At 69.3% G+C, this 99,514-nt stretch carries 97 protein-coding genes, 1 tRNA gene, 8 pseudogenes and 1 riboswitch (1 of these 107 running past the window's edge); of the genes and pseudogenes, 71 read left to right on the top strand and 35 right to left on the bottom strand.

Translation table 11 applies throughout. From position 1 onward, the window contains the following. The 3 genes from AB0D57_RS02100 to AB0D57_RS02110 form a co-directional block, all read left to right on the top strand. Window positions 1-334, top strand: the final stretch of a protein-coding gene (locus AB0D57_RS02100; protein WP_362065979.1) for an aspartate aminotransferase family protein. It extends 1,067 nt beyond the left edge of the window; 334 of the gene's 1,401 nt are visible here — the last part of the coding sequence; its start codon lies beyond the left edge, outside the window; its stop codon occupies window positions 332-334. A 145-nt stretch (window positions 335-479) separates the two neighbouring features. Then, a complete protein-coding gene (locus AB0D57_RS02105; RefSeq protein ID WP_362065981.1) occupies window positions 480-1,136 on the top strand; it encodes an XRE family transcriptional regulator in 657 nt (218 codons plus the stop codon). Between the two features lie 56 nt (window positions 1,137-1,192). Next, on the top strand, window positions 1,193-1,309 hold the full coding sequence (locus AB0D57_RS02110; RefSeq protein WP_362066177.1) for a DUF6126 family protein: 117 nt from the start codon (window positions 1,193-1,195) through the stop codon (window positions 1,307-1,309). A gap of 54 nt (window positions 1,310-1,363) precedes the next feature. Here AB0D57_RS02110 and AB0D57_RS02115 read toward each other — a convergent pair whose 3' ends face one another. After that, window positions 1,364-2,161: a tyrosine-protein phosphatase gene (locus AB0D57_RS02115; RefSeq protein WP_362065983.1), complete on the bottom strand. Its 798-nt coding sequence runs from the start codon at window positions 2,159-2,161 to the stop codon at window positions 1,364-1,366. Between the two features lie 533 nt (window positions 2,162-2,694). Continuing rightward, a riboswitch (cyclic di-AMP (ydaO/yuaA leader) is annotated at window positions 2,695-2,851 on the top strand. A gap of 4 nt (window positions 2,852-2,855) precedes the next feature. On the opposite strand from AB0D57_RS02115, the gene AB0D57_RS02120 reads away from it, so the two are divergent. The 5 genes from AB0D57_RS02120 to AB0D57_RS02140 all read left to right on the top strand — a co-directional run bounded on the left by AB0D57_RS02120 (window position 2,856) and on the right by AB0D57_RS02140 (window position 8,707). Beyond that, window positions 2,856-3,848 (top strand): LysM peptidoglycan-binding domain-containing M23 family metallopeptidase, encoded by a 993-nt coding sequence (locus tag AB0D57_RS02120; RefSeq protein WP_362065985.1) that lies wholly within the window; start codon window positions 2,856-2,858, stop codon window positions 3,846-3,848. A 252-nt stretch (window positions 3,849-4,100) separates the two neighbouring features. Next, the gene (locus tag AB0D57_RS02125) at window positions 4,101-5,177 is read left to right on the top strand and encodes an SGNH/GDSL hydrolase family protein (protein WP_362065987.1); all 1,077 of its coding nucleotides are present in this window, start codon (window positions 4,101-4,103) and stop codon (window positions 5,175-5,177) included. 3 nt (window positions 5,178-5,180) lie between these two features. After that, a complete protein-coding gene (locus AB0D57_RS02130) occupies window positions 5,181-7,064 on the top strand; it encodes a hypothetical protein (protein WP_362065989.1) in 1,884 nt (627 codons plus the stop codon). Next, on the top strand, window positions 7,061-7,777 hold the full coding sequence (locus AB0D57_RS02135) for a DUF6250 domain-containing protein (protein WP_362065992.1): 717 nt from the start codon (window positions 7,061-7,063) through the stop codon (window positions 7,775-7,777). The genes AB0D57_RS02130 and AB0D57_RS02135 overlap by 4 nt, the downstream gene beginning before the upstream one ends. A gap of 144 nt (window positions 7,778-7,921) precedes the next feature. Further along, entirely contained in the window at window positions 7,922-8,707 is a 786-nt protein-coding gene (locus tag AB0D57_RS02140; RefSeq protein WP_362066180.1) for an SGNH/GDSL hydrolase family protein, read from the top strand. A gap of 105 nt (window positions 8,708-8,812) precedes the next feature. Here AB0D57_RS02140 and AB0D57_RS02145 read toward each other — a convergent pair whose 3' ends face one another. The 3 genes from AB0D57_RS02145 to AB0D57_RS02155 form a co-directional block, all read right to left on the bottom strand. Beyond that, window positions 8,813-9,433: a TetR/AcrR family transcriptional regulator gene (locus tag AB0D57_RS02145; protein ID WP_362065994.1), complete on the bottom strand. Its 621-nt coding sequence runs from the start codon at window positions 9,431-9,433 to the stop codon at window positions 8,813-8,815. A gap of 93 nt (window positions 9,434-9,526) precedes the next feature. After that, entirely contained in the window at window positions 9,527-10,714 is a 1,188-nt protein-coding gene (locus tag AB0D57_RS02150; RefSeq protein WP_362065996.1) for a Glu/Leu/Phe/Val dehydrogenase dimerization domain-containing protein, read from the bottom strand. Beyond that, window positions 10,711-10,836: a hypothetical protein gene (locus tag AB0D57_RS02155; RefSeq protein WP_362065998.1), complete on the bottom strand. Its 126-nt coding sequence runs from the start codon at window positions 10,834-10,836 to the stop codon at window positions 10,711-10,713. Before AB0D57_RS02155 ends, AB0D57_RS02150 begins: the two co-directional genes overlap by 4 nt. Window positions 10,837-11,316: 480 nt before the next feature. On the opposite strand from AB0D57_RS02155, the gene AB0D57_RS02160 reads away from it, so the two are divergent. Next, entirely contained in the window at window positions 11,317-12,540 is a 1,224-nt protein-coding gene (locus tag AB0D57_RS02160; protein WP_362066000.1) for an MBL fold metallo-hydrolase, read from the top strand. Between the two features lie 155 nt (window positions 12,541-12,695). Here the strand turns inward: AB0D57_RS02160 and AB0D57_RS02165 are convergent. Continuing rightward, window positions 12,696-12,902 (bottom strand): annotated as a pseudogene (locus AB0D57_RS02165) (IS6 family transposase); the annotation flags it as partial. A 10-nt stretch (window positions 12,903-12,912) separates the two neighbouring features. Here AB0D57_RS02165 and AB0D57_RS02170 point away from each other — a divergent pair. After that, window positions 12,913-13,263, top strand: a pseudogene (locus tag AB0D57_RS02170) (transposase); the annotation flags it as partial. Window positions 13,264-13,325: 62 nt separating this feature from the next. Here the strand turns inward: AB0D57_RS02170 and AB0D57_RS02175 are convergent. Together AB0D57_RS02175 and AB0D57_RS02180 are read right to left on the bottom strand one after the other, a co-directional pair. Beyond that, the gene (locus AB0D57_RS02175; protein WP_362066002.1) at window positions 13,326-13,928 is read right to left on the bottom strand and encodes a DUF6000 family protein; all 603 of its coding nucleotides are present in this window, start codon (window positions 13,926-13,928) and stop codon (window positions 13,326-13,328) included. 159 nt (window positions 13,929-14,087) lie between these two features. Beyond that, a pseudogene (locus tag AB0D57_RS02180) lies at window positions 14,088-14,343 on the bottom strand (IS6 family transposase); the annotation flags it as partial. A 283-nt stretch (window positions 14,344-14,626) separates the two neighbouring features. Between AB0D57_RS02180 and AB0D57_RS02185 the strand changes: the two are divergent. From AB0D57_RS02185 to AB0D57_RS02200, 4 genes are all read left to right on the top strand, one after another. After that, the gene (locus AB0D57_RS02185) at window positions 14,627-15,565 is read left to right on the top strand and encodes a 2-hydroxyacid dehydrogenase (protein ID WP_362066004.1); all 939 of its coding nucleotides are present in this window, start codon (window positions 14,627-14,629) and stop codon (window positions 15,563-15,565) included. 136 nt (window positions 15,566-15,701) lie between these two features. Then, entirely contained in the window at window positions 15,702-16,847 is a 1,146-nt protein-coding gene (locus AB0D57_RS02190) for an acyl-CoA dehydrogenase family protein (RefSeq protein WP_362066006.1), read from the top strand. 21 nt (window positions 16,848-16,868) lie between these two features. Further along, window positions 16,869-17,654 carry an SDR family NAD(P)-dependent oxidoreductase gene (locus AB0D57_RS02195; protein WP_362066008.1) on the top strand — a complete coding sequence of 262 codons (786 nt, stop codon included), beginning with the start codon at window positions 16,869-16,871 and terminating at the stop codon, window positions 17,652-17,654. Window positions 17,655-17,747: 93 nt separating this feature from the next. Beyond that, on the top strand, window positions 17,748-18,554 hold the full coding sequence (locus tag AB0D57_RS02200; protein WP_362066010.1) for a bifunctional 5,10-methylenetetrahydrofolate dehydrogenase/5,10-methenyltetrahydrofolate cyclohydrolase: 807 nt from the start codon (window positions 17,748-17,750) through the stop codon (window positions 18,552-18,554). A gap of 112 nt (window positions 18,555-18,666) precedes the next feature. Here the strand turns inward: AB0D57_RS02200 and AB0D57_RS02205 are convergent, their stop codons facing one another. The 5 genes from AB0D57_RS02205 to AB0D57_RS02225 form a co-directional block, all read right to left on the bottom strand. Next, window positions 18,667-19,482, bottom strand: a complete 816-nt coding sequence (locus tag AB0D57_RS02205; protein ID WP_362066012.1) for an SDR family NAD(P)-dependent oxidoreductase — start codon at window positions 19,480-19,482, stop codon at window positions 18,667-18,669. A gap of 66 nt (window positions 19,483-19,548) precedes the next feature. Next, window positions 19,549-20,205: an NAD(P)-binding domain-containing protein gene (locus AB0D57_RS02210; protein ID WP_362066014.1), complete on the bottom strand. Its 657-nt coding sequence runs from the start codon at window positions 20,203-20,205 to the stop codon at window positions 19,549-19,551. Then, window positions 20,196-20,393, bottom strand: a complete 198-nt coding sequence (locus tag AB0D57_RS02215; RefSeq protein ID WP_362066016.1) for an NAD(P)-binding domain-containing protein — start codon at window positions 20,391-20,393, stop codon at window positions 20,196-20,198. The genes AB0D57_RS02210 and AB0D57_RS02215 overlap by 10 nt, the downstream gene beginning before the upstream one ends. Next, entirely contained in the window at window positions 20,390-20,917 is a 528-nt protein-coding gene (locus tag AB0D57_RS02220) for a nuclear transport factor 2 family protein (protein WP_362066018.1), read from the bottom strand. The genes AB0D57_RS02215 and AB0D57_RS02220 overlap by 4 nt, the downstream gene beginning before the upstream one ends. After that, a complete protein-coding gene (locus tag AB0D57_RS02225; RefSeq protein WP_362066020.1) occupies window positions 20,914-21,990 on the bottom strand; it encodes a zinc-binding dehydrogenase in 1,077 nt (358 codons plus the stop codon). The genes AB0D57_RS02220 and AB0D57_RS02225 overlap by 4 nt, the downstream gene beginning before the upstream one ends. Before the next feature lie 135 nt (window positions 21,991-22,125). On the opposite strand from AB0D57_RS02225, the gene AB0D57_RS02230 reads away from it, so the two are divergent. Together AB0D57_RS02230 and AB0D57_RS02235 are read left to right on the top strand one after the other, a co-directional pair. After that, window positions 22,126-22,719: a TetR/AcrR family transcriptional regulator gene (locus AB0D57_RS02230; RefSeq protein WP_362066022.1), complete on the top strand. Its 594-nt coding sequence runs from the start codon at window positions 22,126-22,128 to the stop codon at window positions 22,717-22,719. Between the two features lie 885 nt (window positions 22,720-23,604). Continuing rightward, window positions 23,605-24,144 carry a GNAT family N-acetyltransferase gene (locus tag AB0D57_RS02235; protein ID WP_362066024.1) on the top strand — a complete coding sequence of 180 codons (540 nt, stop codon included), beginning with the start codon at window positions 23,605-23,607 and terminating at the stop codon, window positions 24,142-24,144. Window positions 24,145-24,435: 291 nt separating this feature from the next. On the opposite strand, the gene AB0D57_RS02240 is transcribed toward AB0D57_RS02235, so the two are convergent. Continuing rightward, entirely contained in the window at window positions 24,436-24,987 is a 552-nt protein-coding gene (locus AB0D57_RS02240; protein WP_362066026.1) for a hypothetical protein, read from the bottom strand. A 633-nt stretch (window positions 24,988-25,620) separates the two neighbouring features. On the opposite strand from AB0D57_RS02240, the gene AB0D57_RS02245 reads away from it, so the two are divergent. From AB0D57_RS02245 to AB0D57_RS02255, 3 genes and pseudogenes are all read left to right on the top strand, one after another. Continuing rightward, window positions 25,621-27,531 (top strand): N-acetylmuramoyl-L-alanine amidase, encoded by a 1,911-nt coding sequence (locus AB0D57_RS02245; RefSeq protein ID WP_362066029.1) that lies wholly within the window; start codon window positions 25,621-25,623, stop codon window positions 27,529-27,531. Between the two features lie 103 nt (window positions 27,532-27,634). Next, a pseudogene (locus tag AB0D57_RS02250) lies at window positions 27,635-27,865 on the top strand (leucine zipper domain-containing protein); the annotation flags it as partial. A 251-nt stretch (window positions 27,866-28,116) separates the two neighbouring features. After that, window positions 28,117-28,695 (top strand): dienelactone hydrolase family protein, encoded by a 579-nt coding sequence (locus AB0D57_RS02255; protein WP_362066031.1) that lies wholly within the window; start codon window positions 28,117-28,119, stop codon window positions 28,693-28,695. Window positions 28,696-28,700: 5 nt separating this feature from the next. Here AB0D57_RS02255 and AB0D57_RS02260 read toward each other — a convergent pair whose 3' ends face one another. The 3 genes from AB0D57_RS02260 to AB0D57_RS02270 all read right to left on the bottom strand — a co-directional run bounded on the left by AB0D57_RS02260 (window position 28,701) and on the right by AB0D57_RS02270 (window position 35,288). Then, the gene (locus tag AB0D57_RS02260) at window positions 28,701-29,639 is read right to left on the bottom strand and encodes an alpha/beta hydrolase (protein ID WP_362066033.1); all 939 of its coding nucleotides are present in this window, start codon (window positions 29,637-29,639) and stop codon (window positions 28,701-28,703) included. Window positions 29,640-29,714: 75 nt separating this feature from the next. After that, a complete protein-coding gene (locus AB0D57_RS02265) occupies window positions 29,715-29,999 on the bottom strand; it encodes a hypothetical protein (protein WP_362066035.1) in 285 nt (94 codons plus the stop codon). A gap of 75 nt (window positions 30,000-30,074) precedes the next feature. Then, window positions 30,075-35,288: a family 43 glycosylhydrolase gene (locus AB0D57_RS02270; protein ID WP_362066037.1), complete on the bottom strand. Its 5,214-nt coding sequence runs from the start codon at window positions 35,286-35,288 to the stop codon at window positions 30,075-30,077. 472 nt (window positions 35,289-35,760) lie between these two features. On the opposite strand from AB0D57_RS02270, the gene AB0D57_RS02275 reads away from it, so the two are divergent. From AB0D57_RS02275 to AB0D57_RS02305, 7 genes are all read left to right on the top strand, one after another. Next, window positions 35,761-38,382, top strand: a complete 2,622-nt coding sequence (locus AB0D57_RS02275) for a LuxR C-terminal-related transcriptional regulator (RefSeq protein ID WP_362066182.1) — start codon at window positions 35,761-35,763, stop codon at window positions 38,380-38,382. Between the two features lie 170 nt (window positions 38,383-38,552). After that, entirely contained in the window at window positions 38,553-40,181 is a 1,629-nt protein-coding gene (locus AB0D57_RS02280; RefSeq protein ID WP_362066039.1) for an MFS transporter, read from the top strand. An 18-nt stretch (window positions 40,182-40,199) separates the two neighbouring features. Beyond that, window positions 40,200-40,718: a hypothetical protein gene (locus tag AB0D57_RS02285; RefSeq protein WP_362066041.1), complete on the top strand. Its 519-nt coding sequence runs from the start codon at window positions 40,200-40,202 to the stop codon at window positions 40,716-40,718. 127 nt (window positions 40,719-40,845) lie between these two features. Continuing rightward, the gene (locus tag AB0D57_RS02290; protein ID WP_362066043.1) at window positions 40,846-41,043 is read left to right on the top strand and encodes a hypothetical protein; all 198 of its coding nucleotides are present in this window, start codon (window positions 40,846-40,848) and stop codon (window positions 41,041-41,043) included. 502 nt (window positions 41,044-41,545) lie between these two features. Then, window positions 41,546-42,208 (top strand): DUF308 domain-containing protein, encoded by a 663-nt coding sequence (locus tag AB0D57_RS02295; RefSeq protein WP_362066045.1) that lies wholly within the window; start codon window positions 41,546-41,548, stop codon window positions 42,206-42,208. Window positions 42,209-42,385: 177 nt separating this feature from the next. After that, complete coding sequence (locus AB0D57_RS02300) at window positions 42,386-42,856, top strand: SHOCT domain-containing protein (protein WP_362066047.1); 471 nt, start codon at window positions 42,386-42,388, stop codon at window positions 42,854-42,856. Between the two features lie 32 nt (window positions 42,857-42,888). After that, on the top strand, window positions 42,889-43,335 hold the full coding sequence (locus AB0D57_RS02305; RefSeq protein ID WP_362066049.1) for a hypothetical protein: 447 nt from the start codon (window positions 42,889-42,891) through the stop codon (window positions 43,333-43,335). Window positions 43,336-43,716: 381 nt separating this feature from the next. Here AB0D57_RS02305 and ligA read toward each other — a convergent pair whose 3' ends face one another. Next, on the bottom strand, window positions 43,717-45,825 hold the full coding sequence (ligA, locus tag AB0D57_RS02310; RefSeq protein ID WP_362066051.1) for an NAD-dependent DNA ligase LigA: 2,109 nt from the start codon (window positions 45,823-45,825) through the stop codon (window positions 43,717-43,719). 511 nt (window positions 45,826-46,336) lie between these two features. Between ligA and AB0D57_RS02315 the strand changes: the two genes are divergently transcribed. The 8 genes from AB0D57_RS02315 to AB0D57_RS02350 all read left to right on the top strand — a co-directional run bounded on the left by AB0D57_RS02315 (window position 46,337) and on the right by AB0D57_RS02350 (window position 53,990). Next, window positions 46,337-48,358, top strand: a complete 2,022-nt coding sequence (locus tag AB0D57_RS02315) for an ATP-binding protein (RefSeq protein WP_362066053.1) — start codon at window positions 46,337-46,339, stop codon at window positions 48,356-48,358. Between the two features lie 74 nt (window positions 48,359-48,432). Next, the gene (locus tag AB0D57_RS02320) at window positions 48,433-48,867 is read left to right on the top strand and encodes a roadblock/LC7 domain-containing protein (RefSeq protein ID WP_362066055.1); all 435 of its coding nucleotides are present in this window, start codon (window positions 48,433-48,435) and stop codon (window positions 48,865-48,867) included. A gap of 2 nt (window positions 48,868-48,869) precedes the next feature. Further along, complete coding sequence (locus AB0D57_RS02325) at window positions 48,870-49,241, top strand: DUF742 domain-containing protein (protein ID WP_362066057.1); 372 nt, start codon at window positions 48,870-48,872, stop codon at window positions 49,239-49,241. Further along, entirely contained in the window at window positions 49,219-49,818 is a 600-nt protein-coding gene (locus AB0D57_RS02330; protein WP_362066059.1) for an ATP/GTP-binding protein, read from the top strand. Before AB0D57_RS02325 ends, AB0D57_RS02330 begins: the two co-directional genes overlap by 23 nt. A gap of 28 nt (window positions 49,819-49,846) precedes the next feature. Further along, window positions 49,847-50,449 carry a GAF domain-containing protein gene (locus AB0D57_RS02335; RefSeq protein WP_362066061.1) on the top strand — a complete coding sequence of 201 codons (603 nt, stop codon included), beginning with the start codon at window positions 49,847-49,849 and terminating at the stop codon, window positions 50,447-50,449. Between the two features lie 186 nt (window positions 50,450-50,635). Beyond that, complete coding sequence (gene tdh, locus AB0D57_RS02340; RefSeq protein WP_362066063.1) at window positions 50,636-51,664, top strand: L-threonine 3-dehydrogenase; 1,029 nt, start codon at window positions 50,636-50,638, stop codon at window positions 51,662-51,664. A 189-nt stretch (window positions 51,665-51,853) separates the two neighbouring features. Then, window positions 51,854-53,047, top strand: coding sequence for a glycine C-acetyltransferase (locus AB0D57_RS02345; RefSeq protein ID WP_362066065.1), 1,194 nt, complete (start codon window positions 51,854-51,856; stop codon window positions 53,045-53,047). A gap of 37 nt (window positions 53,048-53,084) precedes the next feature. Then, entirely contained in the window at window positions 53,085-53,990 is a 906-nt protein-coding gene (locus AB0D57_RS02350) for a LysR family transcriptional regulator (RefSeq protein ID WP_362066067.1), read from the top strand. Between the two features lie 15 nt (window positions 53,991-54,005). Here AB0D57_RS02350 and AB0D57_RS02355 read toward each other — a convergent pair whose 3' ends face one another. From AB0D57_RS02355 to AB0D57_RS02365, 3 genes are read right to left on the bottom strand one after another with little or no spacing between them, the layout of a single operon-like run. Next, window positions 54,006-54,677 (bottom strand): hypothetical protein, encoded by a 672-nt coding sequence (locus tag AB0D57_RS02355; RefSeq protein WP_362066069.1) that lies wholly within the window; start codon window positions 54,675-54,677, stop codon window positions 54,006-54,008. Then, complete coding sequence (locus tag AB0D57_RS02360; RefSeq protein WP_362066071.1) at window positions 54,677-55,282, bottom strand: sigma-70 family RNA polymerase sigma factor; 606 nt, start codon at window positions 55,280-55,282, stop codon at window positions 54,677-54,679. The genes AB0D57_RS02355 and AB0D57_RS02360 overlap by 1 nt, the downstream gene beginning before the upstream one ends. After that, window positions 55,279-55,458: a hypothetical protein gene (locus tag AB0D57_RS02365; RefSeq protein WP_362066073.1), complete on the bottom strand. Its 180-nt coding sequence runs from the start codon at window positions 55,456-55,458 to the stop codon at window positions 55,279-55,281. Before AB0D57_RS02365 ends, AB0D57_RS02360 begins: the two co-directional genes overlap by 4 nt. Before the next feature lie 227 nt (window positions 55,459-55,685). Between AB0D57_RS02365 and AB0D57_RS02370 the strand changes: the two genes are divergently transcribed. After that, entirely contained in the window at window positions 55,686-56,045 is a 360-nt protein-coding gene (locus AB0D57_RS02370; RefSeq protein WP_362066075.1) for an MmcQ/YjbR family DNA-binding protein, read from the top strand. Window positions 56,046-56,363: 318 nt separating this feature from the next. After that, entirely contained in the window at window positions 56,364-57,674 is a 1,311-nt protein-coding gene (locus tag AB0D57_RS02375; protein ID WP_362066184.1) for an MFS transporter, read from the top strand. 56 nt (window positions 57,675-57,730) lie between these two features. Here the strand turns inward: AB0D57_RS02375 and AB0D57_RS02380 are convergent, their stop codons facing one another. Then, window positions 57,731-58,642 carry a transketolase C-terminal domain-containing protein gene (locus AB0D57_RS02380; protein WP_362066077.1) on the bottom strand — a complete coding sequence of 304 codons (912 nt, stop codon included), beginning with the start codon at window positions 58,640-58,642 and terminating at the stop codon, window positions 57,731-57,733. A 74-nt stretch (window positions 58,643-58,716) separates the two neighbouring features. Further along, entirely contained in the window at window positions 58,717-59,418 is a 702-nt protein-coding gene (locus AB0D57_RS02385; protein WP_362066079.1) for a transketolase, read from the bottom strand. A 153-nt stretch (window positions 59,419-59,571) separates the two neighbouring features. Here AB0D57_RS02385 and AB0D57_RS02390 point away from each other — a divergent pair. Further along, a tRNA-Pro gene (locus AB0D57_RS02390) sits at window positions 59,572-59,645 on the top strand. A gap of 686 nt (window positions 59,646-60,331) precedes the next feature. Further along, window positions 60,332-60,511, top strand: a complete 180-nt coding sequence (locus AB0D57_RS02395; protein WP_362066186.1) for a DUF397 domain-containing protein — start codon at window positions 60,332-60,334, stop codon at window positions 60,509-60,511. Here AB0D57_RS02395 and AB0D57_RS02400 read toward each other — a convergent pair. Genes AB0D57_RS02400 through AB0D57_RS02410 form a run of 3 tightly spaced genes read right to left on the bottom strand, consistent with a single transcriptional unit; the run spans window position 60,471 to window position 62,106 of the window. Beyond that, window positions 60,471-60,848, bottom strand: coding sequence for a hypothetical protein (locus tag AB0D57_RS02400; RefSeq protein WP_362066081.1), 378 nt, complete (start codon window positions 60,846-60,848; stop codon window positions 60,471-60,473). The genes AB0D57_RS02395 and AB0D57_RS02400 overlap by 41 nt on opposite strands. Beyond that, a complete protein-coding gene (locus tag AB0D57_RS02405) occupies window positions 60,848-61,537 on the bottom strand; it encodes a hypothetical protein (protein WP_362066083.1) in 690 nt (229 codons plus the stop codon). The genes AB0D57_RS02400 and AB0D57_RS02405 overlap by 1 nt, the downstream gene beginning before the upstream one ends. Then, a complete protein-coding gene (locus AB0D57_RS02410) occupies window positions 61,528-62,106 on the bottom strand; it encodes a sigma-70 family RNA polymerase sigma factor (RefSeq protein WP_362066085.1) in 579 nt (192 codons plus the stop codon). Before AB0D57_RS02410 ends, AB0D57_RS02405 begins: the two co-directional genes overlap by 10 nt. A 157-nt stretch (window positions 62,107-62,263) precedes the next feature. On the opposite strand from AB0D57_RS02410, the gene AB0D57_RS02415 reads away from it, so the two are divergent. The 6 genes from AB0D57_RS02415 (at window position 62,264) to AB0D57_RS02440 (ending at window position 65,132) form a co-directional block, all read left to right on the top strand. After that, a complete protein-coding gene (locus AB0D57_RS02415; RefSeq protein ID WP_362066087.1) occupies window positions 62,264-62,746 on the top strand; it encodes an Asp23/Gls24 family envelope stress response protein in 483 nt (160 codons plus the stop codon). Window positions 62,747-62,827: 81 nt separating this feature from the next. Beyond that, complete coding sequence (locus AB0D57_RS02420; protein ID WP_362066194.1) at window positions 62,828-62,998, top strand: hypothetical protein; 171 nt, start codon at window positions 62,828-62,830, stop codon at window positions 62,996-62,998. Beyond that, window positions 62,995-63,375: an Asp23/Gls24 family envelope stress response protein gene (locus tag AB0D57_RS02425; RefSeq protein WP_362066089.1), complete on the top strand. Its 381-nt coding sequence runs from the start codon at window positions 62,995-62,997 to the stop codon at window positions 63,373-63,375. The genes AB0D57_RS02420 and AB0D57_RS02425 overlap by 4 nt, the downstream gene beginning before the upstream one ends. A gap of 52 nt (window positions 63,376-63,427) precedes the next feature. Continuing rightward, window positions 63,428-64,147 (top strand): DUF6286 domain-containing protein, encoded by a 720-nt coding sequence (locus AB0D57_RS02430; RefSeq protein WP_362066091.1) that lies wholly within the window; start codon window positions 63,428-63,430, stop codon window positions 64,145-64,147. Window positions 64,148-64,175: 28 nt separating this feature from the next. Continuing rightward, window positions 64,176-64,793, top strand: a complete 618-nt coding sequence (locus AB0D57_RS02435) for an alkaline shock response membrane anchor protein AmaP (protein ID WP_362066093.1) — start codon at window positions 64,176-64,178, stop codon at window positions 64,791-64,793. A 156-nt stretch (window positions 64,794-64,949) separates the two neighbouring features. After that, window positions 64,950-65,132: a CsbD family protein gene (locus tag AB0D57_RS02440; RefSeq protein ID WP_362066095.1), complete on the top strand. Its 183-nt coding sequence runs from the start codon at window positions 64,950-64,952 to the stop codon at window positions 65,130-65,132. 192 nt (window positions 65,133-65,324) lie between these two features. Here AB0D57_RS02440 and AB0D57_RS02445 read toward each other — a convergent pair whose 3' ends face one another. Both AB0D57_RS02445 and AB0D57_RS02450 read right to left on the bottom strand, forming a co-directional pair. Next, complete coding sequence (locus AB0D57_RS02445) at window positions 65,325-66,287, bottom strand: SRPBCC family protein (protein WP_362066097.1); 963 nt, start codon at window positions 66,285-66,287, stop codon at window positions 65,325-65,327. 3 nt (window positions 66,288-66,290) lie between these two features. After that, window positions 66,291-67,196 carry a histone protein gene (locus tag AB0D57_RS02450; RefSeq protein ID WP_362066099.1) on the bottom strand — a complete coding sequence of 302 codons (906 nt, stop codon included), beginning with the start codon at window positions 67,194-67,196 and terminating at the stop codon, window positions 66,291-66,293. 282 nt (window positions 67,197-67,478) lie between these two features. Here AB0D57_RS02450 and AB0D57_RS02455 point away from each other — a divergent pair, with 282 nt between their 5' ends. The 25 genes and pseudogenes from AB0D57_RS02455 to AB0D57_RS02575 all read left to right on the top strand — a co-directional run bounded on the left by AB0D57_RS02455 (window position 67,479) and on the right by AB0D57_RS02575 (window position 89,454). Next, complete coding sequence (locus tag AB0D57_RS02455) at window positions 67,479-67,829, top strand: gas vesicle protein (RefSeq protein ID WP_362066101.1); 351 nt, start codon at window positions 67,479-67,481, stop codon at window positions 67,827-67,829. Between the two features lie 28 nt (window positions 67,830-67,857). Beyond that, on the top strand, window positions 67,858-68,334 hold the full coding sequence (gvpJ, locus tag AB0D57_RS02460; RefSeq protein WP_362066103.1) for a gas vesicle protein GvpJ: 477 nt from the start codon (window positions 67,858-67,860) through the stop codon (window positions 68,332-68,334). Window positions 68,335-68,361: 27 nt separating this feature from the next. Then, window positions 68,362-69,075 carry a GvpL/GvpF family gas vesicle protein gene (locus AB0D57_RS02465; RefSeq protein ID WP_362066105.1) on the top strand — a complete coding sequence of 238 codons (714 nt, stop codon included), beginning with the start codon at window positions 68,362-68,364 and terminating at the stop codon, window positions 69,073-69,075. Between the two features lie 10 nt (window positions 69,076-69,085). Beyond that, on the top strand, window positions 69,086-69,328 hold the full coding sequence (locus AB0D57_RS02470) for a gas vesicle protein GvpG (RefSeq protein WP_168498659.1): 243 nt from the start codon (window positions 69,086-69,088) through the stop codon (window positions 69,326-69,328). A 39-nt stretch (window positions 69,329-69,367) separates the two neighbouring features. Next, window positions 69,368-69,775, top strand: coding sequence for a gas vesicle protein (locus AB0D57_RS02475; RefSeq protein WP_362066107.1), 408 nt, complete (start codon window positions 69,368-69,370; stop codon window positions 69,773-69,775). Further along, window positions 69,768-70,595, top strand: a complete 828-nt coding sequence (locus AB0D57_RS02480; protein ID WP_362066109.1) for a GvpL/GvpF family gas vesicle protein — start codon at window positions 69,768-69,770, stop codon at window positions 70,593-70,595. Before AB0D57_RS02475 ends, AB0D57_RS02480 begins: the two co-directional genes overlap by 8 nt. Further along, a complete protein-coding gene (locus AB0D57_RS02485; RefSeq protein ID WP_362066188.1) occupies window positions 70,595-70,834 on the top strand; it encodes a gas vesicle protein in 240 nt (79 codons plus the stop codon). The genes AB0D57_RS02480 and AB0D57_RS02485 overlap by 1 nt, the downstream gene beginning before the upstream one ends. Beyond that, window positions 70,824-71,234 (top strand): gas vesicle protein K, encoded by a 411-nt coding sequence (locus AB0D57_RS02490; protein WP_362066111.1) that lies wholly within the window; start codon window positions 70,824-70,826, stop codon window positions 71,232-71,234. Before AB0D57_RS02485 ends, AB0D57_RS02490 begins: the two co-directional genes overlap by 11 nt. A 102-nt stretch (window positions 71,235-71,336) precedes the next feature. Next, complete coding sequence (locus AB0D57_RS02495) at window positions 71,337-72,326, top strand: iron-containing redox enzyme family protein (protein ID WP_362066113.1); 990 nt, start codon at window positions 71,337-71,339, stop codon at window positions 72,324-72,326. 61 nt (window positions 72,327-72,387) lie between these two features. Then, entirely contained in the window at window positions 72,388-73,041 is a 654-nt protein-coding gene (locus AB0D57_RS02500) for a HemK2/MTQ2 family protein methyltransferase (RefSeq protein WP_362066115.1), read from the top strand. Beyond that, complete coding sequence (locus tag AB0D57_RS02505) at window positions 73,022-73,276, top strand: CDGSH iron-sulfur domain-containing protein (protein ID WP_362066117.1); 255 nt, start codon at window positions 73,022-73,024, stop codon at window positions 73,274-73,276. The genes AB0D57_RS02500 and AB0D57_RS02505 overlap by 20 nt, the downstream gene beginning before the upstream one ends. A gap of 246 nt (window positions 73,277-73,522) precedes the next feature. Next, the gene (locus tag AB0D57_RS02510; RefSeq protein ID WP_362066119.1) at window positions 73,523-73,678 is read left to right on the top strand and encodes a DUF6131 family protein; all 156 of its coding nucleotides are present in this window, start codon (window positions 73,523-73,525) and stop codon (window positions 73,676-73,678) included. An 84-nt stretch (window positions 73,679-73,762) separates the two neighbouring features. Further along, window positions 73,763-74,155 carry a hypothetical protein gene (locus tag AB0D57_RS02515; RefSeq protein ID WP_362066121.1) on the top strand — a complete coding sequence of 131 codons (393 nt, stop codon included), beginning with the start codon at window positions 73,763-73,765 and terminating at the stop codon, window positions 74,153-74,155. Window positions 74,156-74,194: 39 nt separating this feature from the next. After that, window positions 74,195-74,394: pseudogene (locus AB0D57_RS02520) on the top strand (ATP-binding protein); the annotation flags it as partial. A gap of 489 nt (window positions 74,395-74,883) precedes the next feature. Next, complete coding sequence (locus tag AB0D57_RS02525; protein ID WP_362066123.1) at window positions 74,884-75,057, top strand: hypothetical protein; 174 nt, start codon at window positions 74,884-74,886, stop codon at window positions 75,055-75,057. Between the two features lie 1,307 nt (window positions 75,058-76,364). Further along, the gene (locus AB0D57_RS02530; protein ID WP_362066190.1) at window positions 76,365-77,549 is read left to right on the top strand and encodes an MFS transporter; all 1,185 of its coding nucleotides are present in this window, start codon (window positions 76,365-76,367) and stop codon (window positions 77,547-77,549) included. Beyond that, the gene (locus tag AB0D57_RS02535; RefSeq protein ID WP_362066125.1) at window positions 77,512-79,113 is read left to right on the top strand and encodes a TIGR02677 family protein; all 1,602 of its coding nucleotides are present in this window, start codon (window positions 77,512-77,514) and stop codon (window positions 79,111-79,113) included. The genes AB0D57_RS02530 and AB0D57_RS02535 overlap by 38 nt, the downstream gene beginning before the upstream one ends. Beyond that, on the top strand, window positions 79,113-80,501 hold the full coding sequence (locus AB0D57_RS02540; RefSeq protein WP_362066127.1) for a TIGR02678 family protein: 1,389 nt from the start codon (window positions 79,113-79,115) through the stop codon (window positions 80,499-80,501). The genes AB0D57_RS02535 and AB0D57_RS02540 overlap by 1 nt, the downstream gene beginning before the upstream one ends. After that, complete coding sequence (locus AB0D57_RS02545; RefSeq protein WP_362066129.1) at window positions 80,498-84,715, top strand: TIGR02680 family protein; 4,218 nt, start codon at window positions 80,498-80,500, stop codon at window positions 84,713-84,715. The genes AB0D57_RS02540 and AB0D57_RS02545 overlap by 4 nt, the downstream gene beginning before the upstream one ends. 41 nt (window positions 84,716-84,756) lie before the next feature. Next, window positions 84,757-86,037: a TIGR02679 family protein gene (locus tag AB0D57_RS02550; protein WP_362066131.1), complete on the top strand. Its 1,281-nt coding sequence runs from the start codon at window positions 84,757-84,759 to the stop codon at window positions 86,035-86,037. Window positions 86,038-86,063: 26 nt separating this feature from the next. After that, window positions 86,064-86,206, top strand: a pseudogene (locus AB0D57_RS02555) (site-specific integrase); the annotation flags it as partial. A gap of 36 nt (window positions 86,207-86,242) precedes the next feature. Then, window positions 86,243-86,935, top strand: a complete 693-nt coding sequence (locus tag AB0D57_RS02560; RefSeq protein ID WP_362066133.1) for an ABC transporter ATP-binding protein — start codon at window positions 86,243-86,245, stop codon at window positions 86,933-86,935. A gap of 29 nt (window positions 86,936-86,964) precedes the next feature. Then, window positions 86,965-87,774 carry an ABC transporter permease gene (locus tag AB0D57_RS02565; protein WP_362066135.1) on the top strand — a complete coding sequence of 270 codons (810 nt, stop codon included), beginning with the start codon at window positions 86,965-86,967 and terminating at the stop codon, window positions 87,772-87,774. Window positions 87,775-87,949: 175 nt separating this feature from the next. Then, a complete protein-coding gene (locus AB0D57_RS02570; RefSeq protein ID WP_362066137.1) occupies window positions 87,950-88,213 on the top strand; it encodes an acyl carrier protein in 264 nt (87 codons plus the stop codon). Next, a complete protein-coding gene (locus tag AB0D57_RS02575; protein ID WP_362066139.1) occupies window positions 88,213-89,454 on the top strand; it encodes a beta-ketoacyl-[acyl-carrier-protein] synthase family protein in 1,242 nt (413 codons plus the stop codon). Before AB0D57_RS02570 ends, AB0D57_RS02575 begins: the two co-directional genes overlap by 1 nt. Window positions 89,455-89,528: 74 nt before the next feature. Here the strand turns inward: AB0D57_RS02575 and AB0D57_RS02580 are convergent, their stop codons facing one another. From AB0D57_RS02580 to AB0D57_RS02600, 5 genes are read right to left on the bottom strand one after another with little or no spacing between them, the layout of a single operon-like run. After that, entirely contained in the window at window positions 89,529-90,494 is a 966-nt protein-coding gene (locus AB0D57_RS02580; RefSeq protein WP_362066141.1) for an NAD-dependent epimerase/dehydratase family protein, read from the bottom strand. Window positions 90,495-90,502: 8 nt separating this feature from the next. Further along, window positions 90,503-91,630, bottom strand: coding sequence for a hypothetical protein (locus tag AB0D57_RS02585; RefSeq protein WP_362066143.1), 1,128 nt, complete (start codon window positions 91,628-91,630; stop codon window positions 90,503-90,505). A 47-nt stretch (window positions 91,631-91,677) separates the two neighbouring features. Then, window positions 91,678-92,976, bottom strand: coding sequence for a pyridoxal phosphate-dependent aminotransferase family protein (locus tag AB0D57_RS02590; RefSeq protein WP_362066145.1), 1,299 nt, complete (start codon window positions 92,974-92,976; stop codon window positions 91,678-91,680). Next, window positions 92,951-93,853: a phosphatase PAP2 family protein gene (locus tag AB0D57_RS02595; protein ID WP_362066147.1), complete on the bottom strand. Its 903-nt coding sequence runs from the start codon at window positions 93,851-93,853 to the stop codon at window positions 92,951-92,953. The genes AB0D57_RS02590 and AB0D57_RS02595 overlap by 26 nt, the downstream gene beginning before the upstream one ends. Beyond that, a complete protein-coding gene (locus AB0D57_RS02600) occupies window positions 93,832-94,614 on the bottom strand; it encodes a PEMT/PEM2 methyltransferase family protein (protein WP_362066149.1) in 783 nt (260 codons plus the stop codon). The genes AB0D57_RS02595 and AB0D57_RS02600 overlap by 22 nt, the downstream gene beginning before the upstream one ends. Between AB0D57_RS02600 and AB0D57_RS02605 the strand changes: the two genes are divergently transcribed. Beyond that, window positions 94,613-95,965 carry a wax ester/triacylglycerol synthase domain-containing protein gene (locus AB0D57_RS02605; RefSeq protein WP_362066151.1) on the top strand — a complete coding sequence of 451 codons (1,353 nt, stop codon included), beginning with the start codon at window positions 94,613-94,615 and terminating at the stop codon, window positions 95,963-95,965. The two genes, AB0D57_RS02600 and AB0D57_RS02605, sit on opposite strands and share 2 nt — an antisense overlap. An 877-nt stretch (window positions 95,966-96,842) precedes the next feature. Here AB0D57_RS02605 and AB0D57_RS02610 read toward each other — a convergent pair. Next, window positions 96,843-97,046, bottom strand: coding sequence for a hypothetical protein (locus AB0D57_RS02610; protein WP_362066153.1), 204 nt, complete (start codon window positions 97,044-97,046; stop codon window positions 96,843-96,845). 579 nt (window positions 97,047-97,625) lie between these two features. On the opposite strand from AB0D57_RS02610, the pseudogene AB0D57_RS02615 reads away from it, so the two are divergent. Further along, window positions 97,626-97,769, top strand: a pseudogene (locus tag AB0D57_RS02615) (DUF6480 family protein); the annotation flags it as partial. Between the two features lie 183 nt (window positions 97,770-97,952). On the opposite strand, the gene AB0D57_RS02620 reads toward AB0D57_RS02615, so the two are convergent. Both AB0D57_RS02620 and AB0D57_RS02625 read right to left on the bottom strand, forming a co-directional pair. Next, window positions 97,953-98,687 (bottom strand): VOC family protein, encoded by a 735-nt coding sequence (locus tag AB0D57_RS02620; protein ID WP_362066155.1) that lies wholly within the window; start codon window positions 98,685-98,687, stop codon window positions 97,953-97,955. A 660-nt stretch (window positions 98,688-99,347) separates the two neighbouring features. Further along, window positions 99,348-99,413, bottom strand: a pseudogene (locus tag AB0D57_RS02625) (DUF3140 domain-containing protein); the annotation flags it as partial. Window positions 99,414-99,514 lie beyond the last annotated feature (101 nt).

Raw genomic sequence — 99,514 nt, forward strand, 5'->3', positions numbered from 1 at the left:
CGTACGCGGCCGGGGTCTGATGATCGGCATCGAGTTCGGGCGGCCCAAGTCGCTGAAACTGCGGAGCCGTTGGACCATGCTGCAGGCCGCGCGCAAGGGGCTGTTCGCGCAGATGGTCGTCGTCCCGCTGCTCCAGCGGCACCACATCCTCACCCAGGTCTCCGGCGATCACCTGGAGGTGATCAAGTTGATCCCGCCGCTGATCATCGACGAGCGGGACGTGGATCGGTTCGTGGCGGCTTTCACCGCCGTGATGGACGACGCGCACAGCGGCGGCGGGCTGATGTGGGACTTCGGGAAGACGCTGGTGAAGCAGGCGGTGGCCATCCGGTAAGGGGGTGCGCCTGGGGCGGGCCCTTGGCCAGGGCCCGCCTCTGTAGCGTCAGAGGGCCTCTACGTCAGAGGGCCACTGCCTCGGAGTCCCTTGCCTCAGAGGCAAGAAATTTGCCCACTAGGCAAAGCTGCGGCTCAATGGACACATGAGCCCTGCAGAGCCGGGGGCGGCCGGAACACCGCCCGAGTCCGGGACAGCCGAGGTGCTGCCCGCCGTCGCACCGCAGCTGCGTGAGCTGCGCCGCCGCGCCTCGCTGACCCTGGAGGCCGCGGCCCGTGCCGCCGGGCTCTCAGCCGCCCACCTCTCCCGGTTGGAGACGGGGCAGCGCCAGCCGTCGCTGCCGATGCTGCTCGCACTCGCTCGCATCTACGGTACGACGGTCTCGGAGCTGCTCGGTGAGACGGTCGTCGAGCGGGACGCGATCGTGCGGGCCCCCGACATGGAGCCGACCAAGGCGGGCGGCTGGACGTACTGGCAGGCCGGCGCCCCGGGACGCGGGATGCAGGCCCTGCGGGTGCACGTGCCGTACGGCTCGCAGGGCGACATCGTGCGCGTCCACCCCGGCGAGGAGTGGCTCTACGTCCTCCAGGGGGGGCTACGGCTGCGCCTCGGGGACACCGCGCAGGTGCTCGCGCCCGGAGACAGCGCGCACTTCGACTCGCTGACCCCGCACCGCATCGCGGCCGCCGATCACTCGGGGGCCGAGCTCCTCTTCGTACACACCTTGCTGCAGAGCCCTACCGCCACGCTGTGCCTCGGCCCGGCGGCAGGGCACCCGACGACCATGGGAGAGATGTCATGACGGAACCCCAGGCGCAACCCCAGGCCGAGCCCCAGGAGCCCGGCAGGCGGCGATCCATGGATGACAAGTTCCCCCGCGCGCTGTGGGTGCGGCTGATCATCTATGTTGCCGTCGGCCACCTCTTCGCGGCCTTCATCTACCTGCTGTTCACGCTGGGTGCGCAGAACCAGTAGATCTTCCTCGTCCCCGGGGGGATCGGTCCGGGCCTTCGGGGCTGTCTGCGGGGCTCAGTCCAGCAGGCGCTCGCGCAGACGCTCCCGCAGCTCCGGAGTGATGCGCAGCGCTTGCTCCAGGTAGGTGTCCACGCCGCCCCAGGTCTCCTCGATGGTGTCGAAGGCCGCCGTCAGATATTCGGCGCGTGCGTCGAACAGCGGGCTGAGCAGCTCCATGACCTCGGGGGAGCGGGCCGACTCCGAGGTGCCGCTGCGGCGGACCTTGTAGCGACGGTGCGTCGCGTTCGACTCCAGGTAGTCGGTCACGATGGCGTCGCGCTCGACGTCCAGGGCGAGGAGTGTCACCGCTATGGACAGGCCCGCGCGGTCCTTGCCCGCCGCGCAGTGCATCAGCGCGGGCACGCTGTCCTCGGCCAGGGAGTGCAGCACCTGGGAGTGCTCGGGTGTGCGCTCCTTGATGATCGTGCGGTAGGAAGCGATCATCCGGTTGGCCGCCTTGCCGTCGCCGAGGTGTGCGCGCAACTGGGCGATGTCGCCGTCACGGACCATTTGCCAGAACTCGCTGCCGTCGGCCGGGTCGGTCAGCGGAAGGTTCACGTTCCGTACACCCGCCAGCTCGACGTCCGGTCCCTCCAGCTTCTGGTCCGCGGCATTGCGGAAGTCGAAGATCGTGTGCAGCCCGAGCGAGGAGAGGAACGCGGCGTCCTCCTCCGTCGCGTGCGCGAGATGGCCGCTGCGGAACAGCCGGCCGTACCGCACCCGCCGGCCGTCCTTGGTGGGCAGGCCGCCCACGTCCCGGAAGTTGCGCACTCCGGCCAGCTCGGGCTCGGTCGACGGGACCTGCTGCGTCACGGGGGCTCCTCCCATTGGGCCGTCGGCGCTGCTCGTCGACGGGGGCGCGCTCTCCGACGATACGACATGGGTTCCTCGGGCAATGAAGTTGTCCACAGGCGTCGCCTCGGGTGTGAGACGCCCTTGGCGATGGTGGTGCTGGAGCCACTCACGAACGTCAACTACCGCTTTGCGGACGCCGGTTGAATCAGCGAGATCAAGTTGTGGCCATCTGTCCGACTGTGTCGCATGTGACTGTTCTGGACGAATTGCCGCCTTAGTTCAAACTGGGCCTGGAATAAAGCATCGTGGTTCGACCTGCGTGAGCAGCGTCATATTCGTGACGATGCGTTGTGTCCCCTTTTTCTCAACCTGCTCGAATTCTCGGGTTATTGAGGGGTCGGAATGGTCGCCTATTCACGGAGGGTGACGGGAATTCCGGCATGGATCAAGAAAGGTATGTACACAGCAGATCCACACAGTTGTCGACGCGCTCTCATCTCGCTTACGTTCGCCCTCAATCCGGACGGACGCCCAATCCTGCCGCCGCCCGGAATCCGCACTCACCCGAACTCGGCAGGAGCGGGGGACCCGCAGGTACCACGCCTGTTCCGGTCTCCGGAACGGCTAGGGGTTCAGTCGCGCATTCGCGCGGCCGGGCATCTCCAGCCCGCACCCGACAGCTCACCTCGCAGGCGCCGGAGAGGAATTCGTCATGCCCGCGAAGGGTAAGCACCGCCGTCCGAAAGCCCAGCGTTTCACCCGCTCGATCGCCGTGGCCGGAACGGGTGGCGCCGCGCTCGCGCTGCCGCTGATGGGGGCGGCCGGCGCCCACGCCGCGACCCCGACGACCGGCGTTTCGTCGGCCCCGGAGAAGAGTGCGGCGGCTTTGGGGAAGGCTGCGGCGGTTTCCGGCAAGTCCGCGGCCGACTCGTCGAAGACCGCGACCGCCGCGACGAAGACCTATGCGGTGAAGGCCGGCGACTATCTCCTGAAGATCGCCGACGAGCAGGACGTCAACGGTGGCTGGAGGCAGCTCTACTCCGACAACCGCACGGCCATCGGCAGCGACCCGTCGCTGATCCACCCGGGCCTGAAGCTGACGATCGGCGAGAAGGCCGCGTCGGCCGGTGCCGCGAAGTCCCCCTCGAAGGCGTCCACGAAGTCCACGCCGTCGTCCAGCAAGGCGAACGCGCCCAAGATACAGACCACGGACACCACGGGCCCCGTGGATTCCACGGATTCCACGAGCACCGCGGCCTCCACGGACATCCAGTCCACGGACACCGCGAGCGCCTCCGGCTACACCGTGCCCGTCGAGGGCGCCATCGTCGGCACCAACTACAAGGTGGCCGGCAGCATGTGGTCCAGCGGCTACCACACCGGTGTGGACTTCGTCGTCCCGACCGGCACCACCATCAAGTCCATCGCCGCGGGCACCGTCGTCTCCGCCGGCTGGGGTGGCGCGTACGGCAACCAGGTCGTCATCCAGCACGCCGACGGCCAGTACTCGCAGTACGCCCACCTGTCCTCGCTCTCCGTCTCGGCGGGCCAGACCGTGACCGAGGGCCAGCAGATCGGCCTCTCCGGCGCGACCGGCAACGTCACCGGTCCGCACCTGCACTTCGAGATCCGCACCACGCCGGACTACGGCTCGGACGTGGACCCGGTCGCGTACCTGCGCTCGCACGGTGTCGCCGTCGGCTGACGCCCTTGCTCGCCTCTGAAGGCCGGACCCCATGATCCCTGGGGTCCGGCCTTCGGCGTTTCAGAGACAGGGATCCATGGGCGACCCATGAGCGATCCACGAAGGAGCTATGACCGGAAGATTGCGCCCCCTGCTGGTTCATGATCCGCGCATTGCGGTCTTGTGGCGGCGGTGTACGAGGTATCGACAGGCGCGCCACGGCGACACCATAGTGATCTCCCGCAAGCGCTTTCTATGTCTTCGGAGGTTCCCGTGCCCGGCGTCGACCGACGCACCGCCGTCAAGGGCGCCGCGGCCGCAGCCGCGTCCGTCGCTCTGCTGTTCGTGGGCGCGCCTGCTGTTGTCGCGTCCGGGGACTCGAATGTCGTACGGCCCGATGACAGGCGTCTCGCGTACGAGGGCCACTGGGGACGTACCGCCGAGGCCGCCGCCACCGTCAACTCCGGGTCCCGGCTGCGGTTCCGCTTCACCGGCGGCACGCTGCACGCCCTCTTCGACGTATCGTCGATCACCGTGCCCGCGCAGATTTATGTGTCGGTGGACGGTGGGCCGAAGCGGTTGTACGACGTCGACCGGCCCGACATCGACATCGCTCTGTCGGGCCGGGGGACGCACACCGCCGAGATCTCCGTGAAGGACGTCTTCTCGCGAGCCAACCGCTGGACTCCGCCGCTGGAGACGGGGGTCGTCCTCACGGGTCTGCGGCTGGACGAGGGGGCGCGACCGCTTCCCGAACGACCTTTACGGGAGATGCAGTTGGCCTTTTACGGAGATTCCATCACCCAAGGCGTCATGGCGCTGTGCGAGGTGAACACCTCCGACTGCGCCGACGGCACGGTCGCGTATCCGACCCTGGTCGCCGACAAGCTGCACGCCTCCCTCACGCAGGTCGGCTTCGGCAGACAGGGCGTCATCCAGGCCGGCAACGGGGGAGTCCCGGCCGCCGGAGCCGCGTACGACTGGAACTACGCGGATTCCAGGGCGGATTCGGACCGCCGTGCCGATGTGATCGTTGTGAACCAGGGGACGAACGACGCGGCGTTCGGCCGCGAGGAGTTCCGGGCCGCGTACCGCGCCTACCTGGACCAGCTGCGGTCCGCGGCCCCGCGCGCCCGCATTCTCGCGCTGCGGCCCTTCAACGGTACGCATGGCGATGACATCGCCGCCGTCGTCGGTGAACTCGCCGACCGGCGGGTCGAGTTCGTCGACACCACAGGCTGGGTCACCCCGGAGAGCGGGGACTTCAACGGGACTGTCCACCCGAACGCCCAAGGGCATCGCAAGGTGGCCGACCGGCTCATTGCTCTCATCCACCACAAGGAGCACTGAAGCATGCAACCTCGAAGACTCGGCGCGATGACCGCCGCCGTGCTGCTGGTCGGCCTCGTCGCCACCCCGTCGCAAGGTGCACAGGCGCCCACACGTCGGGTCGTGGAGAACCTGGACCGCGGCCTGGTCGCCGTCCCCTCCGGCAAGGGCACCTTCCTCAGCTGGCGGCTGCTCGGCACGGAGTACGCACGGTACGGGAACGCCATCGCCTTCCATGTGTACAAGGGCGGACGTCGGCTCAACCGGGAGCCGATCACCAAGTCCACCACCTACCAGGACAACAGCCGCGGCACGGGAACGTACACCGTTCGCGCCGTCGTGAACGGCCATGAGAAGAAGCCGAGTCCGGCGGCGCTCGACTTCGCCGAAGGCTACGCGGAGATCCCGCTCGCCACCGCCGACGAGTACACCGTGCAGCACGCCTGGCCCGGCGACCTCGACGGTGACGGTCGCTATGAACTCGTCGTCAGCCGGCTCGCCACCGACCGCACCAAGCCCGATCTGCTGGAGGCCTACACGCTGACCGGCGAGCGGTTGTGGCGCGTCGACCTCGGCCCCGGCTCGTACACCCAGGTCGGCGGGAACGGTGCCAACGACCCCGCGCCCGCCGCCATCAGCGGATCGACGGCGATCGGCGGATACCGCAACGACGACAACGTCACGGTGTACGACCTCGACGGCGACGGCAAGGCCGAGGTGCTGGTGCACACGGCCGAGGGGACGACGTTCGCGGACGGCGCGAAGGTAGCCGCCGACTCGCCCGCGAACCAGTTCATTTCGGTGATCGACGGTGCGACGGGCAGCGAACGCGTCCGGCAGCCCGTCCCCGACGACTTCGTGGCCGACGGCCCCTCCGGAGGCCACTTCGGCATCGCCTACCTGGACGGCGAACACCCCAGCCTCGTCACGAAGTTGGTCACGCGGGTCGGCGCCAGACGCGGAACCTTCCGGACTCTCCTGCAGACCTGGGACTTCAACGGGACCGATCTCACCCGGCGTTGGAAGTACGTCGTCCCGTCGGACAGCGGTGCCACCAGCTTCCACCAGATCCGTACCGTCGACGTCGACCAGGACGGCAAGGACGAGATCGCCGACGGCAACTACGTCGTCAACAGCGACGGCACCCTGCGCTATGTCGTCGACGGCGCCGGGCACGGAGACCGCTTCGCCATCGCCGACCTCGACCCCGACCGGCCCGGCCTGGAGGGCTTCGCGATCCAGCAGTCCGAACTGGGCGTCGTATCGAAGTTCCCCTGGTACTACTACGACGCCGACACCGGTGAGCGTCTGGTGACCGGGGAGCACCCGGCGAACCCGACGAGCGAGGCCGACCTCGACGTCGGCCGGGGCAGCGCCGCCGACATCGACCCGGACCACCCCGGCTACGAGTACTGGACCTCCACCGCCGACGTCACCCGGCCCGGCGCGGGCGTCTTCAACGTCCAGGACGGCAAGGTCTCCGCCACCACCCCCAGCGTCAACTTCCGCATCTGGTGGGACGGCGACAAGGCCTCCGAGCTCCTCGACCACACGTACGTCGAGAAGTGGGACCCGGCGACCGAGACCAGCACCCGGATCTTCGACCCGTCCGGTGTCGTCTCCGGCGCCCGCAACGCGACCCCCTTCTACGGCGACCTCCTCGGCGACTGGCGCGAGGAGATCCTCGCCGAGACGAGCGACCACACCGCGCTGCGCCTCTACACCACCACCGAGCCGACCGACACACGCATCTACACACTCGCCCAGAACCCCGAATACCGCCTCGGCTGGACCGTGCGCGGCTATCTCCAGTCGACGTACACCGACTACTACCTGGGCACCGAGACCCGGCGGGCGCCGAAGCCCGCCCTCACCACCACCCCTCGTCCGGAAGGCAGGACCTCATGACAACCCGCAGAGCCTTCGGAGCCCTGGCCGCCGGTACCGCACTCGCGGTGCTCGCCCCGGCCACCACCGCGAGCGCCACGCCGCGCCACCGCCGGGGACGGCTCATCGCCCACGACGGCTTCCGGCACGGCCTGGGCCAGTGGGCGACCGAACTGCAGGACGGCGGCACCGTCACCGCCTCGCGCGGCGTCCTCGAGATCGACGTACCCAGCGGGGCGACGGTCTGGTTCAAGAAGAAGCTCGAAGGCCCGTACGTCATCGAGTACACCGCCACACCCGTGTCCGCGGGCGGCGTCAACGACCGGGTCTCCGACCTCAACAACTTCTGGAACGCCGTGGACGTCCGCTCCCCGGACGACGTCTTCGCCACGCCGCGCGGCGGCGCCCTCGCGGAGTACGACTACCTCAAGACGTACTACGCCGGATACGGCGCCAACACCAACACGACGACACGGCTGCGCCGATACGTCGGCGAGGCGGGCGTCCGCCCGCTGATCTACGACTACGCGGAGCCGCTGCTCACGGCCAACGAGCCACACCGCGTCCGGATCGTCTCGGACGGTTCCACGGTCCAGTGGTGGAACAACGGGGGGCTGGTCTTCGACTACCGCGACCCGGCGCCGTACACCAGTGGCCACTTCGCGTTCCGGACCGTGTGGAGTCACTTCCGGATCACGGACTTCCAGGTGTGGCGGCTGTTCAACCACTCCTGAGAAGGCCTTATTCCGGGCTAGACCTAGACTTTACGAGTGGCTTATCTCACCACCCGTCAACCCTTTCCTACGGTCGCGTAGCTCACATCGGAAGGTGAATCATGGGCCGATGTGGCAGACGATTCGAAGAGTGACAACAGATCGGTGATCGGGTCGTACGTGGCGGTGGGGGACAGCTTCACCGAAGGCGTGGGCGACCCCGGCCCCGACGGGGCCTTTGTCGGATGGGCCGACCGGTTCGCGGTGCTTCTCGCGGACCGGCGGCCCGAGGGCGACTTCACCTACACGAACCTCGCCGTGCGTGGCAAACTGCTCGACCAGGTCGTCGAGGACCAGATCCGACGAGCCAAGGAACTCGCCCCGGACCTGGTCTCCTTCTGCGCGGGCGGCAATGACATCCTCCGTCCCGGCACCGACCCCGACGAGGTCGCGGAGCGCTTCGAGCGCTCGGTCGCCGACCTCACCTCCGCCGTCGGCACCGTCATGGTGACCACCGGCTTCGACACCCGTGGCATCCCCGTGCTGAAGCATCTGCGCGGCAAGATCGCCACGTACAACGGACATGTCCGGGCCATCGCGGACCGGCATGGCTGTCCGGTCCTGGACCTGTGGTCCCTGAAGACGATTCAGGACCGCCGCGCCTGGGACGGCGACCGCCTGCACCTGTCGCCCGAGGGCCATACCCGGGTCGCCCTGCGCGCCGGCCAGGTCCTCGGCCTCGAAGTGCCCGCGGACCCGGACCAGCCCTGGCCTCCGCTGCCGCCCCGCGGCACGCTCGAAGTACGGCGCGACAACATCCACTGGGCACGCGAGTACCTCGTCCCGTGGATCGGACGGCGACTGCGCGGAGAGTCCTCCGGGGACCATGTGGCGGCCAAGGGCAGCCTGTCGCCCGACGACATCAAGATGCGGATCGATTCGGTGGCCTGAGTCGGGAGCGTACGGTCCGTCGCAGTCGCAGTCGCAGTCGCAGTCGCAGTCGCAGTCGCAGTCGCAGTCGCCGAGCCGACCCGGCGGTGCGCCGAGGCATGGGCCTCAGCGCACCGCCGCCGCCAACGCCTCCCGCTCGAGCCCCAGTTCGCGCGCGAGCGCCTCGTCCACCCACTCGTGGGCCTGCGCCCGCGACACCGCACCCGTATAGGCGGTCATCTGTACGGCCAGCCCGTCGAGCAGCGCCGTCAGCCGCAGGGCCGTCCCGGTGGGGTCCGGGCAGTGGAACTCGCCGGCGGCCACTCCCTCCGCGATCACCTCGATGATCGCGGCCTTCCACTGCCTGTCGAGATCAAGCGTGACCTCCCGCAGCGCGGGCTCGCGCAGGGCCACCGCCCAGCCCTCGATCCACAGCCGCCATCCCTTGGCCTGGCCCGTCGGCGCGTACCAGCGCACGGCGGCGCGCAGCCGTCGCAACGCGGACGTACGGCGGCCGAGCAGCTTTCGCAGATGGGCGAGGTCGTCCTGGGCCGCGTAGGTGAAGGCGGCGGCGACCAGCTTCTCCTTGGTCGAGAAGTGATACAGCACCAACGCGTTGCTCACTCCGAGCGCCGAGGCCACGTCGGCGATCCGCACCGCCGCCACGCCCCGCGCCTCGATCTGCTCAATGGCGGCCCGCAGCAACTCTTCCTGCCGCTCCGCCACACTCAACCGCACTCTTGCCACGCGATAACCCTAGTCCCTTGCCAGGGCCGGTCGGACGAACCGGTAGTCGAACCGGACGCGGCCGTCAGCCCCGAGAACCAGGAAGGTGGCGCCTCACCCGTACCACCCGAACCGCTCCGCGATCACCGGCAGTCGGTCGGCGACGATGGCGTGCGCGGCGGCCCGCGGCGTCGTCCCGTCGGCCTCCGCGCGGGCCAGCATCTGGTCGATCAGGGCCCGCATGGAGCGCCGCGTGTAGGCGAACGCCTCGTTCGCGTCGGGGCCGATGTCTCCGAAGAGCGTCCACCACCACCAGGCGTTCGTCCCGGAGTTGACCACGACGTCCGGCAGCACGAGGACCCCGCGCGCGGCCAGGGACTCCTCGGCCTGCGGCAGTACGGGCATGTTGGCCGCCTCGACGATCCAACGGGCGGTGATCCGGTGTTCGTTCGTGGTGTCGATCGCGTACGAGACCGCCGCGGGCACCAGCACCTCCGCGTCGGTGGACAGCCAGGCGTCACCGGGAAGTTCCTGGTCGGCCGGGCGCAGCGCCGAGCGGTCGACCGTCCCGTAGGTGTCCCGTGCCGTGAGCAGTGTGTCGATGTCGAGCCCGTCCGGGTTCGCGATCGTGCCCTTGATGTCGGCGACCGCGACGACCGTGAGCCCCGCGCGCGTGAGGAAACGGGCGGTGGCGCCGCCCATGGTGCCCAGGCCCTGCACGGCGACGCGAGTCCCCGCGTACGCCACCCCGGCGCGGTCCAGGGCCGCGAGTACCGACTCGGCGACTCCGCAGCCGCCGACCAGCTCGTCGAGGCCGATCCCGTCCACCTCGACCCTGAACGCGTCCGTGAGCCGCTGTCGCGCCGTCGCCTCGTCGTCCAGCAGCGGATACACGGCCTGGATGGACGAGACGAGCCCCGCCTCCGCCGCGGCCCGGTCGACCAGATCCTGAGTGAGTCCCAGGTCCTCGCCGGTGGTCCAGAATCTCTCGATGTACGGGCGCATGGCACGCAGATAGCGCACCAGCAGCCCGTACGCGGCCGGGTCCTGGGGATCGCAGTCGATGCCGCCCTTGGCGCCGCCCAGCGGGATGTAGCGGCCTTGGGGGTTTTCGGGGTTGTAGTGCAGGGCCTCTTTCATGGTCATGCCGCGGGCCAGCCCCGCGACCTCGTCCAGCGTGCAGCCGTTGCGCATCCGCAGCCCGCCGCTGGAGACGCCCCGGACGAGCCGGTCGACCACGAGGAAGCCCTGCTGGCCCGTGACGTGGTCGGTCCAGGTGAGCGTGATCAGGGGGGCGGTCATCGGGTCTCCTCGGGGACGACGGTCAGGGTGGGTCCGGGTGCGCGCGGCGCCTTGGTGAGGGCGCCGTCGTCACGGCACTCGGGAGTGATCCCCTCGCCGCCGGTGAGTACTCCGGCCTCCATGGTGCCTCCCTGGGCGCAGGGGGCGGCGAGGCCGCGGACCCACCGGAACCATTACTGAATGGTTAGTCAGTATCGGAAGCGGTTCCGGGCTCTGTCAATTTACGGAACCGATCATCGGTGGCGCCTCTGCCGCCCGGCCACCGACACGCTCACCGGGCGACACGAAGGACAGCGGATCGCCCCCTACTTCGTAGAGGGCACTTGGGCGGGCGGGGCGGTCGTCCTCGCCTCCGCCTGCTCCATGAACGGGCCGTAGGGCCACCTCCGATGGATGTCGAGCGCGGCGCTCGATGCGTCGGGCTCGGGCGCCCCGATGCGGACGTCCGCACCGATACGACGGACCGGGACCCCGCGGTGGTGACACCGGGGCCCCGGCATCGCGGTCTGTGCCGGGGACATCGCGCTGTGACACCCTCGACCCGGCGCTGTCAGAGGGGCCGACCATAATGGAAAGCCTGACCGACTCCACTTGGAGGTGCCGTGACCGGTTTCCGTACGTTGAGCTCCGGGCTCCGCGCGTTGCAGCCCGCCGCCTTCGGCGCGGACCCCGGCGGTGAGCGCATGGAGCGCATCCGTAGATCGCCGCATTTCGCGGACGGTGTCTTTCAGAACCCGGTGAGTGCCCGGACCCGCCTCGACGGCTCCATGCTCGACTTCGCGAAGGTGTACTTCCGCAAGGAGGAGCGCGCGCGCCGCGCCCCCACGGGCACGGTGCCGGTGCATGCCACCACGCTCGCCGACCTGTCCAAGCCCGCGGCGAGCGGGCTGCGGCTGACCTGGATGGGGCACTCCAGCGTGCTCGCCGAGATCGACGGGCACCGCGTGCTCTTCGACCCGGTCTGGGGCGAGCGCTGCTCGCCGTTCGACTTCGTCGGTCCCAAGCGGCTGCACCCGGTGCCCCTGCCGCTGGCCGCGCTCGGCCCGGTCGATGTCGTCGTCATCTCGCACGACCACTACGACCATCTCGACCTGCCCACCATCAAGGCCCTGGCCGACACGGACACCGTCTTCGCGGTGCCGCTCGGCGTCGGTGCCCACCTGGAGCACTGGGGCGTCTCGGCGGACCGGCTGCGCGAGCTGGACTGGCACGAGACGACGAAGATCGGCGGCATCTCCCTGACCGCCACACCGGCCCGGCACTTCTGCGGCCGCGGCATGCGCAACACCCAGCACACCCTCTGGGCCTCCTGGGTGGTCGCGGGCGACGAGCACCGGATCTACCACAGTGGTGACACCGGCTATTTCGACGGCTTCAAGGACATCGGCGCCGAGCACGGCCCGTTCGACGCCACGATGATCCAGATCGGCGCGTACAGCGAGTTCTGGCCCAAGAATCACACGGACTCTATGCCGTTGCCTGGCGGCTGGCCGGACATTCACATGAACCCGGCTCAGGGGGTCCAAACACACCTTGACCTGCAGAGAGGCGAGGTGAGCGGGGTCATGCTCCCGATCCACTGGGGTACGTTCAACCTCTCGCTGCACCCCTGGGCGGAGCCCGGGGAGTGGACAGTGGCCGCCGCCAAGGCAGTCGGGCAGGCAGTCGCTCTGCCTGTCCCGGGCCAGCCATTCGAGCCCGCTGGCGACCTCCCCGCGCATCCCTGGTGGCGCGATGTGTCACTGCCCCTCAAGCGCCAGTGGCCCGTCCCGGTGATGGCTCCGAAGGCGATTCGTGAAGACCTCGACCTCGTCGGCGAGAGCTGACCGTGGACGAGCCGAAGCGCGTGACGGACGTCCTTGCAGGCATGTCCGAGGTCGAGCGAAAGCAGGCCCTCCGAGGGCGTTGTCACACCATTGTTGAGTATGTGGGTGTCTGACGGTGCGTCGGGGCATGGCGGGCCCTGAGTTCGGGCGTGTGTTCAGGCCGTGGTGGGTCGATCGGCGGCGCCGGTGATCTGGTCCCAGATGGCGAAGCGGATGGTCATCTCGGCTCGGTGGTCGGCGGCGGTCATCAGGTGTCGGTGGGGGCGGAAGTGGGGTGAGATGCCGCTGAACGCGGACAGGAAGCGTTGTGCTGCGCCGACACTGCGGAAGCCTTTCATAGCTCGTTCGCGCTGGCGGGTGGGATGGTGGGGCCCGGAAACCCTCACCGAGCCCGAACAGCTCCAGCTCATGACCGTCCGCAACCAGTGCCCCGGGCTCGACGCCCTTACCCGTCACGTCCGGTCCTTTGCGACCATGCTCACTGACCGCCAGGGCGAGCGTCTCCCGGAGTGGCTCGACGCCGTTCGACAGGACGACCTGCCGACCCTCCACACCCTCGCCGCCGGCATCGACCGCGACCTCGACGCCGTCATCGCCGGATTGAGCCTGCCCTGGAGCTCGGGCGCGGTCGAAGGGCATGTCAACCGGATCAAGATGCTCAAGCGCCAGATGTTCGGGCGGGCAGGCTTCCGACTTCTCCGCAAGCGGGTCCTACTGGCGTGACGGAGAGCGGCCGCGTCACAGACGTTGAGCCAGAGCCTTTGAAGTGAACAAAGCCAATGGGGTCAGGTGTCGGCGCATTCGTCGATGACGGCACAGGCGAGGCGGATGCCGCCCAGGTAGGTGGAGATGCCGTCATCGCCGTGCATGTGGGGCGCGTCCTGGAACCACTGCCGCCACAGGCCGCCCTCCTGGAGGAGGCGGCTGGCCCGGTCGCCGTGCAGGACGGAGTCGGTGTACGCCAGGGCGCCCATGGCCGTCGGCTGGTCGTAGGCGAGGTCGGGCCGACGCAGGTAGCGATCCAGGTAAGCGGCGAGCAGGTCGGCGTCCCGTGCGGTGCCGAAACTCGCCAGCGCCACGCAGTAGGCCCCACCCGCGCAGCAGACCTCGCTCTCCAGCAGCAGCGCTCCCAGACGCTCGCGGAAATGGTCACGGCGCGAGACGGCGGCGAGCCATGCCGCGGTGCGCCGCTCTCGCCAGCTGCCTTCGAAGAGGGTGGTGAGCTCGGCGTCGGAAACAGCCTTCGCATCAGCGGCCAGGGCATGAACGAACGGCTCGTACTTCTCGCGCGGCATATGAAGTACCGCTCCGCCGAGCTTCAGATAGCGCCGCGCGGGGGCGCAATAGCGGCGGAACAGATCCTGTATCTCAGGGTCGTGGCGGATCACCACCCCATCCTCTCGCAACAAGCACGCAGCTGAGGGCGTTTGACGGAATACGCCTGTGGTGATCCCGGGATGGGAGGGACGTCACCTGGGACCCGGGTCGGGTGAGCGGGGTGTCGGCAGCACGCAGCGTTACTGCTCCACAAAAGTTGAGCCAGAGCCGATTTTGATGAACACCTCGTCCAGGTGCCATTTGTCGCCGGGGCGGGGCCGGCGGCGGCGCAGTGCGTTCGCGCAGGCTTGGCCGAACTTGGCGCACCAGCGGGGACCGTCTCGTAGGAGACGATCACACCGCGCTCGAGCATCAGCTCCCCGATCCCGCGGAAGCCGAGCGGGAACGGAAGTACAGCCACACGCAGTGGGAGATCACCTCGACCGGGTACCGATGCCCCTTGTACAACGGCGACGCACTCCCCACGGACAACCCCCTCCCAGCCTGATCAACCCGAAGATCATCCCACCGGTCAGCCCAACGTGACAGTGCCTCGGTGAGTTCTGCCGCCCTTACATCGGCACGCTGGCAGACGGCCGGTACTACGTCGCCAAATGGTAACGAACACAACAGTCGCAAACGTAACGGCATTGATATGCTCTGACGAACGCTCTGACGCTTCAGTCATCTGTAGAGCAGCACCCCGCACGTGCAGGCACACCATGAGAACTGAGTCCCAACCGCTGGACCGGAGGCGGAGTACACCGACGTGACATCAACCTCCCGGCAGGTATGGTTACCTGCCCAATTCACCAGTTACGCCGGCCTGCCCGAAGGACTGCGATACGCCCGCTGGGACGGTGGTTCGGTCTTTCCGTCAGATCCGGCGGAAGTGGAGTTCTACGTACCCCCGCTGGTTCAGGACCTCGACACCATCAGCAGACCGCTCGACCGGATGACCAGCCTCACAGTCGTCCAAGCCCTCAGCTCCGGGGTCGACGGGTTGTGTGCGGAACTTCGACGTCTACCAGGCAACGTGACACTGTGCAACGCCAAAGGGGTGCACGCCCGGAGCACGGCGGAGCTTGCCCTGGCGCTGATACTTGCCTCGCTTCGAGGGATACCGGAGTTCACCCATGCTCAAGACCTCGGGCTGTGGAAGCCCGAGGTGTTCCCATCTCTGTACGGGCGTTCGGTGCTCATTGTGGGTTATGGCGCCCTTGGATCCGCCCTGGAAGATCTCCTCGTGCCGTTCGGGTGTGCGGTGACGCGCGTCGCGCGCACTGACCGGCTGTCTCCCCGGGGGCCCGTGCACGCCATGTCCCACCTTCGTGGGCTCATCACGGGCGCCGACGTGGTCGTACTGGCAACCGAACTGACCCCCGCAACCCACCATTTGATCAATGCGGATCTCCTGGCGCGATTGCAGGATGGAGCGCTGCTCGTGAACATGGCCAGAGGGGCGGTCGTCGATACCGCCGCCTTGTTGGAGGAGGTACGCGGTGGCCGGATCCGCGCAGCGCTGGACGTGACGGATCCGGAACCGCTGCCGGCGGGACATCCACTCTGGGAGACACCCGGTGTCCTGATCACCCCGCACGTCGGCGCGTTCACCCCGGCCATGTGGCCCCGCCTCGAACAACTGATCCGCCGGCAACTTGAGCGGTTCGCCAGAGACGAGGAACTGGACAACGTGGTGGCCTGCTGACGCTGAGAAACACTCCGTTGTACCCCCCCTTCACGCCGCCACCGGGGCGGCAGTCACTGAAAGAACAGGAACCAGCGTGGGCACCGTAACCTCCGATCCTGGGCGTCGAACCGGCACGCCCGGCGACCTTGTACCTGTGGAAGCGGCACGGTCACTGATCCCCCTCCTCGCCGACGAAGCCCCCCGCACGGAGAACGCCCGCAGGCTTACGGACGCGAGCGTGACCGCTCTGCGGCAGTCCGGCCTCTTCCGGCTGGGCACACCCGCGGCACATGGCGGCCTCGGCGCGGGCGTCCGTACCGCGGTGGACGTGTGCGAGGAACTGGCACACGGATGCGCGGCCAGTTCCTGGATCGTGGGAATCGCCTACGGCGGCAACCTCTTCGCCTCCCAGCTTGCGGAGGCTGAGCGCGCCACAGTCTGGAAGCACGACGCGGACGCCGTCGTCTGCGGCACGGCCAACCCGTCCGGAACAGCGCAGCGGGCGGACAACGGTTGGCTACTGAGCGGCAGTTGGCCCTGGATATCCGGCATCCACCACGCGCAGTGGACCCTGCTCGGCTTTGCCTGGACGAACAACGAGGGCGAAACGGAGCGGGGTATGGCGCTGGTCCCCACATCCGCCCTGACCGTCGCTGACGTATGGCACGTGGCGGGAATGCGGGGAACCGGAAGCAACACCGCCGTGGCGGACGACGTGTACGTGCCGGACTCCCGGATCATCTCCCTCACCGACATGGCGAACGGCACCTACCAGCGACGCCATCCCGACGAGCCGCGGATCACCTTCCACCTTTCCATCAACCTTCCTCTCGTGGCGACCGCGGTGGGGATCGCCGCGGAGGCGCTGCAGCAGGTCGTCATGGCCGCGGCCCGGGGGAAGCGGGCGGTCTCACCACTGCACCACCTGGTCGCCGAAGCGCCTTCCCATCAGTTGAACGTGGCGGACGCCGCGACGCTGATCGACACCGCACGCCTCCACCTCCGCCGCGCTGCCGACGAGGTGGACACGCAGGCCCGCGCCGGCCGCCGGCCCGAGCTCCCCGACCGGGCCCGCCTGCGCATGGACGCCGCCCACGCCATGCGGTGTGCTCGCGAGGCCGTGAGTCTGCTGCTCGACACCGCCGGTGCCGGCAGCTTCGCGGACGGCTCGGTACTGCAGAGGGCGTGGCGCGACATCGAGACGGCCTCGCGTCACGCAGCCTTCAGCATTCAGACGAGCAAGGAGATCTACGGTCGCGCTCTCCTGGGTGCCTCGCTACCGACGAGTCCGGTCATCTGAGAAGAGTCGACAATGCACGATATGGCAGCCAATGGCGCGAGCGCGGCCACCGCCGCGCACGGGTCCGGATCCCCGCGGGTGGCACTGGTCACCGGCGCAGGGCGCGGCCTGGGGGAGGCGATCGCCACGCGACTGCATCAGCTGGGACTGCGGGTGGCCCTGCTCGACCGAGACGGTGACGCCGCAGCCGAGGTGGCCCGAAGGCTCGATCCCGACATGGGTACCACGCTGGCACTTCCGGTCGATGTGGACGATGCCGCCGCGGTGGAAGCCGCAGTGGGGAAGGTCACCGGTGCGTGGCACGCACCTGACGTACTGGTCAACAACGCGGCCCGCACCGTGCCGGCATCGGTATGGGACATCGGGCTGGACGAGTGGGATGCCGTGATGGCGACCAATCTGCGCAGTGTCCTCGTAATGACTCGCCTGTGCGCGTCGCCGATGCGGGAACGCGGGTGGGGGCGCGTGATCAACCTTGCCTCACTGGCGGGCCAGCAGGGCGGTACGCTCGCAGGCGCCCACTACTCCGCCGCCAAGGCCGGCGTACTGGTGCTCACCAAGGTGTTCGCTCGGGAGTTGGCACCGTACGGAGTGACCGTCAACGCGGTCGCGCCGGCATCCGTCCAGACCCCCGCGGTGGAGGAACTCGGTGCCACGACGGTATCCGAGGCGGCAAAGAGCATCCCCGTCGGACGCCTGGGCCGGCCGACGGAAGTGGCCGCCCTCGTGGCCTACCTGGCAAGCGAGGACGCCGGATACGTTACCGGCGCCACCTTCGACATCAACGGCGGGACGCACATGCGCTGACCCGCCCCCCTTGGGACGGGCCACCACACGCAACATGGACCGCATCACCGATTTTGCGATCCCGCAGGTCAAACGCCCTGATGAGGGTGCGAGGTGCGGCTCGTCAGACGACCGTGCCTCGCCTCCTGGTGTTCCTTTACTCGCCGTCAGGGAACAAACCTGCTTCTCGCACACCTACGACCTGTTCGTGGCCCTCACCTACGACTCGCTCAGGCGGCGGCCTGTCCGCCCTGTGCCCGAACAGCCAGTGTCGCCGCCTGCATCGACGAACTGGCGGCCCACCCGGAGGTCTCCGGCATCCTCCTGCAACTCCCGCTGCCCGGCGAGCTGGACTCCGCCGCGCTGATCGACCGCATCCCGGTGGGCAAGGACGTCGACGGCCTGACCACCGCGAGCGCCGGTCTGCTCGCGCGCGGCGAGTACGGCCTGTGGCTCTGCACCCTCAGCGGCGTGATCGAACTCCTCGACGCGGAAGGGGTTTCCATGAAGGGGGCCCACGCTGTCGTAGTCGGACGGTCCGAACTCGTCGGCCGCCCCATGGCCCAGCTGCTCCTGCAGCGCGACGCCACGGTCACCATCGCCCACCGGTACACGTCCGACCTCGCAGCCGTGACTCGGCCTGCCGACATCCTCGTGGTCGCCATCGGTGTACCCGGGCTCATCGGCCCCGAACACGTCAAGCCCGGGGCCACAGTCATCGACGTCGGCATTCACCGGACACCGACCGGCCTCACCGGTGACGTTCGCACAAGCGAGGTGGACGGCATCGCCGGACGCATCACCCCGGTACCGGGCGGCGTCGGCCCCATGGCCATCGCCATGCTCATGGTCAACACCCTCCGGGCGGCCCAGTGGGCACACCACACAGCCTCCCCAACGCCGCACCCACCGCCCAACTGAAAGGTTGCCTCGCAAAGTGTGATCGGGCCCGTGGCTGAAGGGATTCGCCAACGACCCCGAGATCGCCGGAACACTCGCCACGGACTCAGCAGATCATTCTGAAACGAGATCTTCAGTGCTGTTCCTCTCCCTTGCCGCGCGCGGACGCGCCCCGGCTCATCGCGAGTACCGCGTCGCGGCGGTTGAGTCCTCCGAACGGTGAGCCGCCGGTCGGCGTGTCGCTGCCACAGATCCAGGTGGGACCGTCGGCCAGGTGGTCCAGCGCCTCTTCAGCGACGTCTTCGGGATCGGCCGCCGCGCCGGCGAACGCGTGGCCTTGGGCCTCTTCCGCACGGCGCAGCGATGGAGTGTCGGTTCTGCCGAGGACGAGCCCCAGGACGTCCACTCCGCTGTCGCGCCACTCCGCCCACAGGCTTTCCGCCAGGATGAGATCGAACGCCTTCGTCGCCCCGTAGGCGGCGAGCGTGGCCCCGCCGGCCCAGGCCGCGCCGGACGTCACCAGCACCATGGCCCCCCGCTTCCGCTCCACCATCGGGGCGCCGAAGCGGTAGGCCGCTTCCAGTACGGCGGCGCAGTTGCGGTGGACCAGCTCCAGGTGGGTGTCGAGGTCCTTGTCGAGGAACGCGACGCTTCGGTCGTCGCCACCGGCGTTGTAGACGAAGAGCCCCACCTCCAGGTCGGAGGTCGCGCGTGCGAGTGCCGCCAGGGCGCCCGTGGAGCTGAGGTCGAGCGTGACCGTGCGGGCCTCGACGCCGTGCCGCGCCCGGATGTCGTCGGCGCATGCCTCCAGTACGGGTGAGCGCCGTGCCACCAGCACGACGTTCATGCCACGGGAGGCCATCCCGTGGGCGAACGCGGCACCGACTCCGTCGGATCCGCCGGCGACGATGCCCCACGGCCCGTACGTGCTCGTGAGAATCTCAGCCATTCCGTACTCCTCATCTGGGTCGACCCGTCAACTGGAATGAACAGAAGGGCGGTTCACGTGAACGCATCACGGTGGCGGATGGAGTACTTTCTTCTCGACCGCGTCCGAAGACAGGACCGTCCCGATGATTCCGAGGTCCACTCCCGCGTTCGCCGCGACCTCGCGCACCACGGTGACGTCCTTGCTCATCAGGTCGGCGAGACGCGCCGCGACCACGTCGACCGATCCGCCGCCGGCGACGACGCCGAGCGCTCGGCTGGCGCCGCTGCCGTGCTGCACGGCGGCCAGGATCGCCTTCTCCTCGATCCCCAGCGAGCCCGCGATGCGTACCGCGTCGATCACGAGGCCGACCTGCGCCACGAACAGCGCGTTGTTGACGAGCTTGACCCGCTGACCGTTGCCGACCGGTCCCACGAACATGACCGGCGAGGCGTACGTCTCCAGCAGCGGACGCATTTCGTCCAGTACGGCCTCGTCCCCGCCCACCCACAGCGTGAGCCGACCCGCGGCGACGTCGTGCGGGCCGCCGGAGAGCGCGGCGTCGAGCACCCTGATCCGGCGGTTCGCGCCCGCCTCGGCGAGGAGTTGTGCGGTCGCGGGGTCGGAGGTGGTGTGCTGGACGAGCGTCGCGCCCGGCTTCATGACCGCGACAGCACCGTCCGAGCCTCCCGCACCGTCCGAACCAAGGCAGACCGATCGCACCTGCTCGTCCTTCAGCACCACGACGAATACCGCGGCGACGTCGTGCGGGCCGCCGCCGCGACCGTGTCGGCACAGGTCAGCCCGTCGGCCTTGGCGGCCGCACGGGCCTTTGGACGGCGTACGAGGACGGTGACGTCGTGATCCGCGGCCACCAGGCGGTTGAGGATTGGCCGACCCATACGACCCGGGCCGATGAATCCGATCTTCACTCGTCCTCCAGGTGGCTGCGGGCTGCGGGCGGCGCGAGCATCTCGCGGTGTTCGACGCTGCCGTCGAGGCTGGCGTTGATGCGCTCGGTGATGCGCCAGCCCTGCGGGGTGCGCGCCCAGCGCCAGGTGTTCGCGGACACCTGGAACACCCAGAAGCGGCCGGCCTCGGCGTCCCAGCGCAGGTGCAGCGCGTGGCTGCGGCCGGTGGCGCGGTCGCCGTCGACGACGATGTGCGGCGCGGTCAGGACGTGACCGCAGCCCTTGTGGATCAGGCTCTGGTGGCCGGCGCCGTGCACCATGCCGACGATGTCGTCCCGGCCTTGCATCCGCAGATGGGGGATGGCGTCGAAGATGCCGTCGTCGGTCCACAGTCCTGCCGCGGCCTCACCCGAACCGCTGTCGACCGCGGGCCCGTACTGGGCGACGAGTTGCATGATCTCGACCTTGTCCTCCAGAGCGCGCACCTTCGCCGCCAGCGTCTCCACCGTGGCGCGCAGCTGGGCAAGTTCGTCGGTCTCGCTCATCCGTCACAGCTCCCGGGTACGACGACGATGCGGGCCGGTCCGTTCGCGTCGCGGGCCGCTTCCAGCGCGGCGGGCACCTCGTCGAGCCCGACAGTCCCGGCGCCGCCCAGCATCGGCGTGACATCCAGGCCGCCCGAGCAGACCGCTTCGAACGCCTCGTCCCAGTGGGCCATCGACGGGCCACCGCCGAACTGGATGTTCAGGCCCTTCCGCTTCGCGGTCAGGGTGTGCAGGTGGTCGCCCTCGGGCGGGCCGCCGACGGAGAAGATCCGGGTGCCGCGCTCGCATCCCTTGATGATCGAGTCGAGGACGCCAGGGACACCGACACACTCGAACACGACACAGCCCGGCTGACCGGGCGGCGCCATCATGTCCTTCATCGACCCGACCGGCCCGTGGGCCACGTCGTGCCACGCCCGGTACGGCGAGACCTCGGCCGGATCGACGACCACATCGGCCCCCATGGCCAGTGCGGTGGCGCGCGGCGACGCCACGAAGTCCACCGCCACGATCGGGCCCACGCCAAGGCTTCTGAGCCGCGCGATCGCCGACAGTGCGATGGCGCCACAGCCGATGACGAGCGGCACCTCCTTCGGCGTCACCCGGGCCCGCGAGGCGGTCGACCAGCCGACCGAGATCGCGTCGGCGACACACACGATCTCGCTCGGAAGGTCCGAGTCCACGACCCGGGTGATGGCCTCGGTCAGCAGGAAGTACTCGCCGAACGCACCGGGCGCCTCGGGGTTCTGCCCGATGATCCTGCGGCCGGCGGCGGTGGTCAGCACCGGCAGAGAGCTGACGCGCGTACCGACGGGGATCCGGCGCTCGGTGTCCGGGCCGTAGTCCACGACTTGGGCGCAGTACTCGTGGCCCATGACGATGTCGACGTCCTGGTCGTACGTCGACATCCCGCTGTCGTCGCCGGCGCCCGCCTCCGGATGGTCCATGAAGTGAAGGTCCGACGCGCAGACCCCGCACGCGAGCGAGCGGACGAGCAGTTGGCCCGGTCCGGGAACCGGATCCTCGATGCTTCGCGCCTCGACCGTTCCGCCCCGCAGCACAGCAGCACGCATCAGCGTCTCCTCTGCAGTCCGTCCTCCGGGACTGTAGCGTCACTGCGGGAGTTACAGAAGACTCTCTCCTATAAATAGGGGGCCGGGTCGCCAGCCTCGATCGTTGGTCAGTACCTGGTCATTACAATCGCCGGCATGGAAGAGCCTCGCCGTCGCCCGGGCCGTCCACGTGACACGAGCATCAACGAACGGGCCCTCACGGCAACGCGCGAACTGCTCGTCCAGCGCGGCTTCGACGCGACGACGATCCAGGCCGTCGCGGAGCACTCCGGTGTGCACGCCTCCGCCATCTACCGGCGCTGGCCGTCACGGATCGAGCTGATCGAGGAGGCCACGTTCCCCGGGCTCAGCCCGCTGAGCGTGCAGCCGACGGGGGACCTCCGGCGCGATCTGCGCCGCTTCATCCGCGCCTACCTGGCGGCCTTCAGCGCTCCCGCCGCACGTGCGGCCGCAGCCGGACTCCTCGCGCACCACCAGACTTCGGACCGCACCCGTCCACCGGAGCTGTATCTGCGCGTGTCGGCGCGGCCCCAGTTCCAGGACATCCTGCGCGCCGCACCGCCCGGCAGCGTCGACCCGGCCGTGGACCCGGACGACGTCTTCGACATGCTCCTTGGCGCCGTCCTGACCCGCACGCTCCTTTCGACCGTCACCGTGCGAACCCGCCCCGTCGAGCGCACCGTCGAGATGATCCTCCGGCTGCTGCGGCCCCTCGACTGGCCGACGTAACCAGAATGGGGCCGTTGTCCTCCCCGGTGACGGCGCTCCTGCTGGCGTGGGGGCGCCCGGTGCGCGACGCGGCGCGAGAACCCCCGCGGTGCGCTTGGACCGGCGCCTGTCGGAGTCCGGCTTCCGATCGGTGCCGGGCTCGGGGCGTCCGCGCGGGAAGCGGCCGTCGGCAGCCTCCGGGGCGCTGCCCGGTGGACAGGGCCTCGATGGCGTTTTCGAGGCCCGAAGTTCTCCAACCCGGGCGCGGGGTGTCCACATTGCGTGCAACAGAGGCTTGACCAGAGTCGTTCGCAGGCGATCCGACTCTTCTCCCGGCAACCTGCCAGCGCGGGAGCGGTCGCCCGGACAGGTCCTAGACTAGGCCGATTCGTTTGGATCACTCCCCCTGGCCGAGGTTGTCGTTGATGATGTCCGTGTGACTAACCGCATCAGCGCTCCAATCTCGGCCTTCGGCGTTCTTGCCAGCACGATGTTGTTCGTCGGTGCCGTTCGCGAGTACCGCTCCGGGGCATCGGCTCTCTGGATCGCCGCTGGAGCTGTGATCTTCCTCAGCGCCTTGTACGCGCTTGTACGGGATGTGCGGCGGCTCCGCACAGGGCAGACGACCTGACGGGCGACTCCGGTCCCAACCGTGCCGTCCGTTCGTTTGTCCGGGTGTGCCGTTGACCGACGCGCAGGTTCTATTCGCGCATCCCGACAGCAGATGCACGGCACTTCGGGAGACGGCCCGCCGCTGTCGAAGTCGATGTTCACGAGAATGGGAGGCAGCCCGTTCCGGCAGGCAAGGCTTGTAGGGCCCGGCCCCGTTGGTGAGGGTGGGGCGCGGGCCGGTGGGTTGACAGGTCCTCGAGTCTTGATCGCTGCCGAGCCAGCTGATTGGCCGGCATGACTGATCTTGGACCCGTCGCCTGGCCACCTGCCCCGATCAGGACCGAGAGGCTGGTGCTCCGTGAGGCCGAGGCCCGGGACCGTGCGGCGTTCATCGAGCTGCTGGCGTCGCCAGAGGTGCACACCTATCTCGGCGGCCCCCGGCCGCGTGACGAGCTTGACCACGAGATGCCCGGGGCACCCGAGCGGTGGCCCGGGAGTTTCGTCGTTGATCTCGACGGGGCGATGATCGGCCAGATCCTGCTCAGGAGAGCAACAGAGCACCGTCGCCCGGCTGCCGCGGGGAAGGCCGATCTCGGCTACCTGTTCCTGCCGCGAGCATGGGGATTCGGGTACGCCGCAGAGGCGTGCGCGGCGGCACTCGACTGGTTCGACTGCGTCCTTCCCGGCGAGCCGGTGGTGCTCACCACCCAGACCGCCAACGTCGGCTCGATGCGCCTCGCGGCAAAGCTGGGGTTCACCGAGGTAGAGCGGTTCCAGGCCTGGGACGCCGAGCAGTGGCTCGGCCTGCGGTCCCCGGTAACGCCGTCCGATTGAGCTCGTTCTCGACAGCGCGGATCCGCAACTCGACAGCACTGCTAGGACGGGGCCCAGCGCTGCCGAACCTCGTCAACATCTCACCAGGCGGAGACGGCCGAACGCCTCCCCAACGCTGTCGAAGCGCTGTCCGTTCTCGGGCTCTGGCTCAACTTCCGTGCAGGATACGGCCGGAGTGTCCGTGCACACGGGAGTGCCCGAGGCTTCCGAGTCGACAGCCGAAGCAGGCCGACCCTCGGGGATCGGAGTCTGGCAGCAGTGGCAGTCAGCCCGCCCGGGGTGCTTTGCGCGTTACAGTCCGGCCGCCTGGACCAGGGACGCCCGCTCGCCCTCGTCCAGATGAAGGCCGGCCAGCAGTTCGTCGTCGGCCACCAGACGTCGCACCCATGCCGCGTCGGCAACGAATGCCGCTCGGCACAGGGCGCGTTCAGGGTGGTCTTCCTCAGGGCCGCTGACCGCCAGGTCCCACGCGTTGTCGGGGTCTGTCGGTGCGGACAGGGCGGCGGCTACGAGCACGAGCCCGAACAACTCGTTCCGGCGTGGGATCGATGGATCGGCAGTCAGTCGCAGCAGGTACGGGACGACCGCCGGCATTGTGGCACTAATGGCCATTGGTCCTGACATCACAAGCCAGTCCAGTGCTCGTTCGGCCATCTCAGCCGCGTCGGGATCGAGCAGCCCGCGTAGGACGACCGAGACATCAACCGGGCAGCCAGGAATGGACAACCACTCCACGTCCTCGCACCCTTCCAGTGCCGGATGCGGAGAAGCCTCATGCCTCAGGTGCGGGTAGGCCGCCGTCAGAGCTGCTGTCGCGGTCACTGCTGCGGCCTCGTGATCCACCTTGCACACCAGCGTGCCCCCCCATCCGCCCGCTGGCACCGTACCACCCTCGACCACGACTACCCGCTGGTGGTCCGCGGCGAGCCCGGACAGTGACGCCGTCCGCAGGCGCTGCTGGTAGTTGACCAGGATCCGGGCTGTCCGCGGACGAGGTTCAGGTCTGGGCGGCGGGGAGCGGTCGGACGGAGTCCTGCACCGTCGACGCGGACGGCGACCGCGACAAGGCCGGAGACGTGGTCTGCCCGTTCATGCGGTCGGTGTCCGTGCACCGTCGTCTGCACCGAAGCCCTCGAACATAACAGTGTCAAACATTGACATGGAGATTAAGTGTGGACGGCGCATTCCCCCGGCGCCGAAACGGCGATACCGGGCGGCAAAAGGTGAAATGCGGGGCGTAGCGGTCCACTGGTCCGGCTTGGGTAAACGGCACATCGTCAGTGGTGGTTAAAACCGTCTGATACTTTCGTTGTGAATCGACTCCAAGGCCTGCGTAGACGGGCGTTGACGGTGGTTCAGGACAGGCCGACGGTAAGCCTGTCGACTGAACGTGTGTTCCGCCGGACGACCCGTTTCGTGTTGTTTCACATTGTTGGCGGGTGACGTGATCCCCGTCATCTCAGAATCGGGACCTTAATGACAAAAGACACAGCTACGCGCCGGAAGCACGCCTCTCGGCGACGGCCGATCGTGCTGGGGGCGGCCGCCATAGCGGTCGCGGGAGCCATCGCCATTCCGGTGGTGGCGCAGGCGACACAGGAGACGTCCCCGGCCGACGCCGCACTGCAGCGGGACTTCGCGGCCGCAGCCTCGGAGTACAAGGTGCCGGAGCAGGTGCTGCTGGCCCTGGCGTACCAGGAATCCTCGTGGGAGTCCCACAAGGGGCAGCACAGCGTCAACGGTGGTTTCGGTCCGATGCACCTGACCGATGTCACCCCCGAGATGGTGGCCGACGGTGCCGCGGGCGCGGCAGGCCGGGCGGACATCAAGAAGCTCACCGAGGGTGCGGCGCAGCACACGCTGCAGACCGCGGCGAAGCTGACGGGCCTGTCGGCCGAGAAGCTGCGGAACGACCCCGCAGCGAACATCCGCGGTGGTGCGGCGCTGCTGGCGTCGTATCAGAAGCAACTGGACGGCAAGACGTCCGACAATCCGAATGACTGGTACGGGGCGGTGGCCCGCTACAGCCAGGCCACCAAGCGCCAGGGCGCGACCGCGTTCGCCGACCGCGTCTTCGCCACCATGAAGAAGGGCGTCGACCGCAAGACCGCTGACGGCCAGCGGGTCAAACTCCAGTCCGACTCCGAGGTCACGCCCGACACCGGTCAGCTGGACAAGCTGAAGTTGGACCCCTCGGTGGCCGACACCGAGTGCCCGACGACCGTGGCCTGCAACTTCATCCCGGCCGCACCGTCGAACGGACAGGTCTCCGACCGCCCGGCGAACGGCATCCGGATCGACCAGATCGTCATCCATGACATCGAGGGGTCCTACGAGGACGGCATCAGCATATTCCAGAGGCCGGGTGGTGGCTCCGCGCACTACGTGATGCGGTCGTCGGACGGTGCGGTGACCCAGATGGTGTACACCAAGGACCTGGGCTTCCACGCGGGCAACTACTCCACCAACATGCACTCGATCGGCATCGAGCACGAGGGCTACGCCGCGCACGGTGCCACCTGGTACACCGAGGCGCAGTACGAGGCGGCCGCCGATCTGGTGAAGTACCTGGCCAAACGGTTCGACATCCCGCTCGACCGGCAGCACATCATCGGCCATGACAACGTTCCCGCTCCGAGCGACAGGTCCGCCTCGGGCATGCACTGGGATCCGGGCCCGTCCTGGAACTGGACGCACTTCATGGACCTGCTCGACGCGCGGATCGCCGGCCGGCACGGCGTCGGCAGCGTGGGCTCCGCGGTGACCATCGCCCCGGGCTTCTCCCGCAACCAGCAGACGATGCAGGTCTGCCCGTCGGACGACCCGACGGGTGCCACCACGGCCTGCACCGACGTGCGCAAGGCGGCGAACTTCGTCTACCTGCGCACCGAGCCGCGTGCGGACGCGCCGCTCTTCGGTGACCAGGCGATCCACCCCGCCGGCGCCGCCGGCACCAACCGGATCAACGACTGGGGCAGCACCGCCCAGGCCGGACAGCAGTTCGTCGTCGCCGACAAGCAGGGCCCCTGGACCGCGATCTGGTTCAGCGGCAGCAAGGCGTGGTTCTACAACCCCAAGGGCTCCAACACGATCCCCGCGCGCGGCGTGACGATCGTCAAGCCCGCCGGCACCGATGCGGTGAAGGTCTACGGCACCACCTACCCGGACGCGGCGGAGTACCCCGCGGGTCTGTCGCCGTCCACCCAGGCCCCGCTGAGCATGTACACCATCCCCGCCGGCCAGGCCTACGTCTCCACGGCCGAGCCGGCCCTGACCGACGACTTCTTCCCGTCGAGCGGCAAGGTCGTCTTCGGTGCCAAGAAGATGTACACCATCCAGTACGGCCACCGCACCTCCCTGGTCTACGCCGGTGACGTGACTGCCTAGGTGTATTGATCACGAGCGTTGTTGACATTGGTCGGGTCTTGAACGTGGCGAAGACCTCCGGTGTGGTGGGAGCTGTCTAGGAACTCACCGCACGGAGGTCTTCGTGTCTCACCGTATCGCCCGGTTGACCTTCTTCGGGAGGCTTCTGCTGGTCGAACGTGTCGTATCCGGCCGGCCGGTGGCTCACGTCGCCGCCGACATGGGCATCTCCCGGGCCACCGCCCACAAGTGGATGCGACGGTGGCGAACCGAGGGCCAGGCCGGCCTGCACGACCGCTCCAGCCGCCCCCGCACGACGCCACATCGGACCCCGGCCGCGACCGAGGAGGCCATTCACCGGATCACCGCCGAGAACACCACACTCAAGCAACGCGTCCGGCAACTCACCACCGACAACCGCAACTTCGACGAGCGGCTGAAGGCCGCCCGCTCGAGTCTGCGCTTCCAAGACCGGCGAGTCGCCGACCTCGAGGTCCGCCTCACCGAACCGGGACCACCTGTCCGGCCGAGGTCCGCGGATGTCAGTGCTGCGGGCCATACTCGTGCCGCGGCGCCGCCCGGGCGCCGCAGCACGAGGGGAGCGACATGGCTGAGGTGCTGGTCTTCCACCATGGACACGGACTGACCGCCGGTGTTCGCGAGTTCGCCGAGCAGCTGCGACGGGCCGGACACACCGTTCACGCCCCAGACCTGTACGAGGGGCAGGTATTCGACACCCTCGAGGAGGGCGTCGGCTACGCCGAGAACGCCGGGTTCGACACGATCACCGCGCGCGGAACCGCCGCCGCCGAGGGGCTGCCTGCGGAGCTCGTCTACGTTGGCTTCTCGCTCGGCGTCCTGCCGGCACAGAAGCTGGCCCAGACCCGCCCCGGCGCAAAGGGCGCACTGCTGCTCGAGGCATGCGTCCCGATCTCGGAGTTCGGCGGAGCCTGGCCCCAGGACGTCCCGGTCCAGATCCACGGCATGGACACAGATCCCTTCTTCGCGGGGGAGGGCGATGTGGACGCCGCCCGCGCGCTCGTCGAGACGGCGACGGATGCCGAGCTGTTCCTCTACTCGGGCGACAGGCACCTGTTCACCGACAGCAGCCTGCCGTCCTACGACGAACAGGCCGCAAAGCAGGTCAACCATCGGGTGCTCGGCTTCCTCGACCGCATGAAGTAGGGGCATCAACAACCTGCTCCTGTCCGGCTGACGACCTCGCGGCCCGTCCACCGTCCCGGTGGACGGGCCGTCCCACGAGACCACCCGGACGAGCTACAGCACCGACCCCAACTCGCCGTCACGGACATGTAGTCCATGAATCGTCGCAGTTCAGAGCCGGTATCCGAGCTCCTGCGGTCGGTGATGTCGAGTACAAGCGGTTCGTCGATGCCGGCGTCTTCTCTGAACTGGCGGCGTTCAGTTAGCTCAACGAGCCGAGTACGGGGACGCCGGTCTGCCATATCCCTGGCATGTTGCGCGCTGAGAACATCACTTCGCGTGCCGTGGATCAGGAGTGCGGGGCAGTCGCTGGACAGCCAGTCGTCCCAGTAATCCCCGTTGAGTTGTTGCTGCGAGGCGACCATGTCCTTCGGCTTGAAGGCGAGGCCCCAGCCGTCGGGGTGCTCACGGAAGGCGTCTGCAAGGTAGCGGGCTGATCCCGCCAATTCTTCGATCAGTGCTGCTCTGCTGGAGGCTCGTTCCGGCCAAGACAGGCAGAGGGACAGGTCGTCGTCGACCTCGGCGCCGATGTCCTCAATGACGAGAGCTCTCACGAGGCTCGGATGCCGCGCCGCGAGTTGGTAGGCGTTGACGCCTCCGAGCGAATGTCCCAGCACCACGGCGTCCGTGATGCCGAGGTGATCGAGGAAGGCCGCAGCGTCCCCGAGATAGCCGTCGCGAGAGAAGTCTGCTGGTCGCTCCGAGTGGCCGTGGCCCCGCTGATCGAGAGCGATCACCCGCCAGTCCGGGGAGAGTCCGCGCGCCAAGCCGGTGAAGGTCCGGGCCTCTCCGAAGTGGCCGTGCAAGGCGAGTAGCGGCTGACCATGACCGCCGTAGTCGAGGTAGGACAAACGACGACCGCCGACGCTCACGATGTGCCGGGTTGGTTCCTCCGTGTCGATCACTCTGACAGGTGGTGCTGACATCCAGGGAATCGGACGATCGCCTGCTTGGTCGGCGAGGGATGCGCGCCTCGTGCGTCACGGCACAACTGGTGGAATCTGAGCTGAGGCTCGTCGGCTCGATCGAGACGGCGCACGCCGCATTCTCAGCGTCGACGAGACTTTCAGCGTCAGATCGGGTGGGAGATCATCCGGGCCGTCCAGGTCGATGCGGCGTGCGGTCTCGACGCGGAAGTGCTCGTTGTCGCGCCAGTGTGGTGAGATGAGTATCGGAGTGAGGGTCATCGTTTCGGGGTAGGTGATCAGCTCGATCCGTGCCTCGGAGGGACGGTAGGGGTCACCGAACGGATCCTCGCCCAGCACGTCGATCCGGCGGTTCCACCGCTGCCGAAGCGACGGTCGGCTGGAGTCCGCGGTGAACCACTTGAGCAGGCGGTCCTACTTCCGGTGGTCGCCGACGTGGATGGCGCCGTTCGTCCTGGCCCCGGTGACGTTGTCGTAGACGATGTCGCCGGTGGATTTCTTCCACACCTCGATGTGGAAGGTGTCCGGGCCGTCGGTGGCGGTGATGCGGAAGCCATAGCCGCCGCTGCCGTTGACCGTGCCGGAGCCCTGGATGACGGCCCTGGAGTCGGTGACCACGAGCCAGTCGGTGCCGGTGGACCGGAAGGCCAGCCGTGCGGGACCGAAGTCGAAGGCGGCCCGTCCGGCGGGGGCGGTGGCTTTCTTGGCGTACCGGGCGGTGAAGGAGAAGGCGGCCTTGCCGGTCAGGGCCGGCTTGGCCGGGTAGGCCCCGGCGGGCGAGGTGAGCGTGCCCGTGCCGTCGGCGGCGCCGGCGGCACGGTCGTAGACGATGAGCTCGGGCAGTGTCGAGCTGTCGTCGGCACCGTCGTCGTCGGTGACGGTGATCACCGGGCGGTGGATTCCCGCCGTGGCGAACACGTGCTCGGCGCGGCAGCCGGACGCGGTGAGGGCGCCGGTCGTGGGGCTGGTTCCGTCCTGCCAGTCGACCGCGCAGGTGTGGCTGTCACCGGTGCCCGGGTCGTCGAACACGGCCGTGACGGACACGCGCCTGCCCACCGGGACGGGGGAGCGGGGGCCGGTCGTGGAGGTGATCGCCGGGGCGGCGTTGGAGACCTTGACGCTTGAGGTGTCGCTGCCGCGGCCGCCGGTCAGAGTGACCTCGAAGGTGCCGTCGTCGGTGCAGGTGAGGGTGGTTCGGGCGGCCCCTGGATCCGCGACGGTGCAGGGCGCTGCGTCCTGAACGGTCCACTTCGGGGCGCCTGCCCCCGAGACGCTGCCGGCGAGCGGGATCTCCTCGCCTTCGGCGCCGCCGACGTCCGGGCCCGCGTGGACGACGGTGACGGGGTCGATGCCGGTGAGGGTCGGGACCACCTTCTCGATCAGGCCGTCGGCGCCGAACTCCAGCTTGTCGACGGTGGTTTCGCGGTGTGTGCCGTCACCCGACGGAATGGCGAAACGGTGGTAGGCGATGTACCAGTCGTCGGTGTTCGGGACCTGGACGACGGAGTGGTGGCCGGTGCCCTTGATGCCCTGGGAGAGGTCCTTCTCCAGGATCACGCCCCGCTTGGTCCAGGGGCCGGTGGGTGAGGAGCCGGTGGCGTAGGCGACGCGGTAGTTCTCGTCCCGCGTGTCGTTCTCGGACCACATGAAGTAGTAGGTGCCCTCGCGCTTGATGACGAAGGCCCCCTCGTTGTAGCCGCTCGGGGTGATGTCCTTGACCTTCGAGGCGTCGATGGAGGTCATGTCGTCGCCCAGCGGGACCACGTACGCGTGGCCGTTGCCGAAGTACAGATACGACCGGCCGTCGTCGTCCGTGAACACCGCCGGGTCGATCATCTGGCCGCTGAAGTCGCCCGCTTTGAGCAGCGGTTGGCCCAGGACGTCCTTGAAGGGGCCGGTGGGCGAGTCGGAGACGGCGACACCGATGTTCGCGTCGGCGCAGAAGTAGAAGTAGTACTTCCCGTCCTTCTCGGCGATGGTCGGCGCCCATGCCCGGCTGTCGGCCCAGCTGACGTCCGGACCGAGGTCGAGGATGACACCGTGATCCGTCCAGTGGACCAGGTCGGTGGAGGAGTACGCCTTGAACTGCGTGCCGCTCCACCCTTCGAAACCGTCGGTGGTCGGGTACATGTAGAACGTATCGCCGAAGCGCACGATGTTCGGGTCGGCGTTCAGCCCCGGCAGGACCGGACTCTTCATGATCAGAGCCGAGACGGTCCAGGAGCGCTTCGTACCGTCGGAGCCCGTCACCTCGTACGTCACCGGCTTGGTGAAGTCGTGGACGCTGCCCGAGGCGGGGCTGATTGCCGCACCCTGGGCGAGAGTGAACTCCGGTGCCAGGGCGGTGAGATCAGTACCCTCGGTCAGGGGCAGGGTGATGCTGCTGTCGGTGTCGTCGACGAGGGCGTCGACCTTCAATGCCGGGTGTGTCGCCCTGGCGATGCCCGTGGTGTTGCCGCTGAGCTCCAGGACCTCCGCGGCCGACAGGGCGCGGCCGTAGACGCGGAAGTCGTCGACCTCACCGGCGAAGTACGGGTCGGCGGAGTACAGGGACTGGCCGATGTAGCCGCTGTAGTCCTTGCTCGCGTCGTACAGGTCGGACGGCTCGATGGGGACACCGGTCGCACGGGCCGCCTCGACGCCGTTCACGTAGAGGACCATCGTGTCGATCGCGCCGTCGAGTGTCACCGTGACGTGCCGCCACTCGCCCGCGGTGAGCTGGGAGCCCGCCGTCAGTTTCGACTCCGCGGACCAACTGGCCTTCGTGATGGCCGAGTACAGCTTCGAGCTGCCGTTGGAGGGGCTGGCGAAGAGGTACTTGTCGCTGTCGGGCCCGAGGCCGAACAGCCACTGCCAGTTGTCGCCGCCCTGCCACTTGGCGTACGTGGAGACGGTGACGCTGTCGGCGCCGTCGAGAACGCCGTTCGGGATCTTGACGTACGGGGAGGTGGCGGAGTCGCCCGACATCTTGAACGAGCCGTCGCTCACCCCGTTGCCGAAAGCGGGCGTACGGACATACGTCCCGTGGTAGCCGTGACCGCTGGAGTCACGGACGGTGGCTGTACCGGTCTCGTCGAAGCCGTAGTGCACGAGCAGGTCGGCCGGAACATCGGGCCCCTCCTCGGAGACCGTGACCTCGGCGCGCACCGGGATCGTGATGCCGTCCGGCAGTGTGCCCGTCACCGTGAAGGTCCCGGCCTGCGCGTACGCCGATTCCGGGACGTCCTCCCAGGTGACGGAGACGGGCCGCTCGACGCCGTCCGCGTACTCGGCGAGGACGGTGGCCGGCAGCACCGGGGCGTCACCGACCCGGGTCGTGACCGACACGTCCTCGACGCTCCGCACGAGCTGGTCGGGCTGGTAGGAGCGCAGCAGACGGTCGTACTCGGCCTGGGTGACCGGGAGTACGGTGCCGTGGCGGGGCTTGGCCGGCAGGTCGTAGCCGGTGGACGGGGTCCAGGCTCCGGAGCCGAGGTCGGTGGTCTCGAACGGTATGTAGCCGCGGCCGCCGAACTCGTCGAGGAACGCGTACCACTTGTCCTCGGTGTTCGACTTGAACACCAGCGGGCCCTCCGCGGCGCTCATCGCGCCCTTGCCGATGCCCTCGGCGACGGCGTCCCAGGACGCGTCGAGGACCGAGTCGCTCTTCTCCTCGAAGATGAACTTGCTGTTGGGCGTGGAGGAGGTGTTGTCGCGCTCGTCCTTGGACAGCCGGTAGTAGGTGCCGTCGTGCTGGATCATCGTGGAGTCGATGACCGAATAGCCGCGGTCGATCCAGACCTTGGGCTCGCTGAAGGTGTAGAAGTCGCGGGTCGTGGCGTACATCATCCGGTTGTACGTGTCGCCGGAGTGCGCCTCGTTGTCGTACAGCTTCGAGGCCCAGAACACCACGTACTCGCCGAGCTTCGCGTCGTAGAACGCCTCCGGAGCCCAGGTGTTGCCCGCACTGTCGGGTGAGACCTTCACGAGGCGCTGGTTCGTCCAGTGGACCAGGTCGGTGGACTCCCAGACCATGATGGACTTGCTGCCGGTGCGCTGAGAGGCGTCCCAGTCGCCGTTGCCGTAGATCCTCAGATCGGTGGCGATCTGGTAGAACTTGTCGCCCTCCGGGGAGCGGATGATGAACGGGTCGCGCAGTCCTTTCTCGCCGAGCGTGGAGGTGAAGACCGGCTTGCCGTCGTTCAACTCCCGCCAGTGCAACGGGTCGTTGCCCTTGCTGAGGGCGGCGTACAGCTGTTCGCCGTCCGCGGTGCCCTCGCCGGTGAAGTAGCTGAACATGTAGCCCTTGAGGGCTTGCTTCTCGGGGAGTTCGGGCACCTGGGCGGTCAGGGTGCGGGTCGCCGTGGCGTCGCCCTTGGCGACGGTGGCGGTGAGGCCGACGGCGGTGGACCCGTCGCCGTGCGCGGGGCGGCTGACCACGCCGTCTGCGGAGACGACCTCGGGCTTTGCGGAGGACCAGGCGACGGTGGTGCCGTAGGCGCCGTCCGTGGGGAGGGTCAGGTTGCCGCGTACGTCGTCGAGGTTGTGGACGGTCAGTGCCTCGGCGGCCTGCCGGGTGGCGGTGGTGTCGTCGAACGCGGCAAGGACCGTGACGTCGAAGGACCTGGTCTCGGTGACCGTGCCCTTCTTGAGGGTCGCCGTGAGCGTGGCGTGACCGTCCGGTTCGCCGGCGGCGGGTCGGGTGACCTTGCCGGTGTCCGACACCACGGAAGGACGGTCGCTGGCCCAGCCGATCGCGGAGCCGCCGGCCGTGCCGGTCTTCGGCAGGTCCAGGTCGGAGGTGACGGCGCTGGTGTCACCGAGGCTCAGGGCGGCCAGGTCGTCGGCGACGCCCTGCGTGGCGACGGGGAGGGAGAGCTGCTCGACCTCCGCGTCGGCCAGTGCCCGGTCGTAGACCCGGAAGTCGCGGATCCGGCCCTTGAAGAGCTTGTCGCCGGAGTAGACGGACTTGCCGATGTAGTTGGCGGTGGTGGTGCCGGAGCCGATGTCGCCGGGGGTGCTGGTGACCGACGTGTTGCGGCCGACCTCCACCCCGTCCTCGTAGAGCACGCCCGTGGTGCCGGTCTGGGTGTAGGCGAGGTGCTTCCACACCGAGCGGGTGAGGTTGCGGGAGTCGGACGGCTTGGTGGTCTGCTCGGTCGACCAGTTGCCGGTGGCGAGGGAGGTGCGGAGGGAATTTCCGGTGGTGAACAGATAGCCGTTGCCGTTGCTTCCGCTGGAGTTGCCGAAGCCGTAGATGAAGTACGGCGTGGTCTGGGCGGAGTCGATCAGCACGTCCATCGACACGGTGATCGAGGCCATGCCCTTCATGACGTTGTCCGGCACCTTGATGAAGGTGTCGGAACCGTTGAAGGCGAGCCCCTGACCGGACGCCGACCAGTCGGCGGTGCCGTTGACCGTGCCGTCGCGGCCGTTTCCGGAGGCGTCGCTGACGGTGCTGCCGGAGCCGGCGTCGAGTGCATACCACAGGGCAAGGCCGTCGGTGATGTCCGCGGCTTCGGCCGTCTCCGCCGCGCGGGCGGGAACGGCGGGCCCGGCGAGGCCCAGGAGCAGCGAAGCGGCGGTCAGCCCGGCGAGATGCCCCGCCAGGCGTCTTGCACGGCTGCGAAAGCGTGCGAGGTGCGTCATGTGGAGGTTCCCTGCTGAGGCGTGGCTGACGGCGTAGGGGGGAGGCGGACGCGGACGGCGGATGTGCTGATCCGACGGCGGGAACCGTGGCCGAGGACTGCCCGCCGTAACGCTTGTGTGACGTCGTGTTGCGAGAGTGTCAATCGGTGCCTGGTGCACCGTCAAGAGTTTTCGAACAATGTCCGACGGGCCGAACGCTCTGCGGCGGCTGGGTTGTCTGCGGGCTCGCGCGCGGGTCGGTCGGCCCGGCGAGCGAGCGGTGACGCCGGGAAGCGGCCAGAGGGAACCCGAGGACAGGGCAACGTGGCCCGACGGACGGAACACTCGGCTGTTCCCGATCCGCGTGCGCGCAGGAAAGCTGGGATGCTGAGGGGGGAGTGCCCTGACCGTGACCTGACGGACAGTGGTGGTGAACGCCGTGGCTGCGATCGACGAGAACGGCCCGGGACCGACGATTCCGTACGTCGATCCCATGGGAGACCCGTTTTTGCGCACACGGTTCGCCCTGCCGACGAGCCCCGCCACGTTCCTGCGACGGGAGCGGCTGGCCCAGCACCTCGACCAGGCTCTGCTGACTCCGCTGACGATGGTCAACGGAGCGGCCGGCGCGGGCAAGACCCTGCTGGTCGCCGACTGGGCCGCGGGCCTGGGACAGCCGGTCGCCTGGCTCACCACCGACGCGGCGGACCAGGGTGCCGGGATGTTCTGGGCCTATGTGCTCCAGGCCCTGCGCACGTCCGGTGTGCCGGTGCCCGGCGAGATCGGCTGCCCAGGGGACGCGAGCCGGGTGGACCTCAAGCTGCTGGCACGGCTCGCCGCCCATCTGAGCGGTGCCGACCGGCCTGTGATCGTCGTGCTCGACGAGTTCGACCGTGTGACCGCTCCCGAGATCGCGGACCAGCTGGAATTCGTCCTGCACCACTCCGGACGGGGGATGCGCCTGATCCTCGTCACGCGCACCGAACCGCTGTTGCCGCTCCACCGTTACCGGGCGGTCGGTGACATGACCGAGATCCGGGACGCGGAGCTGGCCTTCACCCCCGAGGAGGCTGCCGTGTTGCTGGAGCGTCACGGTCTGAGCCTTCCCGTGCAGGCCGTTCGCGCACTGGTGGAGCGGACTCAGGGCTGGGCCGCCGGTCTGCGCCTGTGTGCCCTGGCCGCGCAGCAGAGCCCCGATCCGGAGACCTATCTGAAGGAGTTCGAGGCCGGGCGGAGCACGGTCGCCGACTTCCTGCTGGCCGAGGTGCTCAAGCGGCAGACGGCCGAGACACAGGACCTTCTGCTGCGCGTCAGCGTCCTGGACCGCTTCTGTCCCGAGCTGGCGAACGCACTCACGGAGCGGACCGATGCCGAGCCCATTCTGGCCGAACTGCACAGCGAGAACGCGTTCGTCGAGGACCTCGGGCACCTCTGGTACCGCCTTCACCCGCTGTTCGGGGAGATCCTCCGGGCCCATCTCAGGGTGCGCTGTCCCGGACTGGAGCCCGAACTCCACCGGCGGGCGGCGCGGTGGCTTCGACGTTCCGGATCGCTCCCAGAAACGCTCGCCCATGGTGCCGCCGCGGGTGACTGGGAGTTCACCGCCGGTGTCTTCGTCGACGACCTGGCGATCGGGCAGCTCTTCACCGGCCTGCGTTCCGACGACCTGGCCGAGCTGTTCTCACGGATGGGGCCCGAGGTCTCCAGCCCCGCGACGGACCTCGTACGCGCGGCCCATGACCTGTTCCGGTGCGACCTCGACCGTGGGCTGGCCCATCTGCACCGCGCCGAGGAGAGCCTGGCCGTGGACGTGCCCGACTCGGCGGCAGCCCAGCTGAGCTGTGCTCTGCTGGAAGCGCTGGTGGCCCGGCTGACCGGTTCTCCCGCAAGGGCGGAAACGGCCGCGGAGGCGGCAGAAGAGCTACGGCAGGAGGTCCCCGCCCACCTCCTGGACAAGCATCCCGAACTCACCGCTCTCCTGCTGACCCATCTGGGCTCGACGCGCCTGTGGACCGGGCGTTTCGAGGATGCGCGAGCCGTCCTGTCGCTGGTGGTCGGACGTTCCGACGGAGCCTCGACGGCGCTCCCCCGACAGGAGTCGTTGGGCCTCCTGGCGCTGATCGACTACCTGGACGGCTGGCACGGCAGGGCCGAGCGGAAGGCATGGACGGCGATGGCCGAGAGGGAGCGGTTCGGCCTGTCCCGGCCGTCCGGCCTCGACTCCGGCCTCTGGCGGCTGGTCCTGGCCGCCGTGGCCGTCGACCGCAATGAACTGGGACAGGCCCAAACCCTTCTCGACGAGGAGGCCGACTCCTGTGCCGCGATTCAGGACCCGGTGACGGCGGCGGGCCGGGCCATCGCGACGGCGCGTCTGCTGCTGGCCAGAGGCAACGCACGGGCCGCCCTGGCGGCCGCGGACCCGGCCGTTCCCGCCGAAGTGGTCTCCCCCTGGGCGGAGGGCCAGGCGGCCCTGGTGGCCTCCGCCGCGCACCTCGCCGAAGGCCACCCGGAAAGCGCCGCCAGGGTGCTGCGAGAGGTGCCCGACGACCAGCCGGCGTATGCGGTGGAGGCCGCCCGGGCCCAGCTCGCCGCGGGGAATCCCCTCGCGGCGATCGACACACTCGACCGTCTCCGCACCGAGGGCCGCACCGGTCCGGCGGTGACCGTCCGGGCCATGCTGGTGCGGGCGCAGGCCGCAGACGGGGTGGGCGACTGTGCCACCGCCCACAGGCTCGTCGCCCAGGCGCTCCTCGAGGCCCGGCGTGAGCGCCTGCGGCGTCCTTTCCTCGAAGCCGGACCGTGGATCCGCCCCCTCCTGGGCACGGCGCCGCTTCAGGGGCTGGCCGAGGACTGGCTGAAGTCCGGTCCGCAGAGACGCGGCCGACCGCCTCCGGCCGAGGCTCAGCCCTCGTCGCTCGTCGTGGAGGAGCTGAGCGGCCGCGAGCGCGATGTGCTCCAGCGGCTGGCCCAGATGATGTCGACGGAGGAGATCGCCGCCGACCTCTATGTGTCGGTGAACACGGTGAAGACCCACCTCAAGAGCGTCTACCGAAAGCTGGCGGTGAACCGCCGCAACGACGCGGTGCGCCGTGCGCGCGAGCTGCGTCTGCTGTGAGCACGCGCAGGTGAGTGCCCCAGGAGCCAGTGCCCGGAGGGCTTTCGCCCGTGGCGGGTGAGGCACCGTCTGACGTCCTCGGATGTGATGGGCGGTGGCGGTCGGGTGCCGGACGACCGCCGCCCGACCGCCTCCGCCGGCGTCCCGGGCCGACTCATGAGGTGGACACCGTGAAGCATTGGCGGGCTCTGATCGTCCTTGGCACGGCCCAGTTCCTGATGGTCCTGGACACCTCCGTCATGAACGTGTCCATCAGCCAGCTGGTCGAGGACTTCGACACCGAGGTCACCGCCATCCAGGCCGTCATCACGCTCTACGCGCTGGTCATGGCGGCTTTCATGATCATCGGTGGCAGGTTCGGAGACATCCTGGGACGCCGTCGGCTGTTCGTCATCGGCATGGTCGTCTACGGCACGGGGTCGGCCCTGACGGCCGTGGCTCCCACCCTGTGGGTCCTGGTGCTGGGCTGGTCGGTCATCGAAGGACTCGGCGCCGCCATGGTGCTGCCGGCCATGGCGGCCCTCGTCGCGGAGTCCTACCGCGGGCGGGACCGGGTGGTCGCCTACGGCGTCATCGGCGGGCTCGCGGGTGCGGGGATCGCGGTCGGCCCGCTGTTGGGCGGCTGGGTGACGACGTACCTGACCTGGCGTCTGGTCTTCGCCGGTGAGGTCGTGGTCGTCGTGGCCGTCCTGTGCTTCCACCGGGTGATCGCGGAGTCCGCCCGGACCGGACCCCGCCCCCGCCTGGACGGCGTCGGCGCCGTCCTCTCGGCGACCGGACTGGCGCTGGGCGTGCTCGGTGTGCTGCAGAGCAGCTCCTGGGGGTGGGTGCAGCCCCGCAACCCTCCCTTCACCGTCCTGGGCTTCGCGCCGACACTGTTCGTCGTTGGCGCCGGGGTACTCGTCCTGGCCGGGTTCGTCCGCTGGGAGCGGCGGCGGGACGCCCACGGTGCCGACCCGCTGGTGCATCTGTCCCTGCTGCGCAGACCCGTGCTGCGATCCGGTCTGATGACCTTGCTGAGCCAGAACCTCATCCTGCTGGGCCTGTTCTTCACCATCCCGCTGTACCTGCAGGTGGTGCAGGGCTTCAACGCGTTCGAGACGGGGCTGCGACTGCTCCCGGTGTCCATCACCATGCTCGTCGCCTCCGCGAGCGCCTCACGGCTGGCGCGGGTGGCGGGACCGCGCACGGTGGTCCGGCTGGCTCTGGCGACCCTGACGGCAGCCATCGTGTGGCTGCTGGCCACCATCGACCCGGTCATCGACGACGCGCAGTTCGCGGGAGCCATGGCACTGCTGGGCGTGGGCATGGGCCTGCTCGCCTCCCAACTGGGCAACGTCGTCCAGTCCAGTGCCGCCGAGGAGGAGCGGAGCGAGGTCGGAGGGCTACAGTTCACGGCCCAGAATCTGGGCTCGGCGTTGGGTACCGCGCTCATCGGGTCGCTGCTCATCGGTGCTCTGGCCCAGGCCTTCACCACCCAGGTGGAGGAAAATCCCCGCCTGTCGGAGGAGGCCCGTACGAAGACCGGTGTCGCTCTCGAAGCGGGGATCAGCTTCGTCACCACCGAGCAGGTGCGCTCGGCGGCGGAGCAGGCCGGGCTGCCGCCGGCCGAGGTCGACGCCGTCACGGACTCGTACGCGTCGGCGCAGCTCGGCGGCCTGAAAGCGGCGATCCTCGCCACCGGGGGAATCACTCTCGCCAGTTTCCTGGTCACCTCGCACCTGCCGACCGGCCGGGCGAGCCGTCCCGGGCAACCGGGCACCGATGCTCCGGCCGACGTCCTCGGCCCGACGCACTGAGCGCGAGGTGAGGCCGTGATGTCCGAGACCGACCACACGACGGCCGAGGCGCGCCGGGCCGAGCGCCGGGCCAACACCGACTACAGCGGCGGTGTCTACGGCTCCATGCTCGCCGCCTCCGTGGTGGTCGGCGCCGGCACGCTGGGCTCGTTCCCCCTCATTCATCTGGTGCTGCTGCTGTTGCTCACCGGCCTGGTGTTCTGGGCCGCGCATGTGCACGCCCAGTTGTTCGGAGCGCGCCTGGTGCAGCCCAGCATGGACCGCCGGATGGTGCTGGACGTGTGCCGAGAGGAGTGGCCGATCGTCAAGGCCGCCGTCCCGCCGGCCGTGGCCGTGGCCGTCAGCCCGCTGCTCGGACTGGATGTGCAGGGCGCCGTCTGGCTGGCGCTCTCCGTCGCCGTGGCCGGGCAGGTGGGCTGGTCGGCGGCCGCGGCACGTCGTGCCGGTGCCTCCTGGCGCATGGTCGCCATCAGCGCTTCGGTCAACCTGGTGATCGGCCTGCTGATCATCCTGTTCAAGATCGTTCTGACGCACTGACACAGGTGGTCCGGGTGTCGACCGACGGATCACCTCCTCAGGGTGAGGCCGGGCGACGCGCCGAGGCCGACGATCGCAGGGAAGGGCCTAGTCCGCCTGCCCCCAGACCGCCCGCGGGAGGCAGCTCATGCGCTACGAGATCCGCGTCAACGGACTTATGTCGGAGACGCTGGCCAAAGCCTTCCCGGAGCTTGATCACGTGAGGATGTCCGGTCAGACCGTCCTGTTCGGTCCGGTCGTCGACGAGGCACACCTGTACGGGCTGCTGGCCCGCTGCCGTTCGCTGGGACTGCGCGTCGTGGAGATGCGCCAACTGCCGGAGTGACCGGCCGCTACGACGACCCGCGGGCGCCGAGCGGGCGCCGCGATGACACGGGGACGGACCGGGCGGGACGACCTCGAAGGAGTTCTGCCTCAACGGCGCTCTGCGGCTGTCGCGTCAAAGGCGCGCCCGCTGTCGCGAAGCCGGTCGCCGACCGTCCCCGTTTGCACCGGCCGTGGCACGAAAGCCCTGCGCGCGCGTACGTGCGGTCCTGCCGTACGCCGCTTTCTCGGCCGGTGACAAGGAGGCGGCGAACGGTGAGGGCGGCTCGGGCAACGACCACGACCGTCGCCACCGGCCGGGACGGAGCTGCCGACATGCCGGTACCAGCCCTGCCCGGACCGGGCGTGCTCCGTCCGGGCAGCCTCTGGGCCCTTCAGGGGCGGATCACCCGCTGGGGGTGATCCGGCCGCCGTCGGTGCGCGGGACGGTGGCCGAGCGGCCCCGTCCACCGTCCTGCCCGGTGGTCCGGGCGGCGGCCCGCTCGATCGCGCGAGGAGGAGCCATGACCGTACCGCTTGGTTCGGTACCGCAATCCGGACCGGAGCACATTCCCGACGAGGCGGCCGCGACTTCGGCTGTCGACCCCGCGGACGTGCTGGCGGGGCTGGGCAGCTCATGGACCTGGATCCTGGGTTCGGCGGTCACGACGCTGGTGCCGGGCATCCTGATACTGGTCTGGCCCGACGAGACCCTGCACGTCCTGGCCGTGCTCATCGGGCTGTACCTGCTCGTGACCGGGGGGTTCCGCTTCGTGGCGGCCTTCGCCCGGCAGGAGCACGGCGAACGGCTTGCCGGGCTGCTCCTCTCGGTGCTGTTCGTCCTGGCCGGGGTGCTCTGTCTGCGCAACCCGATGCAGACCATCGCCGCGCTCTCGCTGATCGTCGGAGTCGTCTGGCTCGTGTCCGGCATGCTGACCGCCTACACGGCCCTAGCCGCCAAGGACCTGCCGCACCGCGGCTTCGTCTTCGGGGCCGCGGCGCTCGGCATCGTCGCGGGGATCGTGGTGCTGGCCCTGCCGGCGGAGTCGGCCCTCGCGCTGACCCGGCTGCTCGGCGTGTGGCTCGTGCTGCTCGGTGTGGCCGAGCTCGTCCTCGCCTTCGCCTGGCGGGCCGCCCTCCACAGGTCGCGCACCGCAGACCGGCGCGGCACCACCGCGACGGTCTGAGACCCCGCCTGGAGCACTGGTCGGCTGTTCGCGGTCCGGTGTCGGCTGCTCCGGCTCGGCGTCTGCCACCACGCTCACGATCACCCGTCTCGGGTGAGGTCGCCCGCGCGTTGCCGTGTGCACGCTGAGGACGGCACAGAACGGTTGCCGAGCGAAGGCTCGGAACGGAGGAGAGACATGAGCGCGCAGATGTACCTCGCGTACGACTATCCGCTGCTGAGCGCCTTCTGGACCATGCTGTGGTTCTTCCTGTGGATCATGTGGTTCATCCTGCTCTTCCGGATCATCGTCGACATTTTCCGCGACGAGGACATGGGCGGTTGGGCCAAGGCCGGCTGGCTGGCGCTCGTCATCCTCCTGCCGTTCCTGGGCGTCTTCGTCTACGTGATCGCCCGTGGCAAGGACATGGGTCGCCGCGAGGTGGCGCAGGCACGCGAGCAGCAGATGGCATTCGACTCCTACATCCGGGAGACCGCGGGCGGCAAGGGCGCACCCAGCAGCGTCGACGAACTCGCCAAGCTGTCCGAGATCCGCGCCCGCGGTGACATCACGGACGACGAGTTCCGCAGGGCGAAGGAACTGGTTCTGAGCGACTTCGGCCCGCCGTCGGCCGACAAGGGCTCCGTCACCTCCACCTCCGGTCGCTGAGCACACCGGACGACACGAAACGAGGCGTCACGATGACCACGACACACACCACGCACGCGCAGCCGACGAAACAACACTGGGCGAGCGGCCTGATGGCCTTCGGGGCCGTCATGCTCATGATCGCCGGAGTGCTCGACATCTTCCGGGGCATCATGGCGATCGCCGAGGACGACGTCTTCGTCGCGACCCAGAACTACGTCTTCCAGTTCGACCTCACCGGGTGGGGCTGGATCCACCTCATCCTGGGCGCGGTCGCCGTGATCGTCAGCCTCGGACTGTTCCAGTCGGCGATGTGGGCGCGTGTCCTCGGCGTGGCCATCGCCGGACTCATCATCATCGCCAACTTCCTCTCCCTGCCGTACAACCCGATCTGGTCGGTCGTGATGATCGCCTTCTCGGCGTTCGTCATCTGGGCTCTGTGCGTGGCACGGCCCGAGGAGTCCTCCGACGCGTACGCGCGTGCGCCGCGCAACGGATGAGGGAGTACCGGCGCAGGTGGCGGTACGGCGCCGGTGAGGATCGGTGCCGTACCGGGACCGCGGTGGGCGACTTTGCCGCCGCCGGAACGCGGATTCAGGCGCCGCCTCGGCCGAGGCGGTGGGGGAATAGGGAGAAGGCCCCGGCTGGACGGGGGAGACCAGCCGGGGCCGTACAAGGTGACTGGCGGAGGGCGGTCGCCTCTCGGCGGAAGGCTCCATGGGGCTTCAGCCGGACGATCGTCCCCATGGGCTATAGGTGAGGCCCGGGGACACTGTCCCCTCCGCAGCCACATGGTGAAGAACGGCCGACTGCCCGGGGTTGTTCCCAGCCCCGCCCGGCAGCGGCTGTGAGGTGGCACACCCATCGACCCAGGGGGAGGGTCAGCCGAGGAAGTCGGCGACGAGCGCGGCGAACTCGTCGGGGGCGGCCAGCCGGATGCCGAGGGCTTCGGCCTTGGCACGCTTGGATCCGGCGCCTTCCCCGGCGACGACCAGGGTGGTCTTCTTGGAGACGCTGGAGGAGGCCCGGCCGCCGGCGCGCTCGATCAGTTCGTTCATCTGGTTGCGGCTGAGCTTCTCCAGTACGCCGGTCATCGCGCCGGTGACGACGACCGCCATCCCGGCCAGCGGCCCGCCCGCCGCCTCCCCCTTCTCTTTCTCCTCCTCCCCGCGCTGCGCGCTGCCCTCGGCGTCGCCGGCCGCTGTGTCGGGCGGGGTGGCGCCGGGCTCGGTCATGTTGACCCCGGCCGCGGCGAGTTTGTCGATGAGCGGGGCGAGTTCGGCGAGTTCGGCGACGATGGACGGGGCCTTCTCGGTGCCGATGCCCTCGACCTGCTGCATCGTTTCGGCATCCGCGGCGCGGAGGTGGTCCATGGTGGCGAAGTACCGGGCGATGCGGCGGGACATGGAGCGGCCGGTGCCGCGCACGCCGAGCGCACACAGCACCCGGGACAGCGGCTGCGCCTTGGCCGTGCTGATCGCGGCGAGGAGATTGTCGGTGCTGGTCTCGCCCATCCGGTCCAGGCCCAGCAACTGGTCGCGGGTCAGGGCGAACAGATCGGCGAGATCGGCGACCATACCGGCCTCGACGAGCTGGACGACGCGGGTGTGGCCGAGGCCTTCTATGTCGAGCTGGTCGCGGCCGGCGGCGTAGGAAAGGGCGGCGACCAGGTGGCAGTTGCGGCCGTTCTCACAGCGCCAGCGCTGCTCGCTGGTGTCGATGCCGGAGCCGCACCGAGGGCACACCTCCGGGAAGACGATGGGCTGTTCGTCGCCGGTGCGCAGCTGAACGACCGGGGCTTCGACGCGGGGGATGACATCGCCGGCGCGGTGGACCATGACGTGGTCCCCCAGACGCAGGTCGCGCCGGGTGATGTCGCCCGGGTTGTGGAGGGTGGCGTAGGTGATGGTGGAGCCGTCGATCTCGACCGGCTCGAGCACGGCGCGCGGGGCGATGATGCCGGTGCGGCCCACGTTCCACTCCACCTCCAGCAGTCGGGTGGTCTTCTCCACGGCCGGGAGTTTGTAGGCGATCGCCCAGCGCGGGGCACGCGAACCGGATCCGGCGGCCTGCTGGTCGGCGGCCAGGTCGGCCTTGATGACGATCCCGTCGATTCCGAACGGCAACTGAGGCCGCAGCGCGGCGATCTCCTTCACCCGGACCAGCACCTGCTCGGCGGTTTCGGCGGTGGTGCCGGGGACGGCGGTGGTGGCGGTGGTGTTCACCCCGTACGCGCCGGCCTGGGTCATGAGGTCGCTGTGCGCGAGTTCGCCCAGTCGCGCGGCGAGCGTCGACTCGGTGCCGGGCAGCGGGAGCAGGCCGTAGCCGAAGAAGGTCATCGGCACGGTGTAGGCGCGGTCCTTTGCGCGCAGGGTGCCCGCGGCGGCGTTGCGCGGGTTCGCGAACGGCTGCCCGCCGTGCAGGGCGCGCACCTCGTTGGCGTGCTCGAACTGGGCCGTGGTCATCAGGATTTCGCCGCGCGCCTCCACCGTGACCGGCTCGGCCAGCTCCTGCGGGAGTCCTTCGATGGTGCCGATCGCGTGCGAGACGTCCTCCCCGGCCGTCCCGTCGCCGCGGGTGATCAGCCTGGTGAGGCGGCCGCGGGTGTAGCGGGCGGCGATCGCGAGGCCGTCGAGCTTCGGCTCGACACTGAAACGCTCCACGTCGTGGCCGATCCGCCGGGCCAGTGAAGTGGTCCAGGCGGTGAATTCCTCGGACGAGAACACGTTGTCCAGGCTCAGCATCGCCACGGTGTGCGGGACGTCCCCCTCCACTGCGCCACCGGCGACCTTCCCGATCGGTGAGTCGGGCAGCACCTCGTCGGGATGGTCGGCCTCCCACGTCGCGATGGAGCGCACCAACCGGTCGTAGGCGTCGTCGTCCAGCACCGAGGTGCCGCCCGTGTAGTAGGCGGCCGAGGCCTTCACCGCGTCCTTGACCGCCTGCGCGTAGGCGGCGGCATTCACGATCACTGCAGCTGCTGTTGTCATGCCGGTCATCCTGCACGCCACCACTGACAACGTCGTGCCGGTCGCCCTGGAGCCTGACCGACCGCAGACACCGCCGTCCGCCGATACGCCGGGTGACGTCGGCGTCGAGACCATGGCGGACACCGGAGAGCCGGGGAGACGGCACCGGCGGGCCGAATTTCCCGAATGTCCGATTGGCGGAGGAGGTCGGGGAGCGAACCGCTCCTTCGCCCCTGCCGTACGACCCCGACCGCTTCTGACCAGCTCTGATCGAATCCACGCCCCAGGGGAACGCGTGCCCGAGTGCGTTATCGGTCTGTAGTGCGACGCCTCATACCAGAGCGGGACGCTGTCCGTGGGAGTTTGTCAACTGCCCACCGCACATGATGCGTTGCCGACTACTGTCAGTTGCCGTCGGGCGACGCAGGGCCGAATTTTTCGGCTCTGGCGACCGGCACCGCGATGGCGCACGCCCGAGTCGCGCAGACCCGCGGGAGCCCCGTGCCCCCGACGCACCAGTACGAGGACGCAGATGTCTCACCTTCGCGCACCGGCCGCACGCGCAGACCGCCGTGAGGGCGGGCGGCACGGGCGACCGGTCGCCCGCACCGGCCCCCCGCTGCCCGAGAGCCACCTACGGCCCCAACTGCTGCGCCTGGCGGTCCTGCCGCCGATCGCGGTGGCCCTCAGCGCGTGCGCGGCCGTGCTGTTCACCGTCCGCTCCACCGGCGCACGCCCCGGCCTCACACTGTGGGCGGTACTCGCCGGCGCCACGGGCGTGGCCCTGGCGGGCATCCTGATCGCCGCCGTGGCCGCCGACCGCGCCGCTGCGTCCGTACGGGAACGCCTCGGAGCTCTGCGTCGCGCCAGCGCGCGCACGGAGGCCGACCTGCGCACCGTCGTCGAGGGACTGCGTCGCGGTGAGAGCCCGCCCGCGCCCAAGGCGCGTCGCCAACCCCTCCAGGACGCCGACGACTTCGAACTGCTGGCCGCCGATCTCTCCCGTGCGCACGACGGCGCCGTCACCGCCGTCGTGCAGGCGGCCCAGCTCTCCAGCCAGGCCGGCAGTGAGCAGAAGGTCGAGGTCTTCGTCAATCTCGCACGGCGGCTTCAGTCCCTCGTGCACCGCGAGATCTCGATCCTCGATGAGCTGGAGAACGAGATCGAGGATCCGGACCTGCTCAAGGGCCTCTTCCACGTCGACCACCTCGCCACCCGCATCAGACGGCACGCCGAGAACCTCGCCGTCCTCGGCGGCGCCGTCTCGCGCCGCCAGTGGAGCAACCCCGTCTCCATGACCGAGGTCCTGCGGTCCGCGATCGCCGAGGTGGAGCAGTACTCGCGGGTCAAGCTGGTACCGCCGATCGACGGCGCCCTGCGCGGGCACGCCGTCGCCGACGTCATCCATCTGCTGGCCGAACTCGTCGAGAACGCCACGGTGTTCTCGGCCCCGCACACCCAAGTGCTGTTGCGCGCCAACCTCGTCACCTCCGGGCTCGCCGTCGAGGTCGAGGACCGGGGCCTGGGCATGCCCCTGGGAGAGCAGAACAAGATGAACGCGCTGCTCGCCGACCCCGATCAGGTGAATGTCGCCAGCCTTCTGCAGGACGGCCGCATCGGACTGTTCGTGGTCTCCCAGCTAGCGCGGCGCCATGGCATCCACGTCCGGCTCCAGACCAACATCTACGGCGGCGTCCAGGCCGTACTCGTCGTGCCGCAGGGGCTGGTGGGCACGATGCCGGGCGACCCCGGGGACGTAACCCAGGCGCAGCCCCAGCAGACGGCGGGCGCACGGCGTCCGCCCGCGAGACCGCCGGCGCCGCCCACACCTCCCGGAGGGCCTGGAATGTCGTCCGTGCCCTCCGGCGGCGGGGTGTCCGCCGTGCCCGCCGCGCCGGTGACGGGCGGCAGCGGGCCCACGCCGCTGCCGGTACGCGGTGCCCGCGCGGAGCGGCCCAATCCGGCGGACGCCGTCCCCGGCATCCGTCCCGAGGACCGGCACACCGCCGCGGCGAACGCGAGCATGCCGCCCACGCCCCGCAACGGGGCGGTCCGCGGCACCATGGGCAAGCCCCAACTGCCCAGACGACGCGCCCAGGAACACATCGCACCCCAACTGCGCGACGGGCCCGCACCCCGTCCCGAGACGGAGTACGTCGTCGGCCATGACCCGGGCCTGATGGCGGCGTTCCAGCGGGGTATCGGGCTGGCGGAGGCCCAGCACGCGGAGGCGCAACCCAGGCAGGTGGCCCGCGTGGAGGCCGTTCCCATGGAGGCGCCGCACCTGGGGCGGGCGCACGCCGATCGGTCTCACCTGGATCCCGGGCACATGGACGCGTTGCCGCCGCTGGAGGTGGTCCGCGTCGACCAGCCGTCCATGAGCGCGCCCCACAGGGACGTACCACCTCTGGATGCACCACCGATGGGCGCGCCCCACATAGCCGAGCCGCACACGGCGCATGCGTCGGCCCCGCACGAGTCGCAGGGAGCGCGGGATGCCGCGCCCGGACACGACCTCACCGCCCGGCACGACGGGAGCGCGTCGGCCGGATGACCATCCCCCTCACCACCCCCACCCCCACCCCCTCCGCTCCCGGAGACCTTCGTACCTCAAGGAGTCGATCCACCATGGCGAGCGATGCGCCGACCGCCCAGGTATCCGATCTCGACTGGCTGATGAGCGGCCTCGTGCAGCGCGTGCCGCACACCACCAGCGCGGTACTGCTCTCCTGCGACGGGCTCGTGAAGTCGGTCCACGGCCTCGACCCGGACAGCGCCGACCACATGGCGGCCCTGGCCTCAGGCCTCTACTCCCTCGGTCGCAGCGCCGGTGTCCGCTTCGGGGACGGCGGCGATGTACGCCAGGTCGTCGTCGAACTCGACTCGACGCTGCTGTTCGTCTCCACCGCGGGCTCCGGCACCTGCCTCGCCGTGCTCGCCGGACGCGAGGCCGACGCGGCGGTGCTGGGCTACGAGATGGCCATGCTGGTCAAGAGCGTCCGCCCGTATCTGATGACCGCGCCCCGGCAGGCCTCCGTCGAACCGCGGGCGATGAGGCCTTGAACGTGGCCGCGGCCGGCGACGGGCCCTGGCTCGATGATGCCGCGGGGCGCCTGGTGCGCCCCTACACGGTCAGCAACGGGCGGACCCGGCCGACGACCGCGCTCGACCTCCTGTCGCAGGTGATGGTCACCGGGGCCACCCCCCTCGGCTACCTCGGACCGGAGTACTCCCAGGCGCTCGAACTGTGCCGGGCGCCCGTCTCGGTCGCGGAGATCGCCGCCCAACTGAAGCTGCCGGCGGTGGTCACCAAGGTGGTGCTTTCCGACCTCGTCGACTGCGGGGCACTGACCACGAAGCCCCCGGACTTCTACCACAACCCCACTGACCGGTCTCTGCTGGAGGCAGTGCTCGATGGACTACGACGACAGCTCTGACCCTTTTCCCACCGCGCTGAAGATCTTGGTGGCGGGAGGTTTCGGGGTCGGCAAGACGACCTTCGTCGGCGCGGTGAGCGAGATCGCGCCGCTCAGCACGGAGGAGCTGCTCACCACGGTCAGCGCCGCGACCGACAACCTCGACGGCGTCGAGAACAAGGTGGAGACCACCGTGGCGATGGACTTCGGCCGCATCACCCTCGATCCGCAGCATGTGCTGTACCTCTTCGGCACGCCCGGGCAGGAGCGGTTCTGGTTCATGTGGGACGAACTGTCCGAGGGCGCGCTCGGCGCGGTGATCCTCGCCGACACCCGCCGTCTGGAGGACTGCTTCGCGGCAGTCGACTTCTTCGAGCAGCGCGGTCTCCTTTTCATCGTCGCCGTCAACGAGTTCGACGGCGCCTACCGGTACGACCCCGAGGAGGTGCGCGCGGCCATCGGCCTCGACGCCCGGATTCCCATCGTGCGCTGCGACGCCCGGATCTCCAGCTCGGGCGTGCAGACCCTGCTGACCCTGGTCCGCCATCTCCTCGCCCACGCACCGACGCACGCCCCGAGCCATGGAGCCCACACATGACGTACGCCCCACAGCACGGAGGGCATGGATGAGTTACGACCCGCCACGCCCGGCCGGTCGTCTGCTCCTGACCCCGGAGGACAAGGACGCTCCCGCCCGGGTCCGGCGGTTGCGCCGACTGGGCCTGGGGGAGCGTGCGGAACCCGTTCTCGACGCCTTCGCGGACCGGCTCGCCGAGGTCGCCGCGGTGCCGTACTCGATGGTCAACTTCATCGACGAGAATCGTCAGTTCTTCGCGGGTCTGCACACCCCGGACGGAAATCTCTCGGTCGACCGACCGATCCCGGCCGCCGTCGCGGACGGTACCGACGGCAACGCCCCGGGCGTCGGCCGCTATATGGCCCGCGACTACGGCTTCTGCCCCTATGTGGTGGTCCGGCGCAGGGCGCTGGTCCTGGAGGACGTCTGCGACTACCCGCGGTTCGCCGGGAACCCCGTCGTCGACGAGATCGGCGTCCGCTCCTATCTCGGCGCCCCGCTGATCGACCACACGGGCATCGCCCTCGGCACGGTCTGCGTCGTCGACCTCGAGCCGCGCCCGTGGGGAAGGGCCGGGCTTGAAGCCATCAAATCGATGGCGGCGGAACTGGTCGAGCAGCTCGAACAGCGAGAGGGAGGCGGGGGGTTCTGAGGCCCTCGGCCCAGGCCCTGTCGAACGCCCCCGGCGTGTGAAGGAAAGCTGCGGCGGCGCTTAAGAAATCCTCGATGGACCGAGAGCGCCGCCGTACGGCAGATTTCTAGGGGATTTCACCCCTCTCCCCGGTACGGGCTCCTTCAGCGTGCCCTGCTCCGGGATCTCACCCACAGGAGCCGCAGCTTGAAGGCGCTGGTCAAGGAGAAGGCGGAGCCCGGGCTCTGGCTCGTGGACGTCCCGGAGCCGGAGGTCGGCCCCGGCGACGTACTGATCAAGGTCCTCAGGACCGGGATCTGCGGCACCGATCTGCACATCCGCAGCTGGGACGGCTGGGCCCAGCAGGCCATCCGGACGCCACTCGTGCTCGGGCACGAGTTCGTCGGCGAGGTCGTCGACACCGGCCGCGACGTCATCGACATCGGAGTCGGCGACCGCGTCAGCGGCGAGGGCCATCTGGTGTGCGGCAAGTGCCGCAACTGCCTGGCCGGGCGCCGCCACCTGTGCCGCGCCACGGTCGGCCTGGGCGTCGGCCGCGACGGCGCGTTCGCCGAGTACGTGGCTCTGCCCGCCGCCAACGTGTGGGTGCACCGGGTCCCGGTCGACCTCGATGTCGCCGCGATCTTCGACCCGTTCGGCAACGCCGTGCACACGGCGCTCTCCTTCCCGCTGGTCGGCGAGGACGTACTGATCACCGGCGCGGGCCCGATCGGTCTGATGGCCGCCGCGGTGGCCCGGCACGCGGGGGCCCGCAACGTCGTCGTCACGGACGTCAGCGAGGAGCGTCTGGAGCTCGCCCGAAAGATCGGCGTGAGCCTCGCCCTGAACGTCTCGCGCGCGACGATCGCCGACGGCCAGCGGGAGTTGGGGCTGCGCGAGGGCTTCGACATCGGCCTGGAGATGTCGGGGCGCCCCGAGGCCATGCGCGACATGATCGCCAACATGACGCACGGCGGCCGGATCGCGATGCTCGGTCTGCCCGCCCAGGAGTTCCCGGTCGACTGGTCCCGCATCGTCACCTCGATGATCACGATCAAGGGCATCTACGGCCGCGAGATGTTCGAGACCTGGTACGCGATGTCGGTCCTGCTCGAAGGCGGCCTCGATCTCGCCCCCGTGATCACCGGCCGCTATGGCTTCCACGACTACGAGGCGGCGTTCGCCGACGCGGCGAGCGGCCGCGGCGGCAAGGTCATCCTCGACTGGGCTGTTTGATTTTCGGCTCGGTTCGCCTCCGGGGCGCCTGAGCCTGTGTCGAGAGCTCGACCGTGCTCAGCCCTCCTTCGTCGGGCCTCCGCGCTCCCCCAAGCTCTCAACTTCGTTCGAGCAGGGGGACCCCCATGTTCGCCCGACACAGTCGCGCCCCTTCGGCTCACTCGCCCACTGCATCCTATGGAGCCCCTGATGTTCGATTCCGTACGCGACGACCTTCGCACCACCCTCGATGAGATCCGCGCCGCCGGCCTGCACAAGCCCGAGCGCGTCATCGGCACCCCCCAGTCCGCGACCGTGAGTGTCACGGCGGGCGGCCGCCCCGGCGAGGTCCTCAACTTCTGCGCCAACAACTACCTCGGCCTGGCCGACCACCCCGAGGTCGTCGCCGCCGCCCACGAGGCTCTCGACCGCTGGGGCTACGGCATGGCCTCCGTGCGCTTCATCTGCGGTACGCAGGAGGTGCACAAGGAGTTGGAGGCGCGGCTGTCCGCGTTCCTCGGCCAGGAGGACACGATCCTGTACTCCTCCTGCTTCGACGCCAACGGCGGCGTCTTCGAGACCCTCCTCGGCGCCGAGGACGCGGTCATCTCCGACGCCCTCAACCACGCCTCGATCATCGACGGCATCCGGCTGTCCAAGGCGCGCCGCTTCCGGTACGCCAACCGTGACATGGCCGATCTGGAGCGACAGTTGAAGGAGGCATCGGGCGCCCGGCGCAAGCTGATCGTCACCGACGGCGTCTTCTCCATGGACGGCTATGTGGCCCCGCTGCGCGAGATCTGCGACCTCGCCGACCGCTACGACGCCATGGTCATGGTCGACGACTCGCACGCCGTCGGCTTCGTCGGCCCGGGCGGCCGCGGCACCCCCGAGCTGCACGGCGTCATGGACCGCGTCGACGTCATCACGGGCACCCTCGGCAAGGCGCTGGGCGGCGCGTCCGGCGGTTACGTCGCCGCCCGCGCCGAGATCGTCGCGCTGCTGCGCCAGCGCTCCCGCCCGTACCTTTTCTCGAACACGCTCGCCCCGGTGATCGCGGCGGCCTCACTGAAGGTCCTGGATCTGCTGGAGTCGGCGGGCGACCTGCGCGACAGGCTGGCCGAGAACACCGCGCTGTTCCGCTCCCGGATGACCGAGGAGGGCTTCGACATTCTTCCCGGCGACCACGCGATCGCCCCCGTCATGATCGGCGACGCGGCCGTCGCGGGACGGATGGCGGAACTGCTCCTGGAGCGCGGCGTGTACGTGATCGGCTTCTCGTACCCGGTCGTGCCGCAGGGCCAGGCCCGGATCCGGGTGCAGCTGTCCGCCGCGCACTCGACGGACGACGTGAACCGGGCGGTGGACGCTTTCGTGGCCGCCCGCGCGGAGCTGGGTGCCTGACGCGGAGCAGAGCGCCCGACCTGAGAGAATCGGTCACATGATCGAAGCGCGGCGGCTCCACATCCTCCGTGCGGTGGCCGACCACCGCACGGTCACGGCGGCTGCCGCCGCGCTCTATCTCACGCCCTCCGCCGTCTCCCAGCAGCTGACCGCCCTGGAGCAGGAGACCGGCCACCGGCTCGTCGAGCGCGGCGCCAAGGGCGTACGGCTGACTCCCGCCGGCGAGATCCTGCTTGGCCACACCAACGCGGTCCTGGCCCAACTGGAGCGTGCCGAGGCGGAGTTGGCCGCGTACAGCGCGGGCTCGGCGGGCACGGTCACGGTCGCCTCGTTCGCGACCGGTATCGGCCTGGTCGTCGCCCCCGCCCTGGCCCGGCTCGCCCGTACGGCACCCGGCATCCATGTCCGTGTCCAGGACGCCGAGGGCGACGCCAGCCTGCCGATGGTGCTCGACCGGCAGGTCGACATCGCGGTCGCCGTCGAGTACCGGGGCGCCCCGGACGCGGACGACCCGCGCCTCGCCCATGTATCCCTGTACGCCGAGCCCTTCGACGCGGTCGTCCCGGTCACGCACCGGCTGGCCGACGCCGACGAGGTCCCGCTCGCCGAGCTCGCCAAGGATCCGTGGATCGGTCCGTACCCCGGAAATCCCTGCCATGACGTGGTCGTCCTGGCCTGCGAGAACGCGGGATTCCAGCCCCACCTCGAGCACTCCTCGGACGACTTCCGTGCCGTCGTCGCCCTCGCCTCGGCCGACGCGGGCGTCGCCCTGGTGCCTCGCTCGGCCCTGCGCGGCATGGACCTCACCGGCGTGCTCGTGCGCCCGGTCGACGGAGTCGCGCCCACCCGCCGGGTCTTCGCGGCCGTACGACGTGGCGCGGAGGGCCATCCGCTGATCAGCCCGGTGCTCGAGGCGTTGGCGGAGGCGGCGACCGCGGAGTGAGTGTCGAAAGGTCGGCTACAGCAGGGACGTGAGGTGGCGCAGCTCCTTCACGAGGGGAGGCTGGGGGAGCGGGACCGTCCCGAGCTCGGGGTGGTGGGTGCGAGTGATGTGCGGGTGGACGTCGGCGATGAGCGGCGGGTTGACCACGGGCGCGGTGACGCGGTCGCCGCACATGTAGGTGGGTTCGAAGTGCTGGCGCACCAGCTGGGTACGCCAGAGGTCGGCGTCGTGGTACTCACCGCTGTGGGCGTGTTCGAGGAAGAGGCAGTACTCGGCGACCGGGTGACCGACGCCGGCCGCGAAGCGCCACCAGAACCGTGCTCCGCTGCTGTCGCCCGCCACATGCAGCAGGCATGCGAAGACCAGGGCGCCGGTCGTGTCGGCGTACTGGCTGTCGATGAAATCGCTCAGATGGCGGTCGGCGTCCGGACCGAACAGCACCAGGAGGCTGACGGCGTTCAGGTCCCACCAGGCGCGGTCGGCATCCGGGGTGCGGTCGTCCTCGGGGGTGGTCCACTCGGTGTGCGCGAGGGCGGCTTCGGGGTTGCGCGGGCGGTGACGGGCTGCCTGACGGCTGCGCAGGCGGGCTTCGGCGGCCGCGAGGTCGTAGTCGTTGTACCGGTCCTGGGTGCGGGCCTTGGCCAACAGGTCGTCGATGGTGCGGCGGTCGGGCGGCAGGGTGCTCATCAGGGGGTCTTCCCGTCGGAGTGCTCCGGGCTGTGGAGTTTGAGCAGGGTGGCGAGGCGCCTGCGTCCGGTACGGAGCTGGGAGCGGACGGTGGCTTCCTCGTTGCCCATCAGCAGGGCGGCTTCGGCGGCCGTGAAACCTATGCCGTAGTAGAGGAGGATCGCGTCGCGCTGGCGCTCGCTCAGGGAGGCGACCGCCCCGTACAACGCGATGGCGTCGGTGAGGGTGTCGTACGGATCCTCCGTGGGGTCCGCGAGGGCGGCCTCGAAGGCGGCGACCTCCATCAGCTCCGGGCGGCGCCTGCGCTTGCGGTGCATGTCGATGATGCGGCGCTTGAGGACCGTCCAGGCGTAGCCCTCCAGGTTCTCCATCCGCAGCATCCGTGGCCAGCGGTCCATGACCTGGTCGAAGGTCAGGTCCACGGCCTCTTCCGCGTCGGCGTCGGAGCCGAGCTGGAGGTAGGCGTAGCGCATGTAGTCCTGGCGGCGCTGATGGTGAAAGCCCCAGTACGCCATCTGCGTGGCGCGATCCCACTGGTCGATGGGTATCACCCGTGGCACACCGATGGCCCCGCCGGTCTCCTCCGGCCCGCTGTCCCCGCTCACGGGACGTCCCGGGTGGACTCGGAGTTGCGGGACGGGGCGCGGGTGCCGGTCAGTCCGGTGATGCCGATGCGCACGCCGGCCGTCAACAGTCGGCGGCACGCACGGAGTACGTCCGGGCCGAACACCCTCAGGGCAAGCGCGATCTCGAACAACCACGCGGCAGCGCTCTGCTGCACGGGGTCCTCCCCTGTACCTGTGCTGTTTCCAGGTGCCGTGTCCCACCCCGGCACCAGAGGCACCATCCGCCTCCACCCATGAAGCGTCCATGGCGACCCGAATGTGCAGTCGGGTATCGAAAAATATTACGTTCAGTATCGGTCTGATAGCAGCTAGTTCAATCATCGACCATTGTGGGCCGTCGGCCGTCGGGTGATTGTCGGTGCCATTGGCTACGGTGCGTCTCATGCCGGATGCCGAAGATGTACGTCGTATCGCCCTCTCCTTGCCGGATACGACGGAGAAGATCGCCTGGAGCATGCCCACGTTCCGGGTCGCGGGGAAGATGTTCGCCACGCTCCCCGAGGACGAGACCTCCATCGCGGTGCGCTGCCCCAAGGACGAGCGCGACGAACTCGCCCTGGCGGAGCCCGCGAAGTTCTGGATCGCCGACCACGAGGCCGTCTTCGCCTGGGTCCGGGTCCGTCTCGCGGCTCTGGAGGACGGCGACGAACTCCGCGACATCCTCGCCGACTCCTGGCGCCAGTCGGCCCCGTCCCGACTGCTCGAGTCCTACCCGGAGCTGGGGCTTCCGGCGGTCGACTGAAATTCCGCCGGCGTTGTCAGTGCGCCGTGGCATGATCCGGAGGCAGGAGTGGAGAGTGGGACGCTCGGTTCGTCGGGGAGCCGTGGGGGATCGGCGGGGGGCACGGGCGGGATGTACGGGAGGTCGCCGGGCGGGAAGCCATCGCGGGCCGGGGCGTCCCCGCCGGCCGCCGAGGCCCCGACGGCGCAGGTGACGAGTGAGCCGGGCGCACCCGGCGCGATCGCACCGGACGCGGTCTCCCGCATCGTGGAGAAGCGGACCGTGGCGGCTCCCGGCGGAGATGTCCGGGGCCCGACCGGCCGGGCTGTCGGCTGGATCATGCCTCTGCGCGGGGCTCCGGACCACGATGACGTGGCCGCCGCGAGTGGCCCTCGACCCGTCTGGTCCCGGGACTTCGCACTGTTCTTCGTCGCGCGGGCCCTTGCCCGGCTCGGTGACGCCATGCTGCCAGTGGCGCTCGCCGCGGGACTGCTGCAGCACGGGTTCGGGGTGGGGGCGATCGGCCTGGCGATGGCCGCCTCCGCCGCCTCCTTCGCCGGCCTGGTGATCTTCGGCGGGGTCATCGCCGACCGGTTCAGCACACGCAAGCTGATGATCGGGGCCGACCTCGTGCGGCTCGTCACCCAGTCCCTCGCCGCCGTGCTCTTCTTCGCCGATCATGTGGTCCTCTGGCAGATCTGCGCGATCGGGGCCGTCAACGGCGTGGCGGGCGCGGTCTTCCAGCCCGGAGTCGCCAGCACGGTGCCCCGCCTCGCCACCGACGTCCAGGGGGCCAACGGCGCGATCCGGATCGCCGAGTCCGCCGCCCAGCTCGTGGGTCCCGCCCTCGCGGGCCTGCTGGTCGCGTTCTCCTCGGCCGGCGGTGTCTTCGCGGCCCACGCGGCCACGTACGCGCTGAGTGCCCTGTGCCTGTTGCTGCTCCGTCCGCTGCCGGTCACGCCCGCGAACCAGGCGCACGGCAGCAGCTTCAAGGACGATCTCGCCGTCGGCTGGCGGGAGTTCAGGACCCGGACCTGGCTGTGGGGCGTCATCGTCATCTGGTGTGTGTACATGATCTCCATCTGGGGCCCGACCGTCCCCCTGGTGGCGACTCAGGTGGTCCAACAGCACGGCCCGGGCGCCTACGGACTGCTCAACTCGGCCCTCGGCGCCGGCACGGTCATCGGCGGACTGATCGCGCTGCGGCTGCGTCCCCGCCGTATGTTGCGGGCCGGTTCGATCGCGCTCTTCTCCTTCGCCTGTTTCCCGGCATCGGTCGGGGCGGGGCTCGGGCTGACGGCCATGTCGGCCGGAGCGGTGATCGCCGGGGCGGGCATGTCGTTCTGGAGCGTGATGTGGGCGACCAGTGTGCAGACGCAGGTCGCGCCGGACGTCCTCAACCGCATCCACGCGTATGACGTCGCGGGCTCCCTGGCGATGATGCCCGTCGGCCAGGCCTTGGCGGGCCCGGCCGCTGCGGCCCTCGGCGCGGGCAATGTCCTGCTCGTCGCCGGCGCGATGACCCTGGTCGTCTCGACGGCCCTGCTGTCGGTGCCCGCGGTGCGCGACCTGGTGCGCGTCGACCCGCCCGCACCCCTGCCGCGTACGACCGCGGGGATATGCGAACCGGCGCGGGGCGGCAGCCACTGAGCCGTCGGCGGGTGCGGTCGGCCGCCGCAGGCGCGCGTGGCGCGGGCTGCCGACGGTCACACGCGCTGCGGGGCTCCCAGGAAGCCGCCGATCCGCTCCCGCAGGGACCCCGCGTCGAGGCCGTGCGCGGCCAGGTGCTCGTCGACGTTTCCGTACCGGCGCAGCTCACGGCGGCCGACACCGAGACCGAGCACACGGTGCGGTACGTCGACGAGCGCCTCGCCCGCGGCGCTCGTCGACGTACCGGCCAGGTACGGCTCGACGAGGACAACAACGGCGCCCGCCGTCTCGGTGGCCCGCCGCAGCGCCACGGTGTCGAAGGGGCGGACCGTGGTCGCGTACAGGACGGTGACGTCGAGTCCCTCCGTGGCGGCGAGCACGGCGTCGAGCATCGGCCCGACGGCGACGACCACTCCGGCGCGCCCTTCGCGGACCCTGCGGAAGTGCGTCCCGTCGACCGCGAGGGCCTGCGCGTTGGACTGCACCGACAACCGCACGTACACCTTGTCGTCCCCCGCGGCGACCGCGTGCCGCAGCAGTGTCTCGGCCTCGTCGGGGTGGCCCGGGACGTGCGTGGTCCAGCCGTCCAGGGTGTCGAGCAGGGCCACATCGCCGGGTGCCATGTGGGTGAAGCCCCCGGCGGGCCAGTCGAAGGACGCTGCCGCGCTCACCAGCACCGCGCCCACGTCCTGGTGCCCCAGGTCGAGCTTGACCTGCTCGAAGGGCCGCTCGACGAGGAAGCCGGCGAAGGTGTGCACGACCGGCCGCAGCCCGGTCAGCGCCAGGCCCGCGCCGGTTCCGATGAGGAGCTGTTCGCGGATGCCGACGTTGATCACCCGCTCCGGATGCTTGCGCCGGGCCTCCACGAAGCCGTCCGCGCCGATCTCCGCGAGGACGACCGCGACCCGCGGGTCCTCATCGAGCAGCCGCGAGGCGACGGAGGCGAAGCGGTCACGCATGGTGTCCATGGGAGGGAGTTCCTTTCAGGGGCGTACGGAATGCCGGGCGGAATGCCGGGGGCGCCTGCGGTGGGCGGCCTGCCTCAGGCGGATTTCGGTTCGACCTGGGCGACCACCACGTGCGGACGGCCGGGGTGGGGTGCGGTGAAGGCGGCGTACAGCGCGTCGTGGTCACGGCCGTCGACGGTCCGGGCGGACCAGCCCGCGGCGTCGAACCGGGCGGCGATGCCACCGGGCCGGGCATGGCTGGCGGAGGAGTTGTCGATCACGACGGTGTGCAGCCGGTCGAGGCCGGTCGGCCCGGCGTACGCGATCGCCTCGTGATTGCTGCCCTCGTCCAGTTCCGCGTCGCCGACCAGCACCCACACGTGTGGCGTGCCGAGCCCCTGTGCGCGCAGGCCCAGCGCGGTGCCGACGGCGATCGGCAGACCGTGCCCGAGCGATCCGCTGCCGATCTCGGCGCCCGGTACCAGTACCCGGTCGGGGTGGTGCCCGAGCGGCGAGGCGTACGAGCCGAAGCCCGGCAGCCAGTCGACGGGCACGAAGCCCTTGGCCGCCAGCACCGCGTAGTACGCCATCGGCCCGTGCCCCTTGGAGAGCAGGAACCGGTCCCGCTCCGGGTCGCCCACCCGCTCGGGCCCGACCCGCAGCACCCGGTCGTACAGCACCCACAGCGCGTCCATCGTGGACGTCGCCGCCGGCCCGTGCTTCTCGTCACCGGTCATGAGCCCCATCAGTCGGGGCAGGTCCGTGTACTCGTAGTCGCGTTTCTCGGTGATCGTCATGCAGACGATCGTGCAACCTCAATCAAACTTCAGGTCAAGTGCCCGCCGATGCCCTCCGTCGGCCCCGCGTAAACGAGTGCGCGATCACCGGCCCGAGTGCGGTATTGTTTCGATGCGCGTTCGGCCGGGGGAAACCCCAGGTCAAACGGGCAACGGGACGTGGCGCAGCTTGGTAGCGCACTTGACTGGGGGTCAAGGGGTCGCAGGTTCAAATCCTGTCGTCCCGACTCGAACGAGTCGCAGGTCAGGGGCGGTTCTGGAGTGATCCGGAACCGCCCCTTGATCATTCCTGGGGACCAGTTGGGGGCCAACGCCACTTGACCGGCGTCAGCGGGTGACGACGATCGGCCTCGGCAGGGAACGCGGGGCGCGCAGCACGCTCAGCTGCGCGGACAGTGCTGCGCCGGCGGCCGTGATCTTCGAACGCGGCAAGATCACGTTCGAGGGACTGCTTGACTTGGGCCGGTAGGTAACGGCCGACTGGCGGAGACGCTGGGCCGGAAACGGCCCGTACTGAAAACGGCCCTCCCGGAGCACCGCGTGAGGCCCCAGGCCGCTTCGTTGGCTGGAGAAGAGGGCTGGGTAGTGCCGGGTGATGGTGCAGCCCCAAGATTCAATGCAGGGCTCGGCGATGTGTACCCGGACGCCATCTCGCGGGTCGCCTGGCCCAGGACCCACCCCCTACCGCCAGAACGCCATGCTCCGCGGACCCCGCCACCTGCCCATCCAACTCTGAGGCCGCGGGGCGACAGCAGGCGAGAGAGACCAGCCACCCCGGTGCGCAGGCTGCGGGAACCGGTACGCAGGTGGCGCCAGTCGGCCGGTGCGCGACAGGATCCTCTTCACGATGCAGCGGGAAGGGGCCGCCGGGCGAGGTCACGGGCCTCATCCGGGGAGAGACCGCGTATAAGGAATTCGCTGGCGCAAGTCGTCCTACTCGGATCAGGGAGGCGGTAACTGCGTCGAGATCGCCGACCTGGCCGGAATGGCCGGCGTCCGTGACTCGAAGGTCGAGGCGGGCCCGGCCTTCCTGGTCCTCCGTCGCACGGCACTCATGCCATGGCGGGTCGGGCGGCGATACGGGTCACGGTGACCGCGACGGTGACCGGCTCAACGACCCCGTGGGTGGCGAGGTGGGAGGTGGCGGCGGTCCGTACCCGGTCGTGGATGTTCCTGGCGGCGTCCAGGGTTCGGTGGCCCTCGGCCAGGACGCAGCGCACCTCGATGCGCCACCCCGAACCGTCCGGCGCCCGGTCGGCGCGGATGCCCGCCTCGGGCGGCATGCGGTGCGGTGCTGTGTCCGTCCGGGTAGGCGCGGCGGCTGCCGCGAGGCAGTGGGCCAGGCGGGGCTGCAGGGCGGCCACGCCGGGAACGGCGAGGGCTGCCTCGGCCGCGACGCCGAGGAGCGTGGTCGTGCCGGTGGCGATCATCACGTGCCCCCGCCCGTAGGGTCGCCGGGGCTCAGGGGTGGCCACGGCTCCAGTACGTCGACCACGGTGATGTCGACGGCCGTCACGGCCAGACCCAGGTCCCGTCCGGCCGAGTCGAGGACCGATTGGCGTACCTGATCAACCCGGTCGGGCAGCGGGCGGTCGAGGGCAGCGGCCAGTTCCATGGTCACCCGCACGTCGGTGCCCTCGCCCGCGGGTACGAGCCGGCAGGTCGCGGCCCTCACACCGGGGACCATGTCCGCGGCCTGCCGCAGCACCTTCGCGGCAGCGCTCTCGGCGATCCGTAGCTCCCGGTCCGGGTCGGCCAAGGGCAGCAGCCGTCCGAGCCGGATCTCTACCCTGACGACGTTCATGACTCGGTCGGCGAGCGCCTGCAGGCCGGGAAGGTCTTCCGCACGCAGCGCCTGGGCGGCCGCGTTCACCGTGGCCAGTCCCTCGACCGCCTCGCGGCAGTGAGGACAGGACACCGTGTGCGGGTCCGCGACCGGCGCAGCGTCCCGCGCCTGTTCCCAGACCTGGCTGAGCAGGCGGCCGCAGGGCAGTACCTCATCACCCGCGTACGGGGGCACGTCGGCGTCAATGGACATGCCGGCGTCAATGGGGCTGGTGCGGGGCCCGTCGGCATGGGGCGGTTCGGAAGGCCGGGTCTGCGGGTCGTCTAGCGCCATGGGCCCATCGCCTCCTGCAGGGATCGGCGTGCTCTGAACAGTCTGCCGCGCACCGTCTGCTCACTGGTCCGTGTCACGTGGGCGATCTCGTTGTAAGGCAGGCCCTGCAGTTCACGCAGGATCCAGCAGATCCGCTGGCCGGCGTCCAGCTCGGCGAGCGCGCGGGCCAGGGCCTCGGTGGCCGCGTCCTGCTCGGCGGACCGGGCGGGCTGGCTCCTCGCGTCGCCCGTCGCGAGTTCGGCGACGGTGTCCAGGGGGAGGGGCGGCGGTCGGCGCCGTCGTCGCATGGTCAAGCAGCGGTTGATGGTGATCCGGTACATCCAGGTACTGAATTCCGCACTGTGACGGTACTCCGGTAGACGCCGCCAGGCGCTGACGAAGGCGTCCTGAACGGCCTCTTCAGCGTCCTGGGGGTTGCCGAGCATGCCACGGGCCAGGGCCAGGAGGGACCGGTTGTGCCGCTGGACGAGAACGGCGAAGGAGTCTTCGTCTCCCTCGGCCGCCCGCACGGCAAGCACTCCGTCCGGCAGGTCGCATCCCAGCTGTGGGGAAGCAGTACGTCGAATCATGACGCTCTCGCAGGGGGCTGGGAAAGAGCGTGTACCCCCGCCATGCCTGTGTGATGCATATCACACGCTACGTCTGTGAGAGGTACGCCGCCCCTGGTGTCCAACCTCTTGAGAGACACCACGCAGGTGTCACACCTAGCCACTCGAGGCGACCGCCATGACGGACAACATCACCAGCGTCGGCGGGGGCAGCCGGCCCGACTCAGGCGTGAGCGCGCTGAAGGGCCGAACCGGGGCCGGAGCACCGGCCGAGACACGGGGGAAGACCACCATCGCGGACGGCGTGGTGGCCAAGATCGCGGGCATGGCCACACGCGAGGTACCGGGCATCCACAGCATGGGAGCGGGGATGGCCCGCGCCTTCGGCGCCATGCGAGAACGCGTCCCCGGCGGAGGCGGAGGCGTCACGCGCGGGGTGAAGGTCGAGGTCGGCGAGCGCCAGGCCGCGGTGGACTTGGACGTCGTCGTCGAGTACGGCGTCTCCATCGTCGACGTCGCCGGCGCCGTACGCACCAACGTGATCAGCGCCCTGGAACGAATGACGGGACTGGAGGTCGTCGAGGTGAACATCGCCGTCGACGACGTCCATCTCCCCGACGAGGAGGAAGAGGCCGAACGGGACGAGGGCCGCGTGCGGTGACCGACCGCAGTGACCACGGCCATGCCCTGGGCATGAGCGGGTGATCACACGGACGCTCGCGTTCGCGAGACGGGTGAGTGGATGATGAACGCAGCGACGACGGGCCTCGCGGCCGGCATGGCTCTGGGCTTCGCCGGATACTTCGGCGGCTTCTGGGCATTCCTGCTGGTTCTGGTTCTGGGTGCGGTGGGACTGATCGTCGGCCTCGTCGTGCAGGGCGACCTCGACCTCCATACGCGGAGGCAGCGGTGAGTACCCGGCCCGGTTCCCCACCCCCTGGCCTGCCGCCTCCGGCCGAACGGGGCGCCACCGTCATCCCGGAAAGGGTGGTCGCCCGTATCGCCGCCAGGGCCGCACGCACAGCCCAGTCCCGGCGCGCCGCCATACCGCCCGACCGGAGCGGGCCGGCGGCACCCAGCGCCTCCGCAGCTGTCCGCACCGGATCGGTGCGCCTGCACCTGGCCATGGATCTGCCCTACCCCACCGACATCCCCCACGTCTGCGAGCGGATCCAGCACGATGTCGCCGAACGGGTGACTCAGCTGACCGGCTTGGAGGTGGGAGAGGTCACCCTCACCGTCCGGCGGCTGCTGACCGTCGCCGACGCGAGCCAGGGACGGGTCCGATGAGGCGCCACGCGGCCCGGGCCGCCGGGCACGCCGCGCAGAAAGGAGGACCGGAATGACACCCGACCCGGACCCTCCCGCACGCAGCTCCACGCCATCCGCGCGCCGTGCCACCGTGCCGATGACGAAGGAGCTTGAGGAGCCGCAGGCGCCGAGAGAGCCGATAGAGCCCGGTCCACCCGAACACGACGCGCCCCTTCTGCCGGACTTGGCGGCGGGCGAGCACGACAGACGGCACCGGACCCACCGCCCGTGGTCCACGCGCCGCCTACCGGCCGCGCTGGCCGCCTCGGTGATACTCGTGGCGGCGGTCGCGGCGCTGTTCGACGTCGTCGCCGTACGGGCGGGACGGCCTGCGGCAGCCTGGCGACGGCACCTGGCCGACGAATTGGCCACCCGCCCCTTGGACGACGTGTGGGTGCTCACGGGGGCCGCCGTGGCCGCCGCGCTCGGCATCTGGTTGATCGTCCTGGCCCTCACCCCCGGCCTACGCCACTGGCTGCCCCTGCGCTCCCCCGCGCCCGGGCTGCGGGCCTCCCTGGACCGCGACGGCGCCGCCGACCTGCTGCGCGACGCCGCCATGCGGGTACCGGGAGTCAGCACGGCTCGCGTCCGGGTGCGCCGCCACCGCGTCAAAGCCCGCGCGGACATCCGCTTCCGCGACCCCCAGCAGGTGAAGGACGACCTCACCGCCGTCCTCGACGAGGAGCGCGATCAGCTCGTCCTCGCCCGCCCTCCCCGCATCGCCGTACGAGTGCGGCAACGCACCGACTGAGCGAAACCCCCACACCGGAGCCCACACCATGACGCCGCGAACCGTACTCAACCGCGGTCTGCTGACCCTCGCCGGACTGGTACTGCTCGGCGGCGGTCTGTTGATTCTCTTCGCCGGACTCGACGTCTACCGGCGACACGATCTGGTCCCGCCCGTCGGCTGGCCCCTGACCACCCCGCACGACGTCCTCCTCGGGTCCGCCGACCGGGCCCGCTGGAGCAGTCAGGGCTGGTGGTGGTGGCCCGCCGTCATCGCCGCCCTCACGATCGTCGCCCTGCTCGCCCTGTGGTGGCTGCTCGCCCAACTGCACCGACGCCGCCCCGGAGCGATGCCCGTCGGCGGCACACCCCCGCAGGAAGGCGTCGAGCTGCGCGACCATGCGCTCAGCGACGCGATAGCCGCAGAAGCCGGTGCCCTGCCGGGGGTTGAGCATGCAACCGTGCACATCACTGGCCGGCCTGCCCACCCCCGCACCCACATCACGCTTGCTCTCACCCCTCAGGGTGCACCCGGCGCCGCCCTCGACGATCTGTGCGAAGGCCCGCTCCGTACCGCTCGTCGGTCCACCGGCACCCCCGGCACCGCCCCCATGCACACCGACGTCCGCCTACAGGTCGCCCATGACAAACCGCACCGCGCACAGTAAGGCAGGTGACCGACGGCCTGCCTCGGCAGCGGATCCCGCTTGCATGCACGAGGCGCTCCCAGTTGCCGAGCCCCGCGGGCAGGCGCACGGTGAACAAAGATGTGTCGGTCCTGAACGGGCCGTGTTTCCCAGCGTCTTGAGAGGACGGCGATTCCGATGGCCAAGGCCAAGCCCAATGCGAAGGTGCATCAGATCAGGGGCAAGATGAAGGAGACTCTCGGCAAGGCCCTGGGGGACTCATCGATGCAGCAGGCTGGGCGTGGGGAACAGCTGCGTGCCAAGGCACATGAGATGACGGAAAGGGCGGCGGGCCACCTCCGTAAGCGGAACGGGCACTGATCGAGGACGTACGGCTGGTCCGCATCTTCGGAGTCTCATGTCGTCAACGTCGATATCGCGCCGGACGCGGGTGATCGCGCAGTGGTTCAAGCGCCGCACCCGCGCCCGTCCGATGGCTTCTCCAACCGGTCGCAGTCAGACCGTACGAGGCGTCCATAGTCACGCCGAGGGAATCGCTCCGCTCGGGCCGCGTCAGCGCTCGTCCTCGTCGGCCTGCTCGTCCTCCTCGTCGTACTCGTCCTCTGGCCCCTCTTCGTCGGGCGCCTCTTCTTCCTCTTCTTCGTCGGGCGCCTCTTCGTCGTACTCCTCCTGTTCCTCGTCCTCCCCTGCCGCTTCCTCCTCATCCAGTGCTTCCTCGTGGCTGCGGATCACCTCGCCGTCGCGGATCTCTCCGCGCCAGCCCTCGACTTCCTCGTCGGCGAACGTGACGTAGCGCTGGAAGTTCTTGAAGTCCAGCCGCAAACGGCGTCCTTGGGCCCGCCACAGGTTGCCCGTCTTCTCGAAGAGACCCGAGGGGTAGTACTCGACGACAAGCACGATCCGTGTCAGGTCGGGCGTGAGTTCGTGGAAACTGACACAGCCGTGAGTAGTGCCCTTCGCGCCTTCGGAGCTCCACACGATCCGCTCGTCCGGCACCTGTTCCTGAACTGTCGCCTTCCAACCACGGGTCGAGGGGCCGACCTTCACCTTCCAGTCACTGGCGGTCTCGTCGTTACGGGACACACTCCGTACGCCTTTCGTGAAGTCGCTGAACTCCTCGTACTGGGTCCAGTAGTTGTACGCAACGCGGATCGGCACACCGACGTCCAGTACTTCAATGATGTTCATCACCTTGGTACTGCCGGACTTGCCTCCGCGCCCCCCGCCGAAGACGTTCTTGACCTTGTCCATCACATTGTTTTTGAGGCCCTTGGCCTTCTCGCCGACGAACGCCTTCAAGGGGGAATCACCCTGGAGGATGCGTCCGCCGATGCCGGGGAGAGATCCGCCGTTCTCAGCCGTGTCAAGGAGTTGGTCGGTGACATCCCCCAACTTTCCCCCGGCCTTGTCGACGAGATGCTCGACCTGAGCACCGACGAAGTCGGTCAGTTCGTCGCGCAACATTTCGAGGCCGGAGACCTCTCCCTGGCCGGAGTCACGCTCTTTGTCGGCCATGACCTACCTCCGCCGCGCGGGAGTCTTCTTGGCAGTCGCCTTCTTCGCGGGGGCCGCCTTCTTGGATGGGGCCTTCTTCGCGGACGCGCTCTTCGCCGCCGCCTTCTTGGCAGGGGGCGGAGACTTCTTCGCGGTCTTCTTCGCTGGCGCCGACCTCTTGGCGGCAGTCTTCTTGGCTGCGGGCCTCTGCGCCGCCGACTTCTTGGCCGGGGGCCTCTGCGCCGCGGTCTTCTTCGCGGGGGTCTTCTTCTCAGGCGTCCTCTTCCTGGCGGGAGCGGCTTCCTTGGCGGCCGCCCGATGGGGAGAGGGTTTGGCCGCCTGCTTCCTTCCCGCTACGGGGCGGCGACGACGCCGTGGCGGCTCCTCCTCAGCCTCTTCCTCTGGCTCTTCCTCCTCCGGTTCTTCTTCCTCTTCTTCCTCCTCCGCTTCTGCCTCCGGTTCCTCTTCCTCTGGTTCTTCTTCTTCCTCCTCTTCCTCCTCCTCTTCTTCTTCGAATTCCCCCTCAGGCTCTTCCTCGCCCTCCGTCTCCTCCTCGTCTTCGTAGCGCTCCTCGCCCTCCTCAGGCTCTTCCTCGCCCTCTTCCTCCTCGCCCTTCTCCTCACCGATGCGCAGTGTGCGCTCATGGAGAGAGTCGGCGAGGCCGGCGAGGCGCCGGTCGGCGGTGGCGGCCAGGGCTTTACGTCCGGCGTCCAGCAGTTCGCCGCGCACCTGCTCGTTCAGCTCGGTGACTCCAGGAACGTCACCGAGTTTCTTCAGGCCGGTCGTCAACAGCTGCTGCGGATCGAGCCCAAATCGGCGACCTGCGAGATAGGTTGCCAGCCCGAAGGCGACACGGGCTTTCTTCGTACGTCCGAGCACATAGCCAGTTGCGACCGCGGCGGCGAGGCCGATCTTGGTCGTGTCGTTCATGAGCCGGTTCCCTTCGGAAAGGGGAGGTGAACACACTCGAATACGGGCCAACATCCCCTGCTCAACCAGTGATTGAGACAGAAGCGGATCGCACGCGACGCGTCTCTCGGCCCGCTGAGAGCACCCCGGACACGCCATGCGGGGCCCCACCGGGGCAGGTCGTGGACCCCACCGGGCAGGTTCGCTCAAAGCCATCCATGCCCGACAATATGTACCCCTATATGATGGAATTATAGTGTTCGTGCGTGGAGTATGGCGCGCGCTCCGACCACCGGAGAGACCATGGCCGCAGCAGAACCCCGGCGGCGATCCAGCAGCAGTGGCCGCAGCACGGACCGGGGGACCACAGGTGGCCCCCGGCAACGCTCCGGCAAGGGCAACGCAGCCTGGGCCATTCGTTCCGCCGTCGAACAACTTCAGGAGTTGCTCGGGCGGGCCCCCGAGTCCGTCTCGGCATTGAAATCCACCGAGGCCGGTTGGGAGGCCGACGTCGAGGTACTCGAATTGGAACGCGTCCCCGAAACCACGAGTGTGATGGCTACCTACCGAGTGACGCTGGACAACGAAGGCGACCTGGTGGAGTACCGAAGGACGCGCCGCTACAGCCGCGGCCAGATCGACCGGCTGGGCTGAGGCCGCAACGGCCATGAAAGGAGGCGCCATGACGGTGGTGCCACAGAGTGGAGGCGCTGTCGCGCGCGGTGGTGGCGGCAGCAGCAGCAGCCTCTACGACGTCTTGGAACTCATTCTGGATCGCGGGCTTGTCATCGATGTCTTCGTCCGCGTGTCACTGGTGGGAATCGAAATCCTCAAGATCGACGCCCGCATCGTAGTGGCCAGCGTCGACACCTATCTGCGCTTCGCCGAGGCATGCAACCGTCTCGACCTCGAGACCGGGAGAAAGGCACCCGCCCAGTTGACCGACATCGTCGGAGACACGGTGGAGAGCGGAGCCAAGGGCAAATCCAAGGGCGCCCTCTCCGGCGCGGCGGAAGCGGTCACCGATTCCCTCAAGGGGATCGCCGACCGTGACGGCGAAGAGGAGGAGGCCGAGGAAGAAGACGAGGGCAAGGAAAAGGAACCCGTGGAGAGGCGACGGCGGCCGGCTCGGCGCACCTCCCGACGTGAGCGCGAATAGGGCCCGCCCGGCGAGAAGGAATGAGCCATGGCCGTATACATCTACTCCATCACCGGCAAGCAGCACCCGCTCCGCCTCGACGGTCTCAGCGGAGTCGGTGAGTCACCGGCGGGCCTGCGGACAGTGACAGCGGGACCGCTGTGCGCTGTAGTCAGCGACGCACCAGAGGATCTACGCCCCAAGCGTCGCGACATCATCGCCCACCAGGAAGTGCAGAAGCGCCTCATGGCTGACGGCACTGTGCTCCCCATGCGGTTCGGCCTCATCGCCGAGAACGACGAGGCCGTCGTGCTGGCTCTGGAGCAGAATGCCGCGGACTATACGGACAGGCTTCAAGTACTGGAGGGGTGCACCGAGTACCACCTCAAGGCGTCACAGGACGAAGACGCGCTGCTGCGGCAGATCCTGCGGGAGTCGGACGCGGCGCGAGAACTCAATGACGAGATCCGCGGCGGCACCGCCGCCCCCGACGCATCGCTGCGACTCGGTGAGCTGGTCGCCCAAGAGGTGCAGGCGCGGCAAGAGGCGCTGGCGGCGGGTGTGGTCGAAGCACTGCGCCCCTTCGCCCGGACGCTCGAAACATCCCAGCCGACGGGTTCGGACTTTCTCAACGTGTCGTTCCTGGTGACCGAGGAACAGGAAGAGACGTTCCTCACCTCGGAGTTGAGCGTCACCCATCAGATGGGCGACGACTTCGACTTCCGGCTCAACGGCCCCCTGCCCCCCTACAGCTTCGTCTGAAGGAGTTCTCATGGGCCTGCTCACACAGCTCGTCACCCTTCCCCTGGCGCCCGTGCGCGGCGTCGTATGGGTAGTGGAGCGCGTCCGGGAGGAAGCCGAGAACCAGTACTACGACCCCGCGCCGGTTCACCGCGAACTCGCCGAGCTCGAACGTCTCCTCGTCGCAGGCGACATCGACGAGGAGACGTTCGACCAGCGCGAGGACGAACTGCTCGACCGGCTGGAGGAGATCCGTGCCTATCGGCAGGGCTGACACTCCTGATCCGGCACGAGGGAATACGAGGCCGCAACCGTGACTGAACCGCTGGCCAACAGGCTTGGTTCCTATCCGTCCCGAGCAGCGCCCCCCTACGGGCAGGGCTCCTCCGCGAATCTCGCCGACATCCTTGAACGGGTTCTCGACAAGGGCATCGTCATCGCAGGCGACATACAGATCAACCTTCTGGACATCGAGTTGTTGACCATAAAGCTGCGCCTCCTGGTCGCCTCCGTCGACAAAGCGAAGGAAATGGGCATCGACTGGTGGGAGCACGACCCCTCGCTGTCCTCTCGGAGCAGGGGTGAACAGTCACTGGCCGAGGAGAACCGCCTGTTGCGGGCCGAGATCGATGCCATCCGCCAGGGCAACGCCCTCCCCGCAAAGGAGGAAGCGCCCCGGGACACGCGCAGCCGTCGCCGGGGAAGTGCTCGCGATGAGTGACCTACTGACGTACGCGTATGCGGTGGTACGCAACGCCGAGCGGCTGTGGGAGGCAACCGCGCCGCTCCGGGGCGTCGCCGACACTCCGGTCAGCCTCGTCACCGACTCCGGTGACGATCAGCTGGGGCTCGTGGTGAGCCATGTGCCCACGCAGGACTTCCAAGAGGACGCTCTCAAGCAGCATCTTGAGGACCTGGAGTGGCTGGAGGCGGTGGCCCGCGCTCACCACGGCGTCATCGAGGTTTTGGGCGAGCGCACCACCGTGCTTCCGCTGCGCCTGGCGACCGTCTATCTCGATGACAACCGGGCTCGAGAGGTGCTGGAAGCCGGGCGGACCATGTTCGCGGAGCGCCTGGCCCAGCTCTCCGAACACGTCGAATGGGGGGTCAAGATCTATGTCGAATCGTCTGCGGTCCCCGCGGCGCCGACTGTTCCCGCGGCAGACCTGACTCCCGGGCGCGCCTATCTGCGTAACCGCCGGCAACAGCAAACTGTTCGCGACACTGTGTACCAGGCGGCGCAGAAGGCCGCCGAGCGGATGGAGACCGCGGGCCGCAGGCACGCCTCCGACCGTGTCCGGCATCGCGTACAGCAGGGTCTTCTCGCCGACGCGGCCGGCGCCGTCGGCGAGAACGTCGTCAATGACGCGTACCTTGTGCCCCTGAAGCGTTGCGACGACTTCCTGGCCGACGTGGCGCATGCCGCTGACGGGCTGGACGGGGTGCGGGTCGAGGCCACCGGCCCCTGGGCTCCGTACTCCTTCGCCATGCCACTCGGTGAATCCGGCGGTGCTGCAGCTGCAGAGGGAGCACCTCCGTGATCACGCCTGGTCGTGCGCCCGAGGCGCAGCGTCTGCCTCAGCGGCAGGTCGCTCTCATTGATCTGTTGGATCGACTTCTGAGCGGTGGGGTCGTCCTCACCGGTGACGTTGTGCTGTCCATCGCGGACATCGATCTAGTACGTGTCTCACTGCGTGCCCTGATCGTTTCCATCAGCGAGCAGAACCCCTCGCCATGGACGAGGACGAATCCGCTGCGAGGCGGCGACCATGACAACTGAGGGAGAAAGCCGGCTGCCGCGCCGCGCCGACGAGGTCGCGGAGGCCGCCGCACGCGCCTTCCGGCTGCTGCCCGCCGCCCCGCACGACCTGGACCCGTCGGCCGGCAGGGGCTCGCGTTCCCCGGCCCGGCGGATCAGCTCCGACCGCGACACCGTCGAACGGGACCTCATGAGGCTCGTCCTCACTCTCGTGGAACTGCTGCGCCAGCTCATGGAACGACAGGCCCTGCACCGCGTCGACCAAGGAGACCTCACCGACGAACAGGAAGAACGCCTGGGAGCGACCCTCATGCTCCTCCACGACCGCATGAGCGATCTGTGCGCCCAGTACGGACTGACCATGGAGGACCTCAACCTCGACCTCGGGCCGCTGGGCACACTGCTGCCGCCCTCCGACTGACCCCCGGCAACGCGGCGAACGGCAATACCGCTGTCCGCGCAGACAGCTCCTTGCCCCAGGAACACCATGTGAGACGTTCTGGATCACGGGTACTCCGTACACATGGATTTCTGGTCGAAAGAACCGCCACTGCCGCCGAGCCGGGGCCCCATTTCGACGGCGATTACTGAGTACTTGAGAGGTACAGGGCCGCCTCCCGACGAGGGGACGATCGCAGACGCGTCCCCCTTCGGCGAGGACTGGCAGCTCGGCCTCTATCTCTGTTACGAGCTGCACTACCGAGGTTTCGCCGACGTGGACGCCGCCCGTGAATGGGACCCCGACCTGCTCAAGGCCCGGGCAGCCCTGGAGCGCCCCTTCCTCAAGGCCCTGCGCCACCAGGCCACACGGCATGAACACGCCGCCGAGGCGCTGGATGAGCTGCTCGTCGAGTCCATGGCCGGCCCCGGGGTCACCCACTACCTCCAAGACCACGGGGAGCTGTGGCAGCTACGCGAATACGCCGCACAGCGGTCGCTGTACCACCTCAAGGAGGCCGACCCGCACGCCTGGGTGCTGCCCCGCCTGTGGGGCCGGGCGAAGGCCGGAATGGCAGCCGTGGAGTTCGACGAGTTCGGCGGCGGCCGGGCGGATCGGGTGCACGCGCGGCTGTTCGCCGACCTCATGGCCGACCTCGGCCTGGACACCACCTACGGGCGGTATCTCGACTCTGCCGGCGCCGAGGCACTCGCCGTCGTGAACCTGATGTCCCTCTTCGGACTGCACCGCGCCCTGAGAGGCGCACTGGTAGGTCACTTCGCCACTGTCGAGATCACCTCGTCGCCCGGTTCACGGCGGCTCGCTCAGGCCATGCGGCGCAGCGGCGCGGGACCCGCCGCCGAGCACTTCTACGACGAGCACGTCGAGGCCGACGCCGTACATGAGCAGGTCGTGCGCCGGGAAGTCGTCGCGGGCCTCCTCGAGGAAGAACCCCACCTGAACAGCGACGTCGCGTTCGGCGTGGACGCCACCAACTACGTCGAGGACCGCCTTGCCGAACGACTCCTCAGCGCGTGGCGGGCAGGCAAGTCATCGCTGCGTACGCCCGTCTGACCAGCCGGCCCGGCCCCGAACAGGTTCTCCGACGCCCCCGAGAACCGGAGATGAAACCCCCATGACTCCCCTCGTTCTCCCCGGTGTCTACGCCCCACAGGACGACACCGATCTGCTCGTGCAATCCCTGCGTCAGGAACCCCTCCCCCCGCAGGCTCATGTCCTCGACATCGGCACGGGTACAGGAGCTGTCGCTTTGGCCGCCGCACGGCTGGGCGCGAAGGTCACAGCCGTCGACATCTCCTGGCGGGCGGTTCTCAACGCCAAGGTCAACGCGGCGTTCGCACGACTTCCGCTGCACGTCATACGCGGCAACCTGCTGGATCCGGTATCAGGCCGATCTTTCGATCTCGTCCTGTCCAACCCGCCGTACGTACCCTCACCCGACGCCGGCCGCCCCCGCCGTGGCGCGGCCCGGTCCTGGGACGCGGGCTATGACGGCCGTCTTCTCCTGGACCGCATATGCCGGGAGGCACCCGCACTCCTCCGGCCCGGCGGAGTTCTGCTCCTCGTCCAGTCCGCCCTGAGCGGCGCGGAAGAGACACTGAGGCTGTTGCGGGCGGCCGGCCTGCACGCAGACATCGTGGAACACCGCTACATCGCGGTCGGGCCCATCCTTCGCTCCCGAAGCAGCTGGCTGCGAAGCCGTGGCCTGCTGGCAGGCGATGACAGCAAGGAAGAGCTGGTGATCATCCGTGCCGAACGACTCCCCTGAACGACGACGCCGCCGCATCACCGCTCAGCGGACAGGACCTCTGCTCATTGAAGGCCCGGTCGAAGTCACCCTGGACGACGGCACCGTCGTGTCGTCCGACCGATTCTGCGTAGCCCTGTGCACCTGCCGCCGCAGCCGCACCTACCCGTGGTGCGACACCAGCCATCGAAAGCCTGCCAGGCCGAACCAAACGGACACTCCGGGGCCCGAGGCAACTACGGAACTCAGTCCCTGATCCGCGCTGACACCCCCGTCTCCGCCGGACCGTGCAGCCCGGCACCGCAAACCGCCGCCGGTACTCCGCCATAAACGCCTGAGGCGTCCGCGTGTCAGTAGCGGCGCACCCCCGCCAGCGGTTTCGTTCTCCTGTACGCGCCTGGACCAGCCCGCCTCGGCAAACGCCCGTCCCTTGTGGACAGCGCCTTGGGGGCGCGGATGTGCCTACTCTGGAAGAGGCATCACAACGAAATCGGAGGACACCATGATCGTCCTCGGCATCATTCTGCTCGTCATCGGCCTCGTCGCCGGAATCAGCATCCTGTGGACCATCGGCGTGATCCTCGTCGTCATCGGAGTCGTCCTGTGGATGGTGGGCGCCCTCGGCCACGGCGTCGGCGGACGCAAGCACTACTGGTAGCAACCACCTCAGCACAGGGAGCTTCGTAATCCGTAGAGCTCACACAGGACGTACTCAGTGCAAGAAAGGAAGGCAGGCCAGGCCATGGCCAAGGAGCCGAAGTCATCCCAGCCCCCGCACGGTGAGGGCCCCAGCCGGCACAAGGGCACCCATCAGCACGGCTGGTCTCCGGACGTCGACGAGACCCGCCAACAGGACAACCCGAGCACCCACCGCTCCTTCCACCCCGACCAGCGCGCTCCCGATATGGGCCCCGGGCGCAAGGTCTCCAAAGAAGAGGCGGGGGATCCGCACGGCAGCCCAGTGAAGAGCACGAGCCGCCGCGGCGAGGAACAGAGCAAGACCCGCAGTGATGAGAAGGGCATGCACGACACCGGCCGCAAGGGCCGCTCCCAGCGTCCGAGCGGAACCAGAGACGCATCCGCCACCACTGGCGTCGACCCTCAGGACCCGCCCGGCAGCCGCAGGGCCCGCTGACCCCCGTGCCCAGTCTCGTGCCGAGGCCTACGACATCCCCTCGTGAACGAGCTGGTCGAAGCCGCCGATGACGAGCAGCTGGGCAAGACCGTCGCCCGCTACGGACACGTCGGCCTTTTGAGAAATCGACGAGCTCGACTATCTCGAACTCGACCGCCGCAGCGCCGAGATGCTCTTCCAGGTTCTGAGGGAGCGTGAGGAGAAGAAACAGCATCGCGATCGCCTCCAACGAGGCGTTCACGAAAGCGCACATGTTCCGGCGAACCTGTGCCAGGCGGCACCGAAATGTCACAGGTTCCGGCTTCCCCACTTATCTGCAATGTGAGGAAGGAAAGTGCTCTGGCGTGATGCGCCGCGTGAAGCGATTCCGAAAGGACGATGCCGCGTAGGCGGCCGTCACGGCTCTGGTACGCGGCCCGTCGGCCTCGATGGCAGTCACACGGAGTATATGGATGGCACGTGTAGCGGTCATAGCGTTCACGTCGAAGACGGAGCAGTTGCTGTGGCTGCTGTACGGCGCGCACGGACGAAGTTCTTGCGACTGGCCACGAGCTACGGATCAGGTACTCCTCTGCAGGAACCGCACCGACAGGACGCAGCGGCGGTGAGTGTCTTACTGCTTCGGTACGAAGCGATCACTCCATAGGGCGCGGCGCATAAAGCACCGCCTGCTCAGGGTTTTACCCCTGCCTCAAGGGCACTCGGCCAGTAAGCGCGGAGGTAGTGAGATGAGCGCCGGAGAGAAAGCCAAGGCAAAGGCCGAACAGTTTGTCGGAAAGACCGTGCGAAAGGCGGCCCACGCGGTTCACAAGGACGTCCTCGCAGCAAAAGGTGCCGCCCTCGAAGCGCGGGGCATGATGCGGGGCGCGAAAGAGAGGACCAAGGACTCCGTCAAGCGCTGAAAATGTCATGACATTGAGCCCGGCTTGATGGCTGTGGATAGTTCTTCCGGAAACGAAGAAGTGCCTTGTGACCTGCGATGACAGGGTTTCTCTAGGACCCCGTCAGGCACGATCAGCAAGGCACTTCCGAGATTGCAATCCTTCCATGCCGCGGCGGCGGTCTCTTCCACGTTCGACGACCCGAACCTGATCGCGTACGGCGGGCTGGAGCCGGTGGTGCGGCTGGCCGAGCGGTGCGGTCTGCCAGCACTGGCCGGGGAGTACATCCGGCTTCCTGCCTCGAAGGACGGCACCGGCGCCTTCCCCGCTGCGAAGCTGATGTCGCTGGCGGGCGGCATGGCCGCGGGCGCCGACAGCATCGACGACATGGACCGGCTGCGGCACGGCGCGATGGGCCGTCTGCTTTCCGGAGTGCGGGCCCCATCCACGCTGGGGTCGTTCCTGCGCTCCTTCACCCACGGGCAAGTCAAGCAACTACACGCCGTGGCCCGCCGGTTCCTGCCCGAACTGGCCCGTCACACCCCGTTGCTGACCGGCGCGGACCAGGCCGCCTACGTGAACATCGACGACACCATCCGACGCACCTACGGCTACGCCAAACAGGGCGCCGGCTACGGATACAACAAGGTCACGGCCCCTCGAACTGCGCGCGTGGGGCGGCAGCGTTCGTGGCCGAGAGCATCCGCACCGCCCGCGTCTGCGGCGCGAGCGGCCTGCTCGTGCTGCGGGCTGACTCCGCGTTCTACGGCGCCGACGTCATCAACGCCTGCCGAGCCCCGGCCAACCCGAGCGGGGCACCTCGGCGAGGGCAGCCCTGCCGAAGCAGGGCTGCCCTCGGCAGGGCTGTACTCGAACGTGTTTCCCTCGCGCCGTACCAGCTATCGGCGCCGTCCGCGCCGTCCTGCCGACGCTGGTCGGTCAGCCCGAGGTGCGCAGCAGGTGTCGACCGCCTGCAAGGACCCGGCCTGGGACGCACTGGCCGCCGCCCTCGCCGATGCCGAGACCGCCGGACACAACCCGCAACGTCTTCTGGAGCACGCTGCCCATCAGCGCACACTGTCCGACGCTCGCTCCGCTGCCGAGGTCCTCACCTGGCGTGTCCACGGAATGACGATGATGCTGCGTGCTTTTCCCCGTGACCGAGCGGCTGCGCGCCCAGAAATACGTCATGTTGCCGACGGCCGTCGCCCCCGCCTTCGGACCGGTCCTGGGCGGCTGGCTCGCGGACACGGTCTCCTGGCACCGGGGCTTCCTCGTCAATCTGCCCGTCGGAGCGCTCGCCCTGCTCTTCGGAGTGTGCTTCCTGCCTGACTTCCCCGGACCGGGCGCCCCCCGCTTTCGACCTCCTCGGCTTCGTCCTGGCCGGCGGCGGACTCGCGACCGTCCTGTACGCCCTCACCGAGGCCCCGGACCGGGGCTGGGGGAGCGGGGACGTCCTCGTGCCCCTGGTGGGAGGGGGTGTGCTGCTCGGCGTAACGGTGCCGTGGGAGCTGCGCGCCGGGCATCCCGTGATCGATCTGCGGGTCATGGAGGACCACCTCTTCCGCACCACCCAGCTGGTGCTTCTCCCGACGGGCGCCGCCTTCATGGGCGTTCTGTATCTGTATCCCCAGTTCCTCCAGACCGGCCTGGGTTACGACGCCCTCCGGTCGGGTCTGGCCACCTTCCCGGAGGCGCTCGGCATGCTGACCGCCTCCCAGGTGGTCCCCCGCCTGGACGAGAGGATCGGCCCACGCCGTCTCATGGCCGCGGGCGCCACCGGTGCCGCACTGCTCATGGCCCTCATGGCGACGCTCTCCCACGGCACGGCTCCCCTCGTGCTCCGTGCCTCGATGTATCTGCTCGGCTGCTGTGTCGGCATGGTCTTCATGAGCGGCCAGAACGCCGCGTTCGTGACCGTCCCGCCCGCCCGGACGGCCGACGCCACCACCGTCCTCAGCATGCAGCGGCAAACGGCCGGTGCCTTCGGCGTCGCCCTGGCCGGCACCCTGTCGGCCGGCCTCGGCGATTCGGCCGGTGCGGTGGGCACCTCCGCCTACCGCGTCGGCTTCCGCACCCTGGCCGCGCTGAGCCTGGGCGCCGCCCTCCTCGCCCTGCGCATTGCGACCACCGGGTGCGGGACACCTACCGGTCCCCGTGCCACGGCGCACCCTGCCCGGTGGAGCGCAGAAGCCGCTGAGCGCCGTGCGCCTCGACCACGACCACGACACGTCCCGTCACCCCGCCCACCCGATGCCTCATCCCTGAGCCGACCGATCCAGGGCTTGAAGGTCCGGATTCAAGCTCATCAGCCGAAGTCGCCGTCCGCGACGATGGCAGGGCCACCACACCGACCTCGAAGAACGAACCGTCGCACGCCGCTCATCGGCGCCTCCGCGCGGATCGAGCCGCGTAAGCGGCCAGTTTTTCCCGACTTCCTCCGGAGTGTCAGTGGCGGTCCGTACGCTCGGAGGCATGGTGGGGGACGAACTGCGCGAAGAACTGCCCGATGAGGGGAGCGGCACCGAGGCCTGGCAGCGGCTGAGCGTGTACGGCTATCTCAGCGCGCCCGAGCGTCTGGAGTACGTCGCGGTGATGCGGGTGTTCTGCGGCACGCTGCTCGCGGACCTGGCCGTACCCGACGTGCTCGCCAAGCTGGCACAGGCCGGTGGCAGGGGGGCGGCGCTCGACGCGGAGACTCTCACCGCCCGCCTCGAACAGCTCGTGCGCTGGGGCAATCTGCTGCGCAGTACGCACACCGTCAGGGCGACCAGCATCGCCGAGTACCAGCGCTCCCGGTCCCGGTACCAGCTGTCCAAGCTGGGAGAGCGCGTGCAGCGCGACGCGGACGCGGTGCTGGCCGGAGCGGATGCCGCGCGCGAGGTCAGCAGCGAGCTGCTGACGCTCGTCGACCGGGGCCTGCGCGAGATCGCCGCCATGGTCGCCGTGCCGGGCGGCGCGGACCCGCGGCAGGCGCTGGAGAGAATCAGCACGCTCTTCGTGCAGTTCGCCGAATTCGCAGAGTCGGTACGGGACTTCTACGCCTACCTGGGCCAGGTGCTCGCCCGCTACGACCTCGACGGAGCCGAGTACCAGGGGTTCAAGGAGTTGCTGCTCGACTACGTGGAGGCGATCACCGAGGACGTCTCCTTCCGCGCCCCGCGCATCGCCGCACACCTGCGGGCGATCTGGCCCCACCTTCCCCCGCTGCTGAGCCGCATCGACGCACACGCGGCAGGCCTCGGGGCACTCTCCAACACGCTGCCCGAGACGCGGGTGCAGCGCAGCCGCGGACGGGACCTGGCGGACTGGGAGGGGCTGCGCGACTGGTTCGCCGACAGCGACGGGCACGGCAGCCAGGTGGACCAGCTCAGGGACGCGACCCTGCGCGCCCTGCAGTCGCTGCTCGCCAACGCCAAACGGATGCTGCGCTCGGCGTCCGGGGAGATGTCCCGCCGCAAGGACCTGCTCAGGCTCGCGGCCTGGTTCGACGCCGCGGAGCCCGAGGAGGCCCATGACATCGCGGTCGCGGCCTTCGGACTGTACGGAGCACGGCATCTGGGGGTGGCGCCGGATCCCGACCTGCCCGTACCGGCGTATGTGAGCTGGTGGACCGGGCCCGTCGTGGACGTACCGGTGGCGTTGCGCGAGCGCGGCAGCCGTGCCGCGCGCGGGCGGGCCGCGGCGGTGGAGGACCACGGCGAGCAGAAGCGCCGTCTCATGGAGCAGGCCCGCGAGCAGGCCTCGGCCCGCCAGGCCGCGGCCGCCGAACTGCGCAGCGCCTCCGGCCGGTTCGAGCAGGTCAGGCTGGGTTCCGCAGCCATGCGACTGCTGCTGGAACTGCTCACCACCGCCCTCGGCAACGCCCAACTGCACAAGGACGCCGGTGACGCCGGTGACTTCCTGCTCGACGGCGCGCAGGCGAGCGACGCCGACCTGGGCATCAGGTTGACAGCGTGGCGTACTCCGGGCAGGCATACACTCCTGCGCTCCGTGGACGGCGACCTGACGGCGGACGACCTCACCCTGGTCGTCGAGAGCGCCTCGGCGCCGGCCGCCGAGGAGGCGAGCGCGTGATGGCCCTGCCCTCCACACACGACGTCGCACTCGCTGCAGAACGCCGCACTGCCGCCCGCCTGCTGCTGTCTCACCCCCTGGTCACCAGCACCGGCCCGTACAGCGACACCTTCCCGCTGATCCGGCGCCACGCAGACTGGCTGGCCCCGCGCTTCCAGCAGGTGTTCGGCTACCGCCTCCTCGTCGAGGCGTCGTACGCCCGCCTGTTCAAGGCAGGCCTCGGCCCCGGCTCCGGCCACCGACTGGAACGGCCGTCCACCGGCACACCGTTCACTCCACGGACGTACGCCTACCTCTCCCTCGCCCTCTCGGTCCTCGTCACCGCTCCGGAACAACTCCTGCTCTCCCAGCTCGTCGCCGACCTGAGGGCCGCGGCCGTGGACGCCGGGATCGAGATCGGCGACACCGGGCGGCAGGCGGAGCGGCGCACCCTCGCCGCCGCGCTGCGGCAACTCGTCGACTGGGGCGTCCTGGCGGAGACCGAGGGCCACGTCTCGGCCGTCGCCGACGAGCGGGGCGGCGAGGCGCTGCTGACCGTGGACCGCGAGATCGCCCGCGCGGTCGTCGCCGGCCCGCTGGCCCAGAGCCGCGACGGCGCGGATCTCGTACGCCGCGCCGCCGACCCCGGCTTCGGCGGCCCGCGTACGTACGTCCGCAGGCGCCTCGTCGAGACTCCCGTCGTCCACCTCGACGACCTCACCGGCGCCGAGCGCGAATGGCTGCGGACCAGGCAGCGGCGCGAGTCCCAGGCCTTCTCCGAACTGCTGGGCCTGGAGGCCGAGATCCGCGCCGAGGGCATCGCCCTCGTCGACCCGGACGACGAACTCACCGACCTGCACCTGCCCGGCACCGGCACCGTAGCTCAAGCCGCGCTGCTCCTTGTGGAGCGGCTGGTGGACCGACTGCGTCCGGAGGACCCGGGCCACCCCGCGGTCGGCGGGCGGCTGGTCATCGGCGTACCCGTCCCGGACGGGCTGCTGCCGGAACTGCTCGACGAGCTGATCGAGGAGTACGGCCGGCGCAGCAACTGGCAACGCGGCTTCCTGGAGGACCGGGACGGGCTGCTCGCCGCCGTCCTCGACCTCCTGGTCCGCATGCTCCTGATGGCGCCCGCCGGCCCGGTGCGCGCGGACGGCCACGGCCTGCCCGAGGGGTACGAGGACACCGCGCCGGACGGCCGGTCCGTCACGGACGTCTCAGGCGCCCGCGGGCAGGACCGTCCGGATGCTTGGGTGCTGCTCGCCGCGGCAGCCCGGTTCGCCACCACGGTGGCCGTCAAGTCCCGTACCGAACAGTCCACAGCGAACCACGTCACCGAACAGTTCACAGCGAACAACGTCACCGAACGGTCCGCAGCGGACCACGTCACTGAGGAGCCGCCCCGGTGAACCGCCCCCCGTCCCCGCACCGTTACCGCCTGCACCGCGCCGGCATCCGGAACGTCTGGCAGTACGACGAGCAGGAGTTCTCCTTCGGTGACGGTCGTCTGCTGCTGCGCGGCAAGAACGGCGCGGGCAAGTCCAAGGCCCTGGAGATGCTGCTGCCGTACCTCCTCGACGGGGACGCCCGCGCCCTGGACGCCACCGGAACGGGCCGGACCACGCTCCTGTGGCTGATGCTCGACGGCTTCGAGCAGACCAACCGACTGGGTTATCTCTGGGTGGAGTTCGTGCGGACGGGCGAGGAGGGGGACGACCAGTACCTCACCCTCGGCGCGGCCATCCGCGCCTCCCGCTCGACCAGGACGGCCAAGCCGTTCTTCTTCGTCACCCCGCTGCGGGTGGGCGAGGACCTGCATCTGGCCCCCGGCGGCCAGCCGCTCCCCGTCGACCAGCTCAAGTCACTCGTCGGCGCGGAGAACGTCACCGACCGCGCCGTGGAGCACCGGGCCCGGGTCGCCCGCCACCTGTTCGGCCTCACCGACCCGGCGCGCTACCGCAACCTGCTCCACCTGCTGCACCGCCTGCGACGCCCGACCATCGGCGACCGCATCGACTCCGGCGGCCTGGTCTCCGTCCTCGCGGAGACGCTGCCCGCGCTCGACGACGAGGTGGTGGAGAAGGTCGCCCGCAACCTCGACGATCTGGACGCCGTACGGACCGACCTCGGGCGCCTGGAGCGGACCGACGAAGCGCTGCGGACCTTCCTCACCGCCTACCGCGGCTACCTGCACGGGGCGCTGCGCCGCCGGGCCGATCAGGTGAGCGGCGAACTGGACGGGCTGGCGGAGCACCGACGTGCGGCGGGCGAGGCGGCGAAGAAGGCGGCGGAGCTCCGCACGAGCGAGGACGAACTCGCCGCTCGCCTGAATGTGCTCAGGACGGAGTCGGAGGCAGCCGAGACGGACCTCGCCGCCCTGCACGACAGCGCCGCCTACCGCAGCCTGAAGGAACTGGCGGAGAAACGCGCCACCGTGAGCGCCCTGCACAGCGCGGCGGCGACCGCCTTCAAAGCTCTGCGCCAGGCCCACAGCAGCCAGGAAGAGGCAGGACGGCGTCTCACGGACGAAGCCGGAAGGCTCGGCGAGGAGCTGGTCGAACTCGGCACGGCACACGGCGAGTTGCTGCGGGAGGCGGAGCGGTCAGGGCTCGACCCCGTGCACGTGGGGGAGCCCGCGGTGGTCCCCGTCACCCCGGTCGCGACCGCGGCGACGGCCGAACTGACGGCCCCGGACGGCGACTTCCACCTCGTCCGCCACGCCGAGGTACTGGCCGTCGACTCGGAGGCCTGCGCGGGCACTCTGCACGCCTGGGACACCCAACTGGACGCCGCGGGGCCGGTGATCAGGAACCGCGCCCGAGCCGTGACCGAAGTCGTCGCGCTCATGGAGACATCGTGCCGGGCCCAGCGGGAGGCACACGAGGCCGATGGCGCCCGGGAGCGTGTGGAGGAGCAGGCGGAAGAGGCACGTTCGCGGGCCGGACGCCGCCGGGAGGAGACGGCACGTGAGAGGGAGGCGTACTCCGACGCCGTACGGACCTGGACCGAGCGACTGCAGAGTCTCACCGGCGTGTCCCTCGACGCCGTACGCGCCCTGACCGCTCAGGACCCGGAGGAGGGCCCGCCGGCCGCCCACGCCCCCGACGAGGTGGCCGACACCGCCCGCTCGACCGTCGACCCATGGCTGACAGAACTGGGCGAACAGCGCGACAGGCGCGCGGTGGCGATCCGCGAGCTGGCCGCCGAACAGGACCGCCTGCAGCGTGAGCGCAACGACTGGGAACGCCGCACCGACCCCGCGCCCGCGCCCCCGCCTCACCGGTCGGCGCCCCGCACACCCGGCACCGGCGCACCCCTGTACCGGCTGGTGGACTTCGCCGAGGACGCCGAGGACGCCGAGGACCTGGAGCCGACGGCCCGGGCAGGCCTGGAAGGCGCACTCGAAGCGAGCGGCCTGCTCGACGCCTGGGTGTGCGCCGACGGCACCGTCCTGGACGCGGCCGCGCAGGACACCCTCCTGGTCCCCGGCGCACCGCCCGCCGGACCCACGCTGGCCGAGGTGCTGCGCCCGGTCGCGGCGCCGGACAGCGGGGTGACGGCCGAGCAGGTCGAGAGCGTGCTGCAGACGGTGGCCCTGGTGAGGGAGGGGGCCATGGGTACGACGGGGGCCATGGGCACAACGGCAGACTCCGCGATCGGCACCGACGGCTCATGGAAGCTGGGCGTCGCCCGCGGACGTCACAGCAAACAGATCGCCGAATACGTCGGCGCGGAGGTGCGCGCCGAGACCCGCCGCCGTGCCGTGGCCGAACTCGAGCGGCAACTCATGGACCTACACGAGAAGTTGACCGAGCAGGAGAACAGTCTGCGGATCCTGACCGAGCACCGTACCCAGGTGGCCGACGTCCTGAGCCATCCGCCCACGGCCCGTCGGCTGACCGACGCATGGGCCCGCGCGGCCGAGGCCGAGCGCACCGCGCAGGTGCTGGCCGGCAAGGCGTCCGCGGCCGCCCGCGAGGCGGAGCAGGCGCGCGCCCGCGCGGTCGCCGCCCGGCGTGAGACCGAGGCGACCGCGAGCGCGAGCGACCTCCCGGTCGACCCGGCCGCACTCGACTCGGTACGTCTCGCCCTGGACCGCCTCGGCACGGGCACGGAACGACTACGCCGACGGCTGCGCGCGGTCGCTTCCTCCGCTGACGGCCACCGCCAGGGCCGCGAAGGCTACGAGCGCGCACGTGCGTCCTGCCGGGAAGCGGAGTCCGACTACACCGAGCCGCTCGCCCGCTTGGACGCCGCCCGCCGAACGGTCCGGGCCCTGGAGGAAGCGCTGGGAGCGTCGGAGCAGGAGATCCTGGCTCGCGAGGACGAGGCGAAGCGCCGCTTGGAGGCTGTACGGCGCCAACTCCCCGGCATTCAACGGGACATGAGCGCCGGCCATGACGAACGCGTGCGTGCGGAGGAGGACGAGCGGGTACGGCGCGAGGCGCTGGCCGTGCAGGAGGGCGAGGCGATCGCGAGCGGTGGGCGACTGCGTACGGCGTTGTCCCTGCCGGGCGTGAGCAAGGGCGCGGGCCTCGACGTTCCGGCGCAGGGCGAGGAGGAGTCCACGGACGCGGACTTCAGAGCGGACGACACACACGGCCGCACAAAAGCGCTGCGCCGACTGGTGGACTCCGTACGGAGCCGGCTGGACGCGGAGCGACGCGACATCTCGGACACCGCCCTCCTCAACCGTCACACAGAGCTGCGCGACCAGCTTTCCGGCGGCTACGACGCCACGCTCGAGGAACACAACGGCATCAAGGTCTGCCGCCTTGTCGACGACCACGGCCCGCACGACATCGCCCTGGTGGGCGAGCGCATCGCCGCCCAGGCGGCCGAGGCGCGGGACCGGCTGACGGAACGCGAGCGCGAGGTGTTCCAGCGATTCCTGACGGGAGAGCTGGGCGACCACCTGTCCTCCCAGGTCCTGGCCGCAGGTGCCCTGGTGGCCGCCCTGAACGCCACACTGTCCACCGTCCGCACGTCACACGGCTTGGGCGTCACGCTCGACTGGAAGCTGGCCGACGGCGTCGAAGCGGACGTCAAGGCGACCGTCGACCTCCTGCGCAGCCCCTCGGGCCTGCGCACTCGCGAGCAGTCCGAGCAGCTCCGCGATGTCCTTCAGCGCCGTATCGAGGACGCCCGCCGCGCCGACCCGGGCGCGGGCTACGCGGCCCATCTGCGCACTGCCCTCGACTACCGCGACTGGTTCACCTTCACCCCCTGGGTCGTGAACGACGCGGCCCCCGGCAGCCGCCGCAAACTCTCCGGCCGCACGGGGCTCAGCCAGGGCGAGCAGCGGGTGTTGTCGTATCTGGTCCTCTTCGCGGCAGCGGCCGCGCACTTCACGAGCCTCGCGGAGTCGGCCCCGCACGCACCCCGCCTGATCCTCCTGGACGACGCCTTCGCCAAGGTCGACGAGCCCACCCACGCCCGCCTCGGGCGCATCCTGGTCGACCTGGACCTGGACTTCGTCCTCACCAGCGAACGCTTGATCGGCAACTGGCCCGACGTGCCGTCACTGCACATCTACGAGTGCCTGCGCGACCCGCATGTGCGGGGCGTGGCCACGCTCCACTACACGTGGAACGGGCGGCAGAGGCGGCTGGTGTCGGTGTGACGGAACCGGGCATGACAGAACAGCGCATGACAAAACCGGCCATGACGGAACAGCGGCCCGCCGCCGACGCCCTGGTGTTCCTCACCCGCCCGGGTCTCACCCGCCTCTGGACGGCCGTACGAGCACGCCTGGAACGCAACGGCCTGCAGCCGACCGGCACGGTCAGGCTCCAGAACCTGGACGCGCAGGAGCGTGAGGCCATGTCCCTCCTCCTCGCGAAACCGCTCACCGCCTCCACCGCCACCATCCGCCTGACGGACCTGGACACCCGCCTGCGCGCCAGCGCGGTCGGCCGCGGCCTGGCCGCGACGCTGGCGGAACTGGGCCCGCCCCTGACCGACCGCCGCGCGGCCCGGGACGCGGCGGCGGCGCAACGGGCGGGGCTGTGGTCCGCCGCGGAGGCGGCCCTCGACGCCACCGCACTGTCGTCGCAGCCCTGGGCGAGCCGGTGGCTGGAGGAGATACGACGCACCGGTGCGGTTGCCCGCCAGGACCGCCACACCGCGACCACGATCCTCACCCAGGCGATCCGGACCCTCTCCACGCTCTTCCCCGGTCCGGACGCGGAGCCCACCCCCGCCCACTGGGGTCGCGGCGAACTGGCCACCCGCACCAGCGGCTCGGCTCACGGCCTGGACGACGGCACCCTGCTCTCCCGCCTGGTCCTGCGCGGTATCGCACTGGCGTCCGGCGCCGACTTCCCCGTCGACGCACCGGGCCGCCGGGCCCTGTGGCGCCTGGCCTCGGTCACCCCGGACGAGGTGTCCAGCACGGTGCTCACGTACGGCCTGCGGCCGAGGGGCGGGACCTGGGGCGAGAGGGGCCTGCGGGAGCGGGCGGACCGCAACCTGGAGACGCATCTGACCCTGCGCGAACTGCGCGCCCTGCATCTGGAGATGCCGGCCCAGGCCCGGGTCCACGTCTGCGAGAACCCGCGCGTCGTCGAAGCCGCGGCCGACGCCGGCTGCACCGCGGCCCTGATCTGCACCTCGGGCAGCGCGACGACGGTCGTCCTCACGCTGCTGGACGCGCTGGCCGCCGTCGGCTGTGCCTTCGCGTACCACGGTGACTTCGACTGGCCGGGCATCGCATTGGCCAACCGTGTCGCGGAGCGGTACGGAGCGGAGCCTTGGCGCATGAGGGCGCCGGACTACGAGTACCTCGCGACGCGCGCGCAGGTGCACGGCACACCGCAACTCCTCCTCACCGGCACGCGGATCGAGGCCACCTGGGACCCGGAACTGGCCCCGACCATGGAAGCCCTGGGAATCGCCCTGCACGAGGAGGCGGCGCTCGATCTGCTCCTGGAGGACCTCGCGTAACTCGTCGCCTCGCCCTCGGCCGGACACTGGAGCGGCGGTACGCAGGCGAGATCCACCGGTTGGCCGGCACGGTGGTGGAGTCGCCCATTGACCCGTTCAATCGCCCGCGCCACCGCGCCACCGCGGCGACTTCAAGCTGCGGGTGCCGCCCTCTCAGCGAGCGATGCGGTGACATAGCTGCCGGGCTGTCGTTGGTCAGCAAGTGATGAAGATCAGTAAGCCGGTCCGGTCCGGTGGCCCCCCACTCGGGCTACGCGTTGAGCGCGTGCGCAAGGCGTACGGTCGTCGGCAGGTGCTGCGGGGTGCTTCGCTGGAGGTGCCTTTGGGTTCGCTGGTGTGCGTGGTCGGGGAGAACGGGGCAGGCAAGACGACGTTGCTGCGGATCATCTGTGGGCAGCTCGCGCCCGACGGCGGGACGGTGACACGCTTCGGGCACCTGGGGTACTGCCCGCAGCGGGTGGTGCTCAACGAGACGCTGACTGTCGAGCAGCACCTTCGGTTCTTTCAGGTCGCCTACGCCTTGCCCACACTGGGCAGGGCGCACGAGCTGATGGAGCTGCTGAACTTCTCCCAGTACCGGAAATCGCGTACGTCGGACCTGAGCGGCGGAACGCAGCAGAAGCTGAACCTGACCCTCGCCCTCATGCACGATCCGCCCCTGCTGATCCTGGACGAGCCCTACCAGGGCTTCGACTACGACACGTACCAACGATTCTGGGCTCTTGCCCAACATCTGCGGGACCGGGGCCGAGGCGTCCTGGTTGTCTCTCACCTCGCCCACGACAACGAACGCTTCGACATGGTCAAACACTTGGAGAACGGCACGGTTCACCCGGCCGACCCGCCCCGGCCTGATGGGGCGGCCACGGCGCCTTCTGCGGATGGGGGTTTGCGGTGAGGCGGTCATGGCAGGCGTTCGGTACAGCCTTGCGGTTCACCTTGGTCGGGCATGCCCGCAACCGGCTGGCGATGGTGCTGGCCGTGGGCTTCATGCCCATGTGGATCTGGCTGATGCACGTCTACACCCAAGTGGCCGACCTGCACTTCCAGGTGCCGGCGGCGGGCGGCGACGTGGTGGCCAACAGCAACCACGTCAGCCAGCTGGTCGGGGCGATGAACGGGGTGACGTTCCTCATGGGATTCATGATGTTCATGTCGACGTTCAAGTCCGCCGACATCGACCGGCGTCTGGTGCTGGCCGGCTATCCGCGCATCCAGCTGATGCTGGCCAAAGTGGTTGCCCTGCTGCTGATCGGCGCGCTGTTGGCAGCCTACGTGGTGGTGAACCTGTACTGGTGGTGGCCTGTGCGGCATGTGTGGGCGATGGTTCCGGCGGTCTTCACGACGGCACTCGTGTACGGAGGGCTGGGCATCCTTCTCGGCGCGCTGCTGCGCGGCGAACTGGAGGGGATGTGCATCGTGGTGATGACCAGCATCATCGACCTCGGCGTGCAGAACCCGACGATGAATCCCCTCTCGGACCAGCAGCTGCTCGCGTTCTTGCCGCTGTACGGGCCGATGCAGGCTTCCTTCGCCGCCGGTTTCGCCTCTGTTCCTGCCTGGCTGTATCTGCTGCCGGGTGCCGGGTGGTTCGTGGTGACGAGCACGGTGGGGCTGGCAGTCTTCTGGTTCCGTACCCGCAGCTACCCCCGGACGCATCCCTCGGCCACCTCGGCCGGCACGGAGACCGTCGCCCGTCTGTCTGCCTCTGGTGTGACCGAGGGCACGAGCGAGTGAGGATGGGCGAGCGTAGTGCGTCACACGACGGAGTGACAGCTGTTCCGCTCACATCGCCGAGGGGGCGCGGCCCCAGGGGGGCGCCCCGCGGCCGAGTGCTCAAACGCAGTGTTTCGCCACGTCCAGTAATCGCTACGGTACTGTCCGTAGTTTTCCGACGGTGAAGGGACACGGCATGGAGTCCGAGGAAGTCACGCGTCAGCTGCGGGAGTTGTGCGCGCGGGTGTTGTCCGTTCCGGAGGAGACGGTGATTCCGCAGGCTCGGTTGGTTGCCGATCTGGCGGCCGACAGCCTCGACTTCGCGGAGCTGGACGTAGCGGTGCAGGACATGTTCGGAGTCACGCTGGACGCCGACGCAGTGAAGCGGGCGGCGACCTTCGGGGGCGTGGCGGACCTGGTGGTGGCCCGACTGGCTGCCCGTGCCCCTGAGGTGGCCTGATGAGTGCCGTCCGTGTGGTGATCACAGGGCTGGGTGTGCGGACCCCCGCCGGGGACACGCCGGAGGCGCTGTGGACGGCACTGGTGCAGTCGCGGTCGGCCGCGGGAACGGTGCAGTTGTTCGACACGAGCGGACTCCCGGTGGACGTGGCCTGCGAGATCGTCGACTTCGACCCGGCCGGGTACATGACGCCGAAGCAGGCGGCGCGGGCCGACCGCTCGGCGCAACTGGCGTTCTGCGCGGCCGCCGACGCGGTCGCGGATGCCGGTGGCCTGATGGCCGAGTCGGGTCGGCGCGCGGTGGTCACGGGGTGTGCGTACGGAGGGCTGGCCACCCAGGAGCACGCCCTGTTGCGGCAGAGCGGCACGGTGCCGCGGCCGCGGGCGCTGCACACGCCGATGGTGATGTCGAATGCCGGTGCCGCGCTGATCAGCATGGCGCACGGCGTCGGCGGGCCGAGCCTCACATTGTCCACCGCCTGCGCCTCCGGTAGCCACGCGGTGGGCGAGGGTGCTCAAATGGTCCGGGCCGGGAGCGCCGATGTGGTGGTCGCCGGCGGGCACGACGCTCCCCTGACGCCGACAGAGATGATGGCCATGTACCGGCTGGGGGCTCTGGCGACCGGGTTCGCTGATCCGGCCGAGTCCTGCCGGCCCTTCGACACCGGCCGCAAGGGGTTTGTGATGGCGGAGGGTGCTGCCTTCGTGGTGCTGGAACGGCTTGAGTCGGCGCGGGCGCGCGGGGCACGGATCTACGCCGAACTAGCCGGCTACGGGCGTAACTCGGACGCGTGTCACCTCACGGCACCGCATCCGGAAGGGGCCGGTGCCCGAGCCTGTATGGCCGCGGCCCTGGCCGATGCGCGTATGACGGCCGATGAGGTGGTACACGTCAACGCGCACGGCACCGGCACGGAACTGAACGACGTGACCGAGGCGCGGGCGGTAACGGCACTCTTCGGCGCCGGGAAGGTGCCGGTGACCGCACCCAAGTCGGTGACCGGGCACGGCATCGGCGCGGCAGGCGCCATCGAGGCGGTGATCGCGGCGCTGTCCGTCGCCAAGGGCATGGCCCCACCTACCGCGAACCTGACCCGACTGGATCCCCGGTGCGAGCTGGATGTGGTCACCGGCTCACCGCGCAAGCTGCCCGCCGGCCTCGTGCTCAGCAACAGCTTCGCCTTCGGCGGCCACAACGTGTCTTTGCTGCTGGCTCCCGTGGAAGGCGGGCTCGGCCGCTGAATGTGCGGGGTCCGTCCTGCCGGGCTCCTACCGGGCGCCCGGCAGGAGCCCGGCAGGACGGACCCGGACGCGGCTCAGCCGAGTGAGGCCCTGAACTCCTTGCCGAGCAGCACCCGTTGCGGTGTGAATTCCAGTTCCGTGTGAGCCCGGTCGGGGGCACAGGTCCAGAATGCCTGGCTGAGCTCACGGGCCTTGTCCCGGTTCAGCAGCGCCTGACCGCCCCACGGCCCGACAGCCATCTCGCAGACCGCCGCGACAGTCCGCACCATGGGCTGGGGCAGGGGAATGAGCAGCGGCGCCCGGCGGCCCAGAGCGAGGGCGAGGTGACGGCAGATCTCCGGCAAGGTCCGTGGGGTGCCGTCGCATACGTGATAGACGCCCGAGAGCCGGTCGCGCGGGTCGACGCGGTGGCCCGCGGTCAGCGCCAGCGTCAGCGCGGCGCAGAGATCGTCCACATGGATCAGACAGTAGGCGGCACGTCCTGCTGGGCGTACGCCGACGCCCGCCCGGACCATGGCCGTCAGCGTCGGCAGGAAGGCAGGGTCGCCCGGCCCGTAGACGACGGGCGGACGGACGATGACAGCGGGCACCCGGTCGGCAAAGCCACGTACGACGGTCTCGGCGCCCAGCTTGCTGCGCCCGTAGTCCGACACGGGTGCGGGCGGATCGGCCTCCGTCCGGGGGCGGGCCGGGCTGGACGGACCCGCGGCTGCCAGAGAGGAGCACAGCACGACGGTGGGCGGGCTCTCGAGCGCGGCGGCAGCGCTCAGCAAGGCACGTGTGCCCTCCACGTTCGCCCTCTGGAAATCCTGGGCAGTACGCGCTTTGGTGGCGGCCGCCAGGTGGACGACCGCTTCAGTTCTGCGCAGTGCGGCGGCCGTTTCGCCGATGGGCTCCACTCCGCCGGCCAGCAGCCGCCGCACGGCGGCCGGACTGGTGGCGGGGCGGACGAGAGCGGTCACACTGTGGCCACGGTCGAGCAGGTAGAGGGCCAGGCGGCGGCCGACGAAGCCGGTGGCACCGGTGAGCAGGATGCGCATGCCCCGCCTCACAGCCCGAGTTCGTACAGGCGGTGCGTGACGCTTCGGCGTCCGCCCATCGCGGCGATGCCCCTGTTGGCTGAGGTGTTGTCCTCCAGAGTCCAGGACGCGTAGAGGGTGCGCCAGCCCAGGGCACGGCCCTGCTCCAGCGCCGCGAGCCGCAGCAGCACATCGAGGCCCTGGCCCCGGTACTCGGCCAGGACACCGATCAGCAGGGCTCGCCCTGCGTCCGCACGGCGCAGCGTGCGGGCCATGTCCAGGGCGCCCAGAGGGAGACCGTAGCGCCACAGCCGGCCGCGCGCGGCGCGTAGCGCCGGGGCGGCGTCCGGAAGAATCATGCCGAATGCGGCTGGTGTCCTGTCGACCTCGGCCACCAGGCAACTGCCACGGCGCAGCAGCGGCTTCATATCGTGTGCTGCGTGGCGGAACTCGGCCTCGCTCATCGGGACAAACCCCCAGCTGCCCTGCCACGCATCGTTGTACATCTGGCACAGTGTCGCTGCTTCGGTGTCCAGCCGGGTCAGGTCGAGGGGACGCAGCACGCATGCCTGGCGCTGGGCCACCCGGTCGCCCAGGCGGGCGATGCGGTCGGGAACGGGGGCGGTCAGATCGATCGTCCAGCTCCACAGGTCCTTGACGGGCTTGAGCCCGGTTTCTTCGAACAGGACCTGGTAGTAGTCCGGGTTGTATGGCATCAGCAACACCGGCGGGGTGTCGAAGCTGTCGACGAGCAGTCCGCATTCGTGGTTGGTGGACAGATTCAGCGGTCCCAGCACGGCGTCACGGCCACGGGCCCGCAGCCAGTCGGACGCGACCGCGAACAAGGCGTCGCAGGCTTCGGCATCGGACTCGCACTCGAAGAGCCCGAACCCGCCTTCTGCCAGGCGCGGGTCGTCGACAGCCGCGATCCGGCCCACCACCCGCCTGCCGCGGTGGGCCAGGAACGGCTGGACGGTGGCGGTGTCATGGAACGGGTGACGCCGGGCTGGGTCCAGCAGGTCGCGGGCGGTGGTGTCCAGTGGTGGTGTCCAGTGCGGGTTGTCTGCGTACAGGCGGTGAGGCAGCCGGATGAAGGCGGTCAGCTCCTTGCGGCTACGTGCTGGGGCGACAGTGACGGACTCAGTTACGGGCGACATGGAGGAACCTGGCCTGTGAGGAGACGAGCAGGGGACCCTGGACATGTTCAGCGGAGTGCTGTGGGGGCGGTCGGTGAGGTGACAGACCGGGGCGGGACGATGCTCGGCGCCGTGGAGAGCGGGCGTGCCACGCGCACCGGAGTCCAGGAACCGGGCGGAGCAACGGGGATGACACCGGTGGTGCGGCCGGCTGCGGCGAAAGCCTCCAGCACTTGTTCAAGCTGAGTGTCACTGTGGAGAGGCGTGAAGGACACCCGGAGCATCTCCCGACCTGCGGGGCGGCCGGGCGCGACGATGGGGTTCGCGTAGACGCCGGCTTCGAGAAGCCGGTGCCACAGTTCCAGGCACCGGTCCTGGCCCGGGACGCTGACCGGGATGATGGGGCTGACGGAGTTCCCGGTGTCGTAGCCCAGCGCCCGCAGCCCGTTGTGCATGCGTTCCGCCACGTCCAGGGCACGGACCCGCCGCTCCGGTTCGGCGCGGATGATGTCCAGCGCGGCCAGTGCCGCCGCCGCGACAGACGGTGCCATGCCGGCGGTGAACACCGCTGCCCTGGCACGGGACCTGACGAAATCGATCACTTCCGCCGGGCCCGCCAACACCCCGCCCGCCGACCCGAGGCTCTTGGAGAAGGTCGCCGTCACCAGGTCGACCTGGTTCTCCAGGCCGAAGTGTTCCGGTGCACCGCGACCTGTAGAACCCAGTAGGCCGAAGTCGTGAGCGCTGTCGACCACCACGCGGGCCTGGCATCGGGCCGCGAGTGCGGTGAGGCCGGGCAGGTCGCACAGGTCGCCCTCCATGGAGAACAGCCCGTCGGTGACGATGACCCGTCCGGCGCCGTCCGGCGCCTCAGCCAGCAACCCTTCCGCCCGTGCTACGTCGTCGCGGCGGTAGCGGTGGTAGTGGGCACCCGACAGACGCACCGCGTCCACCAGGGAGGCGTGATTGTCCCGGTCGCCCAGGACCACGTCGTCCTTGCCCAGCAGACCGGCGAGCAGCAGATTGGTCTGAAACCCGGACGGAGCCAGGACGGCAGCCTCCCGTCCGAGGAACGCGGCGCACGCGCTCTCCAGTTGCTCGTGAATATCTCGGGTGCCGCACAACGGCCGGGAGCCCGAACATCCCGTGCCGTCCAGGCGCACGGCCTTGATGGCGGCTTCCGCCAGCCGGGGGTCGCGGGCCAGGCCGAGATAGTCATTCGAACCGGCCATCACTACCGAGCGGCCGTTGATCACCACTTCACCCGGATGGGTGGACAGCTGAAGGGAACGGAAGTAGACCAGGCTGCCGAACGTCTCGTACATACGATCGGAGTCGAAGTCACGGCATTTTTCGAAGATGTCCACGGTGCGAGCTCCTGTAAGGGAAGGAAGCGGGGAAAAGAGGGCGCGAATCGAATGCGGTGGCGAGGAAATGGGCGAGCAGAGCCACGGCGATTCCGGCGAGCGCGTCACTGAGGTAGTGGTACCGGTTGTAGACAACGGACACCGTGATGCACAGGACGAGTGGCAGAAAGAAAAGGGATACCTTGGCAGGCAGGATGCGGCGCATCGCGAGAAAGCCGGCCCAGGATGTGGCCACATGTGCGGACGGGAAGCATGCACCGGCCGGGTCGCGAGTCATGATGTACGTCTGCAGTTCGGTCATGCTGTAGCCGGTGAGGCTAGGCGGCTCGAACTGATCCTGCAAGGAATACGCCGGGCCCTGCAAGGGGACCAGAAGGAAACCGAGGTAGCACAGGTAGACTGCGAGCATCTGGCGGAAAAGGTAACTTTCGGCTTCTTTCGCGTGGCTGTGGAACGCTAACCAGAGCGGCGGTAGCGCGGCGAACAGATAGAAGGAGAAGTAGGTTGCCATCATGAATTCGGTCAATGCCGGATGGGTAAAAGCGTCCAGGGCCAGGTTCGGGTGGACACCGAACACCCGTGCCTCCCAGGCATTCACTTCCTCGTCCAGAAACCGCCCTTGCAGCACCAGCGCGTAACGCCCGATCGCCGGATACAGGAAGAGGGTCAACGCCAGCGCGCAGCCCACGCCGGCGCAGCCGGCCAGTCGGCTCGTGGGTCTGCGCCGGGCCAGCCCGGCGCAGGCGAGAACCAGGACCGCGCACCCGCAGAAGCCGACGAGCAGTCCGCCGCGGTCGTGCACCGGCCCGGGACCCGCCGCCGCCACGACGGCCGCCACCGACAGGTAGCCGAGGGTCAGGCGGTCGAGCGGGCGCACGGTGCATAGACCCGGTTGATGAACGGACGCTCGGCCACCGCGTAGAACAGGTAGATGCTGCACTGGAAGAGTGCCGCGATGGCCAGCCCTTCGACCGACCGGCACCACAGCGCGAACCCGTAGGCGTGCACCGTTCCGATGCCGTACATCGGGTTCCGGAAGAACCGGTAGGGGCCGGACGTGACCAGACCGCTGCCGTCGGCATGGTCCCTGCGACGGTCCAGGAACATGTCCCGGCAGTAGAACGTGTCGAGCCCCGTCAGATGGGCCGACCACAGTTTGAACGTCGTGCCCACCACGATGAGAACGGTGCCGGCCGACCAGCTGAGCCAGACCGGAACGCCGGCGGGGAAACTGCTGCCGAATGCGTACATCAGAACAGCCTGAGAAAAGCCCTGATTGAGAAAAACTACTCCGAGAACAGCCTCATAGGCCAGATAGGCGCGTTTTTCTCCGAGACGGTCACTGATCCGTCGCTTGACCGACGTCCCCAGGACAGTGATGATCCCGCCGTAGTAAACAACCCAAACCGTCAGCGCATACCACACGGAAATTTCACGCAGCAATCGCCCGGATTCCCCTGATGTCGATCCGGGCGAGCGGATTACGGCCAGGTCGACCAGGTAGTAGACCGCCACCATTCCCAGCCATGCCGCAGCTCTGGTGCGTCGCCACTCGGGCTTGTCGAGCCGCAACCCGAGCGTACCGACAAAGGTGTACGCGAAGTTCGGCCGAAGCTTCGTTTCTGAAAAATCTCCCATGATGCTGAGCTACGTTATGGGCTCATTACCCGTCCGCAAAATCCAAGGAAACGGAGTATCGGTGGATAATCGCATCGGCCTTGCTGTTGTGGATGAGGTTCTCGTCCGCAACGGGCTGCCCGAAACGATCGGATGCGTCGCCTTCTTTGCCGGAGACCCTCCTGCCATCGAGGAGCTGCGAGCGAGAGTCGTCGAACGGTGGGGCGGTGAAACCCGGCTGCGCTTGGTCCTGGAACCGCCACTGCGACGTCTGACCGAGCGCCCCCGCTGGGCCTTGACACCCAGCTTCGATCCAGCCAAACATGTGCGCTCTCTTACCGGCACCGCCCGACCGAATGAAGGGGATCCCGCGCAAAGCCTCGACAAATGGCTCGCCGGGCAACTGCGTGAGCCGATGCCCGCCGGCCTGCCGCCATGGCGTCTGCTGACCCTACCCACCACCCCGGACAGCGGATTCGCCCTCGCGCTCCTCGCCCACCACGCTCTTTTCGACGGCGCCTCGGTGGGGGTACTGCTCCGACTGCTACTCGACGGCTCCGCCAAACCGACTCTCAGCCCCACTCCCAGCTCGCAGCACCAGACCCCGAGGCAACCGATCAACTGGACTCGGCTCGCCCGTACGCTGCGCGCCGAACTTCGTCCCGGAAGGGCTCTCCCCAGCCCGCGCGAAGGCGCCACCTCGGAAGTTTCCGTATCAGTCCTGGACCAGCAGAGCCTGCGCTGCGCACGCAGCCTGCCAGACGACGCCGGGGCGACCATCAGCCAACTGCTCCTGTGCTGCGCCACCGGAGCCCTCCGCAGCACCTACAACCTCGGCAACGAAGCCGCCCAGCGCGGTAAGCCACCGGTCCAAGCTGCGATCCCCGTGAATCTACGCACCCGACAGACCGCCCATGAGCTGGGCAACTTCGCCGCATCCGCCCGCGTCCCGCTGCCACTGCACGAGCCGACCCCCCATGCCCGGCTCGACGCTTGCCGACAACTGCTCGCCGACGTCGGCCCACAGATCGTGGGACAACGCGAGGTCATCCGCGTCCTTGAAACAACACACCACTTGAGGCCCTGGACCCTGAGCTTCATCGCTGCACGTGGTTACTCACCCACCTATGCGGCAGTTGCGCTGACGGCACTCAAGTGGAGACACCCGCGAGCTTTCCTGGACCACCGGCCACTGCTCCGCATCGCTGGGCTACCACCCCTACACCGGCCGGGCACCGCGAACTTCGAGGCAGTCTCCTACGGCCAGACCGTCACGCTCACCGTCGTCAGCCACGCAGCGCCCGGAACCGCCCAGACCCTGGCGGACTCCATCCATCGGGAACTGGAGACGATGGCGGGCCTGACTTCATAACCCCTACTTGTGCCGATCCGGTCTCGCGCCACCGCGCGGGTTCCATGACACGTTCATCGCCGCGGTCCACAAGAGCGCTCAGGAACCAGTACGCGGACATGGCCGACGTTCCGCGCAGCGCCCTTGCCCCGGCCACAAGCCCCGCACCGCGGGCCAGGGTCCGAGCAGCAGCGCCGCCGAACAGACAGGGCCTGCCGTCCTCGCCCGACGGGGGCATCGGCATGCCGCGGCGGTCCTGACGTGGCACGGTTTCAGCTCTCCTTGGCTCGTACGGCGGCGCGGAAAGCTGTCATGCATGGCGAGCAGCAGCTTTCTGTCGGCGTATCACCGAAGGGCGGAGCAGGAGCCGGCGTGGCCTGGGCCAGCTGCCGTCCGCAGAGGGTGGTGCGGGCATCATCCCTGGCGATGACGTGCCAAACCATGCCGGACGTGCCAGTCGTCGCGGGGCCCGCTCGCATCTCGTACATGAGCCTCTCCCTCGATTCACCCCTGGCGGGGACGGTCGGCCGGCTTGCCCTGACGGAACCCGGGGGCGTTGACGCCGGCATCCGGCACCCGCCCGTCCGTCCATGCAACCCCGGGTGCGCCGAACGGGCCATCGGGACTAACCCAGCCGGGTGAACAGGCCGCCGATGCTGCTCTTGGGGGGTGGTCGGCGGGTGCGGGTTGACGGCGAGATCGTGGGTCTGGCGCACAGCCTCCGGGAGTTCTTGAGACGGGCGGGCCTTGAGGCCGTCGACGCGGCGACGTCGCCGCTGGGAACGAGGACGGACCCCATTGCCCCCTGAGAGGGTGATTCACGCGGTCAGGACAACCGATACCGTCGCAGCGACGATCGTGACCGCAGCCAGAGCGACCATCACCGTCCTTACCGCCGTCACTTGTCGACCTGCGCAGGACGCAGAAGCAGCCCCGCCGGCACCATCCACGGCGCGAGCGAACGTTTGCCGTCCACTGTCGGCAACTGACGGACCTTGGCGTGAGCCTCCCGTGGTTGCACGCACCACCCGCAGGTGTCCTCTTCATGGTGGGCAAGCCGGGCGTCGGGACCCGGCTCCGGGCAGTTGCCGAAGGCTTCCATACTGGCTCAACGAACCAACGCCGGCCAGGCAGTCGACACGTCACCCATTTGCCGCGTCGCCCATGTTCAGCGGTACGCACTGCGGCGAACACCACGAGGGGCCTGGCACGGTGCGGCGACGATCCTGGACTTCCTTCCCGGCGGCGGAAAGGGCTACGAGCAGGACGGAGTGGCCGTCGTGAACCACGCGAAGACACGCGCGAAAGCTATCGGCTCAGCATCGCCTCGGTTGCCCGGCGGACCTTCCCTTGAGACGGTCCTCGGCCCCCTTCAGGTGCAGCTCATCGCCGCCTGCGATCTCTCCGGCCTTCTGCTTGGCCTTGCCCACTGCCTCCTGGGCCTTGCCGCGTATATTCCGTTCCTGGCGAATTCCTCGTCGGCGTCCACCATGAGCCCAGTGTTTTCTTCCTTTCCTCGGTAATTGTTTACTCGCCGTGGAAGTGGAAGAGGGCGGTGCGTGACGTGGCACGGCCACGCACGTCCAGGTGTCAAGGAAGGCATGAAGGATGTGTGCCGTACACAAATGCGACGAGGCCTGATCTGGTCGTTTACCGTCTATCGGACTTCAGGTGCCGTCGGATGTGGATCGGAGCAGTGTGGGCACGTGCTCGATATGTCGCAAACAATCCCGACCTCGATCCCCGCTTGACCCCCGGCCTGGAACCTGGCGGCTCCGTGCCCCCGGCCGGGCCCTCACCCGCCGAAGCCGGCGCGGCCTCGGGCGCAGACCCGTACGGCACCCGTACGTGCGGCTGGTCGGGGCCCGATGGCCGCCCCCGTCTCCTCTTCGGTTTCATGGGTGGGCGGAGGGGAAGTCGCTTGGAAGCAGGTTCCGGCCGGGGCCTCGCGCTGCCTTTGGCCATAATGCGTCGCGATGAGCAGGGCCCGATTTCCGTGAAGGGCCGGCTATCCGGATGTGCGGGTGGTGACCGTGAAGATTCCTCCGTCCGGGTCGCGCAGCATCGCCTGGTCGTCGGCTGCGTCGATGGTCCCGTCGGGTGGCACGACGCTGCCGCCGAGCTTGATGGCCTTCTCGATGGCGTAGTCGATGTCGGGGACGTAGAAGTGCACGTGCCAGCGAGGCTGGATGTGTGGGTCGGGAGCGGCTTCGATCGCGCCGCCGACGAGCCGTGCGACGGCGGCGCCGTGGTGGCGCAGGACAACCTGGTCGTCCTCGTAGGCCACCTGGCAGCAGTCGGGTTGTCCGCACCCCCAGTCGAGGACCTCGGCGTAGAAGATCGCCGCTTCGAACGCATCCCTGGTGCGCAGTTCCAGCCAGGCGGACGCCTCTTCCCTGCCGACACCCCAGTCGGGGATGACCCTGCCCTGCCAGATGCCGAAGACTGCACCGTCGCGGTCCGCGGCCAAAGCGGCCCGGCCGGTACCGAGGTTGAGCGGGCCGACAGCGACGGTGGCGGCGCGCTCACGAATGCGCCCCGCGACCGCGTCGGCGTCGTCGACGGCGAAGTACGGGGTCCACGCGACGGCCACGGCCAGGCGTGTGGCGAGTGCACCGAGGCCCGCGACCGGGGCTCCGTCGAGGAAGGCGACGGAGAATTCTTCGCCGAGCCGTGTGGGGCGGAACTCCCAGCCGAATACCCCGCCGTAGAAATCCTCGGCGGCGTGCAGATCGCGGGCCATGAGGCTGACCCAGCACGGAGCGCCGAATACCGCATCACTTGATGTCGACACAAGCTCCAACCCGTCCGCTGAGGGGTGACCGGAACTTCTCCACGATACCCCACACTTGAAGGCGTGAGTGACAAAAAGTATCCGGGAGGTTGCAAGCTGTTACTCACCGAAGGGGCGGCGCGACTTGCGGCTGCTGCCTTGTGCGGCCAGGGCGAATTACTGCGCACCGAAGGATTCATCTGCTACGAAATAGCGGATTCCGGGTCTCGGCCAGGGGAGTGCGTGAAAATTTCTCTCCACAGGGGAGTGGCTACTTTTGAAGTCGCCCGGCTCAAGCTGCTCCGATTGGAGCGAGCCGCTCTTCGGTGCTATAAAGCGAACCCGGTGGCCAAGAGCGTGGGTATGCATGAGCAATGCAACAGATCACTGTGACGGCGAATGGCCGGCAGATGGAGGCATGGCGGATCGTCGGATCAGCGCCGTCGGGGGCGTGCGTCTACGGCGCCTGGATCTCCAGCCGGGAATTCCTTCCGTTCGTTGAGATCCTTGGCCGCGGCCGTGACACGTGGACCGTGGACCTTCCCGGATTGGGCGCGAGCGGCGGGCCCCCGCGCCTGCTGGGCCTGCGCGCGCTCGCCGACGCGCTCGCCGAGTGGCTCGCCGCCGTAGTAGCCGGAGCCAGGCCGCCAGCTCCTGAGAGGTCATGTTCACTGCGCGGTGGAACTCGTCCCGCAGTGCGTCTAGTACTCCAGTTGTAGATCGCGATCTTCATGCCTGAGTGGCTTGTCGCTGGTAGTGGCTGTCCTGGGATCGGGCCTGGTGGCGGCGTCGCCAGT

This window comes from Streptomyces sp. NPDC048275, assembly GCF_040652275.1.
Classification (GTDB): domain Bacteria; phylum Actinomycetota; class Actinomycetes; order Streptomycetales; family Streptomycetaceae; genus Streptomyces.

Coding starts and splice junctions, on each gene's coding strand:
- AB0D57_RS02105 (WP_362065981.1), top strand. CDS start 480: ATGAGCCCTGCAGAGCCGGGGGCGGCCGGAACACCGCCCGAGTCCGGG.
- AB0D57_RS02110 (WP_362066177.1), top strand. CDS start 1,193: ATGGATGACAAGTTCCCCCGCGCGCTGTGGGTGCGGCTGATCATCTAT.
- AB0D57_RS02120 (WP_362065985.1), top strand. CDS start 2,856: ATGCCCGCGAAGGGTAAGCACCGCCGTCCGAAAGCCCAGCGTTTCACC.
- AB0D57_RS02130 (WP_362065989.1), top strand. CDS start 5,181: ATGCAACCTCGAAGACTCGGCGCGATGACCGCCGCCGTGCTGCTGGTC.
- AB0D57_RS02135 (WP_362065992.1), top strand. CDS start 7,061: ATGACAACCCGCAGAGCCTTCGGAGCCCTGGCCGCCGGTACCGCACTC.
- AB0D57_RS02150 (WP_362065996.1), bottom strand. CDS start 10,714: ATGACCGCCCCCCTGATCACGCTCACCTGGACCGACCACGTCACGGGC.
- AB0D57_RS02155 (WP_362065998.1), bottom strand. CDS start 10,836: ATGGAGGCCGGAGTACTCACCGGCGGCGAGGGGATCACTCCCGAGTGC.
- AB0D57_RS02195 (WP_362066008.1), top strand. CDS start 16,869: ATGGCAGCCAATGGCGCGAGCGCGGCCACCGCCGCGCACGGGTCCGGA.
- AB0D57_RS02205 (WP_362066012.1), bottom strand. CDS start 19,482: ATGGCTGAGATTCTCACGAGCACGTACGGGCCGTGGGGCATCGTCGCC.
- AB0D57_RS02220 (WP_362066018.1), bottom strand. CDS start 20,917: ATGAGCGAGACCGACGAACTTGCCCAGCTGCGCGCCACGGTGGAGACG.
- AB0D57_RS02225 (WP_362066020.1), bottom strand. CDS start 21,990: ATGCGTGCTGCTGTGCTGCGGGGCGGAACGGTCGAGGCGCGAAGCATC.
- AB0D57_RS02230 (WP_362066022.1), top strand. CDS start 22,126: ATGGAAGAGCCTCGCCGTCGCCCGGGCCGTCCACGTGACACGAGCATC.
- AB0D57_RS02235 (WP_362066024.1), top strand. CDS start 23,605: ATGACTGATCTTGGACCCGTCGCCTGGCCACCTGCCCCGATCAGGACC.
- AB0D57_RS02245 (WP_362066029.1), top strand. CDS start 25,621: ATGACAAAAGACACAGCTACGCGCCGGAAGCACGCCTCTCGGCGACGG.
- AB0D57_RS02255 (WP_362066031.1), top strand. CDS start 28,117: ATGGCTGAGGTGCTGGTCTTCCACCATGGACACGGACTGACCGCCGGT.
- AB0D57_RS02270 (WP_362066037.1), bottom strand. CDS start 35,288: ATGACGCACCTCGCACGCTTTCGCAGCCGTGCAAGACGCCTGGCGGGG.
- AB0D57_RS02275 (WP_362066182.1), top strand. CDS start 35,761: ATGGGAGACCCGTTTTTGCGCACACGGTTCGCCCTGCCGACGAGCCCC.
- AB0D57_RS02285 (WP_362066041.1), top strand. CDS start 40,200: ATGTCCGAGACCGACCACACGACGGCCGAGGCGCGCCGGGCCGAGCGC.
- AB0D57_RS02290 (WP_362066043.1), top strand. CDS start 40,846: ATGCGCTACGAGATCCGCGTCAACGGACTTATGTCGGAGACGCTGGCC.
- AB0D57_RS02295 (WP_362066045.1), top strand. CDS start 41,546: ATGACCGTACCGCTTGGTTCGGTACCGCAATCCGGACCGGAGCACATT.
- AB0D57_RS02300 (WP_362066047.1), top strand. CDS start 42,386: ATGAGCGCGCAGATGTACCTCGCGTACGACTATCCGCTGCTGAGCGCC.
- AB0D57_RS02305 (WP_362066049.1), top strand. CDS start 42,889: ATGACCACGACACACACCACGCACGCGCAGCCGACGAAACAACACTGG.
- ligA (WP_362066051.1), bottom strand. CDS start 45,825: ATGACAACAGCAGCTGCAGTGATCGTGAATGCCGCCGCCTACGCGCAG.
- AB0D57_RS02315 (WP_362066053.1), top strand. CDS start 46,337: ATGTCTCACCTTCGCGCACCGGCCGCACGCGCAGACCGCCGTGAGGGC.
- AB0D57_RS02320 (WP_362066055.1), top strand. CDS start 48,433: ATGGCGAGCGATGCGCCGACCGCCCAGGTATCCGATCTCGACTGGCTG.
- AB0D57_RS02330 (WP_362066059.1), top strand. CDS start 49,219: ATGGACTACGACGACAGCTCTGACCCTTTTCCCACCGCGCTGAAGATC.
- AB0D57_RS02335 (WP_362066061.1), top strand. CDS start 49,847: ATGAGTTACGACCCGCCACGCCCGGCCGGTCGTCTGCTCCTGACCCCG.
- AB0D57_RS02345 (WP_362066065.1), top strand. CDS start 51,854: ATGTTCGATTCCGTACGCGACGACCTTCGCACCACCCTCGATGAGATC.
- AB0D57_RS02350 (WP_362066067.1), top strand. CDS start 53,085: ATGATCGAAGCGCGGCGGCTCCACATCCTCCGTGCGGTGGCCGACCAC.
- AB0D57_RS02355 (WP_362066069.1), bottom strand. CDS start 54,677: ATGAGCACCCTGCCGCCCGACCGCCGCACCATCGACGACCTGTTGGCC.
- AB0D57_RS02370 (WP_362066075.1), top strand. CDS start 55,686: ATGCCGGATGCCGAAGATGTACGTCGTATCGCCCTCTCCTTGCCGGAT.
- AB0D57_RS02375 (WP_362066184.1), top strand. CDS start 56,364: ATGCCTCTGCGCGGGGCTCCGGACCACGATGACGTGGCCGCCGCGAGT.
- AB0D57_RS02380 (WP_362066077.1), bottom strand. CDS start 58,642: ATGGACACCATGCGTGACCGCTTCGCCTCCGTCGCCTCGCGGCTGCTC.
- AB0D57_RS02385 (WP_362066079.1), bottom strand. CDS start 59,418: ATGACGATCACCGAGAAACGCGACTACGAGTACACGGACCTGCCCCGA.
- AB0D57_RS02400 (WP_362066081.1), bottom strand. CDS start 60,848: ATGATCGCCACCGGCACGACCACGCTCCTCGGCGTCGCGGCCGAGGCA.
- AB0D57_RS02405 (WP_362066083.1), bottom strand. CDS start 61,537: ATGGCGCTAGACGACCCGCAGACCCGGCCTTCCGAACCGCCCCATGCC.
- AB0D57_RS02410 (WP_362066085.1), bottom strand. CDS start 62,106: ATGATTCGACGTACTGCTTCCCCACAGCTGGGATGCGACCTGCCGGAC.
- AB0D57_RS02415 (WP_362066087.1), top strand. CDS start 62,264: ATGACGGACAACATCACCAGCGTCGGCGGGGGCAGCCGGCCCGACTCA.
- AB0D57_RS02420 (WP_362066194.1), top strand. CDS start 62,828: ATGATGAACGCAGCGACGACGGGCCTCGCGGCCGGCATGGCTCTGGGC.
- AB0D57_RS02430 (WP_362066091.1), top strand. CDS start 63,428: ATGACACCCGACCCGGACCCTCCCGCACGCAGCTCCACGCCATCCGCG.
- AB0D57_RS02435 (WP_362066093.1), top strand. CDS start 64,176: ATGACGCCGCGAACCGTACTCAACCGCGGTCTGCTGACCCTCGCCGGA.
- AB0D57_RS02440 (WP_362066095.1), top strand. CDS start 64,950: ATGGCCAAGGCCAAGCCCAATGCGAAGGTGCATCAGATCAGGGGCAAG.
- AB0D57_RS02445 (WP_362066097.1), bottom strand. CDS start 66,287: ATGGCCGACAAAGAGCGTGACTCCGGCCAGGGAGAGGTCTCCGGCCTC.
- AB0D57_RS02450 (WP_362066099.1), bottom strand. CDS start 67,196: ATGAACGACACGACCAAGATCGGCCTCGCCGCCGCGGTCGCAACTGGC.
- AB0D57_RS02455 (WP_362066101.1), top strand. CDS start 67,479: ATGGCCGCAGCAGAACCCCGGCGGCGATCCAGCAGCAGTGGCCGCAGC.
- gvpJ (WP_362066103.1), top strand. CDS start 67,858: ATGACGGTGGTGCCACAGAGTGGAGGCGCTGTCGCGCGCGGTGGTGGC.
- AB0D57_RS02465 (WP_362066105.1), top strand. CDS start 68,362: ATGGCCGTATACATCTACTCCATCACCGGCAAGCAGCACCCGCTCCGC.
- AB0D57_RS02470 (WP_168498659.1), top strand. CDS start 69,086: ATGGGCCTGCTCACACAGCTCGTCACCCTTCCCCTGGCGCCCGTGCGC.
- AB0D57_RS02480 (WP_362066109.1), top strand. CDS start 69,768: ATGAGTGACCTACTGACGTACGCGTATGCGGTGGTACGCAACGCCGAG.
- AB0D57_RS02490 (WP_362066111.1), top strand. CDS start 70,824: ATGACAACTGAGGGAGAAAGCCGGCTGCCGCGCCGCGCCGACGAGGTC.
- AB0D57_RS02495 (WP_362066113.1), top strand. CDS start 71,337: ATGGATTTCTGGTCGAAAGAACCGCCACTGCCGCCGAGCCGGGGCCCC.
- AB0D57_RS02500 (WP_362066115.1), top strand. CDS start 72,388: ATGACTCCCCTCGTTCTCCCCGGTGTCTACGCCCCACAGGACGACACC.
- AB0D57_RS02510 (WP_362066119.1), top strand. CDS start 73,523: ATGATCGTCCTCGGCATCATTCTGCTCGTCATCGGCCTCGTCGCCGGA.
- AB0D57_RS02515 (WP_362066121.1), top strand. CDS start 73,763: ATGGCCAAGGAGCCGAAGTCATCCCAGCCCCCGCACGGTGAGGGCCCC.
- AB0D57_RS02525 (WP_362066123.1), top strand. CDS start 74,884: ATGAGCGCCGGAGAGAAAGCCAAGGCAAAGGCCGAACAGTTTGTCGGA.
- AB0D57_RS02535 (WP_362066125.1), top strand. CDS start 77,512: ATGGTGGGGGACGAACTGCGCGAAGAACTGCCCGATGAGGGGAGCGGC.
- AB0D57_RS02540 (WP_362066127.1), top strand. CDS start 79,113: ATGGCCCTGCCCTCCACACACGACGTCGCACTCGCTGCAGAACGCCGC.
- AB0D57_RS02550 (WP_362066131.1), top strand. CDS start 84,757: ATGACGGAACAGCGGCCCGCCGCCGACGCCCTGGTGTTCCTCACCCGC.
- AB0D57_RS02560 (WP_362066133.1), top strand. CDS start 86,243: ATGAAGATCAGTAAGCCGGTCCGGTCCGGTGGCCCCCCACTCGGGCTA.
- AB0D57_RS02570 (WP_362066137.1), top strand. CDS start 87,950: ATGGAGTCCGAGGAAGTCACGCGTCAGCTGCGGGAGTTGTGCGCGCGG.
- AB0D57_RS02575 (WP_362066139.1), top strand. CDS start 88,213: ATGAGTGCCGTCCGTGTGGTGATCACAGGGCTGGGTGTGCGGACCCCC.
- AB0D57_RS02580 (WP_362066141.1), bottom strand. CDS start 90,494: ATGCGCATCCTGCTCACCGGTGCCACCGGCTTCGTCGGCCGCCGCCTG.
- AB0D57_RS02585 (WP_362066143.1), bottom strand. CDS start 91,630: ATGTCGCCCGTAACTGAGTCCGTCACTGTCGCCCCAGCACGTAGCCGC.
- AB0D57_RS02605 (WP_362066151.1), top strand. CDS start 94,613: ATGATGCTGAGCTACGTTATGGGCTCATTACCCGTCCGCAAAATCCAA.
- AB0D57_RS02600 (WP_362066149.1), bottom strand. CDS start 94,614: ATGGGAGATTTTTCAGAAACGAAGCTTCGGCCGAACTTCGCGTACACC.
- AB0D57_RS02610 (WP_362066153.1), bottom strand. CDS start 97,046: ATGGAAGCCTTCGGCAACTGCCCGGAGCCGGGTCCCGACGCCCGGCTT.
- AB0D57_RS02620 (WP_362066155.1), bottom strand. CDS start 98,687: ATGGCCCGCGATCTGCACGCCGCCGAGGATTTCTACGGCGGGGTATTC.